Raw genomic sequence first — 86,276 nt, 5'->3', positions numbered from 1 at the left:
ATCGCATGCCTCCTCGCCAACACACTAACCGCAGCATGCCGCGCAAACAAACTACCAGAACCCGAAGGACTAACGGCTTAATCCATCAGGTCGGGCTGCCATCAGCGGCCCGACCTCGGGTCATTCCATAGGAAATTGCGTCTTTTCGCCTTTCTTGCCTAAGGCTGAGCACAAACTGAATGGGTTTGACTGTTCGGTATTTCGTGTTAGTCGTTTTTTTCCAGCGCGTTACAAAGTAAACATGCGAATTACCTAAAGTGTTTTGGCTGGAGTTTGGGGGTTCGCGCGCAAAGTTGGCATGACGTCTAAGGTGAAGGCAATTCGAAACGTTTGCAGCCCACAGCGGGTTGTTGCAGGTTTCGTTTTTCTTCCGTTACTGGCTTATGCATTTCCCCCGTTCCTAGTGTCAGATCTGCCGTTTGGTCTGCGCCTTTTATTTTGGGCTAGTGTTATGATGATTGCCCTGGCGGCGACGTGGATTGCGCGGAAGCTGGTCCACGAAAACCTTGTGCCGCTCAATCTGCTGGCCCGCGAAATGGCGTTTGCCGGAGTGATTCTGGCTCTGTTCACACCGGCCTTGTGGGTGCTGGCATGGGCACTGTTCACATATAGTGGGCAAATGGCTCCTGAAGCGCGGGCTGTTGCCGTTCATGGTGTGTTGCTGGCAACTGGTTTGGTCCTTGTTCACCGGAGCGATCTGAGCGCGCTCAGGGCGGATGAGCATATTCTTGAGGTGCCGCGTATAGCACGTCGTTTGCCAGCTTCGTTCAACGGCCGCATCTACCGCCTTACAGTTAAAGATCACAGTGTCGATGTTGTAACGTCCGAAGGAACCTTCACAATCCGATCTCGCTTCACCGATGCGATCGATGAGATGGAGCCGGTGCCCGGCCACTGTTCACATCGTTCTCATTGGGTAACCGACGCAGCAATTGTTGGCGTTGAACGGGCGGATGGTAAAATCTATCTCCGCCTTATTAATGGTGACCTCATTCCCGTCAGCCGCAAGTACAGACCCATGTTGGAGGCTGATGGGATTATCTGTTCTTAACGTGGCATCGGAATGAGTTGTGGGTTTGGTCCGGTGAGGATCGCCATAGCCTCTGACCCCATCAAATCCGACAATGCCTGGTCGGAACTGCGTAGCCCGCCGGTGTAGGTTCCGTATGCTGGCATAAGCAGCCGATCCTGGTTCAACAAAAATGCAGGTCGCGAGATTGCACGTCCTTTGACGCGCAATTGCGCCTTTGGGTGGAAATGGCCTGAGACCTCACGCTGTGCGTCATCTCGTGCGATATGCCGAAAGGTAAGTGCACCGCAGGCCCATTCGAATAGGTGGGTTCCGCCTAACTCGATGGGTCCGGGATCGTGGTTTCCTTCGATCCAGATCCAGCGGCGACCGGCTTGCAGGGTTGCTATTCGTAACTTCTCGGACGCTTCCAATGCTTTCGAGGCATCCAGATCATCGAAACTGTCGCCCAGACACACGACCTGCTCGGCCCCAGTTCTGTCCAGATCTGCGGATAACCGATCCAGAGTATCGCGGCTGTCATACGGGGGCAGGGCCGGACCGCCACGACGGACCAACCGTTCGGATTTGCCCAGATGCAGGTCAGAAACACATATAAGTCGCTGGTCCGGCCACCAAAGCGCCCCGGAAGCCATGGCGTACAGATGCAGGCCTGCAAAGGAAAACTCAAGACTGTTCATGGTACGTTCTGTTCCTGTTTCAGGCCCATGTACAAGAGGATTTACGTCGCTGCCAGTCCAGCAGACTGCAACAGCCGGGCGCTTTCTTCTGCCAGCAGCCGTTCTTCCGCAGCACCTTTGACCGGGACCTTGCCAACCTCCAGAAACAGCGGGGCGGCCAAAGGGGAAACCCGATCCAGCCTGAGCAGATCGATCCGATTGCCAATCCGCTGGATCAAGGCTTCGATCCTGCCGAAATCTACCAGCCCGCGCATAGCTTCCTCGCGGGTGATCTGCATCAACAGGTGATCGGGGTCGTACTTTAGCAAGGTGTCATACAGTATGTCGGATGAGAACGTCGCTTGCCGTCCGCTTTTGCGCTGCCCACCGGTGTTTCGTTCAATCAAGCCCGCAATTGTGGCCGAGGCACGGAATGTCCGCTTCATAACGGCATTTCCGGCAAGCCAGGTGTCCAGGCCGTTACGCAATGCGTCTATGTGGAACAACGGGCGCGGGTCCGTGACCGCATCCAGCCCCCAGATCAGCGTCGCATAGTCTGTAGCCACAAAGCCCAGCGGGGCCAGCTCGGTTTCCTCCATCCGTTTGGTCAGCAGCAAGCCTAACGTTTGTTGGGCATTGCGTCCGGCAAAGCCATAGACACACAGATGTTCTCGCCCATCATTAGGGAAGCTTTCGATCAGCAACCTGTCGCGTCGCGGCAGGCGAGACATCTTACGCTGCAGCGTCAGCCAATCGGCAGTGTGACGCGGCAATTGAGGCCAGTCGGGCTGTGCGAACATGCGCAGGATTCGGTCACTCAGCTGCGTGGAGGTCGCGAATTTGGTACCCGAGAAGGTCGCGATCTTTGGTTTCTTATCGGCGCGGCGGCTGACCTCGACCACCATTTCGCGCAGCCCCTCGTACCGAACGATCTGGCCGCCAATCAGGAAGGTGTCGCCGGGTGTCAAAGACGCGGCAAATGCCTCTTCCACCTCGCCCAGTGGTTTGCCGCCACGATTGCGTCTTAGCCGAACTTTCAGCGTGTCCGTATCCTGAATGGTTCCCAGGTTCATCCGGATACGCTGTGTCGCGCGGGGATCACGCAACTGCCACAACCCGTCGGGGCGCTGCCGCAGCCTTTGCCACCTGTCATAAACACGCAGGGCGTAACCACCGGTGGCGCAGAACTCCAGGCAAGCGTCGAATTCGTGGCGTGAAAGATGTGCATAAGGCCCGGCCGAGGTCATCTCGGTAAACAAAGAATCCGCGTCGAAGGGTCCCGCAGCTGCGGCGATCAGGACATGCTGGCACAAAACGTCCCTGGGGCCAGCTCCGCGCGGCTCGCCATCCAGTTCATGCGCCCGGGCGGCTTCCAGCGCGGCAACACACTCGACAACCTCAAAGCGGTTGGCGGGCACCAGCAGCGCCTTGGACGGGGCGTTGTAGCGGTGGTTTGCGCGGCCGATCCGTTGCACCAGTCGTTTGACGTTTTTCGGTGCGCCGATCTGGATGACCAGATCAACATCGCCCCAATCGATGCCCAAATCCAGGCTGCCGGTACAGACAATCGCACGCAGATCACCCCGCACCATGGCGGCTTCGACCCTTTCGCGCTGTTGCCGGTCGAGACTGCCGTGGTGAATGCCGATAGGCAGATCATCGTCGTTTGCCAGCCAAAGGTTGCGAAAAAAAATCTCGGCCTGCGCGCGGGTGTTGTGAAAAATCAGCGTGGTCCTGTGCTGCCTGATTTGTTCCAGCACCGCCGGGATGGCATAGGCCGCTCCGCCACCCGACCACGGAGGCATTTCCTGTGTCTGTAACATCGAGATATCTGGATCAGGGCCGGGATCCGCCTGGATAATCTGGCAGGGGTCAGGATGTCTGGCCAGGAATCGCGCGATGGCTTCGGGGTCTTCAACCGTGGCTGACAGACCAACACGCCGCAAATCCGGGGACAAGCGCTGCAGCCGTGCTAGCGCCAGCATCAGCTGGTCCCCACGTTTGCTTTCGGCCAATGCATGGATTTCATCCACGATGACACGTTGTACACCTTCGAACATGCGTGGGGCATCTTCATAAGACGTTAGCAACGCAAGGCTTTCAGGTGTTGTCAGCAGAATATGAGGAGGGTCCGCGCGTTGGCGTTTCTTTTGTGTGGCCGATGTGTCACCGGTTCTGTCCTCGATACGGATCGGCAGGTCGATATCCTCGACCGGAGTGCGCAGGTTGCGCTTGATATCCGCCGCCAGCGCCTTGAGCGGCGAGACATAGATCGTGTGAAGGCCCTTTTGCTCACCACCCGACAACTCCGCCAGCGACGGCAGAAACCCGGCCATGGTTTTGCCGCCGCCGGTTGGTGCGATCAAAAGCGTTGCCGGGTCTTGCGCCCGGTCAAACATATCTTGCTGATGCGGATGGATGGACCAGCCTTTGGCTGAAAACCAATCATCAATCCGGGCGGGAATCTGCGTCATGGACGCAGACTACCTGTCGCTTGGCCGAAATGGCACGGCGTTATTTGACGATTGTTTCGTCCTTGACGAACATGTTGGCCCAGGCACGATCAATCAGCTCCGGGCTCATTTGATACGGAATACCTTCGAACTCGCAGATCGAAATCATTTGATCGATTAGGAAGATCGGCTGATAGTTCGCGTAGATATTGTTGATCGTCGGGTATTTGACCTTTAGCAGATGCACCAGCGCGCCTTCGTCCAAGGGGATGCCACGTTTGCGGGCCACCATGGCAAAGATCTTCAGGAAGTTTTCCTGGTTCGGGCCGTCGATCTTGATCTTGAAAAAGATACGGCGCAAAGCGGCTTGGTCAAAAATCTCATTTGGATGGAAGTTGGTCGAGAAGATGACCAGCGTATCGAACGGGACTTCGAACTTTTCACCTGATTGCAGGCCGAGGATGTCCTTGCTTTCTTCCAGTGGAACAATCCACCGGTTGATCAGCGCCTGTGGCGGTTCAGCCTGACGTCCAAGGTCGTCCACGATGAAGATGCCACCGGTGGATTTCAACTGCAAAGGCGCCTGATATGTCCGCGCAGTTGGGTTGTACACCAGATCCAGCATGCTGAGCGACAGTTCACCGCCGGTGACAACTGTGGGCCGCTCGCACTGAACATACCGGGTATCGAACCGTTTGCGGCGGCGCAGACTGTTGGGGTCGTCAGCCTCTTGTTCGATTGCTGTGTGTACGATCGGGTCATAAACGGTGATCACCTGACCCGCATATTCAATGGCCATAGGTACATAGACATTGTCGCCCAACGCATCCCGAATACCGTTCGAGATAGACGATTTACCATTGCCCGGAGGGCCATACATTAGAACCGAACGACCGGCACTAACAGCCGGGCCAAGTTGATCCAGCAAGGTGTCAGGCAAAACCAGATGGCCCATCGCCCCCGTTAACTGATCCCTAGTGATCTGAATGTTTCGGATGGATTGCCGTTTGACCTGCTCACGATAGACAGCCAGCGGTACCGGCATGGCGCCGAAATATTCCGATTGGCTCAGCGCGTCCAATGCACGTGCCTTACCAGCGTCGGTCAGCTGATACCCCATCTCGTTGCCGCTGTTGGCGTTCAGCGTGCCGGTGGCCTCAAGAAGTTTCTGCTCGCGCGCAATGTCTACCAGTTCCTGCGTCACTGAACCGGGAAGACAGATGGCTTCGGCGGTTTCTGACACAGTGCTGGTGTTCTTGCGAAAGATGGTTTTGAGCAGAATGTCCCGCATCATCACCAGCGGAAGCTTCATTTCAACCAGCCCCTTCGGGGCAGGGGGGGCCATAACCGCGGAGGTCTGCATGTTCATGAGCGTTGCTCGTCTGTCCAGTTGTCAGGTCAAATGCCCAAATTTGGGCGTCTTGACGAGAAACTGACCCAACTTTGTGGCGGGACCAAGGCAGCTAAAAGGCGCAGTGGTGATAGTTCACGATCCGTAAACAGTGCCCAATATCAAATACATGGCCAGCGCCCCGGCCAAAGCGAACCCCATGGGAAATTGCTTGCCGCGATCCCAGCTGTCCCAGTGAGGTGCAAAACTGCGCAATTTGGAGTTTTTGGCAAGGCGATGCGTTATCACGGCGGCCAACACACATGCGGTCAGGACTGCGGCTAACAACAACAAATCCCCCAGCCAGACAAATGGCGATGCGGCTGCCAGGAATTTTGCGTCTCCGGCCCCCATTACGCCGGCAGCGTTCAAAACAATGCCTGCAATTAGAACTACGGGAATATGCATCAGCTGCCAGAAATAGACTGGCATGGACCAGGTGAGCGGCCCAACTCGCCCAGCTGTTGCACCCGTCGACCAGGGCGGCAGAACGAATAAACCAACTATGACAAACACTACGGCAAGCGCCATAACCGCGTGGTTTTTGATCCGCATTTCACGCATATCGGTAAAAGCGACATAGAAACAAATCGGCAGTACGAGCGGTAGGAACCAGGCAGCTGCACCAGCTGGTATGAGCATCTATCAGGCTTCCTCAAGCGCGCGAAGCGAGCGGACCGCCTCGTCGAAATGCTGCGGATGCGTAGCAATCGCTTCACGGAACAGGTTCTTGGCGGTCGTCACATCACCTTGTTTGACCGCCGAAATACCCATCGTGTTCAACAGCATTGCACGTTCGGCCTGTGACATCGGAACAACCGGAAGGCTGTAGTTTCCCTGAGCAGAGCGCGCCAGCACAAGGTTGTTTTTCGCCGTGAACAGCGAACTGTCCTGACGGATCGCGTCGGTGAACAAGCGTTCGGCGTCGGCATATTGGCCACGGGTCAATTTGGAATAGCCCCAGTTGTTCATCACACCGCCCGGGCGCGTTGTGAGCCCGACAGCGGTTTCATAGAAATGATCGGCGCGTTTCCAATCCTTCCGCGAATCTGCCACCAGTGCCTCCAGTCGATACCGTTTGAAGGTTTCAAAGGTTGGTGGAACCGAGTCGAGTACGGTTTTCGCTTTGGCCCAGTCGCCGTTTCTGACGAGCGCATCGGCATATTCGACTTTGTCCGCAGCATTGGTGCCCTTCATCGACGTCACTCGTTTCCAGGCTGCGGCAGCCTCGGTCGTACGTTTTGCGCGGCTTAGCGAAATCGCCAACCCGCGTTGTAAGTCGATCCGATCAGGGTTTTTGGCTGCGGCCCCGTGAAAATAGGTCACCGCCTCATTCGGGTCGGCAGATGTCAGCAGAACGTCGTTCAGGTTGGTTTCGTCGATGACGTTCACTTCCTGAAGGGTACGTTCCACTTTTTCCTGTTCGGTTTCCTTCGCGCAGGCGGATAGGATCAGCCCGCTCGCCACGATAGACGGAATCAAGAATTGCTGGCGCATTTTTGCGTCCTTTACTGCTCTTGCCTCTGTGGCTGGATTTTGCGTAGCGTGAATTGCCCGTCGCCAAGCTGTTCCAGCGTATATTCTTGTTCTTGCGTCGTATTATTAACAGGATTTTCCGTTTTTGCGAGTGCTAAGCGAAGATTGTCGCGGATTGCGTCACTTTCGCCATTGTCCAGGGCATAGGCGCGTTGAAAGACTTGGGCCGCTTCTGGATATTCCTGGGTCTCCATCAGCAGAACGCCAAGATTGTTCCATGCGACTGGCCATTTCGGATCGTCTTCAACTGCCCGGCGCAAAAGCGTTTCGGCCTGTCCAAGTCGCCGCAAGCCAAGGTTGGCGGTGCCCAAAGAGGTCAGAACCTGCGTGGTCATGCCCTGGTCTAGTGCCGCGCGCGTAAATGACTCTAACGCAAGCTCGTATTCCCCGGCTGCCATCAGGCGGTTGCCCACGGTGATGTTGTCTGCGGACTGGCCATCAAGGTCAATTCCCGGGGCATCGACGCCCTTGCGCAGGTCGCCTTCTGTACAAGAAGCCACCATGGCGAAAACCATGGTGGCCTGAAACATGCGGCGTGCCCATCTTAGCGCGCGCCTGGGTCGTTGTCTCATCAGGTTGTCACCTGCTCCCAAACTCCGAAATGACGTTGGCGGATGGTCCGACCAAAATAACCAGCAGCGGAGGCACCGTCAGCATCATTGTGGCAAGTGTCATCTTAGTTGGCAACTTGTTGGCCGCCTCTTCCGCCCGCATCACGCGCTTATCACGCATCTCACCCGCGTAAACCCGCAGGGCTTCGGCGATCGATGTACCGAAAGTTGCCGACTGGATCATGACGGTCACAAACGAGTTGACGTCCTGCACGCCGCACCTTGTGCCAAAGTCGCGAAGAACTGTGTTTTTTTCCTTGCCCGCCTTCATTTCATACGCGACGACTTCGAATTCCTGAGCGATATCGGGGTAGGAGGCCTTCATCTCGCCCGCAACCCTTACAATCGCCTGGTCGAGGGATTGGCCGGCTTCCACACACACCAGCATCAGATCCAGCGTATCGGGAAAACCGGCGGTGATCGCTTCTTTTCTCTCTTCGACCCGACGGGTGATCCAGTACTTTGGCAACATGTAGCCAGCGCCGGCAGGCAAAAGCACACGGATGAGCGTCTGTTGGGTCGTAAACTCCTGCCCGTTCGCGAAGATTGTCACCAACATAACCCCGATCACAATTCCAATAATACCCAGCGCGAACTGAGCAAAGTGAAAAAACCGAACAGAATCTTTCGATTGGTACCCCGCCTGGCGCAGCTTGAGCTGCATGGCGGACAGTTCTTCTTCATTCTTTGGTTCGAGGAAAGTTGCGAATTTCTCAAGCTGTTCGTTGCGGCCTGAGTTCCTAAGCTGGTCCTTCTTCGATTTCTTCTGCTTTTTGGGTGCCGCGTTTGATCGCTGCAGTTTCTTTAGCGGATCCTCGGGCTGGCTCATCATCAGTGAGACGGCCACGAGGACCATGACCAGTCCCAGAACACCCACGATGATAAGAGGTCCGAATTCACCTAGGTTTTGGGTCAGCATGTCGTTGATTGTGGTCAGGAATTCCATTGACGTGCCCTCAGACCTTAATGTTGGTGATGATCTTCATGACGATCAGGTTCAAGGTCAGCATGATGCCAACAAAGAAACACATCGGAATGAACCACGGGTGGTCCAGAACATCGTCATAATAGCCAGGATCTTTGACCAGAATGAATGCCAGACAGCCCAAAGGGAAACCCGAGAGAAACTTGCCAGACCACTGCGCCTCGGCTGTGATTGCTTTCACCCGGCGGAACAGACGGAAACGGGCCCGGATAACCTGCGCCAGACCGGCAAGAACCTCTGCAAGGTTACCACCGGATTGTTGCTGAATACCCACGGCAACCGCGAGAAAGCGCATGTCCTGCATGTCCAACCTTTGCGCCATGTCCTTCAACGCTTCGGCAGCTTCGCGACCGTAGGCGCACTCATCTGCGATAACGCCAAATTCAGTCCCAAGCGGGTCCGGAACCTCATTCGCGACAACTTGAATCGTTGAGACGAACGGGTTTCCCACGCGCAGCGATCGGACCATAAGTTCCACCGCTTCGGGCAGTTGTTCTTCGATCATACCCATACGCTTTTTGGCCTTGCGATTGACCCAGGCGTAGACGCCACCAACACCAATCGCTACCGACAGGGCCGCCCGCAAAGCCGTATCGGTGGCTGTACCGATGCTAAGCCCCATAAACGCGACCGCGGAAACCAGACACATGATCATGATCAGCTGTTTGGGCGAGAATGCAATTGCCGCCTTTTGCGCCTTGTCCGCCAGCAATGAATACAGAGGGATGCTCTGTGACTTCATGTGCTGCTGCATTTCCTTGCGCAGCTGTTCCAGCACCTGTTCGCGCCCGACACCTTTGTCAAGCATGTCGAGCCGTCGATTCACGCGGCTGTTCAGACTGATGGATTTCCCGAACGCCACAAGGTAGATACCTTCGACCAGAAGTAGAACTCCGACGAAGATCACAACATAGATAAGTGCCTCCATGGGCAATTGCATATCCAGATCTCCTACACTGTGGTTGGTTCGTAAATGGACGCAGGCAAGTCATAACCCCACAGACGGAAGCGTTCCGAATAGTGGCTGCGTACGCCTGTTGCTGTGTAATGTCCGATGATCTTGTTGTCGGGCGTTAGCCCAACGCGTTGAAAGCGAAAGAGTTCCTGCATCGAAATAACATCACCTTCCATGCCCGTGATCTCAGTGATTGAGGTCATCCGGCGCGAGCCGTCCTGCAGTCGACTGGCCTGTACAATCAAATTGACAGCCGATGAGATCTGGCTGCGCACCGCTTTGATCGGCATCTCGATCCCAGCCATGGCGATCATGTTTTCCAGACGTGAAATCCCGTCGCGGGCCGAGTTGGCGTGGATTGTGGTCATTGATCCGTCGTGACCGGTGTTCATTGCCTGCAACATGTCGATCACCTCGGCGCCGCGCGTTTCACCCACGATGATACGGTCGGGGCGCATACGCAGGGCGTTTTTCAGACAGTCACGCGGGCTGACTTCACCTTTGCCTTCGACGTTCGGCGGACGACTTTCCATCCGACCCACATGGGTTTGCTGCAGCTGAAGTTCAGCCGTGTCTTCAATCGTCAGGATCCGTTCGGCATCATCGATGAAACTGGACAGCGCGTTCAGAGTGGTTGTTTTACCTGAACCTGTACCACCCGATACGATGATATTCAGGCGAGTGGACACGGCAGCTTGCAAAAATGCGGCCATTTCCTCGGTGAACGCACCAAAATTGACAAGATCATCAATGCCCAGCTTGTCTTTTTTAAACTTACGAATGGACACCAGCGAGCCATCGACCGCAATTGGTGGAACCATTGCGTTGAAACGCGATCCATCGGCAAGACGGGCGTCGACATAGGGGTTTGATTCATCAACACGACGACCAACAGCAGATACGATCTTGTCGATGATCCGCATCAGGTGCTTTTCGTCTTTGAAAGTAATGTCGCTGATTTCCAACTTGCCAGCACGTTCCACAAAGATCTGCTGCGGCCCGTTTACCAGAATATCGTTGACAGATTCATCCTGCAGCAGCGTTTCTAAGGGGCCAAGGCCCGTGACCTCGTCGTAGAGTTCCTTGTTAAGCTGGGTTCGGTCTTCGCGGTTCAGAACGATGTTCTTGGATTCCAGGACTTCGCTTGCGATCGCGCTGATTTCCGCACGCAACTCCGCTTCTTCCGCGTTTTCCAGCGCCGCCAGGTTCAGGTTCTCCAGCAACTCTCGGTGCAGATCGATCTTGATTTCGCTTAACCGCTCTTTCCGCTTTCGATCGCGATCAGACCCGGCGGCCTCGGCTGACTTTTGGGTCTGGGGCTTACGAGCCACGGCATTTGGGGCCGGCGCAACTGGGGCATCGGGGGTGGTTTCGGGCACTCTTGCCGGGGTTTGAACCGGCTGCGCATCGGATTGCTTCTTGTATCTTGAAAACACGGCGGCTCCCCCTTTGTGATGGTGTTACGCAGCCTCGGCGCTGCTGCTGCCCAGGCTATGAAGCGATTTCGCAAGTTTCGCGATTTCACGGCGAAGTGGATTCTTGGCAGCCGAATTCGCAAGCGGCAATCCGTGGTCGCCACTTTGCATGACCTGCTTGCCACCATCCGGCAGCTGAAGATCTATTGCGACGCTCAGGCTTTCCCCCATGCGCTTAACGCGGCTTTTGCCGTTTAAATCGGTGAATTTCGGCGCGCGATTCAGCGCAAAGCGCAGTTTGTTGAACGGCAGCTCTTCTGCCTGAAGGGCCCGTTTCAGGCGCAGGGTGTTTTGGGCTGACCGCATATCCAGTTCGATCATTGCAAAATACACATGAGCGGCTTGCAAAACAGTTTCCGACCAAAGGATCAGGGTTTTCGGCATGTCGACGATTACATAGTCAAAGCGCTTTCGGGCCGTGTCGATCACGCGCTGGATGTCTTCTGGTGTAATCAAGTCCAAGGGCACCATGTCCGATGGTGCCGTCAGGACTTCAAGCTTTTCTTCATAAGTTTGAAGGGCTTGTGAGAAGACTTCGTCATCCATCGATGCCGTGTCGGACAGCATCTCGAACACTGTTTCACGGCGTGGCAAATCAAGGTATGTCGACACTGTTCCGTATTGAAGATCCAGGTCGATTAGGCAGACAGTTGGCGCGTCCTTGTCAGATACGCAAGCAAGCTCCCAAGCCAAGTTGACCGCAAACGTTGTGGCTCCAACGCCACCGGCCAAGCCATGCACGACAAACAGGGCGCCCTCTTTCGAATCACCGGAGGCCTGCGCAGCGGATGCCACCTGCGCGGCGACAACCGGGTCGGGCTGCTTCATCCGTTCGATGGCTTCCTGCAGTTCGCCTTCAGGAAGAGGGTAGGGCACAAACTCATCAGCGCCTTTGCGCAATAGCTGATGCAGAGACGCCGGGGTCACGTCCTCAGCTATCAGGACGACTTTGATCTTCTTCTCTTTGGCCTGGCTGATGATCTCGCCCATCAAGGACAGGTTGTCCTCGTCTTCGCTGTCGATCGCCAGAGCTACGAATTGCAGTGAATTTGCTTCGGGTTGGCTGAAAAAGGCTAGTGCTTCTGCGAAACCAAGATCGCCCCAGTTTTCACCCAGGGCGGCTTCCATGTCTTCGATCAGCAAGTCAAAGTTCTGAACATCTCGACTGATTGTACAGGCGAGGATTGTAGTGTTGTCGTCTTGTGGTGTCGCGCTTGTCATGCACACAATCCTCGTCGTGAAGGCTTGGCAACTCACGCGAACGAAGAACGCCCGGCTTGGTTTGCTGTCGCCCCTTTGCGGTCAATTCTGGTCGCAGATTTCCCAATTGTTCACAAATTCGCTGGGAAGTTGGGCAATAATTGGGCGCAAAAGAACCAATTGTAGGGAAATGGGCGACGATGCCGCCCATTTCGGGGTATTATTCAGCGCCGCCTGTCGCTTCGACTTCCTGGATAATGCTGAGCGTGGTCGCACTTTCCACGTATTCACGATAGACGATCTCGGCATACTTTCCATCCAAGGTTTGTGGGTTGCCGTCCATAAAGCCTGAGACTTCTGTTACTGTTCGGCGGTTTCGGCGGTCCCGGTTGGGCGTCGCAACCAGCGGGCGGGTTTTCCCGAACGATACAACCGCTTCAAGCCGCGATCTTGATATGCCTTGCTGGGCAAAGAACGCCACAACTACCTGTGCTCGGCGTAGTCCCAAGCTTTTGTTGTAGCTGGTCGAGCCGACTGCATCCGTATGGCCGTAAACACGGAAACGGGCTTCAGGGAATTGCTTGATCCAATCCGCCTGTTGCAACAAGATCTGTTGAGCCGAAGCGTCCAATTGCGAACTGTTGAACGCGAAGTTGATCTGGCTCGGCACATCCGCAGCAAAGCGGCGGCTGAGAATCTGAGCGTATGTCAATTCGCCGTTCATGACCTGAACATTGTTTAAGGTCGCGTTTCCGAACGTGCCGCGATCAATCTCGTAGCCGGCTTCGCGGGTACAAGAAGCGGCGACAGCAACCGTCAGACCTAGTGTGATGATCCACTTTTGCATTGGTCCAATCCTCCTGATCAATCTAGGACATAACCGTAAGAGCTGCCGAAGTCTTGGTTGGCGACTTCAGAAGCTCCGCCGGCACCGATGCGTTCAGTGCGTGCGACGCGGCCATTTACGAACAGGTCGAACTCACTGGGCGGTTTGACTCGGTCGGTGGGCAACGCAAGCGCTTCTCCACGCGTTGGAGAAACCAGATGCGCAGTGATAATGATTACAAGTTCGCTTTGCTCGCGCTGGTATTCAGCACTACGGAACAGGGCGCCCAGCACCGGGACGTCACCCAACCAGGGAACCTGACTGCTCAGATCAGCGAAGTTGTCCTGAATCAGGCCAGCGATGGCAAAGCTTTCGCCGTCGCGCAGTTCGATCGTTGTTTTAGCCTGACGTGTGATAAAGCTTGGGACTGTGTCGCCGTTGATCGTGAAGTTCGAGCTTGTATCGATGCTGGATACTGCCGTCCCGAGTTCAAGGTTGATCAGGTCGCCATCAACGACGCGCGGGACAAAGTCCATTTCGACGCCAAACGCTTTGTATTCGATGGCAACAACACCATCGTCCTGTGGTACCGGGATCGGGACTTCGCCGCCCGCCAGGAACGATGCTTCCTGACCAGACAGAGCGGACAGGTTTGGTTCTGCCAGGCTGCGCGCAAGTCCTTTATTTTCAAGAGCTTCTAGAAGAAGACGAACCTGAGTTGACCCTGCACCAAACCCGAAAAGAATGGCACCTGTGTTTGACTGGACCAAGGGAATGTTGTTCCCAAGAGCGTTGGACAATGCACCTTGAGAGTTCAAGGTGTTGAAGCCCGCCGTAACGTCTCCACCACCAAAACCAAGCGATGCTGACAAGTTCTTTGCGACTGTGCGGTTCATTTCTGCAAACCGAACTTTCAGCATGACTTGTTGAACACCGCCCACGGACATCAGATTAGAAACACGTTCCGGCGCATAACGTTCTGCCAATTCAAGCGCGCGAGCAAGTTTTGCGGCACTGGATACGGTGCCCGACAAGACAATACCGTCATTGGCCGTGCGTACTTCGATCTGTTCTGCGGGAAGAATTTGACGCAACCGCTCTTTGAATTCGGTCACATCTGGTGCAACGCGAACCCGAACATTGGCGATCAGATTTCCGGCGCCATCAAACAGTGTCATCGTTGTTGTGCCAGGTGCTTTACCTAACACGTAAATGGTACGATCAGAAAGCGATGAGATATCAGCAATGCCTGCGTTGGCAATACTAAGCTCTGCAAACGGTTGTTCGCTTTCAACAACGATCGCGCGGCTCATCGGCACATCCAGTGTTTCCACTGTGCCTTTCTTTACCACGCGAAGAGTTTCAGCCCAGGCGGCATCGCCGACCGGGCCCACAACAAGCGACAACCCCAGCAGGGTTGCGCTGATCCAGGAACGTATTGTCATGTGACCTGCCTCTCCGATCACGCCTCGTTTTTTGGGTCTTATGCCCTATGTTGAATGAGACTGCGCGAAATCCGAATTTATTGCAATAATCAATGGTTTCTGGAATTTTCCTTATGTGGACAATAGGCAACAACTAAAACGATCTAAGCCGCGCTATTGGCGCGGCTTAGATCAACTAACACTCTGAATTAAAGTCAATTTGTGCAGGGGATCTCGGTTACGACGATATCTCCGCCACGGCGTGTCTTGATGGTGCAAACTTGTTTCGGAGCCTTCTTTGGCGCCGGCGCAACATCCACAATACCAAGAAGCGACTTTTGGTCGACCTCAATAGTCGCCGTCGCGACGGCTTCTTCCTCAACGCCCACCAAGGCCAGCGACAGGCGACCTGTATTTTGGGCCTGGGCAAGCGATGCGACTTGCTGAGGCGTCGCGGCCACGGTGACCGTGCGTGCGATTGTGGCACCTGTAACGTCTGATCCCGCAGTTTGATCAACTGCGATCAGTTGGATTTTCGGCTGGATGAGGCGTGTGATCTCGCCTTCGGCACCGTCTACGATACCCCTAAGCGATCCCGTCCAATAGACATCTACATTGTCGCCAGGCCGCAAAAAACCGGACACGCCCGATGCCACGTCAACACTGATTGCAAAGGCGCGCATGCCTTTTTCGAGGCGCGACGTCAAACCTGCCTTTTCACCTGGTTCGGTGATTTTGACAGCCATGAGTGCTTCGTCTTTTTCCATGGTCCTAAGAACGTACCGATCACCATTGGCCGTTTCAGGAAAAAGCGCAGTCATCTCAAGGAAACTTCCTTCGGGCACGGCGTTCTCTGGCCAGTCCACGATTCGCACATCTTCTTGGGCTAACTTTTCGCCGTACTTCAATAGCCGGTTCGAAACGATGACGCTGACTGTAGGAATCACTTCCACCTGAGCATTTGCCAAAGCTTCTTGCGCCGCCAAGCGTTCCCGCGCGAGCTCGGCTTGATATGCTGAGATATAGTTGCGCGCCATATAGACCGCTCCACCGGCCAAGGCGATCCCTACTATTAGGACAAGTCCAAAAACTGCTCGCATGTACATACCTCTTTATTGCCTTGGCGTCGCGTGTACCGGCCTAAGCAAAATAATGAAACAGCGTATTCTTTAGAACGAAATTGTGTCGAAAAATTGGACAAAATATTGAATTGCGCGCTTCATTGCTATTTTGGCACCAGAATTGCAGCCGGAGCCTAGAAGTTTTGCATGTATTCAACGGTGACGAAACGCCACTGATCATGCGATAGCATTTGGGAATAGAGTGCAGCTAGCGTGTAGTTGCTAAGCTGCCGGGCGAGGAAAAGTTACCCGCCGCCGCCGGCCGTGCCTGCTGTCGTGAAGCCACCCGCGCCACCGAGACTTGTGCCGGTGCTGACAGTTGAGCTGCTTAGCGCAGAGTTAACATTGCCGCTTAAGCCAATCGTTCCTGTCTGGATAGCAAAGTATAGCAACGTGGCCAGGCCGATTATCAAAGCTGTTAACACAACCCAGTCCACCGTTACGGCGCCGTCTTCCGACACTTTGAAGGCTTTGAAAAACCGGTTCATGTTTTGCCTTTCTAGCAGCCTGCCGCGGGGCGATGCCTGACGAGAAGTTGATAATTGATTGGCGCGATGCGCTATTTCGTTCATATATTTGTGATCGTCATGGATGGCGGGAATTGGGCAAAACATTGATTTATATGCCGTAATCTCGACTTATTAAGCAACAATCAAGCGCTGGAACGTAGTATTATTCCCGCAATGAACACCATGTTCTGATGTGCTGGTTAAGGAGGCTGCAAATGAGCCTCCAAACTTTCACCGAGCGAAAAGCCTAGTTTGAGCGCAGAGATATTCGGGCACAGAGGTGTTTGGCCTGCGTAAGCGTTCAACTAACAAGAAAAAACCGCGCCCAGAAAGGGCGCGGTCTCGTCTCCGGAAAGGAGAAGTATCAGGCTTAGTTGTTGGTGCCTTCGCCGGTGATACCACCTGCGGTACCAGAGTTGGTGCCGGTGCTGATGGTTGCGCCCGACAGAGCGGTGTTCACGTCGGTGGCCAGGCCAACCGCACCGTCAGAAATCTGTGTGTAAGCAACGGTGCCCAGACCGATGACTGCAGCGGTCAGAACGACCCAGTCAACTGTTACGGCGCCGTCTTCGTCTTTGCGGAAGTTCTTGATGAACTTGATCATGTTATGTCCCTCCTAAAGGATCTAAAAAAAGTCTGTTGAACCTCGGCGTCTTCCAGAGCTTTCTCTCTCAGTCCGCTCAAGTCCGTCTCGGTATGGGACAAGTTTTGCCCTTCACGCGTGGCAGGAATTGGGCCAAACGCGGATTTTTTGTCGTCGGGCTTAACTTTTTGATGATAAATTGACTAACAATATGATTTTAAACAGTAAAAATTTCATTAACCAATGTCAGAGGTTGTTGTAGCGATGCAAAATTGCGGCAAATGAGGCGAAATTGCCCCATTTCGCTTTGTTTTTCTGGCGTTGCGGGAAGATTCGGGGTTCAAATCGCGGAAAAGAAAACATGAGGCAGGCAAATGAATCCCCGGGACGCACTTATATGCGCCGGCGTGTTGGCGTTTCTGACATCGGGCGTGGCGCCAGCAATCGCGACCGAAGTTGAGCCGCGTGGTGTTTACAAGCGGATCAAGGCCCCAGCGCCTGGGGATCGCCCGCGCATCACCGTGCAGATCACCGAAGAAGAGCACGCTGCCAGACCTTCCGCCCCTAGTACAGGTGTTGAACTGGCTGTCCCGGAAGTCGCCACGCCTGCAAAAATCACTCCGCCTTCCGCCCCAGGTGCTGGTGTCAAAGCAAATCCAAAAGGGGCGTACACAGCTTTTTGGGACAGGATCTCGCCTGAATTGGCCCAAGCAGGATCAGGGCGGTTGGACGACGCCATCAACGCTCTGGCTGCAACCAGTGTAAGATCACCCCGGCTGCAGACGTTACAGAACATCGCGCAAGAGCAAGGGATTGAGATCCTGCGCTCTACGGTTGGCACCAACGTATCACCTGCGCTGGTCCTAGCAATCATTTCGGTGGAATCTGCCGGTCGTGTGGATGCCGTTAGCTCCGCAGGTGCGCAGGGGCTTATGCAATTGATGCCTGCCACTGCCAAACGGTTTGGCGTTCAGGACAGTCTCAAACCAGAGCAGAACATCGCAGGGGGCGTGAAATATCTGAACTGGTTGATGGGAGAGTTCGGAAACGATCCGATTCTGGTCTTGGCTGGCTACAATGCCGGAGAAGGCGCCGTACGCAAACACAGTGGCGTGCCACCTTATTCTGAAACACGGGACTATGTTCCCAAGGTTCTTGCCGCGTTTCAGATCGCCCGAGCGCTGTGCACCACGCCTCCTGATCTGATTTCAGATGGCTGCGTATTTCAGACGTCAAACTAACAAAGCCCGCCAAATCCGGCGGGCTTTTGATTTGGACCCGGTCGCCTAAGGGGCTAGGTGACGATCTTTGCTTCGGTTGCGGCGCGCATTTCATCTTCGCTGACACCATCCGCCAGTTCGACGATCTTCAGGCCACCCTCGACCACATCCAAAACACCGAGATTGGTTATGATACGATCCACAACGCCTTTGCCCGTCAACGGCAAAGTGCATTTTGACAGAACTTTTGAATCACCGTGCTTGTTGGTGTGGTCCATTACGACGATGACGCGGCCTACGCCCGCCACAAGATCCATGGCGCCACCCATTCCCTTAACCAGCTTCCCAGGAATCATCCAGTTGGCCAGATCGCCTTTTTCATCCACTTCCATTGCGCCCAGAATTGCAGCGGCGATTTTGCCACCCCGGATCATTGCAAAGGATGTGGCACTGTCGAAATAGGCGGTGCGGGACAATTCGGTGATCGTCTGCTTGCCCGCATTGATCAGGTCAGGGTCCTCTTCGCCCTCGAACGGGAAGGGCCCCATACCAAGCATGCCGTTTTCGGATTGCAGCGTGATGTCTTTGTCACCCACGTAGTTCGCCACCAGGGTCGGGATCCCGATGCCGAGGTTTACATACATGCCGTCTTCAAGCTCATCCGCTGCACGAGCAGCCATCTGATTTCGGTCCCAGGGCATTATGCGTCCTCCTTCTTGCGGGTGGTGCGTTGTTCAATACGCTTTTCATGGCTGCCTTGAACAATGCGATTCACATAGATGCCGGGCAGGTGGATCGAATCCGGGTCCAGCGAGCCGCGTGGAACAATCTCTTCCACCTCGGCCACACAGATTTTGCCGCAAGTTGCCGCTGGCACGTTGAAGTTCCGGGCAGTTTTCCGAAACACCAGATTGCCCGTATCGTCCGCTTTCCACGCTTTGACGATGGCCAGGTCAGCGAAAAGGCCTTCTTCAAGGATATAGGTTTCGCCGTTGAAATCCTTATGTTCCTTGCCATCGGCAATCACTGTGCCCACACCAGTCTTGGTATAAAAGCCAGGAATACCTGCACCACCGGCACGCATGCGTTCGGCCAGTGTGCCTTGAGGGTTGAACTCTAGCTCCAGTTCGCCGCTGAGGTACTGACGCATGAACTCTGCGTTTTCGCCAACATATGAACTGATCATTTTCTTGACCTGCTTGGTTTGCAGCAGAATACCGATGCCGAAATCATCAACGCCTGCATTGTTCGAGGCAAAGGTCAGATTCTGAGCACCGGAGTCTTTGATTGCCTCAAGCAGCAGCTCGGGAATGCCGCACAGGCCGAACCCGCCTGCGGCAATCAGCATGCCATCCGACAACACCCCATCGAGCGCCTCGGCGGCATTGGCATAGACTTTCTTCATGGAAAACTCCCCCAATGACATGGTGATGGGCAGGTTGTGCCGCCACGTCACGGGGAAGTCAATGAAACCAAGGGGGTGATGGTATTTCTACCTAACGCCTAACTGGCGGCCTTCTTGGTCGTTTTCTTCGGTGCCGTTTTTTTCTTTGGCGCCGCTTTTTTCTGGGAGCCTTTCTTGGCCGCCTTCTCGTTGGCCAGCTCGACCGCCATTTCCAGCGTTACATCCTCGGGCTTGATGTCTTTTGGCAAGGTCGCATTGACCTTTTCCCATTTGACATAAGGCCCATAGCGCCCATCCAGCACCTGCATCGCGCCGCCATCGGGATGCTCACCTAAATCTTTCAGCGGTTTTGCAGCCGCCTGTCCGCGCCGACCCGGATTGGCGCGTTTTTCGGCCAATAGCTCAACGGCGCGGTTCATACCGATCTCGAACACATCATTTGGGTCTTTGAGGTTGGCATAGACAGGTTTGGCTTCATCGGCCAACTGATGCATCAGGTAAGGACCAAACCGTCCGAAATTTGAGGTGATCATGCCGCCTTCGGGGTGATCGCCAATCTGGCGTGGCAGGCTGAGCAGGGTCAGCGCCTTTTCCAGATCAAGGTCATCCTTACTCCAACCGCGCGGCAGGGATGCGCGTGGCGGCTTTTTGTTCTCGGGCGTGGGCTCACCACGTTGCACATAAGGTCCGAACCGGCCGGACTTCAGCCAGATTTCATCGCCTGCGTCTTCGCCCAGCAGGCGTTCTTCGCCCTGTGCGCCTTCGCCGGCGATAGGCCGCGTATAGGTACATTCAGGGTAATTGCCACAGCCGACGAACCCGCCGGTGCGTGACGTTTTCAGGTGGAGCTGCCCAGCACCGCATTTCGGACAGATACGAGGGTCACTGCCATCCTCGCGCGGAGGATAAAGCTGCGGGGCCAGTGCCTCGTCGAGCTTGTCCAGCACTTCGGAAATGCGAAGCTCGGACGTTTCGCCAATCGCTGCCGAGAAATCGCGCCAGAACTTGCTCAGCAACTCTTTGTAGTCGCGGCCACCGGCGCTCACGTCGTCTAGCTGCTCTTCTAACGTTGCGGTGAATTCATAACCCACATATTGCCGGAAGAAATTCAGCAGGAAGATCGTAACGATGCGCCCCTTTTCTTCGGGGATCAGCCGGTTCTTGTCCTTGCGCACATATTCGCGATCCTGAATCGTGGTCACGATCGAGGCATAGGTTGACGGCCGTCCGATGCCTAGCTCTTCCATGCGTTTGACCAGCGTTGCCTCAGTATAACGCGGGGGCGGTTGGGTGTGGTGCTGCAGGGCCAACACAGATTCGTTGTCAGATAAGACCGCCTCTTTCGCAACTCTTTCACCGCTGTCGCTTGTCGCCTTGGCGAACTGCTCGCGCAGCGAAGCCTTGGCAAATGGCGACGGATCGCCCTGCATGATTTGCGGCAGGCGCTTGTCGTCCTCATCGGCGACATCGTCACGGCCTTCTTCGTAAACCCGCATGAAACCATCGAACATCATCACTTGCCCGGTGGCGCGTAGTCCGACCTGTCCATCAGCGCTGCCGATCTCAACCGTGGTGCGTTCAAGACGCGCCGCCGCCATCTGGCAGGCGATGGTACGTTTCCAGATCAGGTCATACAGCTTGCGCTGATCCTCATCCGTCAGCTTCAGCGTCTTGGCATCGCGGGACATATCCGTTGGACGTATACACTCGTGCGCTTCTTGGGCGTTCTTGGCCTTGTTCTTGTACATACGCGGGCTGTCCGGCACGTATTCAGCGCCATAGCGGTCGCCAATCACATCGCGTGTGGCCGTCACAGCCTCGGGCGCCATGTCGATCCCGTCTGTCCGCATATAAGTAATGTAGCCAGCCTCATACAGACGTTGCGCCACCTGCATCGCATGGCGCGCGCCCATGCCGAACTTGCGGCTGGCTTCCTGTTGCAAGGTCGACGTCATAAACGGGGCGCTGGGATTGCGGGCGGCGGGCTTGGCCTCAACCGAAGTGACGCTCAATGCGCGGCTGGTGATCGCTTGAACCGCCAACTCTGCCTGCGTCGCATTCGTCAGGTCGTGTTTATCCAGTTTTTTGCCGGCCAGAGTGACAAGACGCGCCTCATAGGTCTGACCGCGTGGTGTTTCGAACAACGCGCGCACCGACCAGTATTCGACGGGCTTGAACGCCTCGATCTCCATCTCGCGTTCGACGATCAGGCGCAGGCAAACCGATTGCACGCGGCCTGCAGATTTCGCTCCGGGCAGTTTCCGCCACAGAACAGGCGACAGGTTAAAGCCGACAAGATAGTCCAATGCACGACGGGCCAGATAGGCCTCGACCAGCGGCATATCGACCTGACGTGGGTTCTGCATCGCCTCGGTCACTGCGTCTTTGGTGATCGCGTTAAAGGTCACCCGGCTAACTGGCGTGTCCTTCTTGATCGACCGGCGCTTGGTCAATGCCTCCTGCAAGTGCCAGCTGATCGCCTCTCCCTCGCGATCGGGGTCAGTGGCGAGGATCAGGGCGTTATCTTCTTTCAGCGCGTCGGCAATGGCTTTGACATGTTTGCGACTGTCGTTGCCGACTTCCCATTTCATGGAAAATTCATCATCGGTATCAACCGATCCATCCTTGGGCGGCAGGTCCCGCACATGGCCGTAAGAGGCCAAAACTGTGTAGTCGGGGCCAAGGTATTTATTGATCGTTTTAGCTTTGGCCGGAGATTCTACAACAACTACAGGCATTTAAGGGAAGACCTCGCTCGACGGATATGGCGCCTTATATGGCGGTGCAAAATGTGTGGGGCAAGATCGAATTGTCAATGCGTTCCTTTTGACCAACGAGTTGGGGCCAAAAAACCATTTATTACAACCTGGTCATACGCGAGCTAATTTGAGTGTTCACGCAGGGTTGCAGCCTTGTGGCGGCTTCAAGCCGACAGCGCCAGCAGGCTGCCTGGTTGTCGCTGTATGCGTCCGTCCAGCTCTAGGTCGACCAGAGCCGGGCCGATTTCGCCAGCGCTTGCTGCGATGTCGCGGATCAATTGATCCTCGGCGATCGGTGAAGGACCAAGCCGTGTCAGAATCTCGTGATGCAGGGTTGCTGGCGATGCCCCACGCGAGGGCGTGGCAACCAGCGGTGCGATCACTTCCTTTTCAACCGTGTTCTGCCGCTGCGGCAGGGCGTCAACGACGTCGTCGGCTGATCGGACCAGTGTTGCACCATCGCGAATCAACAGGTTGCACCCTGCGGCCCTGGCGTCAAATGGATGGCCGGGAACAGCCAGCACCTCGCGCCCCTGATCCAGCGCATCCCGCGCAGTAATCAGGCTGCCCGATTTCGCCGCTGCTTCAACCACGACCACAGCCTGCGCCAACCCTGATATGATGCGATTCCGGCGCGGAAAGTGCCGCGCCTGAGGCGTTACACCCATCGGTTGCTCTGACAATCGTAGCCCGGTTGTCGCAATGTCATGCGCCAGGTCCGCGTTTTCTGCCGGATAGATCACGTCGACGCCACCGGCCATCACGGCCACGGTGCCGGTGTTCAGTGCGGCCATATGGGCTGAGGTATCGATGCCGCGTGCCAGTCCTGAGACTACGGTATATCCCTGTTCCCCCAGCTCTTTGGCCAGACCACGCGCCATTCTTGCGCCCAGAGAGGAACAATTGCGTGCGCCGACCATTGCAATCGCGGGACGCTCCAGGATCGAGATGTCGCCAATGGCCCACAAAAGTGGCGGAGCGTCTGATACATCGTGCAGGGCTTTGGGAAAATCGGCGGCGCCAAGGCACAAAAGCCCTGCTTTGGCAGCCTTTGCGGCCTTGATCTCCGCCTCGACGACGCCCGGAGGGCATATTTCATACCCTTCTATCCCGGCGGCGCGTGCCATTTCAGGCAGCGCGGCCAGCGCGTTCTGCGCTGACCCGTGCTCGCTGAGCAGCCGCCGGAACGTTGCCGGGCCAACCTTGCGCGAGCGCAACAGACGGAGCCAGGAAAACTGGTCCTCTTCCGTGGTGGGTGGGAGTGGGGGGTGATAGGAAGAAAGCTGCTCTTCGGTCATCCGATGCTCCGCCTGATTGCAGAACTGGTTTACGGGAGACCGGGTTAACACCTCGTGAATCTCAATAAATTATCCGCAATCCTTTCTGAAATTACCACGAGAAACATGTTTATCTATATGTAAAATAAACATAAAATAGTTTTGTCGGTATTCAGGGATACGTCAGACAAAAAGAAAATGCGTCAAACAAAAAAAGGCGCAAGGTTAACCCTGCGCCTTGTCAAACGGCCCGGTTCCGACTCACGCGGCCGATCCTCCGATGGTCAGGCCATCCATCAGGACCGTGGGTTGACCAACACCAACCGGCACCCATTGTCCGTCCTTGCCGCAGGTGCCCATGCCGGGATCCAGCGCCATGTCATTGCCCAGCCCGCGAATACGTTTCAGCGCCGATGGGCCATCGCCGATCAGCGTTGCACCCTTGACGGGTGCGCCGATCTTGCCGTTTTCAACACGATACGCTTCGGTGCAGGAAAACACGAATTTGCCGTTGGTGATGTCCACCTGACCACCGCCAAAGCCGACCGCCCAGATGCCATCCTTGATCTCGGACACCAACTCTGCAGGATCTGCGTCGCCGCCCAGCATGATCGTGTTGGTCATCCGAGGCATCGGTTTGTGCGCATAGCTTTGCCGCCGACCATTGCCCGTCGGTGAAACGCCCATCAAACGCGCGTTCTGACGGTCCTGCATGTACCCGGTCAGGATACCATCTTCGATCAGCACCGTCCGCGAACTTGGCGTGCCCTCATCATCTACCGAGATCGACCCGCGCCGATCTGTAATTGTGCCGTCATCCACAACGGTCACACCTTTCGAAGCGATCTGTTGACCCATGAGCCCGGCAAAAGCAGAGCTGCCTTTGCGGTTGAAATCCCCTTCCAGCCCATGACCGATTGCCTCGTGCAGCAGGATACCGGGCCAGCCGGGACCTAGTGCCACTTCCATCACGCCAGCCGGGGCAGGGACCGCATCCAGGTTGACCAGAGCGACCCGCAGAGCCTCGCGGACCTTGTCGTTCCAATCGGTTGGATCAATCAGCCCGCTTAGCCCCACACGACCTCCGCCACCTGCCGAGCCGCTTTCGCGCCGCCCGTTCTGTTCGACAATGACCGAGATGTTCACGCGTGTCATCGGACGCACATCGCGCACCAGCACGCCGTCGGGGCGCAGGATTTCGACCTCTTGCACCGCAGCGGCAATGGTCGCGCTGACTTGCACAACCCGCGAATCCAGATCGCGGGCAAAGGCGTCAATCTCGCGCAGCGTTTCAACCTTCACAGGGAAACTGGCCGAGTCGATCGGATCTTCGTCCGTGTACAGACGTTTGTTGGTGGCCATCGGCGCCCCGGCAAGCGTGCCCCCGCCATCGCCTACGGCCAAACGCGCGGTTTCTGCCGCCCGCTTCAGCGAGGGGATCGAAACGTCGGTTGAATGGGCGTAACCCGCCACTTCTCCCTGCACTGCCCGCAGGCCGAACCCTTCGGATGCGTCATATGAGGCCGTGCGCAGACGGCCATCGTCAAAGACCAGCGCTTCGGATTTGCGCCGTTCTACAAACAGCTCACCGTCTTCCGCGCCGGCTGTTGCCGACCGCAGAACGGCCAGTGCTTCGTCATGCGGAAGTGCGCTCTCAAAGGGGCGAAACGGGGCTTGAGACATGGGTTGCGGCCTTTCCGGTTTGATCCAGATCAAAAATAGCGTCTGTTTGACGCAAGCATTTTGCTTTATCTACCCGACGGAATATGGTTTTTAACGCGGCCAAAGACAACGGGTGAGGTGTGACCGATTCACACCTTTTCGCCAGGGACGTAAAGATCAAACGATCAGGACAGAACATGAAGAATGCTTTGATGCTTTCGGGGTTAGTGACAGCCCTCTCCAGCCTTCCCGCCATGGCTCAGGAGCTTGAAATTATTGGCAAGCCAGTTGATGGCGGTTGGGGCTTTCAGCCAGCGGCCACTGTACTTGCCGATCAGATACATCGTCTCGATACGATGATTCTGGTGATCATCACCGTGATCTGTGTGTTCGTTGCGGGGCTTCTGGTCTATTGCATCGTGCGCTACAATAAGCGCGTCAATCCAACGCCAGCGGGCTTTTCACACTACACCCCGGTGGAAATTGCGTGGACGCTTGGACCTATCGTGATTCTGGTTTTTATCGGCGCTTTCTCATTGCCCGTTCTGTTCCAGCAACAGGAAATTCCTAAAGGCGATGTCGTCATCAAAGTTGTCGGCAACCAGTGGTACTGGACCTACGAGTATGTCGATCATGATTTTGCGTTCGACAGCTATCTGCTGGGCCACCCGGCGACGTTGGACGAAGGAACGCGCCCCGCGGATGCCGATGTGACCCCGTTTGTTCTGGACGATGCAATGCGCGCCAAGCTGTCCGACGCCGGCTACAGCTCGGATGAATGGCTGCTGGCGACAGATACCGCAGTTGTTGTGCCGGTGAACAAAGTGGTGGTGATGCAAGTGACCGCATCAGACGTGATCCATTCCTGGACGATCCCATCCTTCGGCGTGAAGCAGGATGGTGTGCCGGGCCGCTTGGCCGAGCTGTGGTTTGAAGCTGAGAAAGAAGGCATCTATTTTGGCCAGTGTTCGGAATTGTGCGGCAAAGACCACGCCTATATGCCTATCACCGTCAAGGTGGTGAGCCAGGAAGCGTATGACGAATGGCTGACAGGCGCGATCGACGAATACGCAGGCCTGCCGCAGAGCTTTAAGGTCGCCTCGAACTGAGCGCGGATAGGGTAGGGTCTGCCTACCCGACTTAAGATGCAAGCTGTGCGGGGTTTCGCGCAGCTTTCGCCCCAGAAGGACCGGAAATGACCGACGCAAGCATCAATGCCAGCACCGTAGCCGCGCAGCCCCACGCGGACGAGGCCAGCTTTGGCGATTACTTCGCCCTGCTGAAGCCGCGCGTGATGTCTCTTGTTGTCTTCACGGCTCTGGTCGGATTGCTAGCCGCGCCGGTCCCGGTTCATCCGTTTGTCGGGTTCTGCGCTATTTTGTTCATAGCGATAGGCGGCGGTGCTTCGGGTGCCCTGAACATGTGGTGGGACGCGGATATCGACAAGGTGATGAAACGAACCAAAGGTCGTCCGATCCCCTCCGGCAAGATTGAAGAAGGCGAAGCACTGGCGTTGGGGCTGGCGCTGTCCGGCCTTTCCGTGATCATGCTGGGGCTGGCGACCAACTGGATAGCCGGCGCATTTCTGGCTTTCACGATTTTCTTCTATGTTGTCGTCTATACGATGTGGCTGAAACGTTCGACGCCGCAGAACATCGTGATTGGCGGTGCTGCCGGGGCATTTCCGCCGGTCATCGGCTGGGTCGCAGCCACAGGCTCGATGCCACTTGAGCCGTGGTTGATGTTTGCCCTGACCTTCATGTGGACGCCACCGCATTTCTGGGCGCTGGCGCTGTTCATGCGGTCGGATTACGACGATGCGGGCGTGCCGATGCTAACCGTGACACATGGCCGACGTGCAACCCGGACGCATATCCTGATCTACACTGTCCTGCTTGCGGTACTGGCCGTTGGAACTGCGTTCTCCAATATTGGCGGTCCCGTGTATCTGACGGTTGCCCTTATCCTGAATGCGCTGTTCCTAAGCGGCGCCTGGAAGATTTCGCGCCGGACCGAAGCCGACTCGGAAGCGGATAACTTCAAGGTCGAGCGGTCTTTCTTCAAGCTGTCATTGCTCTATCTCTTTCTTCATTTCGGCGCGATCCTGATTGAAGCGTTGCTGAAACCCTACGGATTGGGAGGTTGGTCATGAGCTTGCGCAAAAGCCACGAACTGCATCAGCGCCGTTTCGGGCGCAATCTGGGCGTGGGGCTGACGTTGGCAGCGTTCATCGTCATCATTTTCGGCCTGACCGTCGTCAAGGTCTCGGGCACCGATTTTGGAATGGCGCAGCAAGAGGTTCAGAACTAATGGCACTGACCGGTCCTCAGAAGACTGTTGCGCAAACGGTGGGTGTGGTTGTTCTGATGGGTGGCCTGGCTTGGGCATCTGTGCCCTTCTATGACTGGTTCTGCCGCGTCACCGGGTTTGGTGGCACAACAGGTGTAGCTGAGGCCGCCCCCGAAGACATTCTGGATCGGACCGTGACAGTGCGCTTCGATGCGTCCAAAGCCAAGGACATGGCCTGGGAATTCAAACCGGTTGCGCGCGAGATGGAGGTCCGCATCGGTGAAACCGGATTAGCCTTTTACGAGGCCTATAACCCGACCGACCGCCCCATTGCTGGACAAGCGTCATATAACGTGGCGCCCTATTCTGCAGGTGGGTATTTTCAGAAAATTGCTTGCTTCTGCTTTGAAGAGCAGGTGCTGCAACCCGGGGAACGGGTTGAGATGCCGGTAAGTTTCTTCGTCGATCCTGAAATCGTCGAAGATCTTGAAGCCAAATATGTGCATACGATCACTCTGTCGTATACATTCTACGAAATTGATCTGCCCGAGGGCTATGCCGCCCTTGACGCGCAGTCCGATAAAAAAACGAACTAACGCCTGTAGGTGAGGGACGCTGATGGCACACGCTAAAGACCATGACTACCATATTCTAAACCCATCAATCTGGCCGCTGATTGGCGCCGTTGGCGGGTTTGTGATGCTGTTTGGAGCCGTCCTGTGGATGCACGGAGTCACTCCGTGGATGTTCTGGGCGGGCCTGATTGCCGTGCTTTACACTATGTTCGCATGGTGGTCCGAAGTTGTTGTTGAAAGCAGACAAGGGGATCATACGCCGGTTGTCCGCATCGGCCTGCGCTACGGCTTCATCCTTTTTGTGATGTCCGAGGTAATGTTCTTCTTTGCCTGGTTCTGGTCATTCTTCAAACATCGCATGTATCCGATGTATGACTATGCCGGAACGGAATACATCCAGCCGGATATTCACGCTGTCGACCCGTTCCACCTACCTTTGATCAACACGCTGGTCCTGCTGCTGTCAGGCTGCGCCATCACTTGGGCGCACCATGCGCTGGTGCATGACAATGACCGCAAGGCGCTGATCAATGGTCTGGCTATTGGTATTGTCCTTGGGGTTGCGTTCACCGCGCTGCAGGCGTTCGAGTATTACGAATTGCTGGCGCATGAGGGCTGGAAGTTCGGCGATGATCAATTCTATTCGAACTTCTTCATGGCAACGGGTTTCCACGGTTTCCACGTCCTTATCGGAACGATCTTCCTGTCGGTTTGTTTGATCCGGGCGCTGCGCGGGGACTTTACGCCAGAAAAGCATGTCGGGTTCGAAGCCGCAGCCTGGTACTGGCACTTCGTGGACGTTGTTTGGCTGTTCCTGTTCTTCGCTGTCTACATCTGGGGCCAGGCCCCGTTGATGTAGCGCCTGTCAGGCTATCCAATTGCAAAAGCCGCCCTGAGGGGCGGCTTTTTCTCTATCCGGGGCGCAAGATTGCGCCCCATACAATTGCGCGGTTGCATTTACGTCTGCGCAGACTTTAACAAGGCGCCGGTTCTGACGCCTAACTGCAACAAACACGGGTTCGAAATGCGCCGCATCCTGTTCCTGCTGATCTTCGGAATTGCCGGTTTGGCGATCCTGCTGTCGCTTGGCGCATGGCAGGTGCAGCGTTTGCATTGGAAAGAGGGTTTGTTGGCAGATATCGACACCCGCATCGCAGGAGATCCGGTAAGACTGCCTGACCTAATCGATCCCGAAACGCATCGTTATCTGCCGGTTGTTGTGGCCGGAGAGATGCTGCGGGAGGAAATCCATGTTCTGGTCTCGGTCAAGCAGGTGGGTCCCGGATATCGTATCATTGCACCGTTCAAATCGGGTGAGCGTACATTGCTGATCGACCGTGGCTTTGTCTCGACGACAGCCAAATCAACCCTGCGTCAGATTGGCGAGATGGAGATCATCGGCAATCTGCATTGGCCGGATGAGATCGATGGTTACACGCCCGCGCCGGACATGGATGAAAACATCTGGTTTGCCCGCGACGTCCCTGCATTGGCCAGTGAATTGGGAACCGAGCCGGTGTTGCTGATCGCCCGCTCGCAAACCGACCCCGACATCACCCCACTGCCTGTGCTGACCGCAGGCATACCGAATGATCACCTGCAATATGCGGTGACCTGGTTTGGTCTGGCCCTGGTCTGGGCCGCGATGACTGGGTATTTTCTGTGGCGCAGCCGCGCCCTGTCTGAAAGTGAAACGCAATGAAATACATCTCGACCCGTGGGCAAGCGCCCGAACTGAGCTTTGAAGACGCGATGCTGACCGGGTTGGCCCGCGACGGCGGCCTCTATGTGCCTGCCGAAATCCCGGTGATGTCGCGGGATGACATCGCTGCTTTGGCTGGTCTGCCTTATGAGGACATCGCGTTTCGGGTGATGTGGCCTTATGTGAGCGGATCGTTTGCTGAAGATGAGTTCAAGGAGATCATCGCCCGTGCTTACAAGGGCTTCGGTCACGACGCCCGGGCGCCGCTGAAACAGCTGAATGAGAACCACTTTCTACTGGAACTGTTTCACGGACCGACATTGGCCTTCAAGGATTTCGCCATGCAGTTGATTGGTCAGCTGTTTCAGGTGGCGCTTAAGCGGCGCGGGGATCGCGTGACCATCGTGGGCGCGACGAGTGGCGACACCGGCTCGGCCGCGATTGAGGCGTTCCGGGGGTTAGATGCGGTTGACGTGTTCATTCTGTATCCGCATGGCCGCGTGTCCGAGGTGCAACGCCGTCAGATGACGACGCCCGCGGACAGCAACGTACATGCACTGGCGGTTGATGGCGATTTTGACGATTGTCAGGCTGCCCTGAAAGACATGTTCAACGACTTCGACTTCCGCGATGGCGTGAAACTGGCCGGCGTGAACTCGATCAATTTCGCCCGGGTTCTGGCGCAGATCGTGTATTATTTCTATGTCGCCGCCAGTCTGGGTGCGCCGCATCGCAAGGTCAGTTTCACCGTGCCCACCGGAAACTTCGGGGATATCTTCGCAGGCTACCTTGCTAAGCGCATGGGCCTGCCGATCGACCGTCTGGTGGTTGCGACAAACCAGAATGATATCTTGCACCGCTGCTTGTCGGGGCACGGGTATTTCAAGGGCGACACGATCCCCTCGATCAGCCCTTCGATGGATATTCAGGTCAGCTCGAATTTTGAACGCGCGCTGTTTTATGCTTATGGTGAGGACGGAAGCGCCGTTGCGCAGTTGATGGACGAATTGAAACAGGGCGGATTCAACATCAGCCAGGGCGCGATGCAGGCCCTAAGTGAGAGTTTCGACTCGGGACGGGTGTCGGAAGAAGAAACTCTTGCGACAATCAAATCCACCTTGGCCAACAGCGTAGAACTGGTTTGCCCACACACCGCTGTTGGGATCAAAGTGGCCGAGGATCACCGCACGGCTGACGTCCCAATGATCACGCTGGCCACCGCGCATCCCGCGAAATTCCCCGCTGCGGTCGAGCAGGCCAGCGGCGTACATCCGCCTCTTCCCTCTCGCATGTCTGATCTGTATGAACGTCCGGAACGGGTGACCCGCATTGCAAATGATCTGGGCGCCCTCGAGGATCATATCAAAGGGCATATCGCCGAGTGACTGTCAGACAAGACCAACTGAAGAACGGATTTCGTATCGTCAGTGAACATATGCCGGGGCTGCAATCGGCAGCCATCGGCATCTGGGTAACCGCCGGTGCGCGCAATGAGCGGATCGAACAGAATGGCATTGCCCATTTCCTTGAGCATATGGCGTTCAAGGGAACCGAGCGTCGATCCGCACTGCAAATCGCAGAAGCGATCGAGGATGTGGGCGGTTATATCAACGCCTATACCTCGCGCGAGGTGACGGCCTACTATGCGCGTGTTTTGAAGGACGACGTTGCGCTGGCGATGGATGTGATCGGCGACATCGTTCTGAATCCGATCTTTGATCCGCGCGAGATTGAGGTTGAACGCGGCGTAATCCTGCAAGAGATCGGCCAGGCCTATGACACGCCCGACGATGTGATCTTTGACTGGCTGCAAGAGCAGAGCTATCACGACCAACCTTTGGGCCGGACTATTCTTGGCCCGACTGAGCGGGTCAGCGCGTTTTCGAAAGAAGATCTGTCGGGGTTTGTCGCGGAACATTATGGCCCTGACCAAATGATCTTGTCTGCCGCAGGCGCAGTGGATCATGACGTATTGATGAAAACAGCCGAAGAGATGTTCGGCCACCTTCAGCCACGCAAGGGCCTGATCGCCGAGGCCGCCCGGTTCACTGGGGGCGAAGCGCGTCAGGACAAAGAGCTGGAACAGGCCCATTTCGCCTTGGCGCTGGAAAGCCCGGGCTATCGCGACGATGCGATCTATACGGCGCAGATTTATTCGACAGCGCTGGGCGGTGGCATGTCTTCGCGTCTGTTCCAGGAAGTCCGTGAAACGCGTGGGCTTTGCTATACGATCTTTGCTCAGACCGGGGCCTATGCCGATACGGGCACGACCACGATCTATGCCGGAACGTCCGCCGATCAGATCAGCGAGTTGGCCAACATCACCATCGATGAGATGAAGCGCGCCGCCGAAGACATGACGGAAGAAGAGGTCGCCCGCGCCCGCGCCCAGATGAAAGCCGGAATGCTGATGGGGCTGGAAAGCCCGTCAAACCGTGCCGAGCGGCTGGCGCGGCTGGTACAGATCTGGGGGCAGGTGCCTTCGCTTGAAGACACGGTGTCCAAGATCAACGCGGTCTGCACCGAAGACGTGCGCGCCTTTGCCGAAGATATGGCTGTTCAGGCCCCGGCAGCGCTGGCTTTGTACGGCCCGGTCTCGGGCGCGCCAACGCTGGCTGAATTGCAGGAGAGGCGCGCGGCGTGATGCTGTTAGGCAGACGCAAGCTGAAACTCGAAACCGAGCGCCTGAGCTTGCGCCCGCCCGTGCATTCCGATTTCAACGAATGGGCGGCGCTGCGGCGGTCGTCTAAAGATTATCTGACTCCGTGGGAACCGATCTGGGCCAGGGATCACCTGACTCGCAAGTCGTTCACCAACCGTGTTTATTGGGCTCAGCGCTCTGTCGCAGGCGGCACAGCGATCCCGCTGTTCTTGTTCCGCCGATCCGATGAGGCTCTGTTAGGGGCGATCACGTTGGACAATGTCCGCCGTGGGCCGGCTCAGGCCGGGACATTGGGCTATTGGACGGGGCAATCCTTTGCCCGTCAGGGATACATGCGCGAGGCCATTGGCGCCGTGTTGCACCACGCCTTCACCCGCCTTGACCTCAGCCGAATCGAGGCTGCCTGTTTGCCTGAAAACGCCGCTTCGCGCGGGTTGCTGGAAAGTTCTGGGTTCAAATACGAGGGCGTGGCGCAGTCGTATTTGCAGATCAACGGACGGTGGCGCACGCATGTTCTGTACGCCAGCCTACGATCCGACCGGCGCGGCCGCACAGACGCAGGGTAGGCATTTTGGGAACGCTACTGCGGGCGCTGCCCTCGACGCGGGTCGCGTCTCCCCCGAGATATTTTTAGCCAGTTGAACAAGAGGCATGACTTATACACGCTGTGCGCTACACTTGACTCATGCGGTGGTTCGTTGCGGTATTGATGGTGATCGGGGGTGGAGCAGTGGCGCAGGAGCGTCGGCCGAGCCATTGTATTGCCATTGCGGATGCGGCGCCGGGGATCGAATATCTGCACAAGGCAGCCTGGAGTGATCCGGTTCCCGAATACTCTGTACGCATCAGTTATATCGCCCATGCATCCTTTCTGATCCAGACCCAGGGTGGGCTGAATGCGGTGACAGATTTCACAGGGTTCATCGGCAGCGCGGCGCTGATCCCTGATATCGTCACCATGAACCATGCTCATGATACCCATTGGACGGCGCATCCCGATCCGGCCATCCCGCATGTTTTGCCGGGCTGGGGTGAGTTTGGGCAGGGTATCGAACATCACCTCGATCTGGGCGAAATGCTGGTGCGCAATGTGTCCACGGATATCCGTTCGGTTTATGGCGGGATTGAGGAACGCGGCAACTCGATCTTTGTTTTCGAGGTCGAAGGCCTTTGCATCGGACATCTCGGCCACTTGCACCATGTCCCGTCGGATAAACAATTCGCTGCTCTGGGGCGGTTGGACGTGGTGATGGCGGCGGTGGATGGCGGCACAACCATGCCATTGCCGGAAATGATTTCGGTACTGAAGAGGCTAAAAAGCTCGGTCATTATTCCGATGCACTGGTTTTCGGGATTTTCGTTGGACCGATTTCTGGTCGACATCCGCAATGACTTTCCGGTGGAACGCAAAGGAGTCTCGGAAATCACTGTGTCACTCAGCGACTTACCAGATCGGCCCACCGTCGTGGTGCTTGAACCGCGCTATCTGATCGAGCTGGAATAGGGCTTGTCGTTGGGGCATGCGTTGGGCAAGGAAGGGGTATGAGTTTAAACCCTGCTGATGACCGCCTTGCTGCCCTGATCCGCTCAGAACTGGGTGACGATATTTTACGTCCGGTCTCTGACCGCTACCTTGACGAACCTCGGAACCGATTTGTGGGCCATATCGGCCTGCTGGCCCTGCCGCGCAACGTGGAAGACGTCGCTACGCTGGTGCGCCTTGCCGCCGCGGCACAGGTGCCGGTGGTGCCCTACGGTGGCGGAACTGGATTGGTCGGTGGGCAGGTAATGACCCAAGGCCCGGCACCACTGCTGATTTCGTTGGAACGGATGACGGCCATTCGGGCGGTGTATCCGACCGAAAACGTTCTGGTGGCCGAAGCGGGTGCTGTGCTGTCCGACGTTCAAGATGCCGCCGGAACGGCTGATCGCCTGTTTCCGCTGTCTTTGGCCGCGCAAGGGTCCTGTCGGATCGGAGGTAACCTGTCCACCAATGCGGGCGGGGTCAATGTCTTGCGCTATGGCAACGCGCGCGACCTTTGCCTTGGGTTGGAAGCTGTGCTGCCCGACGGTCAGATTTGGCATGGCCTCAGCCGTTTGCGCAAGGACAACACTGGGTACGACCTGCGCAACCTGTTGATCGGGGCTGAAGGCACGCTGGGGATCATAACCGCCGCCGCGCTGAAACTCTTCCCGCGTCCAGCTGCAACTGGAACTGCGGTGTTTCAGGTGCCGTCACCTGAGGCAGCAATCGATCTGCTTGCAGCCGCGCGAGATCAGGTAGGAGAAACCGTCAGCACGTTCGAACTGATCCACCGGCAGGGGCTTGATTTCCTGACCGAGGTCTTGCCGGATGTCCGCCAACCCTTTGACGTCAAACCCGAATGGTGTGTGTTGATAGAACTGGGGCTGCCGAAGGGTCAGTTGGCTGCCGACGCGCTCACAACTCTTTTCGAACATGCCGAAGCGCAAGGATTGGTCAGCGATGGGGTCATCGCCCAAAGCGAAGCACAGCGGGCCGATCTGTGGGCGGTGCGAGAGCGTATCCCCGAAGCCAATCGTCTGATTGGATCGGTATCGAGCCACGATATCTCGGTCCCGATCTCAAGAATCCCTGAATTCATCCGACAAGGCGCAGACGTAGTGGCCGCGCTTGGCCCGTTCCGGATCAATTGCTTTGGTCATTTGGGGGATGGGAATTTGCACTACAACGTGTTCCCGCCCAAAGGTCAGAACCGGTCGGATTATGAGAAGGAGCGTAGCTTAGTCAAAACCGCTGTGCATGACCTTGCGGATAGGTTCGATGGGTCCGTCAGCGCGGAACATGGGATTGGGCGCCTGAAGACATCTGATTTGGAGCACTACGGCGATCCTGCAAAGCTCAGCGCTATGCGAGCGATCAAGGCCGCACTTGATCCCAAAGGCATCATGAATCCCGGTGCTGTGCTGAAAGGGTGAACACGGCCTGGTCAGACCAAGCCGTGTTTGGACGTTCGGTTACGAACCGGGCAGGATCACTTTGTCGATGACGTGGATCACGCCATTCGAAGTCTCGATATCAGCCTGAACGACGTTTGCATCATTGACCATCACACCCGAATCCAGATCGATGGTGATGTCACCGCCCTGCACGGTGGCCGCGGTCATGTCGTCGGACAGATCCCCCGACATCACTTTGCCCGGGACCACATGATAGGTCAGGACAGCAACCAGCTGATCCTTGTTTTCTGGCTTCAGCAGATCGGCCACAGTCCCTTCCGGCAACGCGGCAAACGCATCATCGGTGGGGGCAAACACGGTGAACGGGCCTTCGCCTTTAAGCGTGTCGACCAATTCAGCGGCCTGAACGGCGGCAACGAGGGTTTCAAAACTGCCAGCTGCGACGGCAGTGTCCACGATGTCCTTGCCGTGACCATCGGCCATGGCAGAGGTAGTGAACAGGATCGAAGCGACACCGGCGACGGCGAATTTGCGGAACATGATGTAGTCTCCCTGAGTTGAAATGCTTCATGCAGCATCAACAGGGATACGGAGCGACCACACAATAAGATCACCGGGCAAAAGCGGTATTCATGCTTGAAGTCGCGTCAAAGCGCGCTAAGCCATCCGCTTCGCGATTATCCACTCACAAGTTTGTGAAATCAGAGGCGTCAAAGCCCTTCAAATTCGCACAGGACATGGACATCCATGCCCATATCCTCAAGCACTTTACGACCACCCAGTTCCGGCAGGTCGATGATGAACGCGCATGAGATAATCTCGCCGCCCAGCCGTTCGATCAGCTTGATCCCTGCGGCCGCGGTGCCGCCGGTGGCCAACAGATCGTCCACCACCAGAATCTTCTCTCCGGGTTGGATCGCGTCATCGTGGATTTCAACGATCGCTTCGCCATATTCCAGATTATAGTCCTGGCTGATCGTTGTGCCGGGCAGTTTGCCTTTTTTGCGGATCGGGACAAACCCGACGCTTAACTGATGCGCAATGGCTCCGCCCAAAATAAACCCGCGTGCTTCGAGGCCGACCACCTTGTCGATACGCTCACCAGCATAAGGGTGCAGCATCTGGTCAATAGCAACGCGAAACCCGCGCGGGTCGGCGAACAGGGTCGTTACATCGCGGAACATGATCCCTTCATGCGGAAAATCGACAATGGTCCGGATATAGTCTTTGACCGTCTTGTTTCTGGACATGAGCCAACCCTTTTACGTCAAAACACGCGGGGCTGTTTGGCCCATTGGGGTCAGTCATGCAACAAAAGAATGCCTTGTGGGGCTATTTGCGGCCACCAGGCAGGGCTTTGGGCAATCCATAATAGCGATACAGCGCGACCGGCAGCCACGAAAGGTGGGGTTTGCGCCAGTTACGTTGGTCGCGCAAAAGGAATGCCTGAGCGACATTAAGATTCATTGCCATCATCCTATTTTTGTTGTTAGGTGCCCGATATCTACATTCTCTATGCTATGTATATACAATGCATAGAGAAAAGAATCAAGTCGTTGACAGGACCAAGGCGCGTGGCAAAGAAAGACGGTAAGGTATCTACCAAGAAAAACAGTCAGTTGGTCTTGCGGTTGGACAAAGATGAGCGTGACGCATTTGTAGATCTCTGCAAGAATCTGGATACCTCGGCCGCGCGGGAAATCCGGCGCTTCATTCGCAGTTTTATGAAAGAAAACGCTGAGGATTAACGCCCTGTGTCAGGCCGGTCGGCGCAGGATAGCTGTTGCGACGCCCATTCCGATCAACGTCAGCCCGCCGAACCGGGTCATCGCCGTGATGACACCCGCGCGTCCGATCATCCGGCGCAAACGATCGGCCAACAGCGCATAGGCCAGCGCATTCAACCAAGCCAGCCCGACGAACGTCGCGATCAGGATGGCAAATTGCGGGCCCAGCGGGTCGGCAGGGCGCAGGAATTGCGGCACGAAGGCAATGAAGAAAGCAATGGATTTTGGGTTCAACGCGGTCACGGCGGCGGTATGGCCAAAGACGTTGCGGGCGGTCACGCCTTGCCCGGTTTCAACGGGCGTGAGACCGCCCGACGGCGCGCTGCGCAGCAATTTGACGCCCAGCCATACCAGATAGGCCGCACCGACCCATTTCAGCACAGAAAACAAAGTGGCCGAGGCCAGCACCAGCGCACCCAATCCCAGCAATGACGCGGTCATTGCCACAAAGTCGCCCACTGCGACCCCGGTCGCCGATGCCACCGCAACGCTACGCCCTTTGGACAAAGCGTAGCTAAGCACCAATAACACGGTTGGTCCGGGGATCAGCAGAAGCGCAGTCGAGGCTGCAACAAAGGTAAGCCAGAGATCTAAAGACATTTTGTGCAACTCCCGGATTCTACGACAATTTCCGTCAGCTAAGACACGGTCTGTTTCAAAGTCAATCCAGAGGGGAACGCCACCAGCCATCGGATTCGATCTGTAAGATCGCCAGCGAGTCGCTTTTTTCTGCGTTTTATGTTAAAATTGAAGCTTATTTTAGTCGGAGTATTTCTTATGAAGTGGTTTGCAGCGGGGCTTATGCTCCTTATTTTTCTCGTTCCTGTAAGTGTTAGTGCCCAAGGATGCCCAAACGGTTATTCGGATTGCGGGGGCAACCTGTGTTGTCCAACGGTGCAGCAATGAATCTGTCTGGTGTTGGAGAAGCAGTGCGATCCCGCGCGGGCTACTTGGTTGCTGTTGCTGGTGTGATCGCAGTTGTGGCGGTCTGTGCGCCGCTCATTCTGGATGCGGACGAAGCTGATTTGCGCTATGACCGGCACAGTATTCCGGCGCATCGACTTGATAGTCCCAATCCGGGTGACGCATATGCGTTTGACCATTCCACAGGCGATTTCTTTCCCATCAAACTGTGCAAACTGCACATGGCCGACTCTTACCCGATCGCGCCAGTACGGTTTGCTGGTATCAATGAGTGGGGAAAGGGCTTTAACGACGCGATCTCTCAGGTCGGGCAGTTTGTTGGTGAGAAGATTCTCGCGAACATGAATCTGGACGATGCGCGTGTGGTTTGGGAATACAACAAGATCTACCGCAGTGCTGAGCTGAACTCGAAACTCGAACGCGAGTGCTTAGACCGGGTGATTGAACGCGTGCGGATGCCTGATCAGTCGGTGTACATCGTTGACATGGTCTATTTCCGACCGGACAGTCCTGATCGGCCTGAACTGGTGCAATTGTCACGCTCCAGTATCATTCCAAAAGACTGTGGCGCACACTGCGTGAATCCGACGCCGAAACATCAGGTCCTTAAGATTGGTTGGCTGACGCGCGTAAAAGCGGATTGGGAATTGGTGCGCATCGAATAGGCGCACAGAATTCTCTGTGGCTGAACTGGGCGGTTACAGAATTCGCCCAGCCACTGCATCCAACTTGGCCAGCAATGCTGGGTCGCGTTTTTCTGGGGCGGTCAGGATGGCATATTCCAACGCCCGATCGCAGCCATGGGGGCAGGGCGCGCGCTCAACTCCTAAAAGGTCGGGCAATCCCTTGACCAAGGCGCGACCTTTCTCGGCGTTGCCCGTCAGCGTCGCGATGATCGCGGTGACGTCGACCTCTCCGTGGTCGGGATGCCAGCTGTCAAAATCTGTGACCATTGCGACTGAGGCATAACAAAGCTCTGCTTCGCGGGCGAGTTTCGCTTCGGGCATGTTGGTCATGCCAATCACATCACATCCCCACTGCTCACGGTACATTTTGGATTCGGCAAGGCTGGAAAACTGCGGGCCTTCCATTGCCAGGTAGGTGCCGCCGCGATGAATGGTGATCCCAGCGGCTTTGCCAGCTTTTTCGCACGCATCGCTCAGACGCGGGCAGGTGGGATGGGCGACGCTGACATGGGCCACACACCCGGTGCCAAAAAAACTTTTTTCGCGCGCGAAAGTGCGATCGATGAATTGATCAACGATCACGAAATCCCCCGGCGCCATATGTTCGCGAAACGATCCGCAGGCAGACACCGAGATCACATCCGTCATGCCCAGCCGCTTCAGCGCGTCGATATTGGAGCGGTAAGGCACCTCGGTTGGCGAATGCACATGGCCGCGCCCATGGCGGGGCAGAAAGGCCATGTCCACCCCGTTCAGCGATCCGGTCAAAATCTGATCTGACGGATCGCCCCACGGTGTTTCAACTGTAACCCACTCGGCATTTTCCAGGCCGTCGATGTCATAGATACCCGATCCTCCGATAACGGCGATTTTAGTTTGGGTCACGTGTCGTCTCCGCTTGATGAATCCGTTCAGACCTATCTGCGGCTCAGTTGCTCATTTGGCAAGTGGCACTTGCACCGTCTTGCGTGATCGGCTGCGGTTGAGATGGATCACGAGGCCACGGTTCCGTGTGATCCATATTCCAACCACGCGCGATCTTCACGGGTAAGATGTGCCTCCATGATCGCGTCATAAGCGGCCAAGTCTTTGTCTGTCAGCCTACCGCGCCACTTGCCGCTGGTACCGCTGTGAAAAAATTCTGTGTCTGATTTCATGAACCCTTTGCCGCCTGATGGAGCAAAACGCACAGCATTGGCTTTCATATTGTCGAAGGTTGCTGCCTGAACCAACTGGTCCATGACAGCGGTAGAATGTGATACGTCCAATATATCGGCCAGTCTGGCAAAGGTGCTGGCCAGATCGCGGGTCATGTCGGCATAGTGAAAGAGCGACACGTTTGGTCGATCGGCAACGGCCATTGCAGCTTTGTAATGCTGAAGTATATGCGCGAGTGGCATTGCATCCCCATCGAACCCTTCTGCTCCGCCATCCAAAAAACGGCGAAAGGCGATGCCGTCAGTATCATCCTCGGGGTACCATGTATCAAACCACGGCAACGGAATGTTGCGTACGTGTTTGCGAAACGAGAAATGCGCATCAAGGGGGTGACGAAACACGCAGATGTACTGTGCCCTATTGTCCAGCGGCAACCCGTCCATCGGCGTGTGGCTTTTCATGCTGCGCCGATGCCGCATGGCTTCGAGCCGATCAGCAACCTCTGGCATCTCGCGGATACGAATATCGACCCATGGCATTTTCACAGATAACTCTGTCTCGACCTCTGGATCACCGGAGAACAGCAGGGACACAATGGTTTGCATCCAGGTGGTTCCGCATTTCGGAGGGGTCACGACGAGCACATCGTCCGGGCGGATGTTGACCATATCCCAACGTCTGTTGTCGGTCAGAGGGCCGAGATAGAGCTTTCGGGTCGTCATGTTTGACTTCTCCTGCATGCGGGTTGCGTCAGGAAAGGTGGAGTGAAGGCAGAACGCAACAAAATTTGGCCTGTCACAGGCAGAAGAATATCCAATCAGTGCTTGCCGCTTTGTCGGGATAAGTTCGCTTTAGGCTTTGACGCGGATATTGGTTTAAGATCATGGGGCGCTTTACGCATAGCTATGCGTAGAGCGCATATCTGCATCCCGGTTGGCGCGGTATCCCGATGGGACTATGACAGGTACAAGGGCGCCTTCGCGCCAACAGACCCAAGCCACAGGACAACCCGATGCCCCGAGCCATGCTGGCAAGCTTTGCCAAACGCCTTGCCATTCCCGATCTGCGCTGGTCGCCTGACGAAGGCCTGACCGTATCGCGGTTGCGGATCGAGTTGCTATCGGGCCTGACTGTGGCTTTGGCATTGGTGCCCGAGGCGGTTGCTTTTGCCTTCGTCGCAGGCGTCCACCCACTGGTCGGCCTCTATGCGGCGTTTCTGGTGGGGCTGATCACAGCACTGATCGGTGGCCGCCCGGGCATGATTTCGGGCGCGACTGGGGCGCTGGCGGTGGTGATGGTGGCGCTGGTCGCGCAGCACGGGGTCGAGTACCTGTTCGCGACAGTTGTTTTGATGGGTATTTTGCAAGTCATCGCAGGCGCGATGCATTGGGGGCGGTTCATCCGATTGGTGCCGCATCCGGTGATGCTGGGCTTTGTGAACGGTCTGGCGATTGTGATTTTTCTAGCCCAGATGGGGCAGTTCAAAGTCCCGGGCACCATGGAAAACACCGGTCATGGCATGAGTGGGGGCGAGTGGCTTTCGGGTCTGCAGCTATATACCATGCTGGGCCTTGTCGGTTTGACCATGGCCGTGATCTGGGTGATGCCGCGCGTCACACGCGTTATTCCGGCACCGCTGGCCGGGATCGTCGTGGTCGCAGCGCTGGTGATCGGTTTTGGCCTGAACGTGCCGCGTGTTGGCGATCTGGCCTCAATCGAAGGTGGATTGCCGATGTTCCACATCCCGATGGTTCCACTGAACTGGCAAACGTTTGAGATCATCCTGCCATATGCCGTCATTCTGGCCGCGATTGGCTTGATTGAATCGCTGCTGACGCTGAACCTTGTAGGTGAGATCACGGGCAAGCGGGGTGGGGCGTCGCAGGAATGTATCGCGCAGGGTGTTGCTAACGTGACCACTGGTTTCTTTGGCGGTATGGGCGGTTGCGCAATGATCGGTCAGTCTATGATCAACGTGAAATCCGGTGGACGCACAAGGGTGGCCGGGATCGCTGCAGCCATGTTCTTGCTGATATTCATCCTGTTCGCCGCACCGTTGATCGAACAAATCCCACTGGCTGCTCTTGTCGGTGTGATGTTCATGGTTGTGATTGGCACCTTCGCCTGGAACTCGTTCAACATCATGCGCAAGGTGCCGCTGACCGACGCGTTTGTGATCGTTCTGGTGACGGTTGTCACCGTGATGGAGGACCTCGCGGTCGCTGTTGTGGTTGGCGTGATCGTCTCGGCACTGGCCTATGCCTGGAACAACGCGAAACGCATCCACGCGATCACCCGTGAATCCGAGACCGAAAAGGGTGCCAAAGTATACGAGATCCAAGGCCCGCTGTTCTTTGGCTCGTCCGAAGGCTTTTTGGAAATCTTCGACGTATCAAACGATCCTGAAACCGTCATTATTGATTTTGCGGCCAGCCGCGTGGTCGATCAATCGGCTTTGCAGGCGATCGAGAATATCGCGGGTAAATATGAAGCTGCTGGCAAACGCGTCATGCTGCGACACCTCAGTCGGGATTGCCACAAGCTGCTGAACAAGGCCGGGCACCTGATGGTCGACAGTGACGATGACCCGGATTACGAGTTGGCCGTCGACTATTCCGTCAGAACCGGCATTCTGGGCGGGCACTGAGTTTTGAAAGGCGGCCGATTTGGCCGTCTTTTTATTTAGGTGCGATGTTTTCCAGGGCGCGAATATCCCCGGCCATCAAGGCATTTTCGGCTTTGGTGATGATCTCGGGTGGCCAATCCCACCACTCAAGCGCCAACAGGGCATCGATTGTATCATCTTCAAACCGAAGCCTGCTTATCTCGGCCGGGTTGCCGGTGACAATTGCATAGGGCGGAATAGCGCCCCGTACCACTGAACCAGCGCCGATGATCGCACCAGTGCCGATCTGCGCCCCTGGCAGAATCAGTGCGCCATATCCAATCCAGACGTCATGTCCGACAACCGTATCGCGTGTATCGGGTTGAAACCCAGACATGTGGTCCGGATCAAAGACCTGAAACGGAAAACAGCTCAGCCCGTCCATAGCGTGATTGGCCGAAGCGGTGATGAACCGGACGCCATGTGCGATCTGGCAGAACTTGCCCAGCACCAGCTTTTCCCGCGAAAAGGGAAACAGGTAGGGGGCGAGCCGCGTGGCCCAATCCTCAGGCGCATCAAAATCCGAGGCATAGCTATAGGCCCCGGCCTCAAAACAGGGATGATCTATCGCTTGGGACAGAAAGACCGTGCCCTTGTGATCGGAGCCATCGGGCAGCGTAATCGGGTACCGGCGTTTGGGATCAGGTAGCGGCATCAGTCGTCAGGCCTCGAAAGGCTGAACAACTCGTTCACTACAGAATAGTCCCGATACCCCAACCGTGCCAGAGGCCGGAACGAGGTGACGTCGAATTTGCCGTCGCGCATGTGGTCGTCATGCAGATGCACACCGGTCACTTGCCCAAAAACCACCCGGTTGGCCTCACCCTGCAATGTCACGATCTGGGTCAGCTTGCATTCCAACGACGCCGGGGCGCCTTGGATGCGGGCACAGGGGATGGTTTCGCATTCAACGGGGACCAGACCGGCATGATCAAACTCATCGACATGCTTCGCCACCCCCGCAGAGCTGGCATTCATCGCATCCCGATGGGCATATCCCACGACGTTGACGCAAAACACTCCTGTTGCTTCGATATTGGCGATACTGTCCTTGCCGCCATCTTGATCGTGCTTGGTTCCGGTAGATGCGAACATCACTTGCGGTGGTGTGTAGGCGACCCCATTGAAAAACGAATACGGTGCCAGGTTATTGACCCCATCCGCATCGCGGGACGAGATCCAGCCAATCGGGCGTGGCGTGATAATGGCGTTGAACGGATTGTGCGGCAAACCGTGACCGTCTTCGGGGCGATAGAACATCTGATCTCCAAGCGTTTGCCCAAGGCGTACCGAAGTGCTAGGGCGAATTCCAGTAAGGAAAAGAGGGCAGGTTGCAGCAGTTCAGGATCAGACCGGAAGAGCCGGATGATTGGTGGGAGGTCGAAGCGCTCTATGACCTGTGCTTCGCCCCTGGGCGCGAGGCGCTGTCCTCGTACCGCCTGCGCGATGATGTGCCCGCTGTGGCGGGCCTGTCTCTGGTCGCGCGCGACGGGCAGGGCATTCTGGCTGGCGCCATCCGCTTCTGGCCTGTCCATGTCGGTGAACATGATGCATTACTGCTGGGCCCGGTTGCCGTTCACCCTACCCATCAAGGCGAAGGCTTGGGTGGTTATCTAATCCATGCCGGGGTCGAGGCCGGTCGTGCCAAAGGCTGGCAAAGGGTCATGTTGGTGGGGGATGCGCCCTACTACAAGCGATTTGGGTTTATACCGTTGCAGGGGGTTCAAATGCCACCGCCGACCAACCCCGACCGTGTTCTGGGCATGGAATTGATCCCCGGCGTCTGGGCCGATGTCCGCGGTGCGGTTAAGCGCTGGACCCAATGACCTATTGAAACGAAGGTGCTAAATGCCAATGTTTAACCGGCAGGAGGGCACAGATGCACGATATGGTTCTTGTCGAAAAAGTGGATGCCGAGGCGGAGCTTGACCGGTTGGCGGATCACTATCGTTCGGCCGGTGGAACTGGTGTCAAACTGTTGAACAAGCTGGGCGGGTCAGCAGAATCGCTGCTCGACCAATTGCCGGATCCGGTGCGGCAAGGCCTGACCGGGGCGACTGAGCATGCGTTGTGGGCGGCTATTCACGCAGCTCAGGGATCGCGACGGGCGGTTCCTGATCAAAAACCCTGGGTCAACACCGCTGTAACAACCGCAATGGGTGCGGCCGGGGGCTTGGGTGGGGTTTCCACGGCGCTGGTTGAACTGCCTGCAACAACGACCATGCTGTTGCGCTCGATCCAGGGTGCTGCTGCGCGCGAAGGATTTGATCCAGCAGAGGAAAACGTGAAGTTCGATTGCGTTCGGGTTTTGTCCGCCGCTGGCCCGTTGTCTTACGATGATGGCGCAGATTTGGGCTTTTTCTCTGTGCGCCTCACACTGACCGGCCCGGCGATGCAAAGGCTGATTGCTGCTGTCGCACCGCGGCTTTCAGTTGTACTGGGGCAAAAACTGGCGGCGCAATCCATCCCTGTGTTAGGGGCGCTGGCCGGAGGCGGAACCAATTTTGTTTACGCACGCTACTATCAACAGATTGCCCATGTCCATTTTGGCCTGCGACGTTTGGCAATTGATGCCGACATTCCACATGACGAACTGGTTCGAAAATTGTCTGCCCGCATGTGATCCAGAGCTGCTTAGGCGGCCGAACTTGGCTATAAACGCATCATATGGTATGCAATGTGTAGTCGGCCGCAAAATATGAACAACAAAAGTGGCCCGGCAAACAGGTAAAGAATCCAATTGAAGGGCGTGTCGGCGCGATGAATGCACGGCTTCTGCCAAATGCACTGCACGGGAACAGGAAATGCCCTGTTCTGCCGCAATCGGCCGCTTTGTGTTATCGGATCGAGCGTGGTCGCACCGAGGTTTTGTTGATCACCACAAGACGGTCGCGTCGCTGGATTGTCCCCAAAGGCTGGTTGATCAACGGCCTGACCCCAGCGGAAACAGCAGCAAAGGAAGCATGGGAGGAGGCCGGAGTAGAAGGCAAATGCAGTTCAGACAAACTGGGCCAGTTCACGTATCTTAAGCAACGTCCAGGTCAGGGGATCGTACTATGCGTGGTGGATGTGTTTCCGCTATATGTGCGCTCTTTGGCACCGAGTTATCCGGAAAAAACGGAACGCAGTCGCAAATGGTGCTCGCCTAAGAAAGCGGCATCAAAGGTTCGATCACCGGATCTTGCAGCCATCTTACGAAATTTTACCCGATTTTTGCACTGATGAGACAATAGGATGTCTTGATATTGCCAAGCCGGTCGGTATCTATTCGCCAACCGGTGTTTTGGAAAGACAATGATTCAATACGCATTAAAATGCACTGACGGCCATACATTTGACAGTTGGTTTCAATCGGCTGAAGCCTTCGACAAACTCGCAGCAGCGGGCATGGTGACCTGCGCGATTTGCGGGTCGGATGAGGTTGAAAAAGCCATCATGACACCGCGCGTCCGCCCGGCGCGTGCGGAAAAGACCCAACTCGAGTCCGCGTCACCGCCGTCAGGCGACATTGCTGTGGCCACACCCGCGCCTGACGTTGAAAAAGTTCTGGCCGAGCTGCGGCGCAAGGTGGAAGAGAACTCGGATTACGTCGGCAAGGATTTTGCCAGTGAGGCGCGTAAGATTCATCTGGGCGAAGCGCCTGATCGCGCAATCTATGGTGAAGCCAAGCCCGAAGATGCCAAAGCATTGGTGGAAGATGGCGTGCCGGTTGCTCCGCTTCCGTTTGTACCCAGTAGGAAGACAAATTAAGCCATGCATATCGTGATCACCGGGGCCAATCGTGGAATCGGGCTGGCCTTGGCAGATCGGTTTCGTGATCGCGGCGACGACGTGACAGGAACAGCGCGCGATGAAAGTGCACAGGTTCGGCTGGACGTCTCAAACCCTCAACTGCAAGCGGCTATGGCAGGACAATTGAAGGGGCAACCCATCGATCTGTTGATCTGCAATGCCGGTGTTTATCTGGACAAAGGCCAAAGCATCGACGGCTATCCGGCAGATATGTGGGCCGAAAGCTTTGCGGTCAATGTTACGGGGGTGTTTCTGACGGTTCAGTCCCTACTGCCCAACTTGCGCGCCGCGCAGGGAAAAATAGCGATTATTTCCTCGCAGATGGCATCGCATACCCGCGCACCAGGCGGGAGCTATATCTACCGTGCATCCAAGGCGGCGGTTTTGAATCTGGGGCGCAATTTGGCTGCCGATCTCAAAAATGACGGGATCGCCGTGGGCATCTATCACCCGGGCTGGGTACAAACGGACATGGGTGGATCAGCTGCTGCCATCAATGTCGATCAGGCTGCAACAGGTCTGATCGATCGTTTTGACGCCTTATCCTTGGATGCCACGGGTTGCTTTGAAACCTATGACGGGCAACCGCACGCTTACTGAGTGTTCAGCGCCGCTTTGGGGATTTCATAAACCTCACCCGGTTCGATGAAAATCACCAGCAGATCGCCGCGGGTCTCATAAGTGAGCTGTGAGGTCGAGCTGCTGGAATCCGGCACGCCGTCAGTGAAGTAGATGTTTCGCACGTCGCCATTTCCAATGGCCACGGCCAGTGTCGCTGTGCCGTCATCGCGTCGACGCAGCTCTGCGTTACAGCTTTGCAACGGATCGCCTGTTTTGGCGGCGCAAGGCACGGTCCCCAACGCATTTTGACCGTCGGTTCCAGCCTGCGTTGCAACCTGCGCCAGGACAGGGGACGAGATGAGGGCAAAGGCGATAGCTAAGCGATACATGAATAACCTCTTGGAACAACTGTTGCTGACAGGCTGGCACTGCGCCAACACATTGTAAAGCGGCCCTGCGCTGCAGGCGGGCCCTGTTTGCGCCCTTGCCCTTGCGGGTCCCCTCGCATAAGACGCACGGGACCAGAAATCCAAGGCGCGGAGACACTTGCCCCCATGCCCGTACTCGTGATGAAATTCGGTGGCACATCGGTTGCCAATCTTGACCGCATCCGCCGCGCGGCCAAACGCGTTGGCGTCGAAGTGGCCAAGGGATATGACGTTATCGTCATCGTTTCGGCGATGTCGGGCAAGACGAACGAGCTAGTGGGATGGGTAAACGAAACATCACCCTTGTTCGACGCGCGCGAATATGATGCGGTCGTATCTTCGGGCGAAAACGTGACCGCCGGTCTGATGGCTCTGACGCTTCAGGAGATGGACGTGCCCGCACGCAGCTGGCAAGGCTGGCAGGTACCGTTACTGACCACCAGCGCTCACAGCCAGGCGCGGATCGAAGAAATTCCGACGGAGAATATCAGCCAGAAATTCGACGAAGGCATGAAGGTGGCTGTGGTGGCCGGTTTTCAGGGTCTCAGCCCCGAAGGCCGTATCACCACGCTGGGCCGGGGTGGGTCGGACACCACAGCCGTCGCGTTTGCGGCCGCATTTGGGGCCGATCGTTGCGATATCTATACCGATGTGGATGGCGTCTATACCACGGACCCGCGCATCTGCGAAAAGGCCCGCAAGCTGGACCGGATCGCATTCGAAGAAATGCTCGAACTGGCCTCGCTGGGGGCCAAAGTGCTGCAGACCCGCTCTGTCGAACTTGCGATGCGCAACAAGGTGAAACTGCGTGTTCTTTCAAGTTTTGAAGAACAATCCGATGAGGCCGGGACACTGGTCTGCGACGAGGAGGATATTATGGAATCCAATGTTGTGGCCGGTGTGGCCTATTCCCGCGACGAAGCCAAAATGACCGCCGTGTCGGTGGCCGACCGTCCGGGCATCGCTTCGATCATTTTTACGGCGCTCAGCGATGCGGGCGTCAATGTGGACATGATCGTGCAGAACATCTCGGACGAAGGGCGCACTGATATGACCTTTTCCTGCCCGACTGATCAGGTGGTACGGGCAGAGCAGGCGCTAACAGGTATCAAGGACAGCGGCGAGTTGAATTTTGCCGAACTGGTTGCCGACGAAGATGTCTGCAAGGTCTCGGTTGTGGGCATTGGCATGCGCTCGCAATCAGGTGTGGCGGCGAAAATGTTCAAGGTGCTCTCGGATGAGGGTATTAACATTAAGGTCATTACAACCTCTGAGATAAAAATTTCCGTCCTAGTGGATCGGAAATACATGGAACTTGCGGTTCAGGCACTGCATGATGCCTTTGAACTGGACAAGGCGGCCTGAGCATCTCAGCCAAGGATCTCGCCTAACACACTAAATTGGTTGGGCCATGGTGGACGGCACCGAAACAGAATCCCGCAAGCTGCTTGGGCGGTTACGCGAAGAGATGGCGAGCGAAGCCGCCGGTCAGGAACGGCTTGACCGGATAACGCATCTGATTGCCGACAGCATTCAACGCGAAGTCTGCTCGATTTATCTGTTCCGTGACGAAGACACGCTCGAACTATGCGCGACCGAGGGCCTGTCTCCGGAATCGGTGCACAAAACCCGCTTGCGTCTGGGCGAAGGGCTTGTGGGTCGTGTCGCCAAGTCCGGCAAAGTGGTCAACACGGCCGATGCACCGTCGGCCAAGGGGTTTCGTTTCATGCCTGAGACCGGTGAGGAACGGTATTCGTCTTTCCTTGGTGTGCCGGTACAGCGTCTGGGTCAGAAGCTGGGCGTTCTTGTCGTTCAATCACGTGAAGCGCGCGAGTTTACTGCCGATGAGATTTACGCATTAGAAGTGGTTGCCATGGTCCTGGCCGAAATGGCCGAACTGGGCGCTTTTGTTGGTGAGGGTGCAGCTTTGTCGCCCCTTCACCAGCAATCTGTCTTGTTGCGCGGTGGCCCGGCACAGGAAGGATCGGCCGAAGGCCATGTCTGGCTGCACGAACCGCGCGTCGTTGTCACCAATCCCATTGCCGAAGATCCCCATCGTGAACGCGAACGTTTGACCGAGGCGGTCGAGGAACTGCGTGTTGGCGTCGACAAGATGCTGGAAATTTCTCAAGGGGGCGACAAGGACCAACTGAAGGTTCTGGAAGCTTATCGTATGTTCGCTAATTCCAAAGGCTGGATGCGCCGAATGGAAGAGGACATTGCGCTTGGCCTTAGCGCTGAGGCTGCGGTGGAAAAGGAACAGTCTCAGGCGCGTGCCCGCATGGGACAGGTTACAGATCCTTACCTGCGCGAGCGCTTGGCCGATCTGGATGACCTCAGCAATCGGCTTCTGCGCATTCTGACAGGGCAGGGCAAGACTGACAGTGCCGACTTGCCGCCAGACCCGATCCTGATCGCGCGAAACATCGGCCCTGGAGATTTGCTGGAATATGGCCGCTCGCTCAAAGGGATCGTGCTTGAAGAAGGCTCAGTCGGCAGTCATGCGACCATTGTGGCCCGCGCGCTGGCGATTCCGCTGGTGGTGCATGTGGGCCGGATCACGACCGAAGCCCTGAACGGGGATCATGTTCTGGTCGATGGTGATCAGGGAGTTGTGCATCTGCGGCCTGAGGATACCGTGGTCAGTGCCTTTCGCGACAAGATCGCCATGCAGGCCAAGGCGCAGGAACGCTATGCCTCGATCCGGGAAACGCCAACGGTCACGCAGGATGGATCACGGATCAACATGGTCATGAACGCCGGGTTGATGGCCGATCTGCCGTCTCTTGAAACATCAGGGGCCGAAGGGGTCGGATTGTTCCGGACCGAGCTGCAGTTCCTGGTGCGCAATAAGATGCCCAAGCGTTCCGAACTTGTGACGCAATATCAACGTGTTCTGGACGCGGCAGGGGAAAAACGTGTGGTCTTCCGCACGTTGGATATCGGGTCTGACAAGGTTCTGCCCTACATGAAGCACGTGGCCGAGCCGAACCCAGCTTTGGGCTGGCGTGCGATCCGCGTCGGTCTGGACAAACGCGGCGTGATGCGGATGCAATTGCAGGCATTGCTGCGCGCGGCAAACGGCCGTCCGCTGACCATCATGTTTCCGTTTGTGGCGCAGGCAGATGAATTTCGCGAGGCCCGATGGGAGGTCAACAAGACCATTGAACGCGAAAAGCGACTGGGTCATGCGCTTCCGGAAACGCTTGAGGTCGGCGCGATGTTGGAAACACCCTCATTGGGCTTTGCGCCGCAGAAGTTTTTTGATGAGGTGGATTTCATTTCCATTGGCGGCAACGATCTAAAGCAGTTTTTCTTCGCAGCCGATCGCGAAAACGAATTGGTGCGCCGCCGCTATGACACGCTCAATGTCAGCTTCCTCAGCTTCATTGAACGCGTTGTCGAACGCTGCGAAATCTCAGACACTCCGCTCAGTTTTTGCGGCGAAGACGCTGGTCGACCGGTTGAGGCGTTGTGTCTGGCCGCAATGGGCATTCGCTCACTGTCAATGCGCCCAGCGTCTATTGGTCCAGTCAAAAGCTTGCTTTTGCGGTCGAACTTGCAAGAGGTCCGCAAGATCATTGCCGATGCTCGCCATCGCGGTGAGCAATCCGTTCGACCTGCCGTAATGGAGTGGCTGCGCAATCAGGCCTGATCTGGAAAACAGCATCATCCGCGAAACTGTGCTTGATTTTTGCGCCTCTACTTTCTATTTACGCAGTGAATGTTAGCGATAACATGGCTTGCTTTGTGTGTTTCGCACCAGTGCAAACACCGTGGTAAGCTGACCGCAGTGACCTCAAAAGGAGCCTGGCGATGGTTTCACGCGTAATTCCGGTAGATCCGTTCGATCTGGTATTGTTCGGCGCAACCGGCGATTTGGCGCAACGCAAGATCCTGCCCGGCCTGTATCACCGCTTTGAAGTGGGGCAGATGCCGGACAAGGCGCGTATCATCGGCACCGCAAGGTCTGACATGGACAGCGACGGGTTCCGCGATCTGTTGCGGGCTTCGATGCAAAAGTTTGCGCCGAGTTTTAAAAAAGATACTCTCGATCGGTTCTTGAAACAGGTTGAATATGTACCAGTCGATGCGCTTGGTGATGCAGGATGGAGGGCCCTTGGTAAATCGCTTCGCGACGATGCCGTTCGGGCCTTTTACTTGTCGGTCGGCCCCAGCCTGTTTTCCGGCATTGCCCAACGTCTGAATGATCACGGAATGGCCACACCGGAAAGCCGTATCGTTGTTGAAAAACCATTTGGGCATGACCTGGCCTCGGCCAAGGCCTTGAACGAAGGGTTACGGGCCTGTTTCGAGGAGCATCAGATTTACCGGATTGATCATTATCTGGGCAAGGAAACCGTGCAGAACTTGATGGCGCTGCGTTTTGCCAATTCCCTGTTTGAACCATTGTGGAATTCGACCCATGTCGACCATGTTCAGATCACCGTGGCCGAAACCGTAGGTGTCGAAGGGCGGGGGTCGTATTACGACCAGTCCGGCGCGATGCGGGACATGATTCAGAACCACCTTGTGCAGCTGTTATGTCTGACGGCGATGGAACCGCCCTCTAAGTTCTCCTCGAATGCGGTTCGGGATGAAAAGGTCAAGGTGATCGAAGCGCTGGAACCCGTGGCGCAAGCTGACATCGCCCGCGGGCAATACCGGGCCGATAACGGCGAAGGCGGGTATGTTGATCATGTCGGCGACCCGGCTAGTCGCACCGAGAGTTACATCGCGCTCAAGGTTCATGTGGGCAACTGGCGTTGGGCCGGGGTGCCGTTTTATCTGCGCACCGGCAAGCGCCTGCGCGCCCGCGAATCCGAGATTGCGGTGTTCTTCCGCGACCCACCTCACACGATCTTTCCCAATGTCGGTCCATTGCATGGCAACGTGCTGGTGATCCGACTGCAACCGGACGAAGGTATCACCCTACGCACCACTATCAAAGAACCCGGGCAGGGCGGGTTCCGCCTGTCCGACGTTGCGCTGGACATGAGCTTTGCCGACGCGCTGGGTAACGACTCGCAATCCCCCGATGCCTATGAACGCCTGATCATGGACGTGATCCGTGGCGACCAGACCCTGTTCATGCGCGGGGATGAGGCCGAAGCCGCCTGGGCCTGGGTCGATCCCATCATTCATGGTTGGGAAGAGCGCGGCGACCGCCCGTCCCGCTATGATCAGGGCAGCTCTGGCCCGGAAGAAGCACTGATGCTGATGCATCGCGATGGTCGCCGCTGGCGCCAGATCGGAGGGTAATCATGGTTCATTCAGTCATTACCGACGTCACCCAGAGGATTATCGACCGCAGCGGGCCCTCACGCGGTCCGCATCTGGAGCGGATGGAACAGGCCAAGTCAAAAGGCCCTGCGCGCGCGCATCTGTCCTGCAGTGGTCAGGCCCATGCCTATGCTGGCGCGGGCGAAGATCAGCAGTCGATGGCGACCGGCACTGCAGGAAATCTGGGCATTGTAACGGCCTATAACGATATGCTCTCGGCACATCAGCCCTTTGAACGCTACCCTGGTCTGATCCGCGATGCGATTCGGGCCGCCGGAGGCACAGCGCAGGTCGCAGGCGGTGTGCCCGCCATGTGCGATGGCGTCACGCAGGGCGAGGCGGGGATGGAGCTTTCCCTGTTCTCCCGCGATGTGATCGCTCTGGCCACTGGTGTCGCACTTAGTCACAACACCTATGATGCTGCCGTGTTCCTCGGTGTCTGCGACAAAATCGTGCCCGGACTGGTGATCGGCGCTCAGGCCTTTGGTCATCTGCCTGCCGTTTTCCTGCCCGCTGGCCCGATGACCAGCGGACTGCCAAACGATGAAAAGGCCAAGATCCGCCAAAAATTCGCGGCAGGTGAGATCGGCCGAGAGGAATTGATGGCCGCGGAAATGGCCGCTTATCACGGCCCTGGCACGTGTACGTTCTACGGCACTGCCAACACCAACCAGATGCTGATGGAGTTCATGGGTCTACACCTGCCGGGCTCCAGCTTCATCAATCCCAACACGCCCCTGCGTGATGCACTGACCGAGGAAGGCGCTCGCCGTGCATTGTCCCTCAGCGCGCTGGGCAACAGCTATACCCCGGTTTACCAAGTCTTGGATGAACGTGCCTTTGTAAACGGTATCGTGGGTTTGATGGCTACGGGCGGTTCAACCAACTTGCTCATCCACCTCATCGCCATGGCGCGGGCAGGTGGTATCGTGCTGGATTGGCAAGATTTTTCCGACATTTCAGCGGTCGTACCGCTGGTGGCGCGGGTTTATCCCAATGGTCTGGCCGACGTGAACCATTTTCATGCAGCAGGTGGGCTGGGGTACACAATCGGAACGCTTCTCGAAGATGGCTTGCTGCATCCCGACACGCTGACGGTCGCCGGGCAGGGCCTGCACAATTACACCCAAGAACCCAAGCTGATCGAAGGTGAACTGGTCTGGCAGGATGGCGCAGGTCACAGCTTGAATGAAAAGATTATCCGCCCGGCCAAAGACCCGTTCCAGCCAACCGGAGGCCTGTCGCGCCTGACCGGCAATCTGGGAACTGGTGTGATGAAAGTCTCGGCCGTCGCCCCTGAACACCAGGTTGTCGAAGCACCTGTCCGCGTCTTCCACGATCAAGTTGAAGTCAAGGCCGCGTTCAAGGCTGGAGAATTCACCGATGATGTAATCGTAGTCGTCCGGTTCCAGGGCCCCAAGGCCAACGGCATGCCCGAGCTGCATTCGTTGACACCGATCCTGTCGATTCTTCAGGGCAGGGGGCAAAAGGTGGCTCTGGTTACCGATGGCCGCATGTCGGGCGCGTCCGGCAAGGTTCCTGCCGCGATCCATGTCTGTCCCGAGGCTTTGGATGGGGGGCCGATCGCCTATCTACAAGACGGTGATCTGTTGCGTGTTGATGCCGTGAACGGCGAGCTTGAAATCCTCACCGAAGGGGCTTTGGACCGAGCTCCTGCGACCGCCGATCTGTCGGCAAATCAGCACGGCATCGGGCGAGACCTGTTCACCCCTTTCCGCAACGCCGTCGGCTCGGCCGATAACGGTGCCAGCATATTCGGAGCCTGAGCCTCATGTCTGACAAAACCCAACGCACTCGCGAAATCTGTGCCCTTGCACCTATCGTTCCGGTCCTTGTGGTCGATGATGCATCCCAAGCGCGTCCGCTAGCCGAGGCATTGGTCGCCGGTGGCCTGCCCGCGCTCGAAGTTACGCTGCGCACACCCGCTGCGCTCGACGCTATTCGCGCGATGTCGCAGGTTCCGGGGGGAGTTGTTGGCGCAGGCACGCTGATCACGCCCGAAGATGTCCGTGCCGCCAAAGAGGCGGGCGCTCAGTTTGGCGTCTCGCCCGGTGCCACAGACGCGCTGATTGCGGCCTGTGAGGCTGAAGGCTTGCCCTTGCTGCCGGGCGCTGCTACCGCCAGCGAAGCCATGCGCCTGCTCGAACTTGGCTATGACATGCTGAAGTTTTTCCCAGCCGAAGCTTCAGGTGGCGCGCCCGCGCTGAAAGCGATTAGCGCACCGCTGCCGCAGATCAGCTTCTGCCCAACCGGTGGCGTATCACCATCGAACGCGCGCGACTATCTGACCTTGTCGAACGTGGTTTGCGCCGGAGGCAGTTGGGTCGCGCCCAAACAGATGGTCGAAGGTGGTGACTGGGCGGGTATAGAATCGCTGGCGCGTGAGGCGTCAAAGCTGACGGATTGACGCCGCCTTTAGCGACGCTAGGGTAGGGCTCAATTCAAACAGGTTGACCTCATGACAAACAAAACCACTCTCGCGCAGGGGCGCGAGTATCTGGCCATTCCCGGGCCCTCGGTCATGCCCGACGCCGTCTTGCAGGCGATGCACCGCCCGTCCCCCAACATCTATGATGGCGCATTGATCGAGATGATGCCCGCCCTGACCGCCGATCTGCGTCAGGTTGCCCGCACGCAGTGTGATGTGGCGATCTACATTGCCAACGGTCACGGCACGTGGGAGGCCGCGCTATCCAACGTGATCGCCCCCGGTGAAACCGTTCTGGCCCCGGCCTCGGGCCGCTTCACCCATGGTTGGGCCGAGATGGCCAAAGGCATCGGCGCCGAGGTCGAGATACTGGATTTCGGTACCGCTTCCCCGTGGGATTTTGACCGCATCGCCGAGGCGCTTCGGGCCGACACACACCGCCAGATCAAAGCCGTGCTTGCGGTGCATGTGGACACATCCAGTTCAATCCGTAACAACATTCCCGCGTTGCGTGCTCTGCTGGATGATCTGGATCATCCTGCGCTTTTGATGGCCGATTGCATTGCCTCGCTGGGTTGCGAGCGGTTCGAAATGGACGCCTGGGGCGTCGATGTTATGGTCACAGCCTGCCAGAAGGGGTTGATGACCCCGCCCGGTGTCGGATTTGTCTTTTTCAACGATAAGGCACAGGCCAAACGGGCGGCGATGCCGCGCGTGTCGCAATATTGGGACTGGCAGCCGCGCGCCAATCCCGAACTGTTCTACCAGTATTTCAATGGAACCGCTCCGACCCACCACTTGTACGGGCTACGCGCCGCATTGGATATGATCGGTGCAGAAGGGATCGAGAATGTCTGGTCCCGACACGAACATCTGGCCGCTGCGGTCTGGACAGCTTGCGAAATCTGGTCTGGCGAGGGGGCATTGCAGCTCAATGTCACTGACCGCGAATATCGCAGCCATGCTGTCACATCCCTGCGTCTGACCGAAGAACGCGGGACCTCCCTGCGCGACTTCACTGAAAATCAGTTGGGTCTAACGTTGGGGATCGGCCTTGGTATGGCGGATGCCGCAGGGTGTTTCCGCCTGGGCCATATGGGCCATGTAAACGGGCAGATGACTATGGCCATGCTGGGCGGCGTTGAAACGGCCATGGCTGCACTGAACATCCCACGGGGCTCAGGCGCACTGGATGCCGCTGCGGCCGTGTTGGCGGGACAAATCTAGCGGGAAGTAAAGACCCGCCCCCGCTTCATCTGGCTACAAATATCCTCGGGGGTGAATTGGCCTTAAGGCCAAGAGGGGGCAGACAGCCCCCTTAACCGTCATTACTCAGGCGTTGCCGGCGGCCACGGACAGCGCCACCGGCAGCGCAGCTGCAAAAGCATCCAAATCCGCCTCAGTGCCACAGCTCACCCGAATGCAGCGGTTTTGAGGGGCCGCAAACGGCATTCGCACAAAGACGCCCTGCGCGACCAGCGCATCTAAAACAGCCTTGGCAAACACCCCATCTCGTCCACAGTCGATGGCAACGAAATTGGTGGCCGAAGGCAAAGGCTGTAAACCGTTCTCCTCGGCAATCTTACCAATCCGCCTACGCGCCTGGCCGATCTTCTGCTGCACGTCGGCCAGCCAGGTCTGATCGCGCAATGCCGCCAACGCACCTGTCTGTGCCGCACGGTTCATCCCGAAATGATTGCGCACCTTATTGAAAGCCGAAATCAAGCTCGGCGCGCCAAGGGCATAACCGACCCGAGCACCCGCCATACCGTAACCTTTTGAAAAGGTGCGCATTCGGATCACGCGGAGATCATCCGCAGCGACCGGTGCCGCAGTGCCGTCCGGGGCGCATTCTACATAGGCTTCGTCCAGCACCATCAGGCAGCCCTCGGGCAAAGCGTCCAACGCCGCCACGATGTCCGCCCCGCGATGCCAGCTGCCCATGGGGTTGTCCGGATTTGCTAGGTAAACCAGTTTGGCGCCAACCTCAGCGGCTTTGGCAATCAGCGCAGTGGGGTCCTCTTGGTCATCGGAATAGGGAACTTTGTGCAAAATCCCGCCAAATCCTGCGACGTGATAGTTGAAGGTCGGGTAAGCACCGTCCGAGGTTACGACCGGATCCCCCGGACCCACGACCAGACGCACCAGATACCCCAGCAATCCATCGATCCCTTCGCCCACCACGATGTGGTCGGGCGTGACCTCGTGATGATCCGCCAGGGCATGGCGTAGATCGTGGTTCTCGGGGTCACCATACATCCAGATCTCACCTGCTGCCTGCTGCATCGCTTCGATCGCCCGTGGGGATGGGCCAAAAACACTTTCGTTGGCGCCAAGCCGCGCATCAAAGCGCGATCCGCGCAGGCGTTCCTGCGTTTCAGGACCCACGAAAGGGACGGTTGCGGGAAGGGATTGGGCAAGCGGGGTGTATCGGGGACCAGTCATGCGCGCACCTAATCGTAAGGCGGGCGGCGGGGCAAGCCTTGCACCCCCGGACATTCGCCGCCAGTGTGCAGGCAATTAAACAAAGAGGATTTCATGCGCTATTTCATCGGTCTCATTCTCATCGGCCTTGCCTATCTGTTGTTCTGGCCCATCCCTGTTGAACCAATCGCGTACGAGCCGCCCGAAACGCAAGGTTTCACTGGCGATTTCGCTGAGAACAATGCTCTGGATCGGCTGGACCTAATCTCTTTGCCGGGCGGAGAAATCGGCCCGGAAGATATCGCTGTCCTGCCAGATGGCAGCATCTACACCACCAGCCTGTCCGGCGTCCTTTACCGTATTGACGGCGCAGAACCGGTTGAAATCGATCAATTGGGCGGGCGGCCACTGGGCTTGAAACCCGGCCCTGACGGTGCGCTGTATATTGCCGACAGCTTTCGGGGCCTGATGCGCTGGAGCGGTCCGGGCACGCTGGAACCCGTGGTCTCGGATATCAACGGCGCCCCGGTCATCTATGCGAATCAACTGGACGTGGCACAGGATGGGACGGTCTATTTCTCGAACTCATCCGACCGGTTCGATCCCGAAACCATGGGCGGCACAAAGCCGACGTCTGTCATGACAATTTGGGAGCAATCAAACGCCGGCTATGTCGCAAAACACAGCCCCGATGGAACCACAGAAAAGATCGCCGAAGGGTTTGTCTATACGAACGGTGTCGCGCTGTCGCCGGAAGAGGACTTTCTGTTGGTCGCCGAAACTGGCCGGGCACGTGTCCATAAGCTTTGGCTCAATGGTCCAAAGGCGGGTCAGCAAGAGGTCCTACTCGACAATCTGCCAGGCTATCCGGACAATATCGAAGCTCAGGGCGATGGTACGTATTGGATGGCCTTTGCCAGCCCACGTGTGCCGGCCGAGGCGTTGATGCCGTACCCGTTTCTGCGCAAAATCATTTGGCGGCTGGGGCCGACGGTCCGGCCAGCCGCTATCCATCGTGGAATGATGGTGCAATTCTACGGGGACGGGACCATCCTTCAGACATTGCAAGATCCCGATGGTCGGTTGGGCATTACGACCGGCGGCAAGATCGCCGGGGACCAGTTCTATGTGATGACGCTGGATTCGCCCTGGTTCGGACGAATGCCTGTGGCCCAGATGCCCTGACGTCGCAGTAGAACTAAGCCCGTCTTTTGGGGCATGATTGCACAAACAAGCTTTGGGAGGCCTGCATGGCGCGCGTATCTGTCGAATACAAAGACCACATTGCTCACGTCACACTGACCCGTGGTGACAAGATGAACGCGCTGGATGATGCCATGATCAAAGCGATCCTGTCCGCCGGGCAAGAGGTTGCCGCCTCGGACGCCCGCGCGGTGGTGTTATCAGGCGAAGGCAAAAGCTTTTGCGCCGGGCTGGACATGGCCAGCTTTGCATCTGTGGCCCACAAGGACCCCACCGAATGGCTGATGGCTCGCAGCCACGAAGACGCTAATGAAATGCAGGAACTTGCGCTGGTCTGGCGACGCGTCCCGGTTCCGGTGATCTGTGCCATTCAGGGCGCGGCTTATGGCGGGGGGCTGCAAATCGCGCTGGGCGCTGATATTCGCATCGCCCATCCGGACAGCAAACTGGCGGTGATGGAGATGAAATGGGGCATTATCCCGGATATGGGTGGGATGCTTCTGCTGCCGCACCTTGTCCGCTCTGACGTGCTGCGCCTGTTGACCTACACGGCGCGCCCGATCGGTGCACAGCAGGCCGCAGACTGGGGATTGGTCACCAAGCTTTCGGATGACCCGCAAACCGAAGCATTGGCTCTGGCCGAAAACATTGCGAACCAAAGTCCCTCGGCCATCCGGGCCGCCAAGCGGCTGATCGACATTGCTGAAACTGAACCGCGCGCCGAAGTTCTACTAGCCGAATCCGCCGAGCAGGTGGAACTAATCGGTAAGCCGGATCAGATGGAGGTCGTGATGGCGCAGATGCAGGGCCGCACGCCCGAGTTCAAATGAATTCACCGCCCCTCACGCGGCTAATTTTGTACACAAAGCGTATCGATCAGACGGTGCGCTTTTACGAGACTCACTTTGGATACACGGCGTGCCAGATAGAAGGTGACCGGATCATCGAGTTGAAACCCGGATCGAGCGGGGCGCGTCTTCTGTTACACCCAGCAGGCAGAGGCGCACGCGAAGGTCAGGCTGCCGTTAAGCTGGTGTTCGACGTGGTGGATGTTCCGGCGTTTTGTGCTCAAGCGTTACGGAAAGGTTTGACGTTCGGGGCAATTCACCAGGCAGACAGCTATCAGTTCGCAAACGCAAAAGACCCGTCCGGAAATTCAGTTTCTGTTTCTAGCCGGGCGTTTGTGCCTCGCGAATAACGCAGTAAGATCCGCCAGACCCCGAGTATATTACCAATCTGCATCTCAAGAACTGTACTGCGCTCTTCCGGTTGGAGTGGGCTGTTCAGGGCAACGCTAAAATCAATTACCGCACCCGGTTCGATACCAAATAGGCAATTCCACCGGCCAGCAGACCCCAGACAGCTGCCCCAAGACCAAACACCGTGATCCCCGAGGCGGTGATCGCAAAGGTCAGCATCGCGGCTTCGCGCTCTGCTGGAACTTCAAGCGCCGCAAAGATCGAATTGGCCAACACACCGATCAGCGCAACCCCTGCCAATGTTCCCATCAACAGCGGGTCGGCATGGGCGGCAAAGCCTGTGATCGCCACGGCAAAGACGCCGAACAGGCAGTAGAACACACCGCCCATGATCGCGGACCAATAGCGCAGGGCAGGGTCAGGGTGGCTGTCTTCATTGGAGCACATCGCAGCGGTGATCGCGGCAAGGCAGGTGGCGGGTGCGCCGAACGGAGCCGATAAAAGGCTGGCTCCGCCGACGGCTGAAAACAGCCTGCCTGTAGCCGGTGCATAGCCAAAGCTGCGCATGACGGCGATGCCGGGGATGTTCTGAGTTGCCATCGTAACGATAAACAGCGGCACGCCGATCCCGATGGCCGAGGACAGTGTGAATGTCGGGGGTGTCCAGATCGGGGCCGCCACCAGACGCTCGGGCATGATCGTTGCGCCCCCTGCGTTGAGAATAACGACTATTGCTGCCGCGATGACCGCAGCGGGAACCGCAAATAGTCGATTGAACCGTCCGGCAATGAACCATGTCAGGATCACAGGCAGCGCCTGCCAGGGTATCTCAACCGCTGCTTTGAAAGGTAGAATGCAAAGAGGCATCAGCACCCCGGCCAGCATCGCCTGCGCCAGCGTCGTGGGGATTGCCGCGGCCAGCCGCCCCAACGGCTTCCACAGCCCGGCCATGACTGTCAGCGCACCGGCACACAGGAAGGCTCCGATGGCGCCCGAGAACCCCTCGGCTGGCGCCGCTGAGACCGCCAGCAGGGCAACACCGGGCGTTGACCACGCCACGCTGATCGGCAGCCTGTACCAAAGGCTTAGAACGACGGCTGCCAGACCCATGGCAATGGCCGCACTCATCAGGCCCGAGGCGGCTTCGGACGGTGACGCACCCATCGCGCCCAACCCCTGCAGGACAATGGGGAAGGAACTGAAAAAGCCCACAACCGCCACTACCAGCCCGGTTGAGACGGTTTGCATCGGAGGAAAGGTCTGCGCCATCACGCCCTCGAAACTGCCACCCGCACTTGCTAACAATCGCAAGCTGTCAGAAACAAGGTCAAAAGCGTCAGGGGAACAGAAAACCCCGCCAGCAAAAGCGGCGGGGTTTGGAATTTGTGTACTTGGAAAAAGATGAAGATCAGGCGATTTCAGCCAGACGGGCCAGCGCTTCGTTCAGCTTTGCCTCTTCCTCTTCGCGCGCGGCGAGGTTGGCTTTGGCTTCCGCCACAACCTCTTCCGGGGCCGAAGCCACGAATTTCGGGTTGTTCAGACGACCGCGCAGACCGCCGAGTTCCTTAGCCAGCTTGCCCTTGGCTTTCTCCAGCCGTTCCTTTTCGGCACCGATATCGATGATATCCGCCAGCGGCAGGCCGAAGGATGCGCCGGGTGCGGCGATCGAAATGGTGCCTTTGGGCAACTCATCTGCTTTTGTCAGACTATCGATCCGCGCCAGTCGTTTGATCAGCGCTTCATTGCGGTCCCAAGCGGCTTGGCCATTGCCGTCGATCTCGGTCACGAGCATCGGCACATAGAGGCCAGCGGGAACCCGCATCTGCGCGCGGGCCGAGCGGGTGTTTTCGATCACCGAAATCACCCAGTTCATCTCACGATCCGCATCCGGGTCGATCAGGTCGGCAGCGGCGTAGGTCGGCCAGTCTGCGTGGACGACCATTTTCGCGCGGCTGCCGGTCAGGCCCCAGAGTTCTTCGGTGACGAAGGGCATGATCGGGTGCAGCAACACCATGCACTGATCCAGAACCCAGCGCATGGTGGCGCGGGTCTCGGCCTGTGCCTCGGCATCATCGCCTTGCAGCAGCGGTTTCGACAGCTCCACATACCAGTCGCAGACCTTGCCCCAGACAAAGGCGTAAAGCCCGTTCGCCGCGTCGTTGAAGCGATAGCTTTCCAATGCAGCGTCGACTTCTTCCCGCACGCGGGCAGTTTCGCCGATGATCCAGCGGTTCACGGCGGCCTTGGGTTTCAGATCGACGACATCCAGTTGCGGCACGGCATCGGTGAAGACCTCGTTCATCTCGGCAAAGCGGACGGCGTTCCACAGTTTGGTGCCGAAGTTGCGATAGCCGGTGATGCGTTCGCGGGACAGTTTCAGCACGCCACCAATTGCTGCCATCGAGGCGTTGGTAAAGCGCAGCGCGTCGGCGCCGAACTCGTCCACGATCTCAAGCGGGTCGATGACGTTGCCGGTGGTCTTGGACATCTTCTTGCCCTTCTCGTCGCGGACGAGCTGGTGCAGGTAGACGGTGTGGAACGGGATCTGATCGACCACGGCCAGCTGCATCATCATCATCCGGGCAACCCAGAAGAACAGGATGTCGAAGCCGGTGATCAGAACGTCCGTGGGGAAGTAGCGTTCCAGCTCCTCGGTCTGCTCGGGCCAGCCCAGCGTGCCGATGGGCCAGAGGCCGGAGGAGAACCATGTGTCGAGGACGTCGGGGTCGCGCCACAAAGCAACGGGAAGCATGTATCCAGCTTCGTCGCCAATGTCGTGAGCATGGCCTGCGTCCTGTGCTTCGCCAACCCATCTAGCATCCGGTCCAGCGTTTGCGCAGTAATACTCCATCGCCTTTGACTTAGCTTCGTCGAGCGTCGGCGCACAGAAATGTACTGGGTTGAGGTAGTCGAACTCCCAACCATTTACGTCTTCGTCGGAAATGTCGACTACGCGCGGCCCATACCAAACAGGTATCTGATGCCCCCACCACAGCTGACGCGAAATGCACCAGGGCTCGATGTTTTCCAGCCAGTGGTAATAGGTCTTCTCGCCCGACTCGGGGATGATCTTGACCGTACCATCCTTGACTGCGTCCAGAGCGGGTCCAACGACCTTTTCGGCGTCCACGAACCATTGGTCGGTGAACATCGGCTCGATCACCACTTTCGAGCGGTCGCCAAAGGGCTGCATGATCGGTTTGCTCTCGACCAGCGGCACCAGCGCCGCGGGATCATCATCCTCACCCAGTTTGGTGCCCAAAACCGGATTGTCCGCGCGCGTCATCACGGCCAGACCGTCGGCGGTGATCTCTTCAACGACCTTGGCACGCGCCTCAAACCGGTCGAGGCCGCGCAGGTGATCGGGGATCAGGTTGATCGCGTCGATCTCGCTCTCGGTGAAGTCCTTACCACGGGCATATTCCTGCGCCTTGTCGGCCTCTTCGGCGTAAGGCGCGCCATCAGCCCGCATCGCGCCGCGCGTGTCCATCAGGCGATACATCGGAATACCGCCGCGCTTGGCGACCATGTTGTCGTTGAAGTCATGCGCGCCGGTGATCTTCACCGCGCCCGAACCAAAATCGGGGTCGGGATAGTCATCGATGATGATCGGAATCTGACGGCGATGCTCTTTCGGGCCAACCGGAATTTCACACAGTTTCCCAATGATTGGCGCATAACGTTCATCTGACGGATGAACCGCAACCGCGCCGTCACCCAACATGGTTTCGGGGCGCGTCGTTGCGATAGAGATGTAATCCCGTTCTTCACGGAAAATCACATTCCCATCTTCATCTTTTTCCAAATACTCATATGTCTCACCACCGGCCAAGGGGTACTTGAAGTGCCACATATGCCCGGCGACTTCGATATTCTCGACCTCAAGGTCCGAGATCGCGGTTTCGAAATGCGGGTCCCAATTGACCAGCCGTTTGCCACGATAGATCAGGCCTTTTTCGTACATCTCCACGAAGACTTTAATGACCGCGTCATGGAAGTTCGCCGAGTTCTCGTGGCCTGTGCGCGGGTCACCCGGCGCGCCCGCCATGGTAAAAGCGTTGCGCGACCAGTCGCAGCTGGCGCCCAGACGCTTGAGCTGTTCGATGATCGTGCCGCCGTATTCGCCCTTCCATTCCCAGACTTTCTCAAGGAATTTCTCGCGCCCAAGTTCCCGCCGACCTTCGTTGCCTTGCGCCGCCAGCATCTTTTCCACCTGCATCTGCGTGGCGATGCCCGCATGGTCCTGACCGGGCTGCCACAGCGTGTCGAACCCGCGCATCCGGTGCCAGCGGATGAGAACATCCTGAAGCGTGTTGTTGAACGCGTGCCCCACATGCAATGCGCCCGTCACATTGGGCGGCGGGATCATGATGGTAAAGCTTTCGTCGCGTGAGCGGTTCGCGCCTGCCTTGAAGGCTCCGGCCTGTTCCCAGGCCTTATAGATACGGGCCTCGGCGTCAGCCGCGTTGAATGTCTTTTCCATCGCCATAGGATGCGTCCTGCGTCAACAAATTCGGGTCAGCGCCTGCAATAGCGAATGGTTGCGGGAAGGGGAAGGGCGACTATGCGCTCAGGTCATCCCAAAGCGCGCTTTGAAATACGTGTCGACCTTCTGATAGGCAGGTTCGTGGAAATGCAGCGTCAACAGGGAATGACCCTTTCCGGGGAATTCGACCGTTTGCACCAGCCCACCAAACGCGTTTTCCAGCGCATGCATCAACCGCTGAGGCGACATCTTGTCTTCGGCATATCGCATGGCCAGGGCGGGGCCTTTCGCGGTCATGCCTGACGAGGCTTCACCGATGTCATGTTTGCTCATATGCAGCTTGTCACCGCCCAGCAGCGGCAAGGCAGGCTGGCTGGCCACGCCACCCAGCACCGCATCCTCGGCCATCAGGGTCAGGGCGAAACTGCCCGTCAGACACATGCCGATAACGCCCACACCCTTGCTGCCTTCGCGATCTCGGATGTCGCGGGTCAGCGCCCGCATCCATCCTGATATCGGGCTTTCGCGACCTTTCAGAAACATATTGATCTCACGCCGGACGCAAAACAGGCGGGCAAAGTTCTTTGCGGTTTCTGTTTTGCCAAAGGTGCCAAACAGATGTGGCAGATACACCCGAAAACCGGACGCATTCAGTCGCTGCGCAAGTTCAAGCGTCTCGGTGCCGATCCCCGGCAATTCCTGCAGGATCATGATGGGGGGACCTTCGCCGCCAACGTAAACGTCATGGGTGGTCTCAATCCCCGTGGTCAGGGGGGCGGTGAACGGGAAAACGGTATCATGTGTCCAGGTCATAGGGCTCAGGCTAGCCCAACTGGATGCCTAGGGAAACGAATTTCCCGGCCTGCGTCTGGACATCCCAATCGCGCGGGCTAGGCTCGCCCAAAGATCGTGCAGAAGGGGTGCCCCGTGGAGAAATTCGGTAAAAGCCAACCTGTAAAACGGACCGAAGATCAACGGTTTCTGACCGGGCAAGGCCACTATATGGATGACGATGTGCCGGAAGATGCTCTGTTCGCGGCCTTTTTTCGCAGCACGGTGGCTCATGGCGAAATCACCTCTCTAGATCTCGATGCCGCACGTGCTGCAGAAGGTGTGCGGCTGGTCATGACGCTGGAGGATCTGGTTGAGGCCGGCATCGATACGGTTTTGAATGCCGCTATTGTCGACAACCGCGACGGAACAAAAGCGGCGGCCCCCGATCGCCATATGCTGGCCGACAAACGTGTTCGGTTCGTGGGCGAACCCGTGGCCGTGGTGATCGCTGAAACGCAAGTTCAGGCGCAGGATGCGGTGGAACAGATCTGGATGGACACACAAGACCTGCCCGCCAAACTCGATCTGGCAGCAGGCGGGGAACCTTTGCATCGCGAGGCTCCCGATAATCGCGCCTTTGACTGGGGCATGGGTGATGAGGCTGCGACCGAGGCAGCATTTCAATCGGCTGCCCATACCGTGGCGCTGAACGTGTTGGACAACCGAGTGATCATCAACTCGATCGAACCGCGTGGCTGTCAGGCCAATTGGGCAGATGGGCGACTGCACTTTGCCTACGGCGGGCAAGGTGTCTGGGCGATGCGGGCGCAGCTGTCCCAGAAGTTGGGGATTGATCTCGGAGACATCCGGGTCACGACCCCTGATGTTGGCGGGGGGTTTGGCATGAAGGTGATGCCGTATCCCGAATACTTCTCGGTCGCCGTTGCAGCGATGAAACTGGGCCAACCCGTTCACTGGATGTCGGATCGGTCCGAGGCGATGATGTCCGACCATCATGGTCGCGATCTGACCTCGCTAGCCGAGCTGGCGTTTGACGAAGACCACAAGATCACGGCCTACCGGGTTCACAGCAAATGCAACCTGGGCGCATATAACAGCCATTTTGGGCAGGCGATCCAGACCAACCTGTTCAGCAAGGTTCTGATGGGTGTTTACGACGTCCAGACCACCTATTTGCGCGTTGAAGGGATTTACACCAACACCACACAGGTCGATGCCTATCGGGGCGCGGGTCGGCCCGAGGCGATCTATGTCCTGGAACGCGTGATTGACCGGGCGGCGCGCGAACTGGATGTCGATCCATGGAAGTTGCGGCGTAAGAATTTCATCAGACCCGACGCCTTCCCTTACAACACGGCGACAGACGAAACCTACGATGTGGGTGACTTTCATATGGTTCTTGGCCTTGCTGGGGATCAGACACAAGGGTTCCAGGCCCGCAAAGCCGAAGACGCCGAGCGTGGCCTGATCCGTGGGCAGGGCCTGTGTTACTATATCGAAAGTATTTTGGGAGACCCTTCTGAAAACGCCAAAGTGGAGTTTTGTGAGGATGGAACGGTGAACCTGTGTGTCGGGACACAATCGAACGGGCAGGGCCATGAAACGGTCTATGCCCAGTTCCTGTCTGACCAGACCGGCATACCCGTCGATCGGGTCACCATCGTGCAGGGCGACAGTGATCGGCTGACACATGGGGGCGGCACGGGTGGATCCCGTTCGGTGACGGTTCAAAGTACTGCGACGCTAGTGACAATCGACAAAATGATTGCCGCATTCATGCCCTACCTTGCGGATAAGATGGGGGTCGAGGAAAATGATATGACCTTCGACCATGAGACCTTCCGCGCGTCTGGATCAAACCTGACGCCCACCTTGACCGAAGCCGCCGATATGGCGCGCGCCGATGGCCGTACCGACCTGCTGCAGCACGAGGCGCGTGCGAACCTGGATGCGCGCAGCTATCCGAACGGGGCACATGTTGCCGAAGTCGTGATTGATTCTTACACCGGTGAGGTGGCAGTGGATCGCTATATCGTCGTGGATGATTTTGGCAATCTTATCAATCCAATGCTGGCCGAAGGACAGGTCCATGGCGGGGTGGTTCAGGGCATCGGTCAGGCCTTGCAGGAACGGGTTGTGCATGATGCAGATGGACAACTGCTCACGGCTTCGTTCATGGATTACGCCTTGCCCCGCGCTGCCGACGTACCCATGATTAAGTTTACCTCGGCGCCGGTTCCGTCGACCTCGAATCCGATGGGAATGAAAGGCTGTGGTGAGGCCGGGACCGTCGGTGCGTTGGCTGCGGTGGCAAATGCGGTTCAGGATGCGCTCTGGGATTATGGGGTGCGACAGGCGGACATGCCTTTTACACCACACAAAGTATGGGAATTGCTGAATAATGGTTCTGTCTCGGCTAAGTAGAAAGGTTCTGGGATGGCTTGGGCGGCCGCTGCGGTCCGAGCGTTCACCCGAGACGCGGCATCGCGAACCGGTCAGCCATGTGATCATCCTTGATGGCACGATGTCCACGCTCGAACCCGGCTTTGAAACACATGCCGGTCAAACCCTGCGTCTGAGTTGTGAGATGGGCAGTAAAGTCTCGGTTTTTTATGAATCCGGGGTGCAGTGGGAAAGCTGGAAGTCCTCGCTCGACGTAATGATGGGGCGTGGAATCAACCGACAGATCCGCCGCGCCTATGGGTATCTGGCCTCCCGCTACAAACCCGGCGACCGGATTTACTTCTTCGGCTATTCTCGTGGGGCTTATGGTGTTCGTAGCTTGGCTGGCGTCATCGATATGATTGGCTTGCTCAAGGCTGACCACGCGACAGAACGCAACATCAAGCAGGCTTATCGGCACTATGAATGCAACACGGGCAGCGCGGCGGCTCTCGAATTCCGTCGTCGGTTCTGCCATGAGGATGTGGCGATCGAGATGGTTGGTGTCTGGGACACGGTCAAGGCGCTTGGCCTTCGCCTGCCGCTGCTGTGGCGCTGGGCCGAGGGACGCCATGCCTTTCACAACCACCAATTGGGCCCTGCGACGCGTCACGGGTATCACGCCATGGCCTTGGATGAGACCCGCGAGGTTTACGAGCCAGTGCTTTGGACTTGTACGCCGGATTTCCAGGGCCATGTCGAACAGGTCTGGTTTCGTGGGACCCATGGCGATGTCGGTGGGCAACTGAACGGGTTCGAAAACGCCCGCCCGCTCAGCAACATTTCCCTGATCTGGATGCTGGACAAGGCGGAACGGCATGGCCTTCCGCTGCCCGAAGGCTGGCGCGACCGCTTTCCAACCTCGGCAGCCGCACCTTCCGTTGGAACTTGGCGGGGCTGGGGCAAGATTTTCCTGCTGCGCAAACACCGAAAAATGGGTCGGGACCGTTCAGAAAAGCTGCATGTTTCGGTCTCACCCGATGAATTGCCCCGTTGGGTCCCAATGCCGGATCTGCCGTCGCACCCGGCGCAGTAGAAGTCAATTTGGAACGCAGACGTTACTGACAGGTTCGAATAGTAAGTTCGGGCGAGCTACTAGATCGAACCGCCATCTTCTGGGAGACCAGTTGTAGAACTTCTGACCTTCAAGGTGATCGACAATCATCAGACCGTGAAAGAACCATTCCGACGTGGATTTGTAACCGGTCTTCTCAGTATAAAATGAGAATCCACGCAGTTCGTGCAGTGTTTCGACCGGGGAATTCCGCGAATGATGGGCAATGCAGTATGTCGATCCATCGGCAATAAAACGTGCCTGGCCTAGGATCATCGGAACGGTCATAAGGCTCCAGAGCGCGGCGATTGTCGACACCGATATCCCGAGTTTCGCCACACGTGAAGGCCGGGGCTTTCCATCGTCCCCTGACCAAATAAGTATGCTGGAGGCGACGGCAATGGTCAGGGTTAGGCCATGCAATATCTGCGTGTCCGAAAACAGTGAAAAGACTCCAACAGCAAGCGTCAAACAGAGGCCAGCGGCAACCAATAGAAAAGTGAACAACTTTGCGAAAACCGACGGAATCTGACGCGACCCAACTTGGGTCAGGAGGGCAATAAGCGCGGGCAGGCTCGGTGCGACCCAAGTTGCAAGATACAATCCAACGAAAAAAGGTGGAGGGGTATTCCCAACCAGATTAGGGGTGAACAACGATTGATCCAGCGGCTGCATATAGGCCGCGAAGATCAAAACTGCATAGGTGCAGAACAACACTTTGGGTTTCAGCAGGCGATCAATCAAAGCAGGTTTCAACTGGTACTGATCGCTGCGCTTCGAGCGCAGCTTCAATATCACGTGCCAAGTTTCGCGTTAGTGATAAGTCCGGCAACGCGTCGAGTGCAAAAAACGCAACTTCGCTTGTTTCTGTCCCGGTCTGCGGAACATTTGCGCCCACTTCGTCACATAGAAAGAACAGCTTGTAGAAATCCCGCGCATCTGCCGGGTAGGGATGCCGCGCCTTATGCCGCAGCGCGTATAGGTGTCGCGCTCGGACACGCAGCCCGGCCTCTTCCCAAACTTCGCGTTCAATGTTTTCTGCTGGAGAGCTGCCGATATCTGCGAATCCGCCCGGCATTGCCCACTTCCCGTCGCTCCGCTCGCGCACCAGCAAGATACGCCCATCCTTGATCAACGCGCCGCGAATATCGATGCTGGGCGTGGCATAGCCACCTGCGTGTTCGGAAATCAGCCCGTCGATCCGCGACAGGGGCACACGGCCCAGATCGGCCAGCATGGCACGCGCCATCTGGGCAATCTCGTCATAGCGTTCGCGATCAAAAGGGTCTTTGGTGAAGTGCTGGCCGGTCTCGGCCAGCGCTAGCAATCGTTTTGCCCGGGCCAGCCAGGTATCCTCCATCGCTGTCGGATCCTGGCGCATCGGCCTTAGCGCCGCCGGTCGCGGCGAGAGCTCATCGGTTGGAAGGCAACGCCCACATGCGCCTCGCAATAGGGCTTGCCGGCCTCAACGGGCAGGCCGCAGAACCAGAAATCCTCGGTCGCCGGGTCACCGACAGGCCACTTGCAGGTTTTCTCGGTCAGTTCCATCAGCGTCAGCTTCTTGGCCTTTTTCTCGATCTCATTAACCTTGGCTAAGGCTTCGGGGCTGATTTCGTTGGCCGAGGGCTGTGGCGGCAGGGGCTGACCGGCCGGAATGATCTGGCGGCGGGCGGGAATGGCCGGTTTCGCTTCGGGCGCCGGGGCAGGCCGCGCCGGTTCGGTCTTGGGCGCAGGCTTTGGTTTCGCCTCGGCTTTGGGTGCGGGCGCCGGTTTCTCTTTCGGCTCGGCCTTGGCCGGGCTTGCGCCGGTGGCCCGGTTCGACAGGCCCAGACGGTGCACTTTGCCGATCACCGCATTGCGGGTCACACCGCCCAGTTCCTTGGCGATCTGGCTGGCCGACTGGCCCTCGCCCCACATTTTCTTCAGCAGTTCTACGCGCTCGTCAGTCCAGGACATCGGTTGCCTTTCAAAAGCGGGAAAGCGGCCCCGGATTCGGGCCGCCTTCGGAATTCGTCTCAGCCCCCTATTCTAAACACTGCGGCCCGAGTTACAAGCAGTCTTCGAATCAGTTTGGGGGCAGAAGATGCATATTCTCACCGATCAGTCAGAGCGTCGGTTCGGCGCGGTCAACTGGATGGGTCTCTATACGCTGGCTCAGCGCGAAACACTGCGTTTTCTGTCGGTCTGGACTCAGACCCTGATGGCGCCTTTGGTGACGGCCGGTTTGTTCCTGCTGATTTTCAATATTGCCATCGGGCCCAGCCGACCCGATGTGATGGGTGTGCCATTCCTGATCTTTCTGGCCCCGGGCATCATGATGATGACCGTGATCCAGAACGCCTTTGCCAACACGTCGTCGTCCATGGTGATTGCTAAGGTTCAGGGCAACATCGTTGACACGCTGATGCCACCTCTGTCGCCACTCGAAATCCTGTTGGGCTATCTGGCGGGTGGTGTTGCGCGCGGCGTGCTGATCGCCTGCGTCGTGGCCATCGCTTTGGCGTTGGTTCTTGGAGTGGTGCCGCAACACCCCTTGATCGCGCTGATCTTTGTCATTTTGGGCGGTGCGTTCATGGGCGCGCTTGGGCTATTTGCAGGAATCTTTGCCAACAAGTTTGACCAGATGGCAGCGATCACCAATTTCATCGTCACCCCCTTGGCCTTCCTCTCCGGCACGTTTTACTCGGTCGAGGCCCTGCCGCCGCTGTTGAACCGGATCAGCCACGCAAACCCGGTTTTCTATCTGATCGACGGGTTGCGCTATGGAATGATCGGTGTTTCAGACAGCGCACCTTTGCTGGGGTTTGCAGTCTGCAGCGGTGCCACCATTTTTGTATGCGCTGTCACGTGGCAAATGCTGCGCACTGGCTACCGGCTCAAGGCCTAGACACATTCGGAACTGGCCAGCCGTCCGCTACCTGATGCGGGCCTCACGCCAAACGAGGATCAGGCCGCCGGTCAGAATAATCGCTGACCCCACGATGCTGATGACATCCGGGATTACGCCGAAAATAACAAAATCATAAAGCGCCGCAAAGATCAGCGTTGCATAGCTGATCGGTGCGACAAAGGACGCATCGGCCCGCGCCATGCCGTTGACGAAACAGGCCTGCGCGCAGGCCATCAGCACCCCGATACCCGCCAGCGCTGCCCATTGAGCGAGCGTCGGCATCTGAAACACGAAACTCACTGCGACGGTGGCAATAGCCAACCCCATCGCGTTATTGACCAGCAGGATCTGGATCGGAATTTCCCGGCCCGACAGCTTTTTGATAAAAATCAGCTCCATCCCAATCACCACCGCAGCCGTCAGCGCTAGCAGCGCCGCGGGCTGAAAGCTGTCTGGTGTCGGCCTCAGCAAGATAAGCGCACCGGCTAGGGCCACGGCTGCGGCCAGCCATCGCCAAGGGCCAACCCCCTCTTTCAGCAGCGGGATAGCCAGTAGCATCGCAAAAACCGGGTTCAGAAAGGAGATCGCTGTGGCATCCGCCATCGGAATGAACGCAACCGAGGCAAAAATCAGCGTAATTCCCAGCCAGCCAAAACTTGTCCTCCCGATATGCAGCCCCCAATGTGGGCGCCGTAGCGTTGGGCGCAGTACCGCAACCGCGCAGAGGATCACTAAAAACGCAAACATGAAACGGCCATGGCTGATTTGCATCGGATGCAATGGCGGGCCTAATGTGTCCGTTCCCAATGCTTTGGCCAAGAGCGTGGTGCTGGCCAGAAACGCACTGGCGACAAAGATGAGCAATGCGGCAAGGGGCGGATTATGGCTTTTTGGAACAAACATGCGCAAGCGGTGCGGCAGTGCGTTGCAAATGGCAAGCCGAAAAACATGCGCCGCGACGCCTCAGCGGTTTATTTGCATTAAACAAAATTCGGGGTTTCCAGATTGTGCGCACCCCGCTATACGGCCTGCATGATCAAACTCGCATATATCCTGCGCCTCCGACGCCGACGCTTTACCGCGTAACCGGCCCGTTTGATCCATTTGCGCCGCCCAATTGGCGCAAACTCCACCAAATCAGTTGACGAACCCGGCCTCAGTGTATCAGTCACGAGGTCAAACCTACCTGAAAAGGATGATCCGATGATCCCGTCCGTTCTGCCGACCTATAACCGCGCGCCCCTGACATTTGTGAAGGGCGAAGGCGCCTGGCTGACCGAAGCAGACGGCCGACGTTTTCTGGACCTCGGCGCCGGCATCGCGGTGAACGCGCTGGGTCATGCGCATCCGGCGTTGGTCGCGGCGCTGACGGAACAGGCGCATGCGCTATGGCATGTGTCGAACCTTTACAATATCCCGCAGCAGCAGGCGCTGGCTGATAAGCTGGTGGAACACACCTTTGCCGACACTGTATTCTTTACCAACTCGGGTACGGAAACCTGCGAATTGGCTGTGAAAATGGCCCGCAAGTATTTCTATGACAAGGACCAGACCGAGCGGGTCGAGATCATCACCTTTAACGGCTCGTTTCACGGCCGCTCCTCAGCCGGTATCGCCGCCGCCGGGTCCGAGAAGATGACCAAGGGGTTCGGCCCTCTGTTGCCAGGTTTTGTCCATCTGGCCTTTGGTGACCTTGATGGCGTCACCAACGCCATCACCGACCAGACCGCCGCAATCCTGATCGAACCCATCCAAGGCGAAGGCGGCATTCGCCCCGTCCCTGACGCCGAACTCAAAGCCCTGCGCCAGATTTGTGATGATAACGGGCTGTTGCTGATCCTCGACGAGGTGCAATGCGGTGTTGGTCGGACAGGCAAGCTGTTTGCTCATGAATGGGCCGGCATCACACCAGATATCATGATGGTTGCAAAAGGCATTGGCGGAGGGTTCCCGCTCGGTGCAGTGCTGGCCACCGAAGACGCCGCCAGCGGAATGACCGCAGGCACACACGGCTCGACCTATGGCGGCAATCCATTGGGTTGTGCCGTGGGCAGCGCCGTGCTGGATCAGGTCGCTACACCTGCCTTCCTCGAAGGTGTGAACCGCAAAGCGGGCTTGTTCCGCCAAAAACTCGAAGGCCTGATTGCGGATCACCCCGAGGTGTTCGAAGAGGTCCGCGGTGCGGGCCTCATGCTGGGTCTCAAATGCAATGCACCCAACCTGGATGTGGTCAACGCCGGCTATGAAAACAAGGTCATCGTCGTCCCTGCGGCCGACAACGTGATCCGCTTGCTGCCGCCGCTGACACTAACCGAAGATGACATCGCGCAAGCTGTGATCCGCCTCGACAAAGCCGCGACTCAGGTCGAGGCCACTCTCGAAATCGCCTGATCTTCACCTTTTCTGAAATACTCCGGGGCCCCGGGGGCAGCGCCCCCGGCCGTCGATAGACAAAAGTGACAGAATATGAACCACTTTCTCGATATTCACAAAACAGACGCTGCAGAATTGCGGACTATGATTGATCAGGCTGGTGCGATGAAACGGGCCCGCCTGGGTCGCCCCAAAGCCGCACCTGATGACGACCAACCTCTGGACGGTCGCATGGTGGCTCTGATCTTTGAGAAGCCGTCGACCCGGACCCGCGTCTCGTTTGATGTGGGTGTGCGCCAGATGGGCGGTCAAACCATGGTGCTGTCGGGTAAGGATATGCAGCTGGGCCATGGCGAAACCATCGCTGATACGGCGCGTGTGTTGTCGCGCTATGTCGATATGATCATGATCAGGACCTTTGATGAAACCATCCTGACCGAGATGTCGGAATACTCCGATGTGCCCGTGATCAACGGCCTGACTGACCGCACGCATCCCTGCCAGATCATGGCCGACGTGCTGACGTTTGAGGAACATCGGGGACCGATTGCAGGTAGAAAGGTCGTCTGGACTGGCGACGGCAACAATGTCTGTGCCTCGTTCCTGCACGCCGCAGGTCAGTTTGGGTTTGATTTGACCTTTACCGGACCGTCGCAGCTTGATCCCGAGGAAGAATTCATCGGTCTTGCCCGTCAGAAGGGCTCAAAGATTGTTGTTGAACGCGATCCGCACAAGGCGGTCGAAGGCGCGGATCTGGTGGTCGCTGACACCTGGGTTTCAATGCATGATTCCCAATCCGCCAAAGAACGTCGCCACAACATGCTGCGCCCCTATCAGGTCAATGCGGAACTGATGAGCCACGCCAAACCTGATGCGCTGTTCATGCATTGCCTGCCGGCCCACCGCGAGGAAGAGGCGACCTCCGAAATTATGGACGGCCCCAACTCGGTCATTTTTGACGAGGCCGAAAACCGCCTGCATGCCCAGAAGGCTGTGATGCGCTGGTGCTTGGGTGTTTAGTCGAACCGGCGTGTTCTTATCACCCAGACGCGCAGGTCGGCGAGCGTCTTAATGCTCGCCGACAAGACCAATACGCACAGGGCTGTCTTGGTCATAATCTCCATGGTTCCTTCAATCAGCATCGCATGCACCACGCTGCCCAGAACGGTCACGCTGGTCAGCGTCGTGTGACCCAGCCGCCACGTCCGAAATCGCAGGTTCAACCGACGACGTAAAAGCGCTAAAAGTGCTGCTGCGAACAACGCCCACATGGCGATAACACCCCAGGCCGAAAACGGGGTGGGCGAGACAAACAAAAGCGCGTCGACCATATCCGGCGGGCTGGTGACCCACAGACCGGCCACATGGCAAATCATCGCGGTAACCAAAGCTGCTCCGACCCATCGGTGAATGTAGTGGCTGTGGTATGCCGACAGTCCTGGCAGGTATCCGCCCGCCAGCAAAGGCTGCATCAGCAACAGAAACATACCGATGATCCCGGCAAACCCGGCCGCTATGTACACAGGTGACCGCCATGCCAGAAACGGGCTGTATGCTGCGGCGGCAATTGGCACCACGGCGACAATTGCCAAAGCCCCCCAAATCAGAGTCGTACGCGTGCGGCTCACCGAAATTCGTCCGCCGTGGTCAGGCCGGTTGCAGCACGAAATGCGCACTCAGTGTTTTGTCTTTGGAACTCGACATAACCGGGCGCAAGAACACGGTTTCGTACTCTGCGCTGTCATAGGCCAGATGCCCGTGCGGTTGACCAAAGGCCGGCACGATCTGCGGCATCTCAAGCCGGAATTCTCCGTTTGCGTCGGTTAGGGTTGCGCCATGGCTCTGCGGGTCGCGCTCATACCCTTCGGTCGTATGTGCCCAAATCTGAATGCGCTGTCCTGACAATGGTGCGCCATCTCCGGCGCGCCGGACGGTTCCTGTCATCCAGAATCCGCCACCGCCGATCCGGTCCACGATGGGTGCGCCGGGGCGATAGTTGTTGGACCCACCCCGCATCGATGGCGTCGGGGCCAGACCCGATGCATGCGCGGGAAGCAGCAAACCCGATGTCAACACAGCCCCTCCGGCGGCGATCAAAGAACGACGAGTGATTGGAGCACCAGACATAGAAATCTCCTGTAATGCGTGACGACCCTGACCCTTAAGATAGGAGCAGGTACATCCAGAAACAAATAATAGTGCGATGGTTACCTTTTCCGAGCCTGAACCGGTTGTGGGCTATCCAGCCTTTGCCCTGATGATCGCGGGGCAGGGCGGGTGGCCTGAATTTCTTTGACGGTCTGCCTGTGCGATGCAATCCTCACCACCACCCAAGTGAACACACCGGAAAGGGTGCCGTATGACTTCTCCAGCCCCAATCTCAGACGAAGACATCGCTGCATTCCGGCGCGATGGTGCGGTCGTGCTGCGCTCCAGGTTTACCTCCGACTGGTTGTCCCTGCTGCGCGAAGGTATCGACGCTGATCTTGCAACACCGACTGACAATTTCACGCGCCACACCAAAGACCCTGATGCTCCGGCCTATTTCGAAGATTACTGGGCCTGGAACAAGATCCCGCAATTTGACGAGTTTGTCCGGAAGTCCCCTTGCGCACCACTTGCCGCACAGCTGCTGGCTGCCCCTTCGGTCAATCTTGTGATGGATAACTGGTTCCTGCGCGAAGCCGGTTCAACATCGCGCCCGCCCTTTCATCAGGATCTGTCCTATTTCGATTTTGAAGGCACGATGTGTGTCCTCTGGCTGCCGCTGGAACCGGTGAGCAAGGATAACGGCATTGCCTTTGTGAAAGGATCACATCTGTGGGAAAAGCTGTTCATGCGGGTGCGCTTTGCCGATGGGCATCCCAGCTATGAACCGACCGAAGTCGCGGGTCGAACCTATCATCCGCCCCCCGACATCAACGCTAACCCAACGGCCTATGACCTGCTGCAATGGGAGATGGATCTTGGCGACTGCATCTTTTTCGACATGCGCACGCTGCATGGAGGGTTGTCTTCAACCACCCCATCCGAAACCGTGCGCCGGTTCACCCTGCGCATGACGGCACCCGATGGCATGATCCGCTATCGCGGTGATTGGGCCAAAGATGAGCGTGCACAATTCGAAGCCGCAGGCTATCGCGAAGGAGATCGGATTGCCGGCTCGTTTTTTCCGCAGCTCTGGCCTCGCTAGCGCGGCCCGTATCGCATTTTGATTGTGCGAAATTGCGCTTTACTTGCCGTTTATCGGCAATATCTCGATGCATGATCGAACGATGCGCCATTTCGGCCCGTCGGCACCTGAGGGATAGCAGGCATGAGTTGGAACCCAACCCACAACCCGGATTGTACGTCCGAGAATTCGGCACTCGACACCCTGATCATTCCACGTGCCCGCGATCTGGGCGGCTTCGAAGTGCGCCGCGCATTGCCTTCGGTCAACCGCCAACTGGTTGGTCCATTTATCTTTTTCGACCAAATGGGGCCCGCCGAATTCATCACCGAAGGCGGCATCGATGTCCGCCCGCACCCCCATATCGGGCTGGGCACCGTTACCTACCTATATCAGGGCGAGTTCGAACATCGCGACAGCCTTGGCACCCATCAGATGATCTACCCGGGTGAGGTCAACTGGATGGTCGCCGGGCGCGGCGTCACCCATTCTGAACGTACGAGTGACGAAACGCGTGGCAAAAGGCACAGCCTGTTTGGCATCCAGACGTGGATTGCCCTGCCCGAAGCGCATGAGGATATGGCCCCCGATTTCGAACACCACAAGCAGGGCGCGCTGCCCCATATTCGGGATACGGGCGTCAGCGCAAGGCTGATTTTGGGCTCGGCCTATGGTGAGAACAGCCCGGTGACCATGCTGTCCGACACGTTCTATCTCGACGTGCAACTGGACCCGGCTGCATCGTTTCCTTTGCCAGATGATCACGAGGATCGCGGGGTCTATGTGACCGAAGGCTCGGTCGATATTGCGGGCGATGTGTTTGACGCCGGTCGCATGATGGTGTTCCGGCCGGGCGACAAACTCTCGGTCAAGGCGGGGCCCACGGGTGCGCGCCTGATGCTCTTGGGCGGCGCGACACTGAACGAAGATCGCTACATCTGGTGGAACTTCGTCTCATCCTCAAAAGAAAAGATCGAAACCGCCACCCGCGAGTGGAAAACTGCTGACTGGGCCAACGGAGCGTTCCACCTGCCGCCCGGCGACGATCAGGAATTCATCCCGATCTCGCCAGAGCTTGAACGCACAAAGCCAAGACGGGCGCGCTAAACGCCGAACCGTCAATTCCAAAGACGATCTCGGATACGGGATCGAAGGTTTCGACTGTTAAGCGAACACTCGACCGGAAATCCCCGTTGCAAGATACGTCGGGGCTGATAGCTTTGGTTCGGTTGTTTTCTGGTCACAAGGACGAAATGCTGTGCTGTGTAAGATTGGTGATGTCGAGGTCTGGAGAATCCTGGAAATCAACGGCCCGTTTTTGCCGCCAGAGGAACTATACCCCAACGCAGGGCCCGACGTTGCGGCGATAATTGAAAAGCGCGTTCCAGGCGGCGTGTGCCCCCAATCGGGACGGCTTATTTTGCCCGTCCAAGGTTTTCTGTTGAAGACACCGGATCACAACATCCTTGTTGATAGCTGTGTGGGAAATGACAAAACCATCCCGAAATATGCGGATTGGCACAAAAGATCCGGTACGCGGTTCGTGGCTGCGCTCACTGCGGCGGGCGTGACGTTTGAGGATATCGACTACGTGCTCTGTACGCATCTTCACGCCGACCATGTAGGTTGGAATACCAAACTTGAAGACGGTCGATGGGTCCCGACATTCCCAAATGCACGCTACATCCTACCCGCCGCTGATGAAGAGATGCAGCGACAGGGCAACGGCGATCTCTATTTGGAAAGCGTATTGCCCGTTGTCGAAGCGGCGCAGGCCGACATCGTCCAGCCCGGTCACAAGCTGGGCGACGAAGTATCGTTGATACCCACGCCGGGCCACACACCTGGCCACGTTTCCGTTCAGATCAAAAGCAAAGGCCAGGAAGCCATAGTGACCGGCGATGCACTGCATTCAACGGCTCAATGCTGGCATCCTGATTGGCACTTCATTTATGACGCCGACATGGATCTGGCAAAATCCTCTCGCAGGCACCTGTTAGAGACTGCGTCTGAGGCAAATTGCATCGTATTGGGAAGCCATTTCACGCTGCCCTCTCTGGGGCGCGTAAAGGCCGATCAGGATGCGTTCAGATGGGACGAGCTTGAGTCTTGATCGCAATAGCCCGCGGTGCGGGCTATTGTGGCCTGTTTGCAAGGCATTAACGGAGTTGTTGGAAGACCCATGTCTATGGCAACAACCCAGACCTCAACAGCAAGGAAAACTCCCATGAAGCTTGTCATCGCGGGTGCGGGTAGTATCGGGTGCTATTGCGGGGCATTGCTGGCCGTTGCCGGGCACCAGGTGACCCTTCTAGGGCGTGCCCGTGTGTTGGGACCGATCCGGCAGCAGGGTCTGACCATCACTGACTATTCAGGACTACGTCGCACGCTTCATGCCAGCTCGATGATCCTTTCGGAGGATGCTGCCTGCCTTAGATCCGCCGATCTGGTCATTGTAACCGTGAAATCGGGCGCGACTGCTGAGATGGCCGAGTTGATCAAAATGCACGCGCCTGCACATACACCGGTCCTATCCTGGCAAAACGGGATGGAGAACGCCCGGACCCTGCGTGCCATCCTGCCCGATCACGACGTTCGGGCCGGTATGGTGCCGTTCAACGTGGTGCCAACGGACCCGGGTACTTACCACCGGGCCACATCGGGCGAGATCGTGATTCAGGCTGGCCGCGGTGATCTGGCCGGGCAACTCAGCAGCCCAGACCTGCCGGTCACCGCCAGTGATCAGATAGAAGCCGTGCAATGGGGCAAACTGGTGATCAATCTCAACAATGCCCTGAACGCGTTGTCCGGCCTGACGCTGGTGAACCAACTGATGGATCGCAATTGGCGTCGTTTGATGGCTGATCAAATGTCTGAGGCTCTGACCGTTTTGAAGGCGGCGGGCCATCCGGTTGCCTCAACCACGCCGCTGCCCGCGTGGATGACCCCTCATATCCTGCGCCTGCCGACTCCGCTGTTCAGCCGAGTTGCCGCGCGCATGCTGACCATCGATCCCAGCGCGCGCACCTCGATGGCTTATGATGTGATGGAGGGTCGCCCGACGGAGATCGACATTCTTCAAGGTGAAATCACGCATCTTGGCCAGCAAACGGGCCTGCCGACGCCGATATGCTCTCGGGTGGCGGAATTGATTCGCCAAGCGCCTGAAACTCCGATGTTTCCGGATCAGATCAGGCCCTGATTGCAACACCCGTCTAGGCGATGCGCGATCTCTACGCGAACGCCGTCAGGATCAGGTAGATAATCGCCGACATCGACGCAGCGGCCGGAACGGTCACGATCCAGGCGGCAATAATGGTCATGAAATGCGACCGTCGCACCAGTTTTCGCCGCTGATACTCTTCGCGCGCCAAACGCAGCCCGGGCTGATTACGCCGGTTCGATTGCCATTCTCGATAGAACCCAACGCCAAAAACGGCACCCACCGCGATATGGGTAGAGCTAACCGGCAACCCAAGCCAACTGGCCAAAATCACGGTGATCGCTGCCGACAGGGCGACGCAAAACGCGCGTATCGGGTTCAGCTTGGTGATTTGGCGGCCAACCATACGGATCAGCTTGGGCCCGAACAGGAACAGACCAAACGAAATTCCGAAGGCTCCGATGATCATCACCCATGTGGGAATAGGAACCTGCGCAGTGACGTCACCGAACTCGGCCGCGTGCACAATGGCTGCCAGAGGGCCCACGGCATTGGCCACGTCATTTGCGCCATGTGCAAAGCTCAGAAACGTGGCCGATATCACCAGTGGCAGACCAAACAGTGTTTTTAGCGAGCGTGTCCTGTTCTCCATCCCTTCAGATTTTCGCCGCACCCAAGGGACGGTGACTGTCCAGACCAGAAGCCCCGTGGCCACCCCGATCAGTAAGGCAATTTCAAGCTTGACGGTTACAACACGCTGCAGGCCCTTCACGGCCAGATAGGTCACGAAAGCTGCGGCCATCAGCGCCACAAGGATCGGAACCCAACGCCGGGCGGCGGCGATCTTGTCGTCCCGAGACTGAATTTTCGCCCTGATCAGCGCCAGAAACCCGGCTGCAATTACACCGCCCAGAACGGGCGAGATCACCCAACTGGCGGCAATCGCGCTCATGGTGGTCCAATTGACCGCGCCCAGTCCCATTGCGGCGATCCCGGCGCCCATCACGCCGCCAACGACCGAATGTGTGGTCGAAACTGGCGCCCCGATCCAGGTCGCCAGATTGACCCACATGGCTGAAGAAATCAGCGCCGCCATCATGGCCCAGATCAGCACGTGGCTGTTTTCAACCGACATCGGGTCGATTATGCCGCCTGAGATGGTGGATACGACGTCACCCCCTGCCAGCAACGCACCTGCGCTTTCGGCGACAGCTGCGATCGCAATGGCACCGCCCATGGTCAGCGCGTTGGCACCCACCGCAGGGCCCATGTTGTTGGCCACGTCATTGGCGCCGATATTGATCGCCATGTAGGCTCCGAAAGCCGCCGCAGCTATAATAATGAAGCCGCCATTGGCCAGACCAAACAGCACCGCCGCGACCAGCCCGGCGACAGCCATGAACGCCAGTGCAATTCCGGGCGCAAGCAGGGGCCGGGCCACATGAGAGTTTGCGACCTCGACCCGCGAGATCCTGTGCAGGTCCGTGTCCAGCGTCTGCCAGCGTGGTTTTGCGTTCGAATTCGGCATCTGTTCAATCACGGCATTTGGGTAAACGCAGGCAGCTATAAGTTTACCACAGATGGGGCAACCTGCCTGCCATCAAGAAAATCAACGATGGGTTACATTTGCAGCAGCAGGGATTGCAGTTCCGGCTCGCGCACGCGCTTGGCGGCGACCGAGGGGGAAACCCAGCAGCGTTTGCGCTGATCCACCTCGGGATAGTCATCTGACAATTCACTGACCCTGATACGATAAACATTGGTCAAAACCGGCTGGGCCGACCCGTTGTTCAAGATCTTGTCGTAGGTATAGTGGCCCACCGGCTCCTTTTCGACGGCTTCAGCCCGCACTCCGGCCTCTTCCCACGCTTCCTGCGCGGCCGTTTCGGCGCCGTCCAGCCCGTCAATCGGCCATCCTTTGGGTATGATCCAGCGCCCGGTATCCCGGCTGGTGATCAGCAGCACATCTTCGCTTGCACCCTGCTTACGCGTGCACAACGCCGCAAACTGCACCCGTCGAGGGCGCAGGAACAGAGGTCGTCCGACCTCTTCCCAGATGTTTCGTAGCCATGAACTCATGTGTCGCGCGTCATGTTATTCGAACTATGTGAAGCCGAAGAGACATAGCAAGAGCAGGTCACAAATTCAACGTTGCCGCCGGAACTTGCCTGTTTTTGATTGGTTTTCTGGTGTTTTTGTGGGGGCCTTGTGACAATTCGGACTCAGTCCACCCTATCTGCGCTTGGCTCTCAGGGTTGGATCTGCCTGTGTCGGGTCTTCGGGCCAGGGATGCTTGGGATATTGCGCCCGCATATCCTTGCGCACATCCGCGTAGGACCCGGCCCAGAACCCGGGCAGGTCACGGGTGATCTGTATGGGTCTTTGTGCCGGGGACAGCAGGGTGATCTTGAGCGGGGCGCCACCAACAACCGGATGTCGCGTGACCCCGAACAATTCCTGAAGCCGGACCGAGATTTCCGGTGCCGCGCCGCCATAGTCAATCGGAACCTTTCGCCCCAGTGGCGTTTCAAATGATCCCGGCGCGCGCCGATCAACCTCTTGTGTTTGCGCCCAGTCCAGTCGCGCCCGCAAGGCAGGGAGCAGATTGAACCGCTTCCACTCATCGGCGTTGCGCACCCCACTGAGCATCGGCAACAGCCAGTCTTCCAAAGTGGTCATCAGCCCCTCGGTCGAGAAATCAGGCAGATCCACGCCATCGGCCCGTACCAGCTCCACCCGGGTAGCCAACCGCGCCGCCGACCCATCCAGACGCAGCCCCAGATCCCGCACGCCGTCCAGCATCGCACGTGCAACGGTGTCCGGCGGAACGTCTTTCCAGACACGATCTCCCAGCGTAATGGCCCCGAACCGTTCCTGACGCCGCGCAATGACGCGCCGGTCCCGCTTCGACCACTCGCAGCAGTCGACCCAAGCAATCTGATCTGCAAACAAATCCCGGATATCGCGTTCCGCGATCTGCACTGCCATCCGGACACGCGCTTCTCGGGGGTTTCCATCGGTGTCGGTGACCACAAGATAGGGGGCCGCCGCCAGCGTATCGCTGGTGTCTAGGATGGCACCCTTGCCGCCGGACAACACATATCGCGGCTCATCCCCTTTGCGCCGCTGTCCAATCCGATCGGGATAGGCGAGTGCCGCCATGGCGGCGATGCCCCTGTCTTCGGGCCCTTTCGCGGCTTGCGCCTTCAGGCGTTTGATCTCGCCCTTGATCCGGTCGACAACACTTGTATTCACCTGCCAGATCCGGTTGCGTTGAAACGCCTGCATATCCCTTAAGGCGTCTAGCCGCAGCGTCATATCTGCCGGTGCTCCTCTCAGCGGGTCCCGCTCGGCCATCAACGCCGCCAAAGGGGCTGCCTGCGCGCCTGCAACCACCAGCATGTGCCCCAGGCGGGGATGCAAGGGCAACGCTGCCAAGGCGCGTCCGTGATCCGTGATCCGACCGTTTCCGTCCAATGCGCCCAACATGGACAGCAAGGCCCGCGCTTCGGCCAGTGTTCCTTCGGGCGGCGGCGTCAGAAACGCCAGATCAGTCGCGTCCGCGCCCCATAACGCCAGTTCCAACGCCAGTCCGGTCAAATCTGCGGCCTCAATCTCGGCGGGCGGGAAGGCGGTCAAAGCGCCATCCTCTCCCTTGGACCACAGGCGGTAACACAGCCCCTCGGCAACACGCCCCGCGCGGCCCGCGCGCTGGGTTGCCTCGGCCCGTGTGACGCGCTCCGTCACCAGCCGTGACATGCCCGAACCCGGATCAAACCGCGCCCGCCGCGCCTGACCCATATCAACCACAACCCGGATATCCGGAATGGTCAGCGAGGTTTCCGCGATTGACGTCGCCAGCACAACTTTGCGCCCCCGTTGCACCGGAGCAATTGCGGCGCGCTGGGCGGCAAAAGGCATCGCCCCAAATAACGGGCATATTCTGCAATTCTTGGAAAGGCGGCCGGACAGTGCTGCTTCGGCGCGCCGGATCTCACCCTCGCCGGGTAGAAACACCAGCATCCCGCCACCCTCGGCCCGTGTGTCGCTTTCCGCCTGCACAACCAGATCAACCAGAGCATCCAGCCGCCGGACACGCGCAGCCAGCGGTCGGTCGAGCCACCGCGTTTCCACCGGATAGCTGCGTCCGGCCGAGGTCACCAGCGGCGCCTCCATCAACTGACCCACAGGTTCCGCATCCAGCGTCGCTGACATCGCCATCAGGATCATGTCATCCCGCAGCGCGCCCGTCACCTCCAGACACAGTGCCAGCCCAAGATCCGCATTCAGTGAGCGCTCATGAAATTCGTCGAAGATCACTGCGCTGACGCCAGGCAGGTCAGGGTCGGATTGCAGCATTCGGGTCAGAATACCTTCGGTCACCACTTCGATCCGGGTCGTCCGAGAGGTTTTGGTATCCCCGCGCACACGGTAACCGACCGTCTGGCCCACGCGTTCGCCCAGAGTTTCGGCCATACGTTCCGCGGCCGCCCGAGCCGCCAGCCGACGGGGCTCCAGCATCACGATCTTACCGTTGCACAATCCCGCTTCAAGCATAGCCAGAGGAACCCGAGTGGTTTTGCCTGCCCCTGGCGGGGCTTCCAGCACGGCACGACCGTGCTTGCGTAGGGCATCCAGCAGCTGGGGAATGGCGTCATCAATTGGCAGTCGCATTGTCATCCGATCCTTATCTGCCATCCCAAAGGTGCCGTCCAGTTCCCGCGAAGGCGTGTGACCCCGTGCCCCTGCCTGCTTTGATTTGCTTTGAATCGAACTGTGCAAAATGACGCATGCGCCGCATCGGGAACATTCGTGGCTTCTGCGGGCTGGACAAACCGCCCCGGAAACCGGCAACTACTCCTGCCGCAATGATCGGGGTCAAAATGCAGACGAACAGCCTTGGCGACAGGATTTTGAATGGGGAACGTCGGGCGCTGGCCCGGGCGATTACTCTGGTCGAAAGCAACCGCGCGGATCACAGGGCGCAGGCGGCCGAATTGCTGGCGCAACTAGCAGGCGCTGGGCGTCAGGCCCTGCGGATTGGGCTTTCCGGAACACCCGGTGTGGGCAAATCCACCTTCATCGAAAGCTTTGGCATGATGCTGACAGAGCAGGGGCTGCGCGTGGCTGTTCTGGCAGTGGATCCAAGTTCAGCCCGGTCGGGCGGTTCGATTCTGGGCGACAAAACCCGAATGGAACGCCTTAGCCGCGACCCAAACGCTTTTATCCGCCCATCCCCCAGCCAGACCTATCTGGGCGGTGTCGCCCGCCGCACCCGCGAGGCTATTGCCCTGTGCGAAGCCGCCGGATTTGATGTTGTGTTGATCGAAACAGTCGGGGTGGGGCAATCCGAAACTGTTGTCTCCGAGATGTCCGATCTCTTCTTGCTGTTGCTCGCCCCGGCCGGCGGCGATGAATTGCAGGGCGTCAAACGTGGCATCATGGAAATGGCCGACATCATTCTGATCAACAAGGCGGATGGGGATCTCAAAGCCACGGCCACCCGCACCTGCGCGGACTATTCCGGCGCGCTGCGGCTGCTGCGCAAACGCCCGCAGGATCCCGAAGGGTTTCCCAAAGCAATGACCGTTTCAGCGGTTGAAGAACACGGGCTTGCTCAGGCATGGGAAGAGATGCAGGCGCTGACACAATGGCGCCGCGACAACGGCCATTGGGGCACCAACCGTGCCACACAGGCGCGGTTCTGGTTCGATCAGGAGGTCCGGCATGCCTTGCTGGCACGTCTCGACACCCCGCACGCACGCGCGTTGATGGATCAGCTTGGAACCGAGGTCGGCACGGGCCAGACCAGCCCGACCGCCGCTGCTGAACGCATGTTGGCCGAACTGACCGGGGGCAGTTGAGACCTAGATGCGTGAATGGCCTTCGAGCCTTTCAAGCACAAAGTCGGCCCGGTTTTTGATCGAGGTTTTTGGAAGTAGCGTGATTGAATACCCCAGCTCCCGAAGGGCGATTGCCAGTCGCTCATATTCGGCCACGGCTTGATCAAACCCATGGCGACGATCTTCATCCTGCTTGAAATTTTCCGGCCATGGCGGGGCTAAAAAGACGTCCGTGGCGTAGTGCTTCTCGG

Annotated in this window: 83 protein-coding genes (1 of these 83 cut by a window edge); 40 read left to right on the top strand and 43 right to left on the bottom strand. The window is 57.5% G+C overall.

Features of this window, described 5'->3' with window-relative positions:
• The first annotated feature begins 451 nt into the window (after positions 1-451).
• Positions 452-1,051 (top strand): LytTR family DNA-binding domain-containing protein, encoded by a 600-nt coding sequence (locus Q1B13_RS18230; RefSeq protein ID WP_299082820.1) that lies wholly within the window; start codon positions 452-454, stop codon positions 1,049-1,051.
• Here Q1B13_RS18230 and pdeM read toward each other — a convergent pair.
• From pdeM to Q1B13_RS18155, 15 genes are all read right to left on the bottom strand, one after another.
• On the bottom strand, positions 1,048-1,710 hold the full coding sequence (gene pdeM / locus Q1B13_RS18225) for a ligase-associated DNA damage response endonuclease PdeM (protein WP_299082818.1): 663 nt from the start codon (positions 1,708-1,710) through the stop codon (positions 1,048-1,050). The genes Q1B13_RS18230 and pdeM overlap by 4 nt on opposite strands.
• A gap of 41 nt (positions 1,711-1,751) precedes the next feature.
• A complete protein-coding gene (locus Q1B13_RS18220; protein WP_299082816.1) occupies positions 1,752-4,163 on the bottom strand; it encodes a ligase-associated DNA damage response DEXH box helicase in 2,412 nt (803 codons plus the stop codon).
• A gap of 40 nt (positions 4,164-4,203) precedes the next feature.
• Positions 4,204-5,511 (bottom strand): ATPase, encoded by a 1,308-nt coding sequence (locus tag Q1B13_RS18215; protein WP_299082814.1) that lies wholly within the window; start codon positions 5,509-5,511, stop codon positions 4,204-4,206.
• Positions 5,512-5,628: 117 nt separating this feature from the next.
• A complete protein-coding gene (locus tag Q1B13_RS18210) occupies positions 5,629-6,174 on the bottom strand; it encodes a prepilin peptidase (RefSeq protein ID WP_299082812.1) in 546 nt (181 codons plus the stop codon).
• Positions 6,175-6,177: 3 nt separating this feature from the next.
• Positions 6,178-7,029, bottom strand: a complete 852-nt coding sequence (locus Q1B13_RS18205) for a tetratricopeptide repeat protein (protein WP_298937046.1) — start codon at positions 7,027-7,029, stop codon at positions 6,178-6,180.
• Positions 7,030-7,040: 11 nt separating this feature from the next.
• The gene (locus Q1B13_RS18200) at positions 7,041-7,583 is read right to left on the bottom strand and encodes a tetratricopeptide repeat protein (protein WP_298937054.1); all 543 of its coding nucleotides are present in this window, start codon (positions 7,581-7,583) and stop codon (positions 7,041-7,043) included.
• Positions 7,584-7,647: 64 nt separating this feature from the next.
• Positions 7,648-8,625, bottom strand: coding sequence for a type II secretion system F family protein (locus Q1B13_RS18195; RefSeq protein ID WP_299082810.1), 978 nt, complete (start codon positions 8,623-8,625; stop codon positions 7,648-7,650).
• Between the two features lie 10 nt (positions 8,626-8,635).
• Entirely contained in the window at positions 8,636-9,604 is a 969-nt protein-coding gene (locus Q1B13_RS18190) for a type II secretion system F family protein (RefSeq protein ID WP_298937044.1), read from the bottom strand.
• An 11-nt stretch (positions 9,605-9,615) separates the two neighbouring features.
• The gene (locus tag Q1B13_RS18185) at positions 9,616-11,055 is read right to left on the bottom strand and encodes a CpaF family protein (RefSeq protein WP_298937043.1); all 1,440 of its coding nucleotides are present in this window, start codon (positions 11,053-11,055) and stop codon (positions 9,616-9,618) included.
• 24 nt (positions 11,056-11,079) lie between these two features.
• A complete protein-coding gene (locus tag Q1B13_RS18180; protein ID WP_299082808.1) occupies positions 11,080-12,315 on the bottom strand; it encodes an AAA family ATPase in 1,236 nt (411 codons plus the stop codon).
• Between the two features lie 199 nt (positions 12,316-12,514).
• Positions 12,515-13,141 carry an OmpA family protein gene (locus Q1B13_RS18175; protein WP_299082806.1) on the bottom strand — a complete coding sequence of 209 codons (627 nt, stop codon included), beginning with the start codon at positions 13,139-13,141 and terminating at the stop codon, positions 12,515-12,517.
• Positions 13,142-13,158: 17 nt separating this feature from the next.
• Positions 13,159-14,565 carry a type II and III secretion system protein family protein gene (locus tag Q1B13_RS18170; RefSeq protein WP_298937040.1) on the bottom strand — a complete coding sequence of 469 codons (1,407 nt, stop codon included), beginning with the start codon at positions 14,563-14,565 and terminating at the stop codon, positions 13,159-13,161.
• A gap of 194 nt (positions 14,566-14,759) precedes the next feature.
• A complete protein-coding gene (cpaB, locus tag Q1B13_RS18165; RefSeq protein WP_298937039.1) occupies positions 14,760-15,644 on the bottom strand; it encodes a Flp pilus assembly protein CpaB in 885 nt (294 codons plus the stop codon).
• A 266-nt stretch (positions 15,645-15,910) separates the two neighbouring features.
• Positions 15,911-16,237 (bottom strand): hypothetical protein, encoded by a 327-nt coding sequence (locus Q1B13_RS18160; RefSeq protein ID WP_299800157.1) that lies wholly within the window; start codon positions 16,235-16,237, stop codon positions 15,911-15,913.
• A 307-nt stretch (positions 16,238-16,544) separates the two neighbouring features.
• The gene (locus Q1B13_RS18155) at positions 16,545-16,778 is read right to left on the bottom strand and encodes a hypothetical protein (RefSeq protein ID WP_298937037.1); all 234 of its coding nucleotides are present in this window, start codon (positions 16,776-16,778) and stop codon (positions 16,545-16,547) included.
• Between the two features lie 353 nt (positions 16,779-17,131).
• Here Q1B13_RS18155 and Q1B13_RS18150 point away from each other — a divergent pair, with 353 nt between their 5' ends.
• Positions 17,132-17,998, top strand: coding sequence for a lytic transglycosylase domain-containing protein (locus Q1B13_RS18150; RefSeq protein ID WP_299082803.1), 867 nt, complete (start codon positions 17,132-17,134; stop codon positions 17,996-17,998).
• Positions 17,999-18,051: 53 nt separating this feature from the next.
• Here the strand turns inward: Q1B13_RS18150 and Q1B13_RS18145 are convergent, their stop codons facing one another.
• The 5 genes from Q1B13_RS18145 to tldD form a co-directional block, all read right to left on the bottom strand.
• Entirely contained in the window at positions 18,052-18,678 is a 627-nt protein-coding gene (locus Q1B13_RS18145; RefSeq protein ID WP_298937035.1) for a 3-oxoacid CoA-transferase subunit B, read from the bottom strand.
• Positions 18,678-19,382 carry a CoA transferase subunit A gene (locus Q1B13_RS18140; protein WP_298937034.1) on the bottom strand — a complete coding sequence of 235 codons (705 nt, stop codon included), beginning with the start codon at positions 19,380-19,382 and terminating at the stop codon, positions 18,678-18,680. The genes Q1B13_RS18145 and Q1B13_RS18140 overlap by 1 nt, the downstream gene beginning before the upstream one ends.
• A 98-nt stretch (positions 19,383-19,480) precedes the next feature.
• Positions 19,481-22,120 (bottom strand): type I DNA topoisomerase, encoded by a 2,640-nt coding sequence (gene topA, locus Q1B13_RS18135; protein ID WP_299082801.1) that lies wholly within the window; start codon positions 22,118-22,120, stop codon positions 19,481-19,483.
• A 185-nt stretch (positions 22,121-22,305) separates the two neighbouring features.
• Entirely contained in the window at positions 22,306-23,439 is a 1,134-nt protein-coding gene (gene dprA / locus Q1B13_RS18130; RefSeq protein ID WP_299082799.1) for a DNA-processing protein DprA, read from the bottom strand.
• 240 nt (positions 23,440-23,679) lie between these two features.
• Positions 23,680-25,101 (bottom strand): metalloprotease TldD, encoded by a 1,422-nt coding sequence (gene tldD, locus Q1B13_RS18125; RefSeq protein ID WP_299082797.1) that lies wholly within the window; start codon positions 25,099-25,101, stop codon positions 23,680-23,682.
• 176 nt (positions 25,102-25,277) lie between these two features.
• On the opposite strand from tldD, the gene coxB reads away from it, so the two are divergent.
• The 11 genes from coxB to Q1B13_RS18070 all read left to right on the top strand — a co-directional run bounded on the left by coxB (position 25,278) and on the right by Q1B13_RS18070 (position 35,266).
• Complete coding sequence (gene coxB, locus Q1B13_RS18120) at positions 25,278-26,189, top strand: cytochrome c oxidase subunit II (protein ID WP_298937030.1); 912 nt, start codon at positions 25,278-25,280, stop codon at positions 26,187-26,189.
• A gap of 86 nt (positions 26,190-26,275) precedes the next feature.
• A complete protein-coding gene (gene cyoE, locus Q1B13_RS18115; protein ID WP_299082795.1) occupies positions 26,276-27,232 on the top strand; it encodes a heme o synthase in 957 nt (318 codons plus the stop codon).
• A complete protein-coding gene (locus Q1B13_RS18110; RefSeq protein ID WP_298937028.1) occupies positions 27,229-27,390 on the top strand; it encodes a hypothetical protein in 162 nt (53 codons plus the stop codon). The genes cyoE and Q1B13_RS18110 overlap by 4 nt, the downstream gene beginning before the upstream one ends.
• A complete protein-coding gene (locus Q1B13_RS18105; protein WP_298937027.1) occupies positions 27,390-27,965 on the top strand; it encodes a cytochrome c oxidase assembly protein in 576 nt (191 codons plus the stop codon). Before Q1B13_RS18110 ends, Q1B13_RS18105 begins: the two co-directional genes overlap by 1 nt.
• Positions 27,966-27,987: 22 nt before the next feature.
• Positions 27,988-28,803 (top strand): cytochrome c oxidase subunit 3, encoded by an 816-nt coding sequence (locus tag Q1B13_RS18100; protein ID WP_120633428.1) that lies wholly within the window; start codon positions 27,988-27,990, stop codon positions 28,801-28,803.
• A gap of 165 nt (positions 28,804-28,968) precedes the next feature.
• A complete protein-coding gene (locus Q1B13_RS18095; RefSeq protein WP_299082793.1) occupies positions 28,969-29,646 on the top strand; it encodes an SURF1 family protein in 678 nt (225 codons plus the stop codon).
• Positions 29,643-31,031: a threonine synthase gene (gene thrC, locus Q1B13_RS18090; RefSeq protein ID WP_299082791.1), complete on the top strand. Its 1,389-nt coding sequence runs from the start codon at positions 29,643-29,645 to the stop codon at positions 31,029-31,031. The genes Q1B13_RS18095 and thrC overlap by 4 nt, the downstream gene beginning before the upstream one ends.
• Entirely contained in the window at positions 31,028-32,290 is a 1,263-nt protein-coding gene (locus tag Q1B13_RS18085; RefSeq protein ID WP_299082789.1) for a pitrilysin family protein, read from the top strand. The genes thrC and Q1B13_RS18085 overlap by 4 nt, the downstream gene beginning before the upstream one ends.
• Complete coding sequence (locus Q1B13_RS18080; protein ID WP_299082787.1) at positions 32,290-32,874, top strand: GNAT family protein; 585 nt, start codon at positions 32,290-32,292, stop codon at positions 32,872-32,874. The genes Q1B13_RS18085 and Q1B13_RS18080 overlap by 1 nt, the downstream gene beginning before the upstream one ends.
• 119 nt (positions 32,875-32,993) lie before the next feature.
• A complete protein-coding gene (locus Q1B13_RS18075) occupies positions 32,994-33,812 on the top strand; it encodes an MBL fold metallo-hydrolase (RefSeq protein WP_299082785.1) in 819 nt (272 codons plus the stop codon).
• Positions 33,813-33,850: 38 nt separating this feature from the next.
• On the top strand, positions 33,851-35,266 hold the full coding sequence (locus Q1B13_RS18070) for an FAD-binding oxidoreductase (RefSeq protein WP_299082783.1): 1,416 nt from the start codon (positions 33,851-33,853) through the stop codon (positions 35,264-35,266).
• Positions 35,267-35,305: 39 nt separating this feature from the next.
• On the opposite strand, the gene Q1B13_RS18065 is transcribed toward Q1B13_RS18070, so the two are convergent.
• The 3 genes from Q1B13_RS18065 to Q1B13_RS18055 form a co-directional block, all read right to left on the bottom strand.
• The gene (locus Q1B13_RS18065; RefSeq protein ID WP_298937020.1) at positions 35,306-35,788 is read right to left on the bottom strand and encodes a fasciclin domain-containing protein; all 483 of its coding nucleotides are present in this window, start codon (positions 35,786-35,788) and stop codon (positions 35,306-35,308) included.
• Between the two features lie 170 nt (positions 35,789-35,958).
• Positions 35,959-36,498, bottom strand: a complete 540-nt coding sequence (locus Q1B13_RS18060) for an adenine phosphoribosyltransferase (RefSeq protein ID WP_299082781.1) — start codon at positions 36,496-36,498, stop codon at positions 35,959-35,961.
• 82 nt (positions 36,499-36,580) lie between these two features.
• Entirely contained in the window at positions 36,581-36,715 is a 135-nt protein-coding gene (locus tag Q1B13_RS18055) for a hypothetical protein (protein ID WP_298937018.1), read from the bottom strand.
• A gap of 107 nt (positions 36,716-36,822) precedes the next feature.
• Between Q1B13_RS18055 and Q1B13_RS18050 the strand changes: the two genes are divergently transcribed.
• Positions 36,823-36,996, top strand: a complete 174-nt coding sequence (locus tag Q1B13_RS18050; RefSeq protein WP_298937017.1) for a hypothetical protein — start codon at positions 36,823-36,825, stop codon at positions 36,994-36,996.
• A gap of 9 nt (positions 36,997-37,005) precedes the next feature.
• Here the strand turns inward: Q1B13_RS18050 and Q1B13_RS18045 are convergent, their stop codons facing one another.
• Entirely contained in the window at positions 37,006-37,635 is a 630-nt protein-coding gene (locus Q1B13_RS18045; protein ID WP_299082779.1) for a LysE family translocator, read from the bottom strand.
• 245 nt (positions 37,636-37,880) lie between these two features.
• Here Q1B13_RS18045 and Q1B13_RS18040 point away from each other — a divergent pair, with 245 nt between their 5' ends.
• Entirely contained in the window at positions 37,881-38,624 is a 744-nt protein-coding gene (locus Q1B13_RS18040) for a hypothetical protein (protein WP_299082777.1), read from the top strand.
• Positions 38,625-38,657: 33 nt separating this feature from the next.
• On the opposite strand, the gene Q1B13_RS18035 is transcribed toward Q1B13_RS18040, so the two are convergent.
• Positions 38,658-39,530, bottom strand: a complete 873-nt coding sequence (locus tag Q1B13_RS18035) for an S-methyl-5'-thioadenosine phosphorylase (RefSeq protein WP_299082775.1) — start codon at positions 39,528-39,530, stop codon at positions 38,658-38,660.
• A 107-nt stretch (positions 39,531-39,637) separates the two neighbouring features.
• A complete protein-coding gene (locus tag Q1B13_RS18030) occupies positions 39,638-40,525 on the bottom strand; it encodes a sulfotransferase domain-containing protein (RefSeq protein WP_299082773.1) in 888 nt (295 codons plus the stop codon).
• 290 nt (positions 40,526-40,815) lie between these two features.
• On the opposite strand from Q1B13_RS18030, the gene Q1B13_RS18025 reads away from it, so the two are divergent.
• Positions 40,816-42,450 (top strand): SulP family inorganic anion transporter, encoded by a 1,635-nt coding sequence (locus Q1B13_RS18025; RefSeq protein WP_299082771.1) that lies wholly within the window; start codon positions 40,816-40,818, stop codon positions 42,448-42,450.
• Positions 42,451-42,481: 31 nt separating this feature from the next.
• On the opposite strand, the gene Q1B13_RS18020 is transcribed toward Q1B13_RS18025, so the two are convergent.
• The gene (locus Q1B13_RS18020; RefSeq protein ID WP_299082769.1) at positions 42,482-43,123 is read right to left on the bottom strand and encodes a CatB-related O-acetyltransferase; all 642 of its coding nucleotides are present in this window, start codon (positions 43,121-43,123) and stop codon (positions 42,482-42,484) included.
• A complete protein-coding gene (locus tag Q1B13_RS18015) occupies positions 43,123-43,728 on the bottom strand; it encodes a flavin reductase family protein (protein ID WP_299082767.1) in 606 nt (201 codons plus the stop codon). Before Q1B13_RS18015 ends, Q1B13_RS18020 begins: the two co-directional genes overlap by 1 nt.
• A 71-nt stretch (positions 43,729-43,799) precedes the next feature.
• Here Q1B13_RS18015 and Q1B13_RS18010 point away from each other — a divergent pair, with 71 nt between their 5' ends.
• The 5 genes from Q1B13_RS18010 to Q1B13_RS17990 all read left to right on the top strand — a co-directional run bounded on the left by Q1B13_RS18010 (position 43,800) and on the right by Q1B13_RS17990 (position 46,860).
• Complete coding sequence (locus tag Q1B13_RS18010; RefSeq protein WP_299082765.1) at positions 43,800-44,294, top strand: GNAT family N-acetyltransferase; 495 nt, start codon at positions 43,800-43,802, stop codon at positions 44,292-44,294.
• 53 nt (positions 44,295-44,347) lie between these two features.
• Entirely contained in the window at positions 44,348-45,091 is a 744-nt protein-coding gene (locus Q1B13_RS18005; RefSeq protein WP_299082763.1) for an EcsC family protein, read from the top strand.
• 137 nt (positions 45,092-45,228) lie between these two features.
• A complete protein-coding gene (locus Q1B13_RS18000) occupies positions 45,229-45,690 on the top strand; it encodes an NUDIX hydrolase (RefSeq protein WP_299082761.1) in 462 nt (153 codons plus the stop codon).
• A 72-nt stretch (positions 45,691-45,762) separates the two neighbouring features.
• A complete protein-coding gene (locus Q1B13_RS17995; RefSeq protein ID WP_299082759.1) occupies positions 45,763-46,218 on the top strand; it encodes a DUF1178 family protein in 456 nt (151 codons plus the stop codon).
• A 3-nt stretch (positions 46,219-46,221) separates the two neighbouring features.
• A complete protein-coding gene (locus Q1B13_RS17990; protein WP_299082757.1) occupies positions 46,222-46,860 on the top strand; it encodes an SDR family NAD(P)-dependent oxidoreductase in 639 nt (212 codons plus the stop codon).
• On the opposite strand, the gene Q1B13_RS17985 is transcribed toward Q1B13_RS17990, so the two are convergent.
• A complete protein-coding gene (locus Q1B13_RS17985) occupies positions 46,854-47,210 on the bottom strand; it encodes a hypothetical protein (RefSeq protein ID WP_299082755.1) in 357 nt (118 codons plus the stop codon). The genes Q1B13_RS17990 and Q1B13_RS17985 overlap by 7 nt on opposite strands.
• 165 nt (positions 47,211-47,375) lie before the next feature.
• Here Q1B13_RS17985 and Q1B13_RS17980 point away from each other — a divergent pair, with 165 nt between their 5' ends.
• From Q1B13_RS17980 to Q1B13_RS17955, 6 genes are all read left to right on the top strand, one after another.
• Positions 47,376-48,614, top strand: coding sequence for an aspartate kinase (locus Q1B13_RS17980; RefSeq protein ID WP_299082754.1), 1,239 nt, complete (start codon positions 47,376-47,378; stop codon positions 48,612-48,614).
• Positions 48,615-48,660: 46 nt separating this feature from the next.
• Positions 48,661-50,904 carry a phosphoenolpyruvate--protein phosphotransferase gene (gene ptsP, locus Q1B13_RS17975; RefSeq protein WP_299082752.1) on the top strand — a complete coding sequence of 748 codons (2,244 nt, stop codon included), beginning with the start codon at positions 48,661-48,663 and terminating at the stop codon, positions 50,902-50,904.
• A 161-nt stretch (positions 50,905-51,065) separates the two neighbouring features.
• A complete protein-coding gene (gene zwf / locus Q1B13_RS17970; RefSeq protein ID WP_299082750.1) occupies positions 51,066-52,511 on the top strand; it encodes a glucose-6-phosphate dehydrogenase in 1,446 nt (481 codons plus the stop codon).
• 2 nt (positions 52,512-52,513) lie between these two features.
• Positions 52,514-54,319: a phosphogluconate dehydratase gene (gene edd / locus Q1B13_RS17965; protein WP_299082748.1), complete on the top strand. Its 1,806-nt coding sequence runs from the start codon at positions 52,514-52,516 to the stop codon at positions 54,317-54,319.
• A 5-nt stretch (positions 54,320-54,324) separates the two neighbouring features.
• On the top strand, positions 54,325-54,960 hold the full coding sequence (locus Q1B13_RS17960) for a bifunctional 4-hydroxy-2-oxoglutarate aldolase/2-dehydro-3-deoxy-phosphogluconate aldolase (RefSeq protein WP_299082746.1): 636 nt from the start codon (positions 54,325-54,327) through the stop codon (positions 54,958-54,960).
• A 51-nt stretch (positions 54,961-55,011) separates the two neighbouring features.
• Positions 55,012-56,208: an aminotransferase class V-fold PLP-dependent enzyme gene (locus Q1B13_RS17955; RefSeq protein WP_299082745.1), complete on the top strand. Its 1,197-nt coding sequence runs from the start codon at positions 55,012-55,014 to the stop codon at positions 56,206-56,208.
• Between the two features lie 105 nt (positions 56,209-56,313).
• Here the strand turns inward: Q1B13_RS17955 and Q1B13_RS17950 are convergent, their stop codons facing one another.
• The gene (locus Q1B13_RS17950) at positions 56,314-57,426 is read right to left on the bottom strand and encodes a pyridoxal phosphate-dependent aminotransferase (RefSeq protein WP_299082743.1); all 1,113 of its coding nucleotides are present in this window, start codon (positions 57,424-57,426) and stop codon (positions 56,314-56,316) included.
• A gap of 93 nt (positions 57,427-57,519) precedes the next feature.
• Here Q1B13_RS17950 and Q1B13_RS17945 point away from each other — a divergent pair, with 93 nt between their 5' ends.
• The 3 genes from Q1B13_RS17945 to Q1B13_RS17935 all read left to right on the top strand — a co-directional run bounded on the left by Q1B13_RS17945 (position 57,520) and on the right by Q1B13_RS17935 (position 59,806).
• On the top strand, positions 57,520-58,590 hold the full coding sequence (locus Q1B13_RS17945) for an SMP-30/gluconolactonase/LRE family protein (protein WP_299082741.1): 1,071 nt from the start codon (positions 57,520-57,522) through the stop codon (positions 58,588-58,590).
• A gap of 65 nt (positions 58,591-58,655) precedes the next feature.
• The gene (locus tag Q1B13_RS17940) at positions 58,656-59,438 is read left to right on the top strand and encodes a crotonase/enoyl-CoA hydratase family protein (protein ID WP_299082739.1); all 783 of its coding nucleotides are present in this window, start codon (positions 58,656-58,658) and stop codon (positions 59,436-59,438) included.
• On the top strand, positions 59,435-59,806 hold the full coding sequence (locus tag Q1B13_RS17935) for a VOC family protein (protein ID WP_299082737.1): 372 nt from the start codon (positions 59,435-59,437) through the stop codon (positions 59,804-59,806). Before Q1B13_RS17940 ends, Q1B13_RS17935 begins: the two co-directional genes overlap by 4 nt.
• Before the next feature lie 106 nt (positions 59,807-59,912).
• Here Q1B13_RS17935 and Q1B13_RS17930 read toward each other — a convergent pair whose 3' ends face one another.
• From Q1B13_RS17930 to Q1B13_RS17920, 3 genes are all read right to left on the bottom strand, one after another.
• Positions 59,913-61,118 (bottom strand): benzoate/H(+) symporter BenE family transporter, encoded by a 1,206-nt coding sequence (locus Q1B13_RS17930; RefSeq protein ID WP_299800141.1) that lies wholly within the window; start codon positions 61,116-61,118, stop codon positions 59,913-59,915.
• Between the two features lie 97 nt (positions 61,119-61,215).
• Positions 61,216-64,296: a valine--tRNA ligase gene (locus Q1B13_RS17925; protein WP_299082733.1), complete on the bottom strand. Its 3,081-nt coding sequence runs from the start codon at positions 64,294-64,296 to the stop codon at positions 61,216-61,218.
• Between the two features lie 81 nt (positions 64,297-64,377).
• Positions 64,378-65,106, bottom strand: coding sequence for a dienelactone hydrolase family protein (locus Q1B13_RS17920; protein WP_299082731.1), 729 nt, complete (start codon positions 65,104-65,106; stop codon positions 64,378-64,380).
• Between the two features lie 114 nt (positions 65,107-65,220).
• On the opposite strand from Q1B13_RS17920, the gene Q1B13_RS17915 reads away from it, so the two are divergent.
• Positions 65,221-67,512: a xanthine dehydrogenase family protein molybdopterin-binding subunit gene (locus Q1B13_RS17915; RefSeq protein WP_299082729.1), complete on the top strand. Its 2,292-nt coding sequence runs from the start codon at positions 65,221-65,223 to the stop codon at positions 67,510-67,512.
• On the top strand, positions 67,490-68,566 hold the full coding sequence (locus tag Q1B13_RS17910; RefSeq protein WP_299082727.1) for a DUF2235 domain-containing protein: 1,077 nt from the start codon (positions 67,490-67,492) through the stop codon (positions 68,564-68,566). The genes Q1B13_RS17915 and Q1B13_RS17910 overlap by 23 nt, the downstream gene beginning before the upstream one ends.
• A gap of 3 nt (positions 68,567-68,569) precedes the next feature.
• Here Q1B13_RS17910 and Q1B13_RS17905 read toward each other — a convergent pair whose 3' ends face one another.
• The 3 genes from Q1B13_RS17905 to Q1B13_RS17895 are packed head-to-tail and all read right to left on the bottom strand — an operon-like array spanning position 68,570 to position 70,540.
• A complete protein-coding gene (locus tag Q1B13_RS17905) occupies positions 68,570-69,340 on the bottom strand; it encodes a hypothetical protein (RefSeq protein ID WP_299800138.1) in 771 nt (256 codons plus the stop codon).
• On the bottom strand, positions 69,321-69,965 hold the full coding sequence (locus tag Q1B13_RS17900; RefSeq protein WP_299082723.1) for an NUDIX hydrolase: 645 nt from the start codon (positions 69,963-69,965) through the stop codon (positions 69,321-69,323). The genes Q1B13_RS17905 and Q1B13_RS17900 overlap by 20 nt, the downstream gene beginning before the upstream one ends.
• A gap of 5 nt (positions 69,966-69,970) precedes the next feature.
• Complete coding sequence (locus Q1B13_RS17895) at positions 69,971-70,540, bottom strand: GcrA family cell cycle regulator (protein WP_010441710.1); 570 nt, start codon at positions 70,538-70,540, stop codon at positions 69,971-69,973.
• Positions 70,541-70,667: 127 nt separating this feature from the next.
• Between Q1B13_RS17895 and Q1B13_RS17890 the strand changes: the two genes are divergently transcribed.
• Positions 70,668-71,471 (top strand): ABC transporter permease, encoded by an 804-nt coding sequence (locus Q1B13_RS17890; protein WP_299082721.1) that lies wholly within the window; start codon positions 70,668-70,670, stop codon positions 71,469-71,471.
• 27 nt (positions 71,472-71,498) lie between these two features.
• Here the strand turns inward: Q1B13_RS17890 and Q1B13_RS17885 are convergent, their stop codons facing one another.
• A complete protein-coding gene (locus tag Q1B13_RS17885; protein WP_299082719.1) occupies positions 71,499-72,377 on the bottom strand; it encodes a DMT family transporter in 879 nt (292 codons plus the stop codon).
• Between the two features lie 300 nt (positions 72,378-72,677).
• On the opposite strand from Q1B13_RS17885, the gene Q1B13_RS17880 reads away from it, so the two are divergent.
• Together Q1B13_RS17880 and argF are read left to right on the top strand one after the other, a co-directional pair.
• Positions 72,678-73,865 (top strand): aspartate aminotransferase family protein, encoded by a 1,188-nt coding sequence (locus Q1B13_RS17880; RefSeq protein ID WP_299082717.1) that lies wholly within the window; start codon positions 72,678-72,680, stop codon positions 73,863-73,865.
• A 75-nt stretch (positions 73,866-73,940) separates the two neighbouring features.
• A complete protein-coding gene (argF, locus tag Q1B13_RS17875; protein WP_299082715.1) occupies positions 73,941-74,867 on the top strand; it encodes an ornithine carbamoyltransferase in 927 nt (308 codons plus the stop codon).
• Here argF and Q1B13_RS17870 read toward each other — a convergent pair.
• The gene (locus Q1B13_RS17870; RefSeq protein WP_299082713.1) at positions 74,864-75,475 is read right to left on the bottom strand and encodes a ferric reductase-like transmembrane domain-containing protein; all 612 of its coding nucleotides are present in this window, start codon (positions 75,473-75,475) and stop codon (positions 74,864-74,866) included. The two genes, argF and Q1B13_RS17870, sit on opposite strands and share 4 nt — an antisense overlap.
• A gap of 19 nt (positions 75,476-75,494) precedes the next feature.
• Positions 75,495-75,974 (bottom strand): twin-arginine translocation pathway signal, encoded by a 480-nt coding sequence (locus Q1B13_RS17865; RefSeq protein ID WP_299082711.1) that lies wholly within the window; start codon positions 75,972-75,974, stop codon positions 75,495-75,497.
• Positions 75,975-76,206: 232 nt separating this feature from the next.
• Between Q1B13_RS17865 and Q1B13_RS17860 the strand changes: the two genes are divergently transcribed.
• The 4 genes from Q1B13_RS17860 to Q1B13_RS17845 all read left to right on the top strand — a co-directional run bounded on the left by Q1B13_RS17860 (position 76,207) and on the right by Q1B13_RS17845 (position 80,221).
• Entirely contained in the window at positions 76,207-77,040 is an 834-nt protein-coding gene (locus Q1B13_RS17860; RefSeq protein WP_299082709.1) for a phytanoyl-CoA dioxygenase family protein, read from the top strand.
• Between the two features lie 123 nt (positions 77,041-77,163).
• Complete coding sequence (locus Q1B13_RS17855; protein ID WP_299082707.1) at positions 77,164-78,126, top strand: pirin family protein; 963 nt, start codon at positions 77,164-77,166, stop codon at positions 78,124-78,126.
• Between the two features lie 151 nt (positions 78,127-78,277).
• Complete coding sequence (locus Q1B13_RS17850) at positions 78,278-79,132, top strand: MBL fold metallo-hydrolase (protein ID WP_299082705.1); 855 nt, start codon at positions 78,278-78,280, stop codon at positions 79,130-79,132.
• A gap of 114 nt (positions 79,133-79,246) precedes the next feature.
• Positions 79,247-80,221 (top strand): 2-dehydropantoate 2-reductase, encoded by a 975-nt coding sequence (locus Q1B13_RS17845; protein ID WP_299082703.1) that lies wholly within the window; start codon positions 79,247-79,249, stop codon positions 80,219-80,221.
• A 31-nt stretch (positions 80,222-80,252) separates the two neighbouring features.
• On the opposite strand, the gene Q1B13_RS17840 is transcribed toward Q1B13_RS17845, so the two are convergent.
• The 3 genes from Q1B13_RS17840 to hrpB form a co-directional block, all read right to left on the bottom strand.
• Positions 80,253-81,710: an inorganic phosphate transporter gene (locus tag Q1B13_RS17840; protein WP_299082701.1), complete on the bottom strand. Its 1,458-nt coding sequence runs from the start codon at positions 81,708-81,710 to the stop codon at positions 80,253-80,255.
• Between the two features lie 92 nt (positions 81,711-81,802).
• Positions 81,803-82,261 (bottom strand): NUDIX hydrolase, encoded by a 459-nt coding sequence (locus Q1B13_RS17835; protein WP_298936976.1) that lies wholly within the window; start codon positions 82,259-82,261, stop codon positions 81,803-81,805.
• A 153-nt stretch (positions 82,262-82,414) separates the two neighbouring features.
• Positions 82,415-84,862 (bottom strand): ATP-dependent helicase HrpB, encoded by a 2,448-nt coding sequence (gene hrpB, locus Q1B13_RS17830; protein WP_299082699.1) that lies wholly within the window; start codon positions 84,860-84,862, stop codon positions 82,415-82,417.
• A gap of 203 nt (positions 84,863-85,065) precedes the next feature.
• Between hrpB and meaB the strand changes: the two genes are divergently transcribed.
• Positions 85,066-86,046 (top strand): methylmalonyl Co-A mutase-associated GTPase MeaB, encoded by a 981-nt coding sequence (gene meaB, locus Q1B13_RS17825; protein WP_299082697.1) that lies wholly within the window; start codon positions 85,066-85,068, stop codon positions 86,044-86,046.
• 3 nt (positions 86,047-86,049) lie between these two features.
• Here meaB and Q1B13_RS17820 read toward each other — a convergent pair whose 3' ends face one another.
• A protein-coding gene (locus Q1B13_RS17820) for an AAA family ATPase (RefSeq protein WP_299082695.1) crosses the window boundary here: on the bottom strand, positions 86,050-86,276 show its 3' end. The gene runs 316 nt beyond the window's last position; 227 of the gene's 543 nt are visible here — the last part of the coding sequence; its start codon lies beyond the right edge, outside the window; it ends in the stop codon at positions 86,050-86,052.

The sequence above is a fragment of the uncultured Ruegeria sp. genome (genome assembly GCF_947489545.1).
Classification (GTDB): Bacteria; Pseudomonadota; Alphaproteobacteria; order Rhodobacterales; family Rhodobacteraceae; genus Ruegeria.
Note: the sequence above shows the minus strand (reverse complement) of the source record. Positions and strands in the feature narration are given on the sequence as shown.

Bases quoted from the DNA above. Each gene is read 5' to 3' on its own strand.
- Q1B13_RS17835 (WP_298936976.1), bottom strand. From the start codon at position 82,261: ATGAGTTCATGGCTACGAAACATCTGGGAAGAGGTCGGACGACCTCTG.
- Q1B13_RS18180 (WP_299082808.1), bottom strand. From the start codon at position 12,315: ATGACAAGCGCGACACCACAAGACGACAACACTACAATCCTCGCCTGT.
- thrC (WP_299082791.1), top strand. From the start codon at position 29,643: ATGAAATACATCTCGACCCGTGGGCAAGCGCCCGAACTGAGCTTTGAA.
- Q1B13_RS18110 (WP_298937028.1), top strand. From the start codon at position 27,229: ATGAGCTTGCGCAAAAGCCACGAACTGCATCAGCGCCGTTTCGGGCGC.
- Q1B13_RS18055 (WP_298937018.1), bottom strand. From the start codon at position 36,715: ATGAATCTTAATGTCGCTCAGGCATTCCTTTTGCGCGACCAACGTAAC.
- hrpB (WP_299082699.1), bottom strand. From the start codon at position 84,862: ATGACAATGCGACTGCCAATTGATGACGCCATTCCCCAGCTGCTGGAT.
- Q1B13_RS17960 (WP_299082746.1), top strand. From the start codon at position 54,325: ATGTCTGACAAAACCCAACGCACTCGCGAAATCTGTGCCCTTGCACCT.
- Q1B13_RS17990 (WP_299082757.1), top strand. From the start codon at position 46,222: ATGCATATCGTGATCACCGGGGCCAATCGTGGAATCGGGCTGGCCTTG.
- Q1B13_RS17895 (WP_010441710.1), bottom strand. From the start codon at position 70,540: ATGTCCTGGACTGACGAGCGCGTAGAACTGCTGAAGAAAATGTGGGGC.
- ptsP (WP_299082752.1), top strand. From the start codon at position 48,661: ATGGTGGACGGCACCGAAACAGAATCCCGCAAGCTGCTTGGGCGGTTA.
- topA (WP_299082801.1), bottom strand. From the start codon at position 22,120: ATGCCTGTAGTTGTTGTAGAATCTCCGGCCAAAGCTAAAACGATCAAT.
- Q1B13_RS17945 (WP_299082741.1), top strand. From the start codon at position 57,520: ATGCGCTATTTCATCGGTCTCATTCTCATCGGCCTTGCCTATCTGTTG.
- Q1B13_RS17845 (WP_299082703.1), top strand. From the start codon at position 79,247: ATGAAGCTTGTCATCGCGGGTGCGGGTAGTATCGGGTGCTATTGCGGG.
- meaB (WP_299082697.1), top strand. From the start codon at position 85,066: ATGCAGACGAACAGCCTTGGCGACAGGATTTTGAATGGGGAACGTCGG.
- dprA (WP_299082799.1), bottom strand. From the start codon at position 23,439: ATGACCGAAGAGCAGCTTTCTTCCTATCACCCCCCACTCCCACCCACC.
- Q1B13_RS18160 (WP_299800157.1), bottom strand. From the start codon at position 16,237: ATGAACGAAATAGCGCATCGCGCCAATCAATTATCAACTTCTCGTCAG.
- Q1B13_RS17910 (WP_299082727.1), top strand. From the start codon at position 67,490: ATGGTTCTGTCTCGGCTAAGTAGAAAGGTTCTGGGATGGCTTGGGCGG.
- Q1B13_RS17880 (WP_299082717.1), top strand. From the start codon at position 72,678: ATGATCCCGTCCGTTCTGCCGACCTATAACCGCGCGCCCCTGACATTT.
- Q1B13_RS18155 (WP_298937037.1), bottom strand. From the start codon at position 16,778: ATGATCAAGTTCATCAAGAACTTCCGCAAAGACGAAGACGGCGCCGTA.
- Q1B13_RS18080 (WP_299082787.1), top strand. From the start codon at position 32,290: ATGCTGTTAGGCAGACGCAAGCTGAAACTCGAAACCGAGCGCCTGAGC.
- Q1B13_RS17935 (WP_299082737.1), top strand. From the start codon at position 59,435: ATGAATTCACCGCCCCTCACGCGGCTAATTTTGTACACAAAGCGTATC.
- Q1B13_RS18030 (WP_299082773.1), bottom strand. From the start codon at position 40,525: ATGACGACCCGAAAGCTCTATCTCGGCCCTCTGACCGACAACAGACGT.
- Q1B13_RS18140 (WP_298937034.1), bottom strand. From the start codon at position 19,382: ATGAAGAAAGTCTATGCCAATGCCGCCGAGGCGCTCGATGGGGTGTTG.
- zwf (WP_299082750.1), top strand. From the start codon at position 51,066: ATGGTTTCACGCGTAATTCCGGTAGATCCGTTCGATCTGGTATTGTTC.
- Q1B13_RS18060 (WP_299082781.1), bottom strand. From the start codon at position 36,498: ATGTCCAGAAACAAGACGGTCAAAGACTATATCCGGACCATTGTCGAT.
- Q1B13_RS18205 (WP_298937046.1), bottom strand. From the start codon at position 7,029: ATGCGCCAGCAATTCTTGATTCCGTCTATCGTGGCGAGCGGGCTGATC.
- Q1B13_RS18075 (WP_299082785.1), top strand. From the start codon at position 32,994: ATGCGGTGGTTCGTTGCGGTATTGATGGTGATCGGGGGTGGAGCAGTG.
- Q1B13_RS18065 (WP_298937020.1), bottom strand. From the start codon at position 35,788: ATGTTCCGCAAATTCGCCGTCGCCGGTGTCGCTTCGATCCTGTTCACT.
- Q1B13_RS18095 (WP_299082793.1), top strand. From the start codon at position 28,969: ATGCGCCGCATCCTGTTCCTGCTGATCTTCGGAATTGCCGGTTTGGCG.
- Q1B13_RS17855 (WP_299082707.1), top strand. From the start codon at position 77,164: ATGAGTTGGAACCCAACCCACAACCCGGATTGTACGTCCGAGAATTCG.
- tldD (WP_299082797.1), bottom strand. From the start codon at position 25,101: ATGTCTCAAGCCCCGTTTCGCCCCTTTGAGAGCGCACTTCCGCATGAC.
- Q1B13_RS17885 (WP_299082719.1), bottom strand. From the start codon at position 72,377: ATGTTTGTTCCAAAAAGCCATAATCCGCCCCTTGCCGCATTGCTCATC.
- Q1B13_RS18105 (WP_298937027.1), top strand. From the start codon at position 27,390: ATGGCACTGACCGGTCCTCAGAAGACTGTTGCGCAAACGGTGGGTGTG.
- Q1B13_RS18100 (WP_120633428.1), top strand. From the start codon at position 27,988: ATGGCACACGCTAAAGACCATGACTACCATATTCTAAACCCATCAATC.
- Q1B13_RS18190 (WP_298937044.1), bottom strand. From the start codon at position 9,604: ATGCAATTGCCCATGGAGGCACTTATCTATGTTGTGATCTTCGTCGGA.
- Q1B13_RS18175 (WP_299082806.1), bottom strand. From the start codon at position 13,141: ATGCAAAAGTGGATCATCACACTAGGTCTGACGGTTGCTGTCGCCGCT.
- argF (WP_299082715.1), top strand. From the start codon at position 73,941: ATGAACCACTTTCTCGATATTCACAAAACAGACGCTGCAGAATTGCGG.
- Q1B13_RS18230 (WP_299082820.1), top strand. From the start codon at position 452: ATGATGATTGCCCTGGCGGCGACGTGGATTGCGCGGAAGCTGGTCCAC.
- Q1B13_RS17925 (WP_299082733.1), bottom strand. From the start codon at position 64,296: ATGGCGATGGAAAAGACATTCAACGCGGCTGACGCCGAGGCCCGTATC.
- Q1B13_RS17995 (WP_299082759.1), top strand. From the start codon at position 45,763: ATGATTCAATACGCATTAAAATGCACTGACGGCCATACATTTGACAGT.
- Q1B13_RS18195 (WP_299082810.1), bottom strand. From the start codon at position 8,625: ATGGAATTCCTGACCACAATCAACGACATGCTGACCCAAAACCTAGGT.
- Q1B13_RS17900 (WP_299082723.1), bottom strand. From the start codon at position 69,965: ATGCGCCAGGATCCGACAGCGATGGAGGATACCTGGCTGGCCCGGGCA.
- pdeM (WP_299082818.1), bottom strand. From the start codon at position 1,710: ATGAACAGTCTTGAGTTTTCCTTTGCAGGCCTGCATCTGTACGCCATG.
- Q1B13_RS17955 (WP_299082745.1), top strand. From the start codon at position 55,012: ATGACAAACAAAACCACTCTCGCGCAGGGGCGCGAGTATCTGGCCATT.
- Q1B13_RS17920 (WP_299082731.1), bottom strand. From the start codon at position 65,106: ATGACCTGGACACATGATACCGTTTTCCCGTTCACCGCCCCCCTGACC.
- Q1B13_RS18040 (WP_299082777.1), top strand. From the start codon at position 37,881: ATGCCCAAACGGTTATTCGGATTGCGGGGGCAACCTGTGTTGTCCAAC.
- Q1B13_RS17865 (WP_299082711.1), bottom strand. From the start codon at position 75,974: ATGTCTGGTGCTCCAATCACTCGTCGTTCTTTGATCGCCGCCGGAGGG.
- Q1B13_RS17950 (WP_299082743.1), bottom strand. From the start codon at position 57,426: ATGACTGGTCCCCGATACACCCCGCTTGCCCAATCCCTTCCCGCAACC.
- Q1B13_RS17985 (WP_299082755.1), bottom strand. From the start codon at position 47,210: ATGTATCGCTTAGCTATCGCCTTTGCCCTCATCTCGTCCCCTGTCCTG.
- Q1B13_RS18025 (WP_299082771.1), top strand. From the start codon at position 40,816: ATGCCCCGAGCCATGCTGGCAAGCTTTGCCAAACGCCTTGCCATTCCC.
- Q1B13_RS18020 (WP_299082769.1), bottom strand. From the start codon at position 43,123: ATGCCGCTACCTGATCCCAAACGCCGGTACCCGATTACGCTGCCCGAT.
- Q1B13_RS18145 (WP_298937035.1), bottom strand. From the start codon at position 18,678: ATGCCCTGGGACCGAAATCAGATGGCTGCTCGTGCAGCGGATGAGCTT.
- Q1B13_RS17860 (WP_299082709.1), top strand. From the start codon at position 76,207: ATGACTTCTCCAGCCCCAATCTCAGACGAAGACATCGCTGCATTCCGG.
- Q1B13_RS17890 (WP_299082721.1), top strand. From the start codon at position 70,668: ATGCATATTCTCACCGATCAGTCAGAGCGTCGGTTCGGCGCGGTCAAC.
- Q1B13_RS18215 (WP_299082814.1), bottom strand. From the start codon at position 5,511: ATGAACATGCAGACCTCCGCGGTTATGGCCCCCCCTGCCCCGAAGGGG.
- Q1B13_RS18220 (WP_299082816.1), bottom strand. From the start codon at position 4,163: ATGACGCAGATTCCCGCCCGGATTGATGATTGGTTTTCAGCCAAAGGC.
- Q1B13_RS18015 (WP_299082767.1), bottom strand. From the start codon at position 43,728: ATGTTCTATCGCCCCGAAGACGGTCACGGTTTGCCGCACAATCCGTTC.
- edd (WP_299082748.1), top strand. From the start codon at position 52,514: ATGGTTCATTCAGTCATTACCGACGTCACCCAGAGGATTATCGACCGC.
- coxB (WP_298937030.1), top strand. From the start codon at position 25,278: ATGAAGAATGCTTTGATGCTTTCGGGGTTAGTGACAGCCCTCTCCAGC.
- Q1B13_RS17940 (WP_299082739.1), top strand. From the start codon at position 58,656: ATGGCGCGCGTATCTGTCGAATACAAAGACCACATTGCTCACGTCACA.
- Q1B13_RS18170 (WP_298937040.1), bottom strand. From the start codon at position 14,565: ATGACAATACGTTCCTGGATCAGCGCAACCCTGCTGGGGTTGTCGCTT.
- Q1B13_RS18150 (WP_299082803.1), top strand. From the start codon at position 17,132: ATGAATCCCCGGGACGCACTTATATGCGCCGGCGTGTTGGCGTTTCTG.
- Q1B13_RS18070 (WP_299082783.1), top strand. From the start codon at position 33,851: ATGAGTTTAAACCCTGCTGATGACCGCCTTGCTGCCCTGATCCGCTCA.
- Q1B13_RS18200 (WP_298937054.1), bottom strand. From the start codon at position 7,583: ATGGTTTTCGCCATGGTGGCTTCTTGTACAGAAGGCGACCTGCGCAAG.
- Q1B13_RS18005 (WP_299082763.1), top strand. From the start codon at position 44,348: ATGCACGATATGGTTCTTGTCGAAAAAGTGGATGCCGAGGCGGAGCTT.
- Q1B13_RS17980 (WP_299082754.1), top strand. From the start codon at position 47,376: ATGCCCGTACTCGTGATGAAATTCGGTGGCACATCGGTTGCCAATCTT.
- cyoE (WP_299082795.1), top strand. From the start codon at position 26,276: ATGACCGACGCAAGCATCAATGCCAGCACCGTAGCCGCGCAGCCCCAC.
- Q1B13_RS18045 (WP_299082779.1), bottom strand. From the start codon at position 37,635: ATGTCTTTAGATCTCTGGCTTACCTTTGTTGCAGCCTCGACTGCGCTT.
- Q1B13_RS17840 (WP_299082701.1), bottom strand. From the start codon at position 81,710: ATGCCGAATTCGAACGCAAAACCACGCTGGCAGACGCTGGACACGGAC.
- Q1B13_RS18210 (WP_299082812.1), bottom strand. From the start codon at position 6,174: ATGCTCATACCAGCTGGTGCAGCTGCCTGGTTCCTACCGCTCGTACTG.
- Q1B13_RS18000 (WP_299082761.1), top strand. From the start codon at position 45,229: ATGAATGCACGGCTTCTGCCAAATGCACTGCACGGGAACAGGAAATGC.
- cpaB (WP_298937039.1), bottom strand. From the start codon at position 15,644: ATGCGAGCAGTTTTTGGACTTGTCCTAATAGTAGGGATCGCCTTGGCC.